The organism is Janthinobacterium sp. 1L-D-8-B-C4 (genome assembly GCF_057291295.1).
On the sequence record NZ_JBXAVX010000018.1, the window covers coordinates 1 to 115,343 of the forward strand.

General features: G+C 58.5%; 104 protein-coding genes, 1 tRNA gene and 2 pseudogenes (1 of these 107 running past the window's edge). 39 read left to right on the forward strand and 68 right to left on the reverse strand.

Features of this window, described 5'->3' with window-relative positions; all coding sequences use genetic code 11:
* Positions 1-126: 126 nt before the first annotated feature.
* Positions 127-1,170 carry a phosphoribosylformylglycinamidine cyclo-ligase gene (purM, locus tag AC0Z42_RS25125; protein WP_485470805.1) on the reverse strand — a complete coding sequence of 348 codons (1,044 nt, stop codon included), beginning with the start codon at positions 1,168-1,170 and terminating at the stop codon, positions 127-129.
* Positions 1,171-1,516: 346 nt separating this feature from the next.
* Here purM and hda point away from each other — a divergent pair, with 346 nt between their 5' ends.
* The 5 genes from hda (at position 1,517) to panB (ending at position 5,691) form a co-directional block, all read left to right on the forward strand.
* On the forward strand, positions 1,517-2,185 hold the full coding sequence (gene hda, locus AC0Z42_RS25130) for a DnaA regulatory inactivator Hda (protein WP_485470806.1): 669 nt from the start codon (positions 1,517-1,519) through the stop codon (positions 2,183-2,185).
* Positions 2,185-2,856 carry a histidinol-phosphatase gene (locus AC0Z42_RS25135; RefSeq protein WP_485470937.1) on the forward strand — a complete coding sequence of 224 codons (672 nt, stop codon included), beginning with the start codon at positions 2,185-2,187 and terminating at the stop codon, positions 2,854-2,856. Before hda ends, AC0Z42_RS25135 begins: the two co-directional genes overlap by 1 nt.
* Positions 2,849-4,225 (forward strand): polynucleotide adenylyltransferase PcnB, encoded by a 1,377-nt coding sequence (pcnB, locus tag AC0Z42_RS25140; RefSeq protein WP_485470938.1) that lies wholly within the window; start codon positions 2,849-2,851, stop codon positions 4,223-4,225. Before AC0Z42_RS25135 ends, pcnB begins: the two co-directional genes overlap by 8 nt.
* Positions 4,226-4,231: 6 nt before the next feature.
* On the forward strand, positions 4,232-4,711 hold the full coding sequence (gene folK, locus AC0Z42_RS25145; RefSeq protein WP_485470807.1) for a 2-amino-4-hydroxy-6-hydroxymethyldihydropteridine diphosphokinase: 480 nt from the start codon (positions 4,232-4,234) through the stop codon (positions 4,709-4,711).
* A 98-nt stretch (positions 4,712-4,809) separates the two neighbouring features.
* Positions 4,810-5,691: a 3-methyl-2-oxobutanoate hydroxymethyltransferase gene (gene panB / locus AC0Z42_RS25150; protein WP_485470808.1), complete on the forward strand. Its 882-nt coding sequence runs from the start codon at positions 4,810-4,812 to the stop codon at positions 5,689-5,691.
* A 103-nt stretch (positions 5,692-5,794) separates the two neighbouring features.
* Here panB and AC0Z42_RS25155 read toward each other — a convergent pair whose 3' ends face one another.
* The 10 genes from AC0Z42_RS25155 to AC0Z42_RS25200 form a co-directional block, all read right to left on the reverse strand.
* Entirely contained in the window at positions 5,795-7,273 is a 1,479-nt protein-coding gene (locus AC0Z42_RS25155) for an aldehyde dehydrogenase (protein ID WP_485470809.1), read from the reverse strand.
* A gap of 30 nt (positions 7,274-7,303) precedes the next feature.
* Complete coding sequence (locus AC0Z42_RS25160) at positions 7,304-8,155, reverse strand: ABC transporter permease (RefSeq protein ID WP_485470810.1); 852 nt, start codon at positions 8,153-8,155, stop codon at positions 7,304-7,306.
* Complete coding sequence (locus tag AC0Z42_RS25165; protein WP_485470811.1) at positions 8,152-9,081, reverse strand: ABC transporter permease subunit; 930 nt, start codon at positions 9,079-9,081, stop codon at positions 8,152-8,154. Before AC0Z42_RS25165 ends, AC0Z42_RS25160 begins: the two co-directional genes overlap by 4 nt.
* A gap of 7 nt (positions 9,082-9,088) precedes the next feature.
* A complete protein-coding gene (locus AC0Z42_RS25170; RefSeq protein WP_485470812.1) occupies positions 9,089-10,237 on the reverse strand; it encodes an ABC transporter ATP-binding protein in 1,149 nt (382 codons plus the stop codon).
* A 128-nt stretch (positions 10,238-10,365) separates the two neighbouring features.
* Positions 10,366-11,826: an aspartate aminotransferase family protein gene (locus AC0Z42_RS25175; protein WP_485470813.1), complete on the reverse strand. Its 1,461-nt coding sequence runs from the start codon at positions 11,824-11,826 to the stop codon at positions 10,366-10,368.
* Positions 11,827-11,838: 12 nt separating this feature from the next.
* Positions 11,839-13,209 carry a glutamine synthetase family protein gene (locus AC0Z42_RS25180; RefSeq protein WP_308924180.1) on the reverse strand — a complete coding sequence of 457 codons (1,371 nt, stop codon included), beginning with the start codon at positions 13,207-13,209 and terminating at the stop codon, positions 11,839-11,841.
* Between the two features lie 52 nt (positions 13,210-13,261).
* Entirely contained in the window at positions 13,262-14,017 is a 756-nt protein-coding gene (locus AC0Z42_RS25185; protein WP_485470814.1) for a gamma-glutamyl-gamma-aminobutyrate hydrolase family protein, read from the reverse strand.
* Between the two features lie 106 nt (positions 14,018-14,123).
* The gene (locus tag AC0Z42_RS25190; RefSeq protein ID WP_485470815.1) at positions 14,124-14,753 is read right to left on the reverse strand and encodes a hypothetical protein; all 630 of its coding nucleotides are present in this window, start codon (positions 14,751-14,753) and stop codon (positions 14,124-14,126) included.
* Positions 14,750-15,322, reverse strand: coding sequence for a sigma-70 family RNA polymerase sigma factor (locus tag AC0Z42_RS25195; RefSeq protein WP_485470816.1), 573 nt, complete (start codon positions 15,320-15,322; stop codon positions 14,750-14,752). Before AC0Z42_RS25195 ends, AC0Z42_RS25190 begins: the two co-directional genes overlap by 4 nt.
* Positions 15,323-15,372: 50 nt before the next feature.
* Entirely contained in the window at positions 15,373-17,274 is a 1,902-nt protein-coding gene (locus AC0Z42_RS25200) for a beta-propeller domain-containing protein (RefSeq protein WP_485470817.1), read from the reverse strand.
* A gap of 139 nt (positions 17,275-17,413) precedes the next feature.
* Here AC0Z42_RS25200 and gabD point away from each other — a divergent pair, with 139 nt between their 5' ends.
* Positions 17,414-18,880, forward strand: coding sequence for an NADP-dependent succinate-semialdehyde dehydrogenase (gene gabD, locus AC0Z42_RS25205; RefSeq protein ID WP_485470818.1), 1,467 nt, complete (start codon positions 17,414-17,416; stop codon positions 18,878-18,880).
* A gap of 4 nt (positions 18,881-18,884) precedes the next feature.
* On the opposite strand, the gene AC0Z42_RS25210 is transcribed toward gabD, so the two are convergent.
* Positions 18,885-19,508: a trimeric intracellular cation channel family protein gene (locus tag AC0Z42_RS25210; RefSeq protein WP_485470819.1), complete on the reverse strand. Its 624-nt coding sequence runs from the start codon at positions 19,506-19,508 to the stop codon at positions 18,885-18,887.
* Positions 19,509-19,635: 127 nt separating this feature from the next.
* On the opposite strand from AC0Z42_RS25210, the gene AC0Z42_RS25215 reads away from it, so the two are divergent.
* On the forward strand, positions 19,636-20,523 hold the full coding sequence (locus AC0Z42_RS25215; RefSeq protein WP_485470820.1) for an HTH-type transcriptional regulator ArgP: 888 nt from the start codon (positions 19,636-19,638) through the stop codon (positions 20,521-20,523).
* On the opposite strand, the gene AC0Z42_RS25220 is transcribed toward AC0Z42_RS25215, so the two are convergent.
* From AC0Z42_RS25220 to AC0Z42_RS25255, 8 genes are all read right to left on the reverse strand, one after another.
* Positions 20,516-21,634 (reverse strand): acyltransferase family protein, encoded by a 1,119-nt coding sequence (locus tag AC0Z42_RS25220; RefSeq protein WP_485470821.1) that lies wholly within the window; start codon positions 21,632-21,634, stop codon positions 20,516-20,518. The genes AC0Z42_RS25215 and AC0Z42_RS25220 overlap by 8 nt on opposite strands.
* A 248-nt stretch (positions 21,635-21,882) precedes the next feature.
* The gene (gene can / locus AC0Z42_RS25225) at positions 21,883-22,554 is read right to left on the reverse strand and encodes a carbonate dehydratase (protein WP_485470822.1); all 672 of its coding nucleotides are present in this window, start codon (positions 22,552-22,554) and stop codon (positions 21,883-21,885) included.
* A 60-nt stretch (positions 22,555-22,614) separates the two neighbouring features.
* Positions 22,615-23,748 (reverse strand): molecular chaperone DnaJ, encoded by a 1,134-nt coding sequence (dnaJ, locus tag AC0Z42_RS25230; protein ID WP_485470823.1) that lies wholly within the window; start codon positions 23,746-23,748, stop codon positions 22,615-22,617.
* 160 nt (positions 23,749-23,908) lie between these two features.
* Positions 23,909-25,855, reverse strand: a complete 1,947-nt coding sequence (dnaK, locus tag AC0Z42_RS25235; protein WP_485470824.1) for a molecular chaperone DnaK — start codon at positions 25,853-25,855, stop codon at positions 23,909-23,911.
* Between the two features lie 91 nt (positions 25,856-25,946).
* Positions 25,947-26,483 (reverse strand): nucleotide exchange factor GrpE, encoded by a 537-nt coding sequence (gene grpE, locus AC0Z42_RS25240; protein ID WP_308924166.1) that lies wholly within the window; start codon positions 26,481-26,483, stop codon positions 25,947-25,949.
* 212 nt (positions 26,484-26,695) lie between these two features.
* On the reverse strand, positions 26,696-27,805 hold the full coding sequence (gene hemH / locus AC0Z42_RS25245; RefSeq protein WP_485470825.1) for a ferrochelatase: 1,110 nt from the start codon (positions 27,803-27,805) through the stop codon (positions 26,696-26,698).
* Between the two features lie 269 nt (positions 27,806-28,074).
* Complete coding sequence (gene recN / locus AC0Z42_RS25250; RefSeq protein WP_485470826.1) at positions 28,075-29,742, reverse strand: DNA repair protein RecN; 1,668 nt, start codon at positions 29,740-29,742, stop codon at positions 28,075-28,077.
* A 72-nt stretch (positions 29,743-29,814) separates the two neighbouring features.
* Entirely contained in the window at positions 29,815-30,702 is an 888-nt protein-coding gene (locus AC0Z42_RS25255; RefSeq protein ID WP_485470939.1) for an NAD kinase, read from the reverse strand.
* 356 nt (positions 30,703-31,058) lie between these two features.
* Between AC0Z42_RS25255 and AC0Z42_RS25260 the strand changes: the two genes are divergently transcribed.
* The 4 genes from AC0Z42_RS25260 to gloA all read left to right on the forward strand — a co-directional run bounded on the left by AC0Z42_RS25260 (position 31,059) and on the right by gloA (position 33,728).
* Entirely contained in the window at positions 31,059-31,340 is a 282-nt protein-coding gene (locus tag AC0Z42_RS25260; protein ID WP_485470827.1) for a hypothetical protein, read from the forward strand.
* Positions 31,341-31,353: 13 nt separating this feature from the next.
* Entirely contained in the window at positions 31,354-32,682 is a 1,329-nt protein-coding gene (locus AC0Z42_RS25265; RefSeq protein ID WP_485470828.1) for a PQQ-dependent sugar dehydrogenase, read from the forward strand.
* Between the two features lie 104 nt (positions 32,683-32,786).
* Entirely contained in the window at positions 32,787-33,209 is a 423-nt protein-coding gene (locus AC0Z42_RS25270) for an OsmC family protein (RefSeq protein ID WP_485470829.1), read from the forward strand.
* A 111-nt stretch (positions 33,210-33,320) separates the two neighbouring features.
* A complete protein-coding gene (gloA, locus tag AC0Z42_RS25275; RefSeq protein ID WP_308924160.1) occupies positions 33,321-33,728 on the forward strand; it encodes a lactoylglutathione lyase in 408 nt (135 codons plus the stop codon).
* A gap of 11 nt (positions 33,729-33,739) precedes the next feature.
* Here gloA and AC0Z42_RS25280 read toward each other — a convergent pair whose 3' ends face one another.
* Entirely contained in the window at positions 33,740-34,648 is a 909-nt protein-coding gene (locus tag AC0Z42_RS25280; protein ID WP_485470830.1) for a LysR substrate-binding domain-containing protein, read from the reverse strand.
* Between the two features lie 82 nt (positions 34,649-34,730).
* Between AC0Z42_RS25280 and AC0Z42_RS25285 the strand changes: the two genes are divergently transcribed.
* Complete coding sequence (locus AC0Z42_RS25285) at positions 34,731-35,198, forward strand: DMT family transporter (protein ID WP_485470831.1); 468 nt, start codon at positions 34,731-34,733, stop codon at positions 35,196-35,198.
* A gap of 49 nt (positions 35,199-35,247) precedes the next feature.
* On the opposite strand, the gene AC0Z42_RS25290 is transcribed toward AC0Z42_RS25285, so the two are convergent.
* The 4 genes from AC0Z42_RS25290 to AC0Z42_RS25305 form a co-directional block, all read right to left on the reverse strand.
* Positions 35,248-36,588: a TolC family outer membrane protein gene (locus AC0Z42_RS25290; protein WP_485470832.1), complete on the reverse strand. Its 1,341-nt coding sequence runs from the start codon at positions 36,586-36,588 to the stop codon at positions 35,248-35,250.
* Between the two features lie 143 nt (positions 36,589-36,731).
* On the reverse strand, positions 36,732-37,055 hold the full coding sequence (locus AC0Z42_RS25295) for a rhodanese-like domain-containing protein (RefSeq protein WP_485470833.1): 324 nt from the start codon (positions 37,053-37,055) through the stop codon (positions 36,732-36,734).
* Between the two features lie 14 nt (positions 37,056-37,069).
* Positions 37,070-37,720, reverse strand: a complete 651-nt coding sequence (locus tag AC0Z42_RS25300; protein ID WP_485470834.1) for a protein-L-isoaspartate O-methyltransferase family protein — start codon at positions 37,718-37,720, stop codon at positions 37,070-37,072.
* Between the two features lie 167 nt (positions 37,721-37,887).
* Positions 37,888-38,538: a TetR/AcrR family transcriptional regulator gene (locus AC0Z42_RS25305; RefSeq protein WP_485470835.1), complete on the reverse strand. Its 651-nt coding sequence runs from the start codon at positions 38,536-38,538 to the stop codon at positions 37,888-37,890.
* Between the two features lie 301 nt (positions 38,539-38,839).
* On the opposite strand from AC0Z42_RS25305, the gene AC0Z42_RS25310 reads away from it, so the two are divergent.
* The 3 genes from AC0Z42_RS25310 (at position 38,840) to AC0Z42_RS25320 (ending at position 41,694) form a co-directional block, all read left to right on the forward strand.
* Positions 38,840-40,345, forward strand: coding sequence for a DASS family sodium-coupled anion symporter (locus AC0Z42_RS25310; RefSeq protein WP_485470836.1), 1,506 nt, complete (start codon positions 38,840-38,842; stop codon positions 40,343-40,345).
* A 146-nt stretch (positions 40,346-40,491) separates the two neighbouring features.
* On the forward strand, positions 40,492-41,364 hold the full coding sequence (locus AC0Z42_RS25315; RefSeq protein WP_485470837.1) for a head GIN domain-containing protein: 873 nt from the start codon (positions 40,492-40,494) through the stop codon (positions 41,362-41,364).
* Between the two features lie 57 nt (positions 41,365-41,421).
* Positions 41,422-41,694 (forward strand): YkgJ family cysteine cluster protein, encoded by a 273-nt coding sequence (locus AC0Z42_RS25320; RefSeq protein ID WP_485470838.1) that lies wholly within the window; start codon positions 41,422-41,424, stop codon positions 41,692-41,694.
* 22 nt (positions 41,695-41,716) lie between these two features.
* Here the strand turns inward: AC0Z42_RS25320 and AC0Z42_RS25325 are convergent, their stop codons facing one another.
* Entirely contained in the window at positions 41,717-41,953 is a 237-nt protein-coding gene (locus tag AC0Z42_RS25325) for a hypothetical protein (protein ID WP_485470839.1), read from the reverse strand.
* A 152-nt stretch (positions 41,954-42,105) separates the two neighbouring features.
* Between AC0Z42_RS25325 and AC0Z42_RS25330 the strand changes: the two genes are divergently transcribed.
* The 5 genes from AC0Z42_RS25330 (at position 42,106) to AC0Z42_RS25350 (ending at position 47,380) form a co-directional block, all read left to right on the forward strand.
* Positions 42,106-42,879: a DeoR/GlpR family DNA-binding transcription regulator gene (locus AC0Z42_RS25330; protein WP_485470840.1), complete on the forward strand. Its 774-nt coding sequence runs from the start codon at positions 42,106-42,108 to the stop codon at positions 42,877-42,879.
* 34 nt (positions 42,880-42,913) lie between these two features.
* A complete protein-coding gene (locus AC0Z42_RS25335) occupies positions 42,914-44,074 on the forward strand; it encodes an MFS transporter (protein WP_485470841.1) in 1,161 nt (386 codons plus the stop codon).
* Positions 44,075-44,237: 163 nt separating this feature from the next.
* Positions 44,238-45,083 carry an undecaprenyl-diphosphate phosphatase gene (locus AC0Z42_RS25340; RefSeq protein ID WP_485470842.1) on the forward strand — a complete coding sequence of 282 codons (846 nt, stop codon included), beginning with the start codon at positions 44,238-44,240 and terminating at the stop codon, positions 45,081-45,083.
* 6 nt (positions 45,084-45,089) lie between these two features.
* Positions 45,090-46,913, forward strand: a complete 1,824-nt coding sequence (recQ, locus tag AC0Z42_RS25345; protein WP_485470843.1) for a DNA helicase RecQ — start codon at positions 45,090-45,092, stop codon at positions 46,911-46,913.
* The gene (locus AC0Z42_RS25350) at positions 46,913-47,380 is read left to right on the forward strand and encodes a hypothetical protein (RefSeq protein ID WP_485470844.1); all 468 of its coding nucleotides are present in this window, start codon (positions 46,913-46,915) and stop codon (positions 47,378-47,380) included. Before recQ ends, AC0Z42_RS25350 begins: the two co-directional genes overlap by 1 nt.
* Positions 47,381-47,411: 31 nt before the next feature.
* On the opposite strand, the gene AC0Z42_RS25355 is transcribed toward AC0Z42_RS25350, so the two are convergent.
* A complete protein-coding gene (locus AC0Z42_RS25355) occupies positions 47,412-50,171 on the reverse strand; it encodes a M16 family metallopeptidase (protein WP_485470845.1) in 2,760 nt (919 codons plus the stop codon).
* A gap of 171 nt (positions 50,172-50,342) precedes the next feature.
* On the opposite strand from AC0Z42_RS25355, the gene AC0Z42_RS25360 reads away from it, so the two are divergent.
* From AC0Z42_RS25360 to rfbD, 3 genes are all read left to right on the forward strand, one after another.
* Positions 50,343-51,323: a LysR family transcriptional regulator gene (locus AC0Z42_RS25360; protein WP_485470846.1), complete on the forward strand. Its 981-nt coding sequence runs from the start codon at positions 50,343-50,345 to the stop codon at positions 51,321-51,323.
* A gap of 149 nt (positions 51,324-51,472) precedes the next feature.
* Positions 51,473-52,759 (forward strand): Glu/Leu/Phe/Val family dehydrogenase, encoded by a 1,287-nt coding sequence (locus AC0Z42_RS25365; protein ID WP_485470847.1) that lies wholly within the window; start codon positions 51,473-51,475, stop codon positions 52,757-52,759.
* Positions 52,760-52,887: 128 nt separating this feature from the next.
* Positions 52,888-53,760: a dTDP-4-dehydrorhamnose reductase gene (gene rfbD, locus AC0Z42_RS25370; RefSeq protein WP_485470848.1), complete on the forward strand. Its 873-nt coding sequence runs from the start codon at positions 52,888-52,890 to the stop codon at positions 53,758-53,760.
* Here the strand turns inward: rfbD and galE are convergent.
* From galE to AC0Z42_RS25385, 3 genes are all read right to left on the reverse strand, one after another.
* Positions 53,757-54,776: a UDP-glucose 4-epimerase GalE gene (gene galE / locus AC0Z42_RS25375; RefSeq protein ID WP_485470940.1), complete on the reverse strand. Its 1,020-nt coding sequence runs from the start codon at positions 54,774-54,776 to the stop codon at positions 53,757-53,759. The two genes, rfbD and galE, sit on opposite strands and share 4 nt — an antisense overlap.
* A gap of 78 nt (positions 54,777-54,854) precedes the next feature.
* On the reverse strand, positions 54,855-55,535 hold the full coding sequence (gene trmB, locus AC0Z42_RS25380) for a tRNA (guanosine(46)-N7)-methyltransferase TrmB (RefSeq protein ID WP_485470849.1): 681 nt from the start codon (positions 55,533-55,535) through the stop codon (positions 54,855-54,857).
* Between the two features lie 92 nt (positions 55,536-55,627).
* A tRNA-Gly gene (locus tag AC0Z42_RS25385) sits at positions 55,628-55,701 on the reverse strand.
* A gap of 307 nt (positions 55,702-56,008) precedes the next feature.
* Between AC0Z42_RS25385 and AC0Z42_RS25390 the strand changes: the two genes are divergently transcribed.
* The 8 genes from AC0Z42_RS25390 (at position 56,009) to AC0Z42_RS25425 (ending at position 65,109) form a co-directional block, all read left to right on the forward strand.
* Positions 56,009-56,272 (forward strand): hypothetical protein, encoded by a 264-nt coding sequence (locus AC0Z42_RS25390; protein ID WP_485470850.1) that lies wholly within the window; start codon positions 56,009-56,011, stop codon positions 56,270-56,272.
* A gap of 296 nt (positions 56,273-56,568) precedes the next feature.
* A complete protein-coding gene (locus AC0Z42_RS25395) occupies positions 56,569-56,919 on the forward strand; it encodes a diacylglycerol kinase (protein ID WP_485470851.1) in 351 nt (116 codons plus the stop codon).
* A gap of 237 nt (positions 56,920-57,156) precedes the next feature.
* Positions 57,157-58,575, forward strand: coding sequence for a mannose-1-phosphate guanylyltransferase/mannose-6-phosphate isomerase (locus AC0Z42_RS25400; RefSeq protein ID WP_485470852.1), 1,419 nt, complete (start codon positions 57,157-57,159; stop codon positions 58,573-58,575).
* Between the two features lie 78 nt (positions 58,576-58,653).
* Positions 58,654-60,117, forward strand: a complete 1,464-nt coding sequence (gene wbaP / locus AC0Z42_RS25405) for an undecaprenyl-phosphate galactose phosphotransferase WbaP (RefSeq protein ID WP_485470853.1) — start codon at positions 58,654-58,656, stop codon at positions 60,115-60,117.
* A 54-nt stretch (positions 60,118-60,171) separates the two neighbouring features.
* On the forward strand, positions 60,172-61,251 hold the full coding sequence (gene rfbB, locus AC0Z42_RS25410; RefSeq protein WP_485470854.1) for a dTDP-glucose 4,6-dehydratase: 1,080 nt from the start codon (positions 60,172-60,174) through the stop codon (positions 61,249-61,251).
* A complete protein-coding gene (gene rfbA, locus AC0Z42_RS25415; RefSeq protein ID WP_485470855.1) occupies positions 61,251-62,144 on the forward strand; it encodes a glucose-1-phosphate thymidylyltransferase RfbA in 894 nt (297 codons plus the stop codon). Before rfbB ends, rfbA begins: the two co-directional genes overlap by 1 nt.
* Positions 62,145-62,185: 41 nt before the next feature.
* The gene (gene rfbC / locus AC0Z42_RS25420; RefSeq protein ID WP_485470856.1) at positions 62,186-62,731 is read left to right on the forward strand and encodes a dTDP-4-dehydrorhamnose 3,5-epimerase; all 546 of its coding nucleotides are present in this window, start codon (positions 62,186-62,188) and stop codon (positions 62,729-62,731) included.
* 374 nt (positions 62,732-63,105) lie between these two features.
* Entirely contained in the window at positions 63,106-65,109 is a 2,004-nt protein-coding gene (locus AC0Z42_RS25425) for an acyltransferase family protein (RefSeq protein WP_485470857.1), read from the forward strand.
* Between the two features lie 14 nt (positions 65,110-65,123).
* Here the strand turns inward: AC0Z42_RS25425 and AC0Z42_RS25430 are convergent, their stop codons facing one another.
* The 5 genes and pseudogenes from AC0Z42_RS25430 to AC0Z42_RS25450 all read right to left on the reverse strand — a co-directional run.
* Complete coding sequence (locus AC0Z42_RS25430; RefSeq protein ID WP_485470858.1) at positions 65,124-65,759, reverse strand: IS66 family transposase; 636 nt, start codon at positions 65,757-65,759, stop codon at positions 65,124-65,126.
* Positions 65,760-65,873: 114 nt separating this feature from the next.
* Positions 65,874-67,388 (reverse strand): IS66 family transposase, encoded by a 1,515-nt coding sequence (gene tnpC, locus AC0Z42_RS25435; RefSeq protein ID WP_485470859.1) that lies wholly within the window; start codon positions 67,386-67,388, stop codon positions 65,874-65,876.
* Positions 67,300-67,767, reverse strand: a complete 468-nt coding sequence (gene tnpB, locus AC0Z42_RS25440; protein ID WP_485470860.1) for an IS66 family insertion sequence element accessory protein TnpB — start codon at positions 67,765-67,767, stop codon at positions 67,300-67,302. The genes tnpC and tnpB overlap by 89 nt, the downstream gene beginning before the upstream one ends.
* The gene (gene tnpA / locus AC0Z42_RS25445) at positions 67,764-68,129 is read right to left on the reverse strand and encodes an IS66-like element accessory protein TnpA (RefSeq protein ID WP_485470861.1); all 366 of its coding nucleotides are present in this window, start codon (positions 68,127-68,129) and stop codon (positions 67,764-67,766) included. The genes tnpB and tnpA overlap by 4 nt, the downstream gene beginning before the upstream one ends.
* 129 nt (positions 68,130-68,258) lie before the next feature.
* A pseudogene (locus AC0Z42_RS25450) lies at positions 68,259-69,222 on the reverse strand (IS3 family transposase); the annotation flags it as partial.
* Positions 69,223-69,279: 57 nt separating this feature from the next.
* Here AC0Z42_RS25450 and AC0Z42_RS25455 point away from each other — a divergent pair.
* Positions 69,280-69,435, forward strand: a pseudogene (locus tag AC0Z42_RS25455) (IS481 family transposase); the annotation flags it as partial.
* A 93-nt stretch (positions 69,436-69,528) separates the two neighbouring features.
* Here the strand turns inward: AC0Z42_RS25455 and AC0Z42_RS25460 are convergent.
* The 22 genes from AC0Z42_RS25460 to leuS form a co-directional block, all read right to left on the reverse strand.
* Positions 69,529-70,869, reverse strand: coding sequence for a sulfatase-like hydrolase/transferase (locus tag AC0Z42_RS25460; protein ID WP_485470862.1), 1,341 nt, complete (start codon positions 70,867-70,869; stop codon positions 69,529-69,531).
* 1,208 nt (positions 70,870-72,077) lie between these two features.
* Positions 72,078-72,728, reverse strand: coding sequence for a GNAT family N-acetyltransferase (locus tag AC0Z42_RS25465; RefSeq protein ID WP_485470863.1), 651 nt, complete (start codon positions 72,726-72,728; stop codon positions 72,078-72,080).
* 110 nt (positions 72,729-72,838) lie between these two features.
* On the reverse strand, positions 72,839-74,113 hold the full coding sequence (locus tag AC0Z42_RS25470) for a glycosyltransferase (protein ID WP_485470864.1): 1,275 nt from the start codon (positions 74,111-74,113) through the stop codon (positions 72,839-72,841).
* A gap of 1 nt (position 74,114) precedes the next feature.
* The gene (locus AC0Z42_RS25475; RefSeq protein WP_485470865.1) at positions 74,115-75,218 is read right to left on the reverse strand and encodes a glycosyltransferase family 4 protein; all 1,104 of its coding nucleotides are present in this window, start codon (positions 75,216-75,218) and stop codon (positions 74,115-74,117) included.
* A gap of 53 nt (positions 75,219-75,271) precedes the next feature.
* Positions 75,272-76,303: a glycosyltransferase family 2 protein gene (locus AC0Z42_RS25480; protein WP_485470866.1), complete on the reverse strand. Its 1,032-nt coding sequence runs from the start codon at positions 76,301-76,303 to the stop codon at positions 75,272-75,274.
* A gap of 89 nt (positions 76,304-76,392) precedes the next feature.
* On the reverse strand, positions 76,393-77,637 hold the full coding sequence (locus tag AC0Z42_RS25485) for a hypothetical protein (protein WP_485470867.1): 1,245 nt from the start codon (positions 77,635-77,637) through the stop codon (positions 76,393-76,395).
* Between the two features lie 73 nt (positions 77,638-77,710).
* Positions 77,711-78,364, reverse strand: coding sequence for an LbetaH domain-containing protein (locus AC0Z42_RS25490; protein ID WP_485470868.1), 654 nt, complete (start codon positions 78,362-78,364; stop codon positions 77,711-77,713).
* A gap of 655 nt (positions 78,365-79,019) precedes the next feature.
* Positions 79,020-79,973 carry a glycosyltransferase gene (locus AC0Z42_RS25495; RefSeq protein WP_485470869.1) on the reverse strand — a complete coding sequence of 318 codons (954 nt, stop codon included), beginning with the start codon at positions 79,971-79,973 and terminating at the stop codon, positions 79,020-79,022.
* The gene (locus AC0Z42_RS25500; RefSeq protein WP_485470870.1) at positions 79,966-81,231 is read right to left on the reverse strand and encodes an O-antigen translocase; all 1,266 of its coding nucleotides are present in this window, start codon (positions 81,229-81,231) and stop codon (positions 79,966-79,968) included. The genes AC0Z42_RS25495 and AC0Z42_RS25500 overlap by 8 nt, the downstream gene beginning before the upstream one ends.
* Positions 81,228-82,316, reverse strand: a complete 1,089-nt coding sequence (locus AC0Z42_RS25505) for a DegT/DnrJ/EryC1/StrS family aminotransferase (RefSeq protein WP_485470871.1) — start codon at positions 82,314-82,316, stop codon at positions 81,228-81,230. The genes AC0Z42_RS25500 and AC0Z42_RS25505 overlap by 4 nt, the downstream gene beginning before the upstream one ends.
* Positions 82,313-82,750: a sugar 3,4-ketoisomerase gene (locus AC0Z42_RS25510; RefSeq protein WP_485470872.1), complete on the reverse strand. Its 438-nt coding sequence runs from the start codon at positions 82,748-82,750 to the stop codon at positions 82,313-82,315. Before AC0Z42_RS25510 ends, AC0Z42_RS25505 begins: the two co-directional genes overlap by 4 nt.
* 236 nt (positions 82,751-82,986) lie before the next feature.
* Positions 82,987-84,198 (reverse strand): GumC family protein, encoded by a 1,212-nt coding sequence (locus AC0Z42_RS25515; RefSeq protein ID WP_485470873.1) that lies wholly within the window; start codon positions 84,196-84,198, stop codon positions 82,987-82,989.
* Between the two features lie 73 nt (positions 84,199-84,271).
* Positions 84,272-86,581 carry a polysaccharide biosynthesis/export family protein gene (locus AC0Z42_RS25520; protein ID WP_485470874.1) on the reverse strand — a complete coding sequence of 770 codons (2,310 nt, stop codon included), beginning with the start codon at positions 86,579-86,581 and terminating at the stop codon, positions 84,272-84,274.
* A 222-nt stretch (positions 86,582-86,803) separates the two neighbouring features.
* Positions 86,804-89,806 carry a YjbH domain-containing protein gene (locus AC0Z42_RS25525; RefSeq protein WP_485470875.1) on the reverse strand — a complete coding sequence of 1,001 codons (3,003 nt, stop codon included), beginning with the start codon at positions 89,804-89,806 and terminating at the stop codon, positions 86,804-86,806.
* Positions 89,807-90,138: 332 nt separating this feature from the next.
* Positions 90,139-91,404, reverse strand: a complete 1,266-nt coding sequence (locus AC0Z42_RS25530) for a multidrug effflux MFS transporter (protein ID WP_485470876.1) — start codon at positions 91,402-91,404, stop codon at positions 90,139-90,141.
* Between the two features lie 54 nt (positions 91,405-91,458).
* A complete protein-coding gene (locus tag AC0Z42_RS25535; RefSeq protein ID WP_485470877.1) occupies positions 91,459-92,661 on the reverse strand; it encodes a THUMP domain-containing class I SAM-dependent RNA methyltransferase in 1,203 nt (400 codons plus the stop codon).
* A gap of 120 nt (positions 92,662-92,781) precedes the next feature.
* Entirely contained in the window at positions 92,782-93,396 is a 615-nt protein-coding gene (locus AC0Z42_RS25540) for a DsbA family protein (protein ID WP_485470941.1), read from the reverse strand.
* An 11-nt stretch (positions 93,397-93,407) separates the two neighbouring features.
* Positions 93,408-93,845, reverse strand: coding sequence for a CopD family protein (locus tag AC0Z42_RS25545; RefSeq protein WP_485470878.1), 438 nt, complete (start codon positions 93,843-93,845; stop codon positions 93,408-93,410).
* Between the two features lie 65 nt (positions 93,846-93,910).
* Positions 93,911-95,176, reverse strand: coding sequence for a glutamate-5-semialdehyde dehydrogenase (locus AC0Z42_RS25550; protein WP_485470879.1), 1,266 nt, complete (start codon positions 95,174-95,176; stop codon positions 93,911-93,913).
* Between the two features lie 28 nt (positions 95,177-95,204).
* A complete protein-coding gene (gene holA / locus AC0Z42_RS25555; RefSeq protein ID WP_485470880.1) occupies positions 95,205-96,221 on the reverse strand; it encodes a DNA polymerase III subunit delta in 1,017 nt (338 codons plus the stop codon).
* 10 nt (positions 96,222-96,231) lie between these two features.
* Positions 96,232-96,843, reverse strand: a complete 612-nt coding sequence (locus AC0Z42_RS25560) for an LPS-assembly lipoprotein LptE (protein WP_485470881.1) — start codon at positions 96,841-96,843, stop codon at positions 96,232-96,234.
* A gap of 4 nt (positions 96,844-96,847) precedes the next feature.
* On the reverse strand, positions 96,848-99,487 hold the full coding sequence (gene leuS / locus AC0Z42_RS25565; protein WP_485470882.1) for a leucine--tRNA ligase: 2,640 nt from the start codon (positions 99,485-99,487) through the stop codon (positions 96,848-96,850).
* Positions 99,488-99,640: 153 nt separating this feature from the next.
* Between leuS and AC0Z42_RS25570 the strand changes: the two genes are divergently transcribed.
* Both AC0Z42_RS25570 and AC0Z42_RS25575 read left to right on the forward strand, forming a co-directional pair.
* Entirely contained in the window at positions 99,641-100,402 is a 762-nt protein-coding gene (locus AC0Z42_RS25570; RefSeq protein ID WP_485470883.1) for a DUF6597 domain-containing transcriptional factor, read from the forward strand.
* A 97-nt stretch (positions 100,403-100,499) separates the two neighbouring features.
* Positions 100,500-100,865 (forward strand): VOC family protein, encoded by a 366-nt coding sequence (locus AC0Z42_RS25575; protein WP_485470884.1) that lies wholly within the window; start codon positions 100,500-100,502, stop codon positions 100,863-100,865.
* Here the strand turns inward: AC0Z42_RS25575 and AC0Z42_RS25580 are convergent.
* The gene (locus AC0Z42_RS25580; protein ID WP_485470885.1) at positions 100,862-101,752 is read right to left on the reverse strand and encodes a LysR substrate-binding domain-containing protein; all 891 of its coding nucleotides are present in this window, start codon (positions 101,750-101,752) and stop codon (positions 100,862-100,864) included. The two genes, AC0Z42_RS25575 and AC0Z42_RS25580, sit on opposite strands and share 4 nt — an antisense overlap.
* A 166-nt stretch (positions 101,753-101,918) precedes the next feature.
* Here AC0Z42_RS25580 and AC0Z42_RS25585 point away from each other — a divergent pair, with 166 nt between their 5' ends.
* Entirely contained in the window at positions 101,919-103,100 is a 1,182-nt protein-coding gene (locus AC0Z42_RS25585; RefSeq protein ID WP_312438166.1) for an acyl-CoA dehydrogenase, read from the forward strand.
* A complete protein-coding gene (locus AC0Z42_RS25590) occupies positions 103,100-104,359 on the forward strand; it encodes a CaiB/BaiF CoA transferase family protein (protein ID WP_485470886.1) in 1,260 nt (419 codons plus the stop codon). The genes AC0Z42_RS25585 and AC0Z42_RS25590 overlap by 1 nt, the downstream gene beginning before the upstream one ends.
* A 32-nt stretch (positions 104,360-104,391) precedes the next feature.
* Here AC0Z42_RS25590 and AC0Z42_RS25595 read toward each other — a convergent pair whose 3' ends face one another.
* The 3 genes from AC0Z42_RS25595 to AC0Z42_RS25605 are packed head-to-tail and all read right to left on the reverse strand — an operon-like array spanning position 104,392 to position 106,247.
* Positions 104,392-104,718, reverse strand: a complete 327-nt coding sequence (locus AC0Z42_RS25595) for a barstar family protein (RefSeq protein WP_485470887.1) — start codon at positions 104,716-104,718, stop codon at positions 104,392-104,394.
* A gap of 8 nt (positions 104,719-104,726) precedes the next feature.
* Entirely contained in the window at positions 104,727-105,536 is an 810-nt protein-coding gene (gene dapB, locus AC0Z42_RS25600; RefSeq protein WP_485470888.1) for a 4-hydroxy-tetrahydrodipicolinate reductase, read from the reverse strand.
* Between the two features lie 15 nt (positions 105,537-105,551).
* Entirely contained in the window at positions 105,552-106,247 is a 696-nt protein-coding gene (locus tag AC0Z42_RS25605) for an outer membrane protein assembly factor BamE (protein ID WP_485470889.1), read from the reverse strand.
* Positions 106,248-106,370: 123 nt separating this feature from the next.
* Between AC0Z42_RS25605 and fur the strand changes: the two genes are divergently transcribed.
* Positions 106,371-106,802 carry a ferric iron uptake transcriptional regulator gene (gene fur, locus AC0Z42_RS25610; RefSeq protein WP_485470890.1) on the forward strand — a complete coding sequence of 144 codons (432 nt, stop codon included), beginning with the start codon at positions 106,371-106,373 and terminating at the stop codon, positions 106,800-106,802.
* 4 nt (positions 106,803-106,806) lie between these two features.
* Here fur and hrcA read toward each other — a convergent pair whose 3' ends face one another.
* A complete protein-coding gene (gene hrcA / locus AC0Z42_RS25615; RefSeq protein WP_485470891.1) occupies positions 106,807-107,823 on the reverse strand; it encodes a heat-inducible transcriptional repressor HrcA in 1,017 nt (338 codons plus the stop codon).
* Between the two features lie 80 nt (positions 107,824-107,903).
* A complete protein-coding gene (locus AC0Z42_RS25620) occupies positions 107,904-108,629 on the reverse strand; it encodes an HAD family hydrolase (protein ID WP_485470892.1) in 726 nt (241 codons plus the stop codon).
* A gap of 234 nt (positions 108,630-108,863) precedes the next feature.
* Here AC0Z42_RS25620 and AC0Z42_RS25625 point away from each other — a divergent pair, with 234 nt between their 5' ends.
* Positions 108,864-109,466 carry a hypothetical protein gene (locus AC0Z42_RS25625; protein ID WP_485470893.1) on the forward strand — a complete coding sequence of 201 codons (603 nt, stop codon included), beginning with the start codon at positions 108,864-108,866 and terminating at the stop codon, positions 109,464-109,466.
* A 36-nt stretch (positions 109,467-109,502) separates the two neighbouring features.
* Entirely contained in the window at positions 109,503-110,108 is a 606-nt protein-coding gene (locus AC0Z42_RS25630; protein WP_485470894.1) for a hypothetical protein, read from the forward strand.
* Between the two features lie 161 nt (positions 110,109-110,269).
* On the opposite strand, the gene mmsB is transcribed toward AC0Z42_RS25630, so the two are convergent.
* The 5 genes in view from mmsB to AC0Z42_RS25655 are tightly spaced (at most 21 nt apart) and all read right to left on the reverse strand, a layout consistent with a single transcriptional unit that may run on beyond the window.
* Positions 110,270-111,172 (reverse strand): 3-hydroxyisobutyrate dehydrogenase, encoded by a 903-nt coding sequence (mmsB, locus tag AC0Z42_RS25635; RefSeq protein WP_485470895.1) that lies wholly within the window; start codon positions 111,170-111,172, stop codon positions 110,270-110,272.
* A gap of 21 nt (positions 111,173-111,193) precedes the next feature.
* Positions 111,194-112,309, reverse strand: coding sequence for an enoyl-CoA hydratase/isomerase family protein (locus AC0Z42_RS25640; RefSeq protein ID WP_485470896.1), 1,116 nt, complete (start codon positions 112,307-112,309; stop codon positions 111,194-111,196).
* Entirely contained in the window at positions 112,302-113,087 is a 786-nt protein-coding gene (locus tag AC0Z42_RS25645; protein ID WP_485470897.1) for an enoyl-CoA hydratase, read from the reverse strand. Before AC0Z42_RS25645 ends, AC0Z42_RS25640 begins: the two co-directional genes overlap by 8 nt.
* Positions 113,084-114,244, reverse strand: a complete 1,161-nt coding sequence (locus AC0Z42_RS25650; protein WP_485470898.1) for an acyl-CoA dehydrogenase family protein — start codon at positions 114,242-114,244, stop codon at positions 113,084-113,086. The genes AC0Z42_RS25645 and AC0Z42_RS25650 overlap by 4 nt, the downstream gene beginning before the upstream one ends.
* A gap of 9 nt (positions 114,245-114,253) precedes the next feature.
* Positions 114,254-115,343, reverse strand: partial view of a CoA-acylating methylmalonate-semialdehyde dehydrogenase gene (locus AC0Z42_RS25655; RefSeq protein WP_485470899.1) — the 3' portion only. 419 nt of this gene lie beyond the right edge of the window; only the last 1,090 of its 1,509 coding nucleotides appear in the window; the start codon falls outside the window, past its right edge; it ends in the stop codon at positions 114,254-114,256.

The following is a 115,343-nucleotide window of genomic DNA, read 5'->3' on the forward strand; positions in this document are numbered from 1 at the left end:
AAGCTCAAGCTAAAAGGGCTGAGTCCTGTGCAGTACAGAACTCAGTTCTTGAGCAGCTAGCAAATTAAACCGTCCAACTATTTGGGGTCAGTTCAAAGCGGCCTGCTTTTTTTGATGCGGTAACGCTCAGATCACAATGGTCTGGTGCTCATCGCCGTTACGGGCGCGGATTTTACCGATGGTGTAGACGATTTCGCCGGCTTCTTCCAGTTGTTCGATGGCGGCGGCGGCGTTCTCGGCCGAGACGATGACCGTCATGCCGATGCCGCAGTTGAACACGCGGTGCATTTCGGCGTCGGCCACGCCGCCGTGCTGTTGCAGCCAGGTGAACAGCGGTGGCATGGTCCACGATGTGGAGTCCAGCTCGGCGACCAGGCCAGGCTGCAGCACGCGCGGAATGTTTTCCACCAGGCCGCCACCAGTGATGTGCACCATGCCCTTCACTTCCATCGAGGCCATCAGCGCCAGCAGCGGCTTGACGTAGATGCGCGTTGGCTGCATCAGCACGTCGGCCAGTTTACGGCCATGGAAGTCGCCTTCCAGGTCCGGTTTGGCCACTTCGATGATCTTGCGCACCAGCGAGTAACCGTTCGAGTGCACGCCCGACGAGGCCAGGCCCAGCACCACGTCGCCCGCGGCGATCTTGGTGCCGTCGATGATATTGGCTTTTTCCACCGCGCCGACGGCAAAGCCGGCCAGGTCGTATTCGCCGGCCGGGTACATGCTCGGCATTTCCGCCGTTTCGCCGCCGATCAGCGCGCAGCCGGCCTGTTCGCAACCCTGGGCGATGCCCTTGATGACATCGGTGGCAATCGCCACGTCAAGCTTGCCGCAAGCGAAGTAGTCGAGGAAGAACAGCGGTTCGGCGCCTTGCACCAGGATGTCGTTGACGCTCATGGCGACCAGGTCGATGCCGACCGTGTCGTGGCGGTTCAGTTCGAACGCCAGGCGCAATTTCGTGCCCACGCCGTCGGTGCCCGAGACCAGCACCGGCTCCTTGTACTTCTTGCTGATTTCAAACATGGCGCCAAAACCGCCCAGGCCGCCCATCACGCCTTCGCGCATGGTGCGCTTGGCGTAAGGCTTGATTGCTTCGACTAGAGCGTCGCCTGCGTCGATATCGACGCCAGCGTCACGGTAGGAAAGGGAAACATTAGAAGTCTGGTTCATGGTGTGGTGGCAGCGGAGGCGGTAAAATAGAAGGCGGATACTGGATGGTGCACCACGCGCATCAAGGGCGGTAACCCTGTGCGAACGGCGCGCCAGCCAGTCAATTCGGTCGTTCAAGCCGCTATTTTATCAAACTGACCCCTGAGTTTGTAATTAACTGCCTTTTTTTAACGCAAAATCGGAAACTTCACTGCCGTGACTGGTACGGATGGCCGCTTTCACGCATGTAAGACGCCACTACCTGTCCGGCAGCTTCTATAATGCTTGAATATAATTCTCTATAATGCAAATCTAATAACAGCGACGACGCATACGCAGTAATGAAAAACAGGACAAGGCGTACGCCATGAAACAACTGGTGCTCGATCTAGGCACAGACCAGGCGCACAGCCTCGATACCTTCGAGGTGGGACAGAATGCCGAAGTGGCGCAATTGCTGCGCCAGTTCGCCGCGCGCACCTCGCGCGAACATTTTGCCTATCTGTGGGGCGAACTGGCCGCCGGCAAGAGCCATCTGCTCAAGGCCCTGGCCAGCACCGAGCGCGCGCGCTATATTTCGCCATTCTCGATCGAGTCCGAATTCGTGTATTCGCCCGAGGTGGACCTGTATCTGCTCGACGACTGCGAAAAACTGTCGCCGCTGGCGCAAATCGACGCATTTGCCCTGTTCAATGAAATCCGCGCCAACAAAGCCTATATGGTCTGCAGCGGCGCCGTGCCGCCGGCCGTGCTGCCAGTGCGCGAAGACTTGCGCACGCGCATGGGCTGGGGCCTGATCTACCAGATCCACGGCCTGACCGACGATGAAAAAATTGCCGCGCTCACGCAGGCGGCCACTACCCGCGGCTTGACCTTGTCGCCGGGCGTGTTACCCTATCTGCTGTCCCATTTCCGGCGCGACATGCGTTCGCTGTCGACGATGCTGGACTCACTCGACCTCTACTCCCTTGAAACCCAACGCCCGATCACCTTGCCCTTGTTGCGCGAGTTGTTGCAGGCGGAAGCGAAAGAATGATGAATCTGGCCCTGTTTGACCTCGACCATACCTTGCTGCCCATCGACTCCGATCACGAGTGGGGCGAATTTCTGGTACGCATCGGCGTGGTGGACGCCACCGAATTCACACGCCGCAACGACGGCTTTTTTGCCCAGTACCAGGCCGGCACCCTGGACGCGGTGGAATACCTGGAGTTTGCGCTGGGTAACCTGTCGCAGTTTCCCCGTGCCCGCCTGGACGAACTGCATGCGCAATTCATGGCGGAAGTAGTGCTGCCGGCGATCCGCCCCGAAGTCGTGGCGCTGCTGAAACAGCACCAGGATGCAGGCGACCTGGTGGCCATCGTCACCGCCACCAACCAGTTCGTCACCAAGCCGATCGCTGCCGCCTTGGGCGTCGAGCACCTGATCGCCGCCATGCCGGAATACGATGCCGACGGCAACGTCACGGGCAAGCTCATCGGCACGCCGACCCTGGGCGCCGGCAAGCTGACCCACACCCATGCATGGCTGGAAAAGCTGGGCAAGCAACTGGGCCAGTTCGAGCGCAGCTATTTCTACAGCGATTCGCATAACGACATCCCCCTGTTGTCGGTGGTGACCCACCCGGTCGCCACCAACCCCAACGCCGCTTTGAGCGCACATGCATCCCTCCACGGCTGGCCATCACTCCACTTATTCAATGATTAAAAAATTCATCCGCAAGATCCTCGGCGTTAAAAAAGAGGCAGCGCGCGACACCACGGTAGCCACCGTGCTCGGTCCCGCGCAACACGGAATCGATCCGAAACTGGTGACCTCGAACGCCATCCGCGTTACCAGCAGCCTGCAGGAAGCGGGCTTTGAAGCGTTCGTGGTGGGCGGCGCCGTGCGCGACTTGCTGCTGGGCGTGAAGCCGAAAGACTTCGACATCGCCACCAACGCCACGCCGGAACAGGTCAAGCGCTTGTTCCGCCGCGCCTTCATCATCGGCAAGCGCTTCCAGATCGTGCATGTGATGTTCGGCCAGGACCTGCTGGAAGTGACGACCTTCCGCGGCGCCGGCGCCGACTCCGCACCGAAGGATGAACATGGCCGCGTACTGCGCGACAATACCTTCGGCCTGCAGCACGAAGACGCACTGCGGCGCGACTTCACCATCAACGCCATGTACTACAACCCGGCCACGCAGGAAGTGCTGGACTACCACGGCGGCGTGGAAGATATCCGCGCGCAGACCCTGCGCATGATCGGCAAGCCCGAAGAGCGCTACCGCGAAGACCCGGTGCGCATGCTGCGCGTGGTGCGTTTCGCCGCCAAGCTGAAATTCACCATCGAGCCGCATACGGCCGCGCCGATACCCGTGATGGCGCCGCTGATCAACAATGTGCCGGCGCCGCGCGTGTTCGATGAAATGTTGAAGCTCCTGATGAGCGGCCATGCGCTGGCCTGTTTGCAGCAGCTGCGCAAGGAAGGCCTGCATCACGGCCTGCTGCCGCTGCTCGACGTGGTGCTGGAGCAGCCGCTGGGCGCAAAATTCGTCACCCTGGCGCTGGACGCCACCGATCAGCGCATCGCCGCCGGCAAGACGGTGTCGCCAGGCTTCCTGTTCGCTTCGCTGCTGTGGCACCAGGTACTGGAAAAATGGACCGCCTACCGCGCTGCCGGAGAGTCCACCATCCCCGCGCTGCACCTGGCGGCCGACGACGTGCTCGATTCGCAAACCGAAAAACTGGCGCTGCAGCGCAAGATCGGCTCGGACATGCGCGACATCTGGTCGATGCAGCCGAGGTTCGAGCGCCGCGTCGGCAAGGCGCCGCACAAGCTGCTCGAACATTTGCGCTTTCGCGCCGGCTACGACTTCCTGCTGCTGCGCTGCGCCTCGGGCGAGATCGACACCGAGATCGGCGAGTGGTGGACCGCGTTCTACGAGGGCGATGAGGAAACGCGCGAAGCGCTGCTGGCCAGCGCCAACGCCGCACCGGGCGCCGTCAAGAAAAAACGCCCGCCACGCCGCAGCACCCGCAGCAAGAGCGGTGGCACGGCGACGGGCGATACCGGCAGCAGCGGCGAGCAATAACACGCCATGACGCAGGTCACCGCCTACATCGGCATCGGCGCCAACCTGGGCGACGCGCGCGCCAACGTCCAGGACGCCATCGCGCGCCTGGCGCGCCTGCCCGGCGCGCAGCTGGTCGACGCCTCGCCCAGCTACCGCACCGCCCCTATCGATTCAAGCGGCGACGACTATATCAACGCGGTGGCGCGCATCACCACCAGCCTGCCGGCAGAAGAACTGCTGCTGGCGCTGCACGCGATCGAAGCGCAGCACGGCCGCGAGCGGCCCTACCGCAACGCGCCGCGCACCCTGGACCTGGACCTGCTGCTGTACGGCCAGGAACAGATCGCCAGCGCCACCTTGAGCGTACCGCATCCGCGCCTGACCGAACGCGCTTTCGTGCTGGTGCCGCTGCTGGCGCTGGCACCTGCGATCAGCGTGCCGGGCATGGGCGCGGCCAGCGATTACCTGGCCGGCGTTGCGAACCAGGCCATCAGCCAGCTCTGACATTATCGTCAACCTTCCACTACAATGCCGCTCCTGCGCACTGCCGCATAAAGGTCTACACTAGCGGCGCTGCATCCCTTTTACTCTAGAGAATACCTATGTCCGCTTATTTGCAAGGAACCGATCTGGCTGCCAAAGAGAAGGCCGGTGCACCTGCGCCCGCCCCTGCGCCATCCAAGCCCGTCGCCAACAAGGCCGTGACCATCCACACGCTGGCGACCCTGCGCGCCGCCGGCGAAAAAATCTCCATGCTGACCTGCTACGACGCCAGCTTCGCCTCGCTGATGGACCGCTGCGGCGTGGAAATTTTGCTGATCGGCGACTCGCTCGGCATGGTCTGCAATGGCCACAACTCCACCCTGCCGGTGACGGTGGCCGAACTGGCCTATCACACGGCGTCGGTGGCGCGCGGCAGCAAGAGCGCCATGATCGTGGCCGACCTGCCGTTCGGCGCCTACGGCACCGTGGAAACCGCCTACGCCAACGCCGTGATCCTGATGCAGGCCGGCGCGCACATGATCAAGATCGAAGGCGGCGCCTGGCTGGCCGACACCGTCAGGTTTTTGACCGAACGCGGCATTCCCGTCTGCGCCCATATCGGCCTGACGCCGCAATCGGTGCACCAGCTGGGTGGCTACAAAGTGCAGGGCAAGAGCACCGAAAGCGCCGAGCAGCTGAAAAACGACGCGCTGGCGCTGCAAAACGCGGGCGCAGCCATCGTGCTGATGGAAGCGATGCCGGCGCAGCTGGGCAAGGAAGTGACCGAGATGCTGCACGTGCCGACCATCGGCATCGGCGCCGGCCCCGACTGCTCGGGCCAGGTCCTCGTCATGCACGACATGCTGGGCGTATTCCCGGGCCGCAAGGCGCGCTTCGTGCGCAACTTCATGGAAGGCGCGAGCAGCATCGATGAGGCCGTGATCGGCTATGTGAAAGCCGTCAAGGATGGCAGTTTTCCGGCGATGGAACACTGCTTCTGATGGTTTGATCGGGTTTTGCAGTTTGCTCGCTAAACCCCACTGCAATTACCGGGGTCAGACCCTCAGGGTCTGACCCCAGCCCTCGTTTTGGGGTTTATCTTGCCTACCCCACCTGTATCCACGTCGTCTTCAACTCGGTGTACTTGTCCAGCGCATGCAAGGATTTGTCGCGGCCATTGCCCGACTGCTTGTAGCCGCCAAACGGCACGGTAATATCGTCGCCGTCATATTGATTCACATGCACGGTGCCGGCGCGCAGCGCGCGCGCCGTCTGGATCGCCTTGGTAATGTCGGAAGTCCACACGGCCGCCTGCAAGCCATACGGCGTAGCGTTGGCCTGTTTGATGGCGTCCTGGATATCGGTAAAACCCAGCACCGACAGCACCGGCCCGAAGATTTCTTCGCGCGCAATGGTCATGCCTGCATCCACGCCATCGAACAGGGTTGGCTGCACATAATAGCCGCCCGTCTCCGCGCGCGCCGCCTCGCCGCCGCCCAGCAGTTGCGCGCCTTCGCTCCGGCCCTTGGCGATATAGCCCATCACCGTCTGCATCTGCGTGGCGTCGACGATGGCGCCCATCACGGTGGCTTCGTCGAGCGGGTCGCCGGGCTGGAACTGCGGCAGCATGGCCTTCGCTTTCGCCAGGAATTCCTGCTTGATCGACTCTTCGACGAACAGGCGCGACGGCGCATTGCAGCTTTCGCCCTGGTTGAAAAAGATCGAGCCGATGGCGGCGGCCACCGCCTTGTCGAGGTCGGGGCAGTCGGCGCAGACGATATTGGCGGACTTGCCGCCCAACTCGGTCCAGGCGCGTTTCAGATTCGACTGACCGGCCATCTGCACGATCAACTTGCCGGTGCGCGTCGAGCCGGTAAAGCCGATGCAATCGATATCCATATGCAGCGCCAGCGCGGCGCCGGCCTCAACCCCATAGCCGGGCAGCACATTGAATACGCCGGCCGGCAGGCCCGCTTCCAGGCCCAGTTCGGCCAGGCGCAGCGCCGTCAGCGGCGACTTTTCGGATGGTTTCAAAATCACGCTGTTGCCGGCCGCCAGCGCCGGCGCGATCTTCCAGGCAGCCATGATCATCGGGTAGTTCCACGGCACGATGGCGGCCACCACGCCCACCGGTTCACGCGTGATCAACGCCAGGCTGCTGGCCGGGGTGGGCGCGATTTCATCGTAGACCTTGTCGATCGCCTCGCCATACCAGCGCAGGCAGTTGGCGGTGGCGCCCACGTCCACGCTCTGGCTGTATTTGATCGGTTTGCCCATGTCCAGGGTTTCAAGCAGGGCCAGCTCGGGGCCGTTCTGTTGCACCAGGTCGGCGAATTTGATCAGCACGCGCTTGCGCTGCGCCGGGGACTTTCCGGCCCAGCGGCGGTCTTCAAAAGCGGCGCGCGCGGCTAGCACAGCCGCATCGACGTCCGCGCTATCGCAGCGCGCCACCTGCCCCAACAGCCGGCCGTCGATCGGCGACAGATTGTCGAACTGCTGGCCGGAGATGGCCCAGACCCGCTCGCCGTTGATAAAAGCCCGTCCATCGATCGTCAGTTCCGCCGCGCGCGTGTGCCAGTTCATGCTCATCTCCTGTTTGACTATGGGAGCAGCTTACTCCTGGTCTGGCGCGTACGCAGCAGACATCTGGCGACGCCGCCGCCGGTCGCTGCGCGCCAGCATCACGGCGTACACAATCACGGCAATGGTCACCACCAGGATCGTCAGCGCGGCGATCGCATTCACCCGCGGGTCGAGCCCCAGCCGCGCGCGCGAAAAAATCACCAGCGGCATGGTGGTGGAACCCGGGCCGGACAAAAAGGCCGACAGCACCACGTCGTCCAGCGATAGAGTAAATGTCAGCAGCCAGGCTGAGGCCAAGGCTTGCGTGATATTCGGCAGCGTGACCAGGAAAAACACCTGGTGCGCGCGGCAGCCCAGGTCCATCGCCGCCTCGGCCAGCGACTTGCTCATCTCCTGCAGGCGCGACTGCACCACCACGGCTGCATAGGCCATGCCCAGCAGGGTGTGGCCCAGCCAGATGGTCGCCACGCCGCGCTCGGGAAAACCGAACACCTTTTGCATCGACACCAGCATCAGCAGCAGCGACAGGCCGATGATCACTTCGGGCATCACCAGCGGCGCGCTGACCATCGCCGAAAACAGGGTGCGGCCTTTGAAACGCTGGTAGTTGACCAGCGCAAAGGCGGCAAAGGTGCCGAGCACCACGGACGACGTGGCCGACATGAAAGCGATTTTGAGCGACAGGCCGAAACCGGAGATGATCTCGGTGTCGCTGATCAGCTCACGGTACCAGCGCAGCGAAAAACCGGTCCACACCATGTCCTGGCGCGAGCTGTTGAACGAGAACACGATCAGCACGATGATGGGCAGGTAGAGGAACAGATAGCCGAGCGAGAGCCAGCCACGGCCGAACCAGCGCTGCAGGAAAGTACGCGCCTTCATGGTTTTTCTCCTGCGTTTTGATCCGTCTTGTACTTGTTGAAAATCGCCATCGGCACCAGGATCAGCAGGATCACCAGCACCGTCACCGACGAGGCCATGGCCCAGTCGTTATTGGTAAAGTATTCGTCCCACAGCACGCGGCCTATCATCAGGGTTTCCGGGCCACCGAGCAATTCGGGAATCACGTATTCGCCCACCGAGGGAATAAAGACCAGCATGGCGCCGGCGATAATGCCCGACTTCGACAGCGGCACGGTGATGCGCCAGAATGCCTGCAAAGGAGTCGCGCCCAGGTCGGCCGCCGCTTCCAGGAAGCGCATGTCCATCTTCACCAGGTTGGCATACAGCGGCAGTATCATGAACGGCAAATACGCGTAGACCATGCCGACCACCAGCGAAAACGAGGTGTTCATCATCTGCACCGGTTCGGTCACCAAGCCGAGCGCGAGCAACAGGTCGTTGAGCAGGCCATGGTTGGCCAGGATGCCCTTCCAGGCATACACGCGCAGCAGGAACGAGGTCCAGAACGGCAGCATCACCAGCATCATCAGGATCGGTCGCGTTGACGGCCTGGCGCGCGCCATGAAGTAGGCGAACGGATAGCCGATAAAGAGGCAGATGGCGGTGGTGATCGCCGCGTACTTGATGGAACTGAGGTACGTCAGCAGATACAGTTCATCGGCGGCGATGAACAGGTAGTTGGCGACCTTGACCTTCAGCACCACGATGCCGTCGACATACGACAGCAGGCCGCCAAACGGGCTGCCGGCCGTATCCATGTCGGACAGGCTGATGCGCAGCACGATCAAAAAAGGTACTAAAAATGCGATGGTCAGGAACAGCGCCGGCACGGCGATCACCGCGTTGCGGCCAGTGAGCCAGCGCAAGGTGACAAGGCCGCGCAGCGAATGGAGGATGGCGTTCATGCTGGCCTCAGCTGGTCAGCACGACGATGTCGGCGCCATCCCACCAGACCCACACTCTTTGCTCGCGCTCGAGGCGCGCGGCGTCATGGCGGGCCGCGTTGGTGCGCGACACTTTCACCACCATCCCGCTGTCCAGGCGCACATGGTAGCTGGTTTCATTGCCAAAGTAGGCCATCGCCACGATCACCCCCCGGGCGCAGTTGTAGCCGTGTTCCGCCGCCGAGGCACGCTCTTCCAGGCCAGGCGCTTCAAGCTGGATGCCGATTTTTTCGGGCCGCACGGCCACCGACACATCCATGCCCAGGTTGCCGGTGATGCCGTGGGCGACATAGTGGCGGCCCTCGGGCGTATCGACCACCACGTGATCGGGTTCATCTTCGGTGATGCGGCCATCGAACAGGTTCACGCTGCCGATAAAGTCGGCCACAAAGCGGCAGTTCGGCGTTTCATAGATTTCACCGGGCGCGCCCACCTGCAGGATGCGTCCTTCGCTCATCACGGCGATACGCGTGGCCATGCTCATCGCCTCGTCCTGGTCGTGGGTGACCATCACGCAGGTCACGCCCACCTGTTCGATGATATTGACCAGTTCCATCTGCGTGCGTTCGCGCAGTTTTTTATCGAGCGCGCCCAGCGGCTCGTCGAGCAGCAGCAACTGCGGCCGCTTGGCCAGGCTGCGCGCCAGCGCCACGCGCTGCTGCTGGCCGCCGGACAATTGATGCGGCTTGCGCTTCGCATACTGCGCCAGCTGCACCAGCGCCAGCATCTGCTCGACCCTTGCGCTGATTTCCGCCTTCGGCAGGCCGTCGCGGCGCAGGCCAAAGGCGATATTGTCCCACACCGACAGGTGCGGAAACAGCGCGTACGACTGGAACATCATGTTGATCGGCCGCTGGTGCGGCGGCACCTCGACGATGTTGCTGCCGGCCAGTGCGATACGACCCGAAGTGGGCGTCTCGAAGCCAGCCAGCATGCGCAGCAGGGTCGACTTGCCGCAGCCCGAACTGCCCAGCAAAGCGAAGATCTCGCCCTGGTTGATGGTCAGGGAAATATCATTGACAGCGCGCACGCCGTCGAATTCCTTGACCAGCTGGTCTATCAGCAGGAAAGGCGCTTGGGCGTCGCTGGCCGACGCGGCAGGAGTTGCTATCGTCATGTGTGGGTAGCTTGAATGGGGTGGGCAATGAAAAACTGGCCGCAGGAGCGGCCAGAGTGGGAGTTTAGCGGAACTGCTGACAAAGCGGTCCAAAAAATGCAGGAGCCGCCTTGATTTTGGTGTAAATCCTACACCCAGCCCTTGGCCTTCACATCGGCATGGGTCTTGTCCAGGCAGACGCGGATCAGGTCCGTCATCTCGTCGATCTGCGCGCGCGTCATCACCAGCGGCGGGGCGACGATCATGCGTTCGCCGACGGCGCGCATGATCACGCCGTTATCGAACATATGGCCACGGCAGATCATGCCCACACCCTGCTCTTCGTCGAACAGCTCGTTCTCGTGCACGGTGGTGCCCTTCTTGCGCACCAGGTTCAGGCCCGCCACCAGGCCGCAGCTGTCGGCGTAGCCCACCAGCGGATGCTCGCCCAGGGCCGCGAAGCGTTCCTTCAGATACGGCCCGGTGTCTTCCGCCACCTTGTTCACCAAGCCCTCGTCTTCGATGATGCGGATATTTTCCAGCGCCGCCGCGCACGCTACCGGGTGGCCCGAATAGGTATAGCCGTGGGTGAATTCGCCGCCCTTCTCGATCATTACCTTGGCCACGCGCTCGCCCACCATCACGCCGCCCAGCGGCACGTAGCCGGAAGTGACGCCTTTGGCAAAGGTAATCAGGTCGGGCTTGATGCCGAACAGTTCGGAGCCGAACCAGCGGCCCAGGCGGCCGAAGCCGCAGATCACTTCATCGGCGATCAGGAGGATGCCGTACTTGTCGCAGATGCGCTGTATTTCGGGCCAGTAGGTCGACGGCGGAATGATCACGCCGCCGGCGCCCTGCACCGGTTCGCCAATAAACGCGGCCACCTTGTCAGCGCCCACTTCGAGGATTTTTTCTTCCAGCCAGCCGGCCGCCTTCAAACCGAATTCTTCGGGCGTCAGCCCTTGGCCCGCCTCCAGGTAATTGGGCTGGCCGATATGCACGATGCCGGGGATCGGCAGGCCGCCCTGCGAATGCATGCCATCCATGCCGCCCAGGGACGCGCCGGCCACCGTGCTGCCGTGATAGGCGTTGTGGCGGCTGATGATGGTGTGGCGCTCTTTGTAGCCCAGCAGATCCCAGTAGCGGCGCACCATGCGCAGGTTGGTGTCATTCGCTTCCGAGCCGGAGCTGGTAAAGAACACGTGCTGGAACTGCGGCGGCGAGATCTGCGCCAGCTTGGCTGCCAGCTGCACTGCCGGCAAGTTGGTGGTGCCAAAGAAGCTGTTATAAAACGGCAGCGTTTCCATCTGCCGGTACACGGCTTGCGAGATCGAGGTGCGGCCATAGCCGACGTTGACGCACCACAGGCCCGACATGCCGTCGACGATTTTCTTGCCCTGGCTGTCCCACAGATAGACGCCTTCGCCGCGCACCATAACGCGCGCACCCTTGGCGGCCAGGTCCTGGAAATCGGTAAACGGATGCAGGTAGTGGGCCGAGTCCATTTTCTGGATGGCCGCCGTGTCATATACCTGCGGCGTGGCGTTCTTTTGCGCCACCGAAGCGACCAGGGCGGCGCTCGGCGCCAGCGGATTGTTGCTTGTACTCATATTGATCCTTTCTTAAACGTGGAGCAGCAGATGCTCGCGCTCCCACGGACTGATGACGGTCATGAACTCCTGGTGTTCCAGGTCCTTGATGGCCGCATACACGTCGATGAAACGGTCGCCCAGCACCGTGCGCAGCTTGTCTTCGCCGCGCAGCAGTTGCAGCGCTTCCGGCAGGCCTTGCGGCAGTTCGAACTTCATGTCGTAGGCGCTGCCGACCATCATCGGCGTCGCTTCGAGCTGCTCCGTCATGCCCAGGTAGCCGCAGGCCAGGGTGACCGCCAGCGCCAGGTAGGGGTTGGCGTCGGCGCCGATAATGCGGTTTTCAACGCGGCGGTCCTGCACCCCTGATTCGGGCACGCGGAAACCGACGGTGCGGTTGTCCAGGCCCCATTGAATGTTGATCGGCGCGGCCGTATGGCGCACGATGCGGCGGTAGGAATTCACATACGGCGCGACAATCGCCATCGCCGACGGCATATAGCGCTGCAGGCCGGCGATGTAATGCTTGAAGATCGGCGCGGCCGAACCGTCTTCGTTGCTGAAGATGTTCAGACCGGTTTTCGCGTCGACCACGCTCTGGTGCACATGCATGGCCGAACCGGGTTCGCCGGCCATCGGCTTGGCCATGAAGGTGGCGTACATGTCGTGCTTCAGCGCCGCTTCGCGCAGGGTGCGCTTGAAGAAGAACACCTTGTCGGCCAGGCCCAACGGATCGCCATGCAGGAAGTTGATTTCCATCTGGCCGGCGCCGATCTCGTGGATCAGGGTATCGACATCAAGGTTCATCAGTTCGCAATAATCGTAGATATCCTCGAACAGCGGATCGAACTCGTTCACGGCGTCGATGCTGTACACCTGGCGGCTGGTCTCGGCGCGGCCACTGCGCCCGATCGGCGGTTTCAATGGCAGGTCCGGGTCGGTATTTTTCGCCGTCAGGTAGAACTCCAGTTCAGGTGCCACCACCGGCTTCCAGCCCTTGTCGGCATACAGTTTCAGCACGCGCCGCAGCACCGATCTTGGGGCGAAATCGACCAGCGCGCCGTCGGCAAAATAGCAGTCGTGGATCACCTGCGCGGTGGGGTCGGTGGCCCATGGCACCATGGTGATGGTGGTCGGATCGGCCTTTAGAATCATGTCGCGGTCGGTGCTGGAAATGGCGCGGTCATAGCCGCCATCGTCGACCGGGTAATTGCCCGTCACCGTCATGCCCAGCACCGCTTCCGGGATGCGCATGCCGCGCTCCTGGGTAAATTTTCCGCGCGGCAGAATCTTGCCGCGCGCAACGCCGGTCAGGTCGGGCACCAGGCATTCGATTTCCGTGACCCGCTTTTCATTAAGCCACAGGTCCATGTCGGTATAGGTAAAATTTTCGCGTATCGCCATTTTTTCCTCTCGCTGGTCTTGATCAAGCGCCGCCCATCACTGCGGCGGCGCGCTATTTATTGTCTTGCTGATGCGCGCGGCAGGCCTGGCCAAAGGCCTCGAAAATCCGCATCGCCTGCGGGTTCTCTTCCACCTGCCATTCCGGGTGCCACTGCACGCCCAGCGCAAAACCGGGAACGCCGGCCACGGCATAGGCTTCCACCAGGCCGTCGTCGGCCAGCGCTTCGACCAGCAGGCCGTCGGCCAGGCGGTCCAGCCCCTGGCCATGCAGCGAATTGACCATCATCTCGCTTTCGCCGCCGAGGATGCGCGACAGCAGCGCGCCGGGCGTGAGCCGCACACGGTGTGCGGGCGCATACTGGCGCGCCAGGGTATCGTTGATGTTTTCGCGATGGTCGAGCATGCCGGGCACCGCATGCACGGCCTGGTGCAAGCTGCCGCCGAGCGCCACATTGACTTCCTGGAAGCCGCGGCAGATCGCCAGCAGCGGCAGCTGGCGCGCCAGCGCGGCGTTGATCAGCGGCATGGTGGTGGCGTCGCGCGCCGGGTCCTGCGGCAGCTCGGGGAACGCGATGTCCTGGCCATACAGGCGCGCGTCGACATTCGAGGCAGAACCGGTCAGCAGCACGCCATCGGCAATCTGCAGCGCCGCGTCCAGATCGGCGTCCTTGCCCAAGGCCGGCAGCACCAGCGGCATGCAGCCGGCCGCCACCACCACGGCGTGCAGGTATTTATCCTGCACCGTATGGTAAGCGTGGCTGCCCAGTTGGCGGTGGCAGGCCGGAACAAGGACGATGGGACGGCGCATATGGCTGGCTCTCGATAGCGTGACAGCCCTACTCTACAGGATGGAGTTGCCAAACTGCCACACTAATGGTGATGACCATGGGGAGTCTCAACAGCGAGTTGCCACCCTATTTTTTTTCCAGCCGCTGTTGCAGCTGTTTTTCGACAGGATAAGCGGGATACGCCTGTCTGAAGGCCTCCCACTCCTGCTGCGCGGCCTGCGCCTGCCCTGCCTTGAGCAAGCCGTCGATCTTCACCAGCCAGACGCCTGCATCGAGTTTCGGCGGCGCCGGCATCGGTGCAGGTGCTGACGGTGCGGGCGGTGGTGGCGCCATGGCGCGCCGCACCGGCGGCGCCGGACGCACCGTGCCCATGGGTTCAGCCTGTGGCTCCATCTGGTCGGCCGATGGCGCGACCGAGGCCGCAACGGGCGGATCGAGCGGTTCGCCGACGACCGGAAACTGCGCCGTCTTGTGCCCAAAGAAGTCGCCGCCGACCAGGTTTAAGGTCAGCAGCACGGCGGCGGCCAGGCCCAGCGGAATACGCCAGCGCGTCAAATAGTCGATCGATTTTTTTGCCGGCAAGGTGCGCACCACGCCGTCAACGCTGTCGTTCGCGGCGACCGGCTTTGCCAATGGCGTCGCCAGCGCCTGCTGCGCGTCGGCCAGGATGGCGGCATCGAGTTCGGCGGGCGGCGACGGCTGCGGCAACTCTGCCAGCAACGCGGTCAATTCTTCATCGTGATGCTCAATATTCATGCTCGTGCTCCTTTGCCGCTGGCCGCGTCGAGCTGCGCGCGCAGTTTCTGCATCGCGTAGCGCAGCCGGCTTTTCACGGTTTCCGCTTCGGTCCCCGTCACCACGGCAATCTCGGCAATGCTCATGGCGCTGAACTGCTGCAGCACCAGTGCTTCCTTCTGCTCGGCCGGCAGCAGCGCGATTGCCGCGTGCAGCAAAGCGTGCTGCTGCTTCTGTTCGAACGACTGCTGCGGCGAGGCGGCCTCGCTGGGCACCTCGGGAGCCACTTCGGCACCCAGCCACAGCGCTTCTTTCTGGCGCAGGATGTCGATCAGGCGGTTGCGCGCCATCTGGTACAGCCAGGTGCGAAACGCCGCCTGCGGCTGGTAGCCGGCACGCGCCGCATGCAGGCCGGCCCAGGCATCCTGCACGATCTCGTCGACCCAGGCGCGGCGCGGCGAGCGCCAGGCCACGAAGCGGTACAGCCCCAGGCTGTGGCGCCGGTACAGTTCGCGAAACGACGGCAGGTCGCCGCCGCCGTAGCGCAGCATCAGCTCTTCATCGGTGGTGCTCTGTAGGGTATCTGGCATGCAAACCAGTGTAGCCGAAGCAGGCGGCGGCCACAATCGCCGCGCGTGCATCATCTGGTTTTCTGCGGCGCATAGCTGATGCGGCGCGTCTCGCGCATTTTCCCGTCCACCAGCGCCCCCTCCACCAGCTCATAGCCGAGCAGCGCAAACACCCGTCCCTGCACGAACAGCGGACGCGCATTGCCATACCAGTCGACGCACGAAGCGCGGCAGCCGTCGTCGGGCGGCGCACCGGGTTTGGCCGCCAGCGCACCGAGCGCCGTCAGGACCAGATTGTTATTGCGCAGATAGAGCACCGAGGCCGATTCCGTGTGCGGACCGGCGCGCTCTTGCGCCCCCAGTATCGGCAGGCCGATCACACCGTCACTGCCGGTGTTGGGCTTGTAGAAAAAGCCGTGGCTGCGCGTTTCGCCCTGGGCTGCATCGGCACGCACATAGCTGCCGGCAGCCACCGCCTGCGCATCAAGGCCGATACTGGTGAAATGCAGGTCCTGGCCCTTGGCGCCAACCACCACCGCATCATTGCCCAGCGCCTCGATGCGCTCGACGCCATGCGGCAAGGCCAATGCCTGCGGCGCGTCCTGGCCGGCCCAGCGCAGCGCATGCAAAGGCTGCAAAGGCCAGTTCGGATCGACCTGGCGCCGCACGGAATTGCCGGGGTAGCCATACAGCAGATACGGCCCCACATAGCGGTTCTGCAAGCCGTAGTCGCCATTGCCCGGCAAGGCCCGGTAGCGGGCGGCCGGCGCGCTGTCGCGGCCATCGGAAAAACTGTTCAGGGGCACACGCAGCAGCGCCAGTTCGCCACGGCCCTTGTCGCTATCCCACATGGCGTCGCCGCGTCCTTGCGAGCGCAGCAGGACGTTCAGGTAGCCGTCGGCGCTTTCCAGGAACGAGAACTGGTCGACCGGCGCGCCGGCCGTCTTCAGGGCGCTGGGCGCCGTGCCGTCGAGCGGCAAACGAAACACGCTTGAGCCGCCCCGGCGCGTGGTCCACACATACACCGACTCGCCGGAGACATAAAACACGCGCCCGGGGGGGCCCATCACGGCGCTCGCTTCGCAGCGCAGCTCGCGGCTGGCCAGGTCGCAGCTGGTGACCGTATGCAGGGTGATGCCGGCGCCAGGTTCAAACTCTTCATCGGTGCGGAAAATGCGCGTGGCCGGCGCGATGCGCTGGAAATCCTGTGGCACGGCGCCACTGCGCCAGCGGCGCAGCGCGGGAAAGCCGCCGAACGGGTCGCCGCGGCGCACATTGAGCGACAGCGGCGAGTAGAACACCAGCTTCGTGCCGACCAGGCGGCTGGCGTAATTGCGCGCCGAATAATAGTCGTTCGAGCGCAGATGGTAGGTGGCGCGGTAGGCCAGGCGGCCAGCAGCGTCGATATCGAACAGGCCCACCTCGGTGCCGCCGCGGCTGTAGCTGTAGCCGATCACCACCACCGTGTCGCCGGAAACCAGCAGTTCGTCGTACCAGCTGTCCGATGGATCGCTGCCGGGCGCAAAGGCGTCAAGCGAGGCTACCGGCCGCAAGGCCTGCTGCCCCACGTTGACGGTAAACAGTTTGCCGCGCCTTAGCATCACCAGGTGCTTGCCGTGCACCTTGACGATGCCGCCTTCGTCGACGCCCACCGTCTGGGTATTGGTGACAGAGTCCGCCACCGCGCCCGACACTTCGGCCGATTTGGATGCAGACGAGGCCATCGGCGCAGGCATGGGCATGGACTTCATCTGCAGGTCGGCGCGCCGTTGTAGCGCCAGCTGCTGCGCGGCCAGCTTGTCAAGATAGGCGGTCAACGCCTGCTCGCTGGCAAACGCCGTCAAGGTCTTGCGCGGCGCCGTATCGACGGCGGCGGCATGGGCGGTGGACGACAGCAGCAGCGACAGCAGCAAGGTCGTTTTCAGGACGGTGGTCATTGCGGTTTCTCCGGTGGTCACGAGGGTGTTGATCATGAAACGCGGCAGCGGGCAAAACGGGGTTAAAGCCACGCAAAAATAATTCAGGGTGAGCCAGCTCACATGCGGCGCAATCGTGCGCCCGTCAAAAAGGGCTACCATCGAAGACCTAGTCACCACTTGCCGAAAGAACGCCATGCCGACCACCACGCTGACCCTGAACGATCCCGCGCTGCTGCGCCAGCAATGCTATATCAACGGCCAATGGCGCGATGCCGAGGGCGGCAAGACGACCGACGTCAGCAACCCCGCTACCGGCGCGGTGATCGGCAATGTACCGACCATGGGTGCGCAGGAAACCGCGCAGGCGATCAGCGCAGCGAACGACGCCTGGCCCGCCTGGCGCAAGAAAAGCGCCGCCGAACGCGCTGGCTATCTGCGCCGCTGGAATGACCTGATGCTGGAACACGCCGACGACCTGGCGCTGTTGATGACGGCGGAACAGGGCAAGCCGCTGGCCGAATCGAAGGGCGAAGTGAAATACGCCGCCTCGTTCATCGAATGGTTTGCCGAAGAAGGCAAGCGCGTCTCGGGCGATACCATCGCTTCGCCGTGGCCGGACCGCCGTATCGTGGTGACAAAAGAGCCGATCGGCGTGTGCGCCGCCATCACGCCGTGGAATTTTCCGGCGGCGATGATCACGCGCAAGGTGGGCCCGGCGCTGGCGGCCGGCTGCCCCATCATCGTCAAGCCGGCCGGCCTGACGCCGTTCTCGGCGCTGGCGCTGGCCGTGCTGGCCGAACGGGCCGGCATACCGCCGGGCGTGTTCAATGTAATCACCGGCTCGTCGCAGGAGATCGGTGACGAACTGACGGCCAACCCGCTGGTGAGGAAACTCAGTTTTACCGGCTCGACCGAAGTCGGTCGCAAGCTGATGGCGCAGTGCGCGCCGACGATCAAGAAGCTCTCCCTGGAACTGGGTGGCAATGCGCCGTTCATCGTTTTTGACGATGCCGATCTCGATGCGGCGGTGGAAGGCGCGATCGCCTCGAAATACCGCAATGCGGGCCAGACCTGCGTGTGCGCCAACCGCCTGTATGTGCAGGACGGCGTGTATGACGCCTTTGCAGCAAAGCTGGTGGCAGCGGTGGAAAAACTCAAGGTCGGCAATGGCGTCGACGACGGCGTCACGCAAGGGCCGCTGATCGAAGAAAAAGCCGTGAAAAAAGTCGAGCAGCATGTGGCCGACGCGCTGGCCAAGGGCGGTCGTCTGCTCACCGGCGGCGAACGCCATGCGCTGGGCAACAGCTTCTTCCAGCCCACCGTGATCGCCGACGTCACGAGCGACATGCTGGTGGCGAAAGAAGAAACCTTCGGCCCGCTGGCGCCGCTGTTCCGCTTCCAGACCGACGACGAAGTCGTGGCGATGGCCAACGACACCGAATTCGGCCTGGCCGCCTACTTCTATTCGCGCGATATCGGCCGTATCTGGAAGGTGGCGGAAGCGCTGGAGTCGGGCATGGTGGGTGTTAACACTGGCCTGATCTCGACCGAAGTGGCGCCGTTCGGCGGCGTCAAGCAGTCCGGCCTGGGCCGCGAAGGCTCGTCGTACGGCATCGATGATTACCTGGTGATCAAATATATCTGCATGGGTGGCATCTGACGGCTTACTCGAACCCGCGTATGCGGTCGCCATTGAAGTTCGGCAGCCGCCACGAAAAGCGCAGCGCCAGGAAGCGGAACAGCAGGCCGGCGGCGATCGACGCCAGCTGCGCCACCGCGCTGTCGACCTTGAAATGCAGCAGGGCGACGTAGAGTGCGCCGGTAAACACCGCCACGGTGGCATACACTTCGCGCTGCAGCACCAGCGGAATCTGGTTGCACAAAATATCGCGCAGCAGGCCGCCAAACACCCCGGTGATCATGCCGGCCAGCACCACGATGGCCGGATGCATGCCGGCCGACATGGCGATATCGCAGCCGATCACGCAAAACGCTACCAGTCCCAGTCCGTCGACGATCAGAAATACCGAGCGCAGATGGTGCAGATAGCGCGCCACGAACGCCGTGACGATCGCCGCGCCGCCCGTAAACAGCAGGTATTCCGGGTGCGCGATCCAGCCCAGGGGATAGTGTCCCAGCAGCACGTCGCGGATGGTGCCGCCGCCCAGTGCGGTAACGGTGCCGATCATTACGATGCCGAACAGATCCATGCCGCGGCGCATGCCCATGATGGCGCCGGACATCGCTTCGGCGGAAATCGCCACGAGGTAAATGATATATAACAGCATGGTTCTCTTCCAGGATACGGCAGGCGCAAGTGCGCGATAGCGTCATTGTGCACCGCAACACGCCCTTCCTAATCAAAAGTAAGTATTATTTGGGAATGATAAATTTTTCTAATCCAGGGCGGCGCTGATGGAACTCAATCCCAAGCATACGGAAGCGTTTCGCGCCGTCATCGAGACCGGCAGTTTCGAACAGGCCGCACTGCAGCTGCACCTGACCTCGCCCGCCATTTCGCAACGCGTGCGCGCGCTGGAAAGCCAACTGGGCAATGCCCTGATCGTGCGCAGCCGCCCTGCCCGCGCCACGCGCACCGGCCAGCGCCTGATGCAGTACCTGAAACGCGCCAGGCTGCTCGAAGCGGATCTGGAGGCAGAGCTGGCGGTGCAGCAGGACGCGCCGCTGACCCTGGTGCTGGCACTGAACGCCGACTCGATGGGCACCTGGTTTTTCCCGGCCCTTGCCGATATTTTGAACCGCGAAAGAGTGCTGCTGGACCTGGCCGTGGAAGACCAGGACCATACTTATACCTTGCTGGAAACAGGCATGGCGATCGGCTGCATCAGCACCGAGCCGAAACCGATGCGCGGTTGCACGGCCGAACCGCTGGGCGTGATGCGCTACTGGCTGGTGGCCACGCCGGCGTTCCGCCAGCAGTGGTTCGTCCAGGGTCTCACGCGCGCGGCCGCGCGCCTGGCGCCGGTGGTGGCCTACACGCGCAAGGACACCTTGCAGTCGAACTACCTGCAGCAGGCGCTGGGCCTGCCCGAAGGCGCCTACCCTTGCCACTACGTGCCGGGCGCCACCTCGCACTTCAACGCCATCCGCTACGGGCTCGGCTACGGCATGGTGCCGGAACTGCTGTTGCAGGCCAATCCCGACGGCAAGCTGGTCGAGATGCTGACGCCAAAGCAGCCGGCCGACGTGGCGCTGTACTGGCATACCTGGAAGGTGCAGTCGCCGCGCATGGAGCAGCTGTCGCGGCAGATCATCGCTGCCGCACGCAAGATGCTCAAATGATGCCGGGCAGGCCTGCTGAACCGGCTTTTATCGTAGCGAGGGTGGATGGCGAGGAAGCTGGCGAGATCCGCCAGTTGAGCCGTTTTCCAAGCAATGCACCAAGGGAAATGGCACGCTTTTCAATCAGATGCCATGAGAGATAACCAGCGAGCAGGCAAACCAGAATGGAAGAAACCTGGTTGAAGACCACGCCATACGCGAGAAATTTTTCGGCCATGATCTGCTGCACCGGGAAGCCCCACAGATAAATGCCATACGAAGTATCGGTCTTGAGCTTAATTTCCAGCATGAACGGTAACGCCGATACATACAGGATCGTCAGGAAAAACGCTGCGTAGAAAAAATAATAGTTGTAACTGCCGTCGCGGAACATGTAAAACAGGATCCAAAATCCGGCCAGCATCGCCATGTCGATTCTGATATGTTGCTTGTAATAGGCCAGCACCGCGCCGAAAGAAAAGCAAGGGAACAGCAAGTTGATCTCATGATTTTGCGGAAACCAGCTGATCAACAATTTGTTTCCCAGCAGGGGATCGAGCACGATCACCAGGAAGGCCAGCGCCGGCAGGTATCGGAACTTGAATATCCCTACCAGAAACAGCCCCAATAACACCGCATACGCGCCTACTTCGTATGGAATGGTCCAGATTGAGCCGTTGACTGCGGATTGGTGAGGATTATCGACAAACACACCAGGCAAGGAATACGTGGAAAACATGGCAGTATTTCTATAGATATACTTGTAGACCTCTCCATTCCTGAAATAGTCGGTCACCGGCAGCGTACTCATCAAGGGGCCGATGATCAATGCCGATACCAGCAACGTGAACACCAGCGCCGGCCAGATGCGAAAAATCCTGGCAATGACGAATTTGATCGGGTCACGCTTGTCCAGCAAGCTGTTTGTCACGACCAGACCACTCAGGAAAAAGAACATCTTGACGGCCAGCGAACCGGAATAATCGAACGTCAGAATCGGCCATAAGGGGTCGTTCTTGCCAGGGGTGGGCACCAGGCTGAATGCATGCGCATAAATGACCACGCAAGCGGCAAGCATTCTAAAAATATCCAGATTATTGGCATCCCGGCTTAATATTTTTGAGAGTTGCATTGGACATGAATGCTTATGGCGTGGTTGATCGGGAAGGAAGATGGTGCAGCATGCAGAGTGCGCGGATTATAGCAATATCATCTTAACCTCAGGAAATTATCAAGTTAAGAATGTTGTTATTCCCATGAAAAACGAACGGTTCATGTCCAGCCCGCCCGCTGCTGCAGAGCGCAAAAAAACCCGCTCGCACCAGACGGCGCAAGCGGGTTGATTGAATCCGGCCGCCTGAGGCGGCGGCTGAAGCTGGCTTACTGGACTTCTTCGTAGCGCGCCAACCGTGCCGCCATGCGTGGCGCCAGTTCATGACCGGCGGTAATCGTCACGTTCAGGTCGTTCAATACGCCGTCTTTCAGGCCATACACCCAGCCGTGCACGCTGACCTCCTGGCCGCGCTCCCAGGCATCCTGGACGATGGTTGTCTGGCAGACGTTCAGCACCTGCTCGGCCACGTTCAGCTCGCACAGGCGGTCGCTGCGCTGGCGACTGGTCAGCACGTCGCCCAGGTAGCGCTCGTGCTTCTGGCTGACATCCTGCACATGGCGCAGCCAGTTGTCGACCAGGCCGATACGCGTGCCGGTCATGGCCGCATGCACGCCCTTGCAGCCATAGTGGCCGACGATGATCACATGCTTGACCTTCAGCACGTCGACGGCAAACTGCAGCACCGACAGGCAATTGAGGTCGGAATGCACCACCACGTTGGCGATATTACGGTGCACGAACACATCGCCTGGTGGCATGCCCAGCAGTTCATTGGCCGGCACGCGGCTGTCGGAACAACCGATCCACAGGTATTCAGGCGAAGTCTGCGCTTCCAGGTTCTTGAAGTATTCGGGATTCTTTTCCACCATCGAATCGGCCCAGCGCTTGTTGCGCTGTAGCAGTTCTGACAGGGCCGGGCCGTTTTTTACTTCGGTCATGATTTTTTCCTTAAAAAAACGCCGGGATGTGGTTGGCATCCCGGCGCTATTGATTAATGCTTATTCAAAGAAATCCTTGACCTTGTCTTTCCAGGTCTTGCTTTGCGGGCTGTGCTTGGCACCGCCCTCGGTGGTGGATTTTTCAAAGTCGCGTAGCAGTTCTTTTTGTTTTTCGGTCAGCTTGACCGGCGTTTCGATCGCCACGTGGCAGAACAGATCGCCCGCATAGCCGGAGCGCACGCCCTTGATGCCCTTGCCCTTGAGGCGGAAGGTTTTGCCCGACTGGGTGCCTTCAGGAATTGTGAACGACACTTTGCCGTTCAGGGTGGGCACTTCGATATCGCCGCCCAAGGCTGCCTTGGTGAACGAAATCGGCATTTCGCAATGCAGGTCATCGCCTTCGCGCTGGAACACGGCGTGCGGCTTGATATGGATTTCCACATACAGGTCGCCGGCCGGCCCGCCATTCGTGCCCGGTTCGCCGTTGCCGGACGAACGGATACGCATGCCGTTGTCGATGCCCACTGGAATCTTGACTTCCAGCGTCTTGTTGCGCTTGATGCGGCCTGCACCGGCGCAAGTAGTGCACGGTTCGGGGATCACCTTGCCGCTGCCATGGCATTTCGGGCAGGTTTGCTGGATGCTGAAAAAACCTTGCTGCATGCGTACCTGGCCGTGGCCGGCGCAGGTACCGCAAGTGACGGGCTGGGTGCCCGGCTTGGCGCCGCTGCCATGGCAGGTTTCGCACTTGTCCCAGCTCGGCACGCGGATAGTCGTGTCGAAGCCGTGCGCAGCTTGCTCAAGTGTAATTTCCAGGTTGTAGCGCAAATCGGCGCCACGGTACACTTGCGGGCCAGCATTGCGGCTGCGTCCGCCGCCACCGCCAAAGATGTCGCCGAAGATATCGCCGAAGCTGTCGGCAAAGCCGCCAGCACCGCCGCCGAAGCCGCCACCGCCGCCCATGTTCGGGTCCACGCCGGCGTGACCATAGCGGTCGTACGCTTCGCGCTTTTCCGGATTGGTCAGCATTTCGTAGGCTTCTTTGACTTCCTTAAACTTTTCTTCCGACTCTTTGCTATCCGGATTGCGGTCCGGATGGTATTTCATCGCCAGTTTACGGTAAGACTTTTTGATCTCTTCTTCCGAAGCATTTTTTGCGACACCGAGTGTCTCGTAAAAATCACGCTTTGCCATGTTGTCGGCACCTTGCAGTCTATCTACTGATGTAAAAATTACACGAAAAAGCCGAGTCGAGTGCCGCGCTGGGCGGCGACTCGGCTCGGCCGGTCTTCGTGGCTAATGCCGCGATGTAGCGTTCAGCCCGGCTGCCCCCAAGTTGCAGGAGCGCAAGAGATTACTTGCTGTCTTTGACTTCTTTGAAGTCAGCGTCAACCACGTCATCTTGCTTGGCGCCAGCATCCGAGGCGCCGCCAGGAGCTTGCTGTGCACCTTCTGCACCGCCGGCCGCTTGTTGCGCTTGCATGTCGGCGTACATTTTTTCGCCCAGTTTCTGCGATGCCGTCGACAGTGCTTCCACCTTGGCGTCGATCTCTGCCTTGTCGCCGGCCTTGATGCTTGCTTCCAGGTCGGTAATGGCCGCTTCGATCTTTTCTTTCTCGCCGGCTTCCAGCTTGTCGCCGTATTCCGTCAGCGATTTGCGGGTCGAGTGTACCAGAGCATCGGCCTGGTTGCGCGACTCGGCCAACTCTTTCACCTTCTTGTCTTCTTCTGCGTTCAACTCGGCGTCTTTGACCATCTTCTGGATTTCAGCCTCGGTCAAACCGGAGTTCGCCTTGATGGTGATCTTGTTTTCCTTGCCGGTGGCCTTGTCTTTCGCGCCGACATGCAAAATGCCGTTGGCGTCGATGTCGAAGGTCACTTCGATCTGTGGCGTGCCGCGCGATGCTGGTGGGATGCCTTCCAGATTGAATTCGCCCAGGCCTTTGTTGCCGGCCGCGATTTCGCGCTCACCCTGGTAGACCTTGATGGTCACCGCAGGCTGGTTGTCGTCGGCGGTCGAGAACACTTGCGAGAACTTGGTCGGAATCGTGGTGTTTTTGTGAATCATCTTGGTCATCACGCCACCCAGGGTTTCGATACCCAGGGACAATGGCGTCACGTCCAGCAACAGCAAGTCCTTGCGTTCGCCCGACAGGACCGAACCTTGAATCGCTGCGCCAACTGCCACGGCTTCGTCCGGGTTCACGTCCTTGCGTGGATCCTTGCCGAAGAATTCCTTCACTTTTTCCTGCACCTTCGGCATGCGGGTCATGCCGCCGACCAGGATGATGTCGTCGATGTCCGAAACTTTAACGCCGGCATCCTTGATGGCCATGCGGCATGGCTCCATGGTGGCAGCGATCAGCTCTTCGACCAGGGATTCCAGCTTGGCGCGGGTCATCTTCAGGTTCAGGTGGACCGGTGCGCCATTGGCCATGGCGATGTACGGCTCGTTGATTTCGGTCTGCTGCGACGACGACAGTTCGATCTTTGCGCGCTCGGCCGAAGCCTTGATGCGCTGCAGGGCGATGGGATCTTTTTTCAGATCGATGCCGTTGATCTTCTTGAACTCGTCGATGATGTAATCGATGACGCGCTGGTCGAAGTCTTCGCCACCCAGGAAGGTGTCGCCGTTGGTGGCCAGCACTTCAAATTGTTTTTCGCCGTCAACGTCAGCGATTTCGATGATCGAGACGTCGAACGTGCCGCCGCCCAGGTCATACACGGCGATCTTGCGGTCGCCCTTTTCGTTCTTGTCCAGGCCAAAGGCCAGCGCTGCCGCGGTCGGCTCATTGATGATGCGCTTGACGTCCAGGCCAGCGATACGGCCGGCGTCCTTGGTTGCCTGGCGCTGCGAGTCGTTGAAGTAGGCCGGTACCGTGATGACGGCTTCGGTCACTTCTTCGCCGAGGTAGTCTTCGGCGGTTTTCTTCATCTTGCGCAGCACTTCAGCCGAAATTTGCTGTGGCGCCAGTTTTTTGTCGCGCACGCCGATCCACGCATCGCCGTTGTCGGCTTTGGTGATCTGGTAAGGCATCAGCGCGATGTCTTTCTGTACTTCTTTCTCGTCGAACTTGCGACCGATCAGACGCTTGACTGCGTACAGCGTGTTTTTCGGATTGGTCACGGCCTGGCGTTTTGCCGGCGCGCCGACGAGAATCTCGCCATCTTCCTGGTAAGCGATAATCGACGGCGTCGTGCGTGCGCCTTCGGCGTTTTCGATTACCTTTGGTTGACCGTTTTCCATGATGGAAACGCAGGAATTCGTGGTTCCCAGATCGATACCGATAATTCTACCCATGATTTATTTCCTTTTATTCGCTAGATTTCAGATGGTTCTTATATGTGGCAAAGCGGCATGGTTTCAAGGCTTGCTTGATGCCGCACTCTGATTATTTTGCTTGCGCGGTGGTCACGATGGCCGGACGCAACAGGCGGTCGGCAATCATATAACCTTTTTGCAATACCGACACCACCGTATTGGCTTCCTGCTCGGCCGGCACCACGGCCACGGCCTGGTGCTTCATCGGATCGAGCTTCTCGCCTTGTACCGGCAGGATCTCGACCAGACGGTTGCGCTCGAACGCCGAGCTCAGCTGCTTCAAGGTCATTTCCACGCCTTCCTTCAGCGATTCGATGGTTGGCGCTTCTACTGTCAATGCCATTTCCAGGCTGTCTTTCACGGGCACCAGGGCTTCGGCAAAGCTTTCAACTGCAAATTTATGGGCCTTGGCAACATCTTCCTGGGCACGGCGGCGGATGTTTTCACCGTCGGCCTTGGCGCGCATGAAGGCATCGTGCATCTCTGCAAGACGCGCCTCGGTACTGGCCAGCTGCTCTTCCAAAGTAGGCTCTGCGGGAGTCGATGGTGCAGCCGCCGCAGCGTCCGCTGGCTGATTAGGTACAGCTTGGTTTTCCTGATCTTGCATCTGAAAAGCTCCTACAATCAATGACTTAATATTAGTTAGGCTACATCGCGCTACAACACTGAGCGGCAGATGGGGCTATATCCCTCTCTTTCAAGGGGTATTGGCAACATCGCCAGAAAAGTCGCTCCAAGTTGTCGGGATTACATGCGCGAAGCCCGGCATTCTACCAGTGCGGCACGCTAGCCCGCCATTTCGGTGTTGCCATTTAGAAATCAGTTGGCCGCCCCCAGCGCCAGCGCCGCCGCGCGCGCCTGTTGCCCTTCCTGCTGCTCGGCCGCGCGCTGTGCGGGCGTGCCCATGGTCGGCCAACCAACCATATTCTGTTCGGCAATTTCCGCCATGCCCGTGATCCAGGCTGGTGTTTCGTTCAGGCAAGGAATGTAGTGAAATACCTGGCCACCCGCCGTTTCAAAATCATGCTTCGCTTCCATGGCGATCTCTTCCAGGGTTTCCAGGCAATCGCTGGTAAAACCCGGGCACAGCAAATCCACCCGTTTGACACCCTGCTGCGCCAGCGCGATCAGGGTCGGCGCCGTGTAGGGCTGCAGCCACTCGGCCTTGCCGAAGCGCGACTGGAAGGTGACGATATATTCGTCTTTACTCAGTTTTAACTGCTCCGCCAGCAAACGTGCGGTTTTCAGGCACTGGCAGTGATACGGGTCGCCCAGCAGCAAGGTACGCTTGGGCACGCCGTGAAAGCTCATCACCAGCTTGTCGGGACGGTCATTGATTTCCCAATGTGCCAGCACCGAGTCGCGCAAGGCGGCGATATAGGTGGCATGTTCGTGATACTGCTTGATAAAGCGCAGTTCCGGCACATTGCGCACCGTGGCGTAATGGCTGAACACGGCGTCATGGATGGAACCGGTGGTGGTGCCCGAATACTGCGGATAGGCGGGCAGGATGGCAATGCGTTCGCAACCGTCGCGTTTCAGCTGCGCCAGCACTTCGGGCAAGGACGGCGAACCGTAGCGCATGGCCATGGCCACCGTCAGGCCGTCATGGCCGCGTTCGGCCAGCGCACCGGCCAGCAGTTGCGCCTGCTTTTGCGTATGGACTTTCAGGGGCGAACCCTCCTTGGTCCAGATCGACGCATATTTCTTGGCCGACTGGCCGGAGCGAAACGGCAGAATGATCAGGTTCAGGATAAACCACCACACCAGCCGGGGAATTTCCACCACGCGCGGATCGGACAAAAATTGCTTCAGATAGCGCCGCACGGCCGGCGCGGTCGGTGCATCGGGCGTGCCCAGGTTGACCAGCACCACGGCGCTGCGGGCGACGGTGCCATGGGTGTACGGCGGTTCGGCTTGAAAGGGCATGAGGTTCTTTGATAACGTTGGACGGGTAGCTGAACATTATAGTGGCATTGAACGCACGCTCAGCAATGACGCATCCGGAGTCGGGGTCAGACCCCCGGATGTGTTGGCGCCGAGCTTGACGTTGCCAGTGTTGAGGGTCTGACCCCAGCATTTTCCGGGTTTGCTGGTGGGTTTTGTAACCCTTACAGCAAAGAGCTGGGGTCAGACCCGCGGATGCTTTGTCTCCGAACTTGGCATGAGCGGCGCCAAGGGTCTGACCCCGGCTTTAACTACGTGGCGAGCAATTCCCGCGCATGCTTGCGCGTGGTGGCCGTGATTTCCAGGCCGCCCAGCATGCGCGCCACTTCCTCCACCCGGCCCTTGGCGTCCAACATGTCGATGCGCGAGACGGTCTTGCCGTTGTCCACGGTACCCTTGGCAACCTGGAAATGCTGATTGGCCTGGCTGGCGACCTGCGGCAAGTGGGTTACGCACAGCACTTGTCGGCCCTGGCCCAGGCGTTTCAACAGCCGGCCCACCACTTCGGCCACGGCGCCGCCGATGCCGCTGTCGACCTCGTCGAAAATCAAGGTTGGCGTGGTGGTGGCGTGCGAGGTGATCACGGAAATGGCCAGTGCGATGCGCGCCAGCTCGCCACCGGAGGCCACCTTCGCCAGCGGCTTGGGTGCGGTGCCCGCATGGCCGGCGACCAGAAATTCCACTTGCTCCAGGCCATGCGCAGCCGGCTCGCAGGGATGCAGGGCGATTTCAAAGCTGCCGCCCGTCATGCTCAGCTCCTGCATCGCGTGCGTCACGGCGTGCCCCAGTTCCAGCGCGGCGGCGTGGCGCGTGACCGACAGGCGCCCGGCGACCGCCCGGTATTCGGCTTCGATTTTTTCTTCCTGGCGCCGCAAGCCTTCGATATCGCTGGCGTCGGCCAGGTGTTGCAGCTTTTCCGACAGTGTCGCGTGTTCTTGCGGCAATTCTTCCGGCGTGACGCGAAACTTGCGCGCCGTGCTGTGCATCGCTTCCATGCGCGCGTCCAGCTGGTGCAAGCGGTCCGGGTCGAGTTCCACCCGGTCCAGGTAATTGTTCAGCGCATACACCGATTCCTGCAACTGGATGCGCGACGATTCGATCAGGTCGACAATCGGCTGCAGTTCCGCATCGACCGAGACCAGCTTGCCCAGCTTCTGGTTCAGGGTGGCCAGTTGGGAAATCACCGGGTGTTCTTCCGCTTCGGAAATGATCGTCAGCGCCTCCTGCGCGCCTTCGAGCAGGCTGGCCGCATGCGACAGGCGGCTGTGTTCGTTGGTGATCTCGGTCCATTCGCCAGGCTTGGCGGCCAGTTTTTCCAGTTCGCCGACCTGCCATTCGAGCCGTTCGCGCTCGTACAGCACGTTGGCGGCATTGGTTTCGAATTCTTCGCGCTGGCGCACCAGCGCGCGCCAGCGCTTGTGCAGCTGCGCCACCTGGCGCGCATCCTGTTCCGCGCCCGCCTCGCGCGCCGTCGCCTGGCCGTCGAGCAGGGCGCGCTGTGCGTCGCTTTTCAGCAGCGACTGATGGGCATGCTGGCCGTGGATATCGACCAGCATGTCGCCCAGTTCGCGCAGTTGCGCGGCGGTGGCGGCGATGCCGTTGATATACGCTTTCGAGCGGCCCGCATTGTCGATCACGCGGCGCAGCAGGGCGCCGCCGTCATCGTTGGCAAATTGATTGGCCACCAGCCAGGCCTGCGCCACCTCGCTGACGGAAAAGTCGGCCGTGATGTCGGCCTTGGGCGCGCCTTCGCGCACCACGCTGGCGTCGCCGCGCCCACCCAGCGCCAGGGTCAGCGCATCGATCAGGATGGACTTGCCGGCGCCCGTTTCGCCCGTGAGCACGCTGAAGCCGGCGGAAAACTCCAGCTCGATGGTATCGACAATGACAAAATCGCGGATGGACAGTGTATGGAGCATGGCTTCAATGGTTGGGCGGCAAACGGACAGAGAACCGCGGGTTGGCGTGGGTTGGCGTAAAAAGCAACGCGCTTAAACGAGTTTGCCCTCGCCGGACGGATACTCGTTCCAGTGCAGTTTTTCGCGCAGGGTGTTGTAATAGCTCCAGCCTTCCGGATGGAGGAAAGTGATCGTGTGCGGCGAACGGCGTATCAGGATACGGTCTTGCTGCAGCAGGCTGGCAAAGGTCTGCATGTCGAAGTTGACGCTGATATCGCGCCCGCGCACGATTTCCACCACGATCTGGCTCGAGTCGGGCAATACGATGGGCCGGTTCGACAGCGCGTGCGGCGCAATCGGCACCAGCACGATGCCGCCCAGGGTCGGGTGCAGCAGCGGCCCGCCGGCCGACAGCGCGTACGCGGTCGAGCCGGTCGGCGTGGAGATGATCAGCCCGTCCGAACGCTGGTTGTACATGAAATGGCCATCGACTTCGACCCGCAGTTCGGCCATGCCGGCGCCGGCGCCGCGCGCAACGACCACGTCGTTGACGGCCATGCCGACATGAATTGCCTTGCCATCGCGCAATACGCTGCCTTCGAGCAGAGTGCGGCGCTCGGCTTCGAAATTGCCGCCCAAAATGTCGGCCAGTACCGGCAGCATGCGCTCGATCGGAATATCGGTCATGAAGCCCAGCCGGCCCTGATTGATGCCGATCAAGGGCACATCATATGGCGCCAGCTGGCGCGCAATGCCCAGCATGGTGCCGTCGCCGCCCATGACGATGGCGCAGTCGGCGCAAGCGCCAATCTCGGCGGCCGACATGGCGGCTACGCCAGCCACGTCCAGGTGGGCGGCGGTTTCCGCTTCGAACACTACCGTGTGGCCCAAGCCGCGCAGGAACTCGATGATGCTTTTGACGGGCTCGGCGATGCCATCGGTATTCTGCCGCACGACCAGCGCAATGGTCTTGGGCCCCATGTTGAACGTGGAACCCGGGGCTGGCGGCGGTGCTGGCGGAAGATGGTCGTGGTGATCGACGGGCATAAAAATCTCGGCAAATGAATTCGGTGGCAAGTCGCCCCAAGGCTGTCGCGATCAGCACGCCACTACCGCGTAATACTGTATATATGCACAGTATAGAGCGGCAGCACGCTCGCTGCAAGGGGCGTTCGGTAAGTCCTGCAGGCAGTGTAATCGGGATGGACGGCGCGAGCGAGAAGAAAAGATAAGCTCCTGCGTGCGCCAGCGCCCCCACGGCCGGGAAATCCGCTTGCGTGCTCTGGCACCTGCAGGGACACTGGGGACATGTCATTTCTTTGACTTCAGGAGGCCACATGGTTACCGAACATAGCGAGCGCAGCGAGCGCAAGATCAATACCGATGAAAAAGTAAAAAACGATGGCATGGACCGCCTGCCGCACGAGCGCGACGAGTCGCCGGACGCGCAGAATGTCAAGCCGCGCGACATCATGAAGCAGGCCGCCAGCGATATCGAGCAAGGCCTGGTCGATACCGACCTGCGCAACCAGCCCGGCGTGGAAAAAGTCAATCCTGCGCCGCCGGGCCAGGCCAAACCCGATCCCGAGCTGTCGTCCGACACCATCCGCAAAACCTGATCCGGAGCCTGCCATGCCCTTTCCCGCCCCGCGCCTGCGCGTTTCCCTGCTGGCCCTTGCCGCCGTGACTGCCTTCGCCGGCGCCGGCAGCGCCCTGGCGCAAGCCATGCCGCCCGGCTTCGGCCCCAATCCGACCTTGCCCAAGCCATCGAAGCAATTGATCCCCACGGTGCAGGTGGCGCCGGTGGAACGCTGGGAAGGCGACGCCAAGCCGACGGTGGCGGCCGGTTTTGCCATCCATGCGCTGGCGCGCGACCTCGACCATCCACGCTGGGTCTACGTGCTGCCCAATGGCGACGTGCTGGTGGCCGAAACGAATGCCCCGCCCAAGCCTGAGGACAGCAAGGGCATCAAGGGCAAGATCATGAAGATGACCATGAAAAAGGCCGGTGCCGGCACGCCGACGGCCAATCGCATCACGCTGCTGCGCGGCGTCGATGCAAACGGCGTGGCGCAGACGCGCACGGTCTTCATGCAGGGTTTGAATTCGCCGTTCGGCATGGCGCTGGTCGGCAATCAGCTGTATATCGCCAATGCCGACGCGCTGGTGCGCGTGCCGTATGAGGAAGGCCAGACCGAGATCACGGCCAAGCCCGTCAAGGCGATGGATTTGCCTGGCGGCCCGATCAACCATCACTGGACCAAGAACGTGGTGGCCAGCCCCGATGGCAAGTTTTTATATGTCTCGGTCGGCTCGAACAGCAATGTGGCCGAGAATGGCATGGGCGCCGAAGAAGGCCGCGCGGCGATCTGGCAATATGAAATTGCCAGCGGCAAGCCGCGCATCTTTGCCAGCGGCTTGCGCAATCCGAACGGCATGGCCTGGCAGCCCACCAGCAAGGCGCTGTGGACGGCCGTCAATGAGCGCGACGAGATCGGCGACGAGCTGGTGCCCGACTACATGACCTCGGTCCAGGATGGTGCATTCTACGGCTGGCCTTACAGCTACTATGGCCAGAATGTCGACCAGCGCGTGAAACCGCCGCGCCCGGAACTGGTGGCCAAGGCCATCGCGCCCGACTATGCGCTGGGCGCCCACACGGCCTCGCTGGGCCTGGCGTTCTATGACGGCAAGCAGTTTCCTGAAAGCTACCAGGGCGGAGCCTTTATCGGCCAGCACGGTTCATGGAACCGCAAGCCTTTCAGCGGCTATAAAGTGATCTTCGTGCCGTTCGCCGAGGGCAAGCCGTCGGGGCCGCCGCAGGATTTCGTCGCCGGCTTTCTTGATCGCAAGGGCAACGCGCAGGGACGCCCGGTCGGCGTGGCCGTCGACAAGGATGGCGCGCTGCTGGTGGCTGACGATGTGGGCAATGTGATCTGGCGCGTGACGGCCTCGAAATAAATCGTCGCCGCGCAGGGGCATCCGTCCCTGTGTGGCGCACCGAACGGACCCATGCGGTGGCCTCGCGCATGATGGTTGTTCAAACCTACGCAAAGGAGCACATCATGAAAAAATCAGGATCAGCCGTCTGGAGTGGCGGCCTCAAGGATGGCAAAGGTTTCATTTCCAGCGAAAGCGGTGCGCTCGACAATATTGCCTATGGCTTTAACACGCGCTTTGAAGATGGTCCGGGCAGCAATCCGGAAGAACTGATCGGCGCCGCCCACGCGGCCTGCTTTACCATGGCGCTGTCGGGCAAGCTGGGCGAAGCGGGCCTGAAGGCCACCGCCCTGAAAACCACCGCGCAGGTCAGCCTGGACAAGGTCGATGGCGAATACGCGATCACCGCCATCCACCTGACTCTGGTGGCCACCATTCCGGGCGCTACCGATGAGGTATTCCAGGATGCGGCGCTGCGCGCCAAGCTGGGTTGCCCGGTATCGAAACTGCTGGTGGCGAACATCACGCTCGACGCCACCCTGGAATAAGCCTGCCGCCGCTCCATGCTGCCTTTAACGGATAGCGGGAGCGGTTTTCTGCAAGAAGCGCATAAAACGCCTAGAATCCTGCCACTCCCTCATTCATACCAAGGATACAAGATGCGTATTTTGCACACCATGTTGCGGGTCGGCGACCTGCAGCGCTCCATCGATTTCTACACCAAAGTGCTGGGCATGAAGTTGCTGCGTACCAGCGACAACCCGGAATACCAGTACACGCTGGCGTTTGTCGGCTACGGCTCGAACCCGGACCATGCGGAACTGGAACTGACCTACAACTACGGCAGCACCAGCTATGACCTGGGCACGGCGTATGGCCATATCGCCATCTCGGCCGACGATATCGTTGCCGCCTGCGATGCGGCGCGCAGCAACGGCGGCAACGTCACGCGTGAGCCGGGCCCGGTCAAGGGCGGCACCACCGTGATCGCCTTTATTACCGATCCCGATGGCTACAAGATCGAACTGATCGAACGCAAGTTCGACGGCCAGGGCGGCGGACTGTAATTTATTGCCCCCTATTGGACTGCCGCGGCAATCGTCGCGCGCAGCCAGGCGATGCCGGCATCGCCATCGGTACGGTGATGCCGCACCAGTTCAAACGCAAACGGCGCAATCGCAAATGGCGGCGCCTGCAGCATCAAATCCTTCTGCGCATGCCCCTGCACGGCACGCTGCGCCACCGTCAGGATCAAATCTGTTCCCTTCAGTAACTGCGGCGCCACCGTCCAGTGTGGCAAACGCACGGCGATGCGTCGCGTCTTGCCCAGCTTGGCCAGCGCCGCGTCGACTTCGCCCGCCATGCCGCCATCGGTGGACGCCACCAGCACATGTGGCCGCGCCAGATAGCTTGCCAGGTTCAAAACCTGGCGCGGCGCCAGACCGGCCGGGTCCATCGCGCAAGTAAAAGTTTCCTCGAACAGCAGATCGCTGTGCAGCTGCTGCGGCAGTTGCGCGAACACGCCCAGCGCCAGGTCGATCTCGCCATCCTGCAAGGCCGCCAGCATGGCCGGCCGGCTGGCGTAGCTGATGGAGAGATCAATACCGGGCGCATCCGTGCGCAAGCGGCGCAGCAAGGCCGGCAAGACCTGCGCCGCGCCGTAGTCCGACATGGCCAGGCGAAACACGCGCTGCGTGCTGGCGGCGTCGAACACCGCGCCGCCCAGCACCGAACGCACGTTTTGCAGGGCCTCGGCCAACGGCCGCGCCAGCGCCAGCGCGCGCGCCGTCGGCTGGAAGCCACCCTTGCCGCGCAGCAGCAGCGGATCGCCGAGCAGATGGCGCAGCCGCGCCAGCGCATGACTGACGGCCGGCTGGCTCATGTGCAAGCGCTGGGCCGCGCGCGACAGATGGCGCTCGCTCAGCAAGGCTTCCAGGATCACCAGCAGATTCAGGTCGATCGCGCGCAGACTATTCGTATGGTGCATGTTCTGATGACAAAGTGTGAATTGGATTTTATGCCAACAGCATAATACGATGGCGCCATCAACTCAACAGATGGAGTCTCACATGCAGGGATGGATCACCTTGTTTGCGCCCTTGGCCATGCTGGCCGGCGCCGTCGTGCCGTTCCAGGCCGGCGCCAATGCGGCGCTGGGCCGCAACCTGGGCCACCCGCTGTGGGCCACCGTGGCCTCATTGGGCGTCAGCGCCGTGCTCGCATCACTGGTTATGCTGGTGATGCGCGTGCCGGCACCCGAGGTGGCGCTGTCGCTGCGCGCACCGGGCTGGACCTGGCTCGGCGGCGCGGCCGGCGTGTTTTATATTACGGCCGCGCTGATGCTGGCGCCGCGTATGGGCTCCGGCCCCTTCATGGCGGCCGTGATCGGCGGCCAGGTGCTGGCCGCGCTGGCCATCGACCGCTACGGCTTGCTGGGCTTTGCCGTAAAGCACATCACGCCGCTGCACTGGCTGGGGGCGGCGCTGGTGGTGGCTGGCGTGATCGTCACGCAAGTGGCCAACGGGCGCGCCGGCTGACGAAAAAAAACCAGCGCAGGCGCTGGTTTTTCGTATTCAAAACAATTGTTTAACGGTCGAGCAGCGCGTTGACCGGCACCAGGTCGGTTTCCTTCAGGGTGCCGGCCGCCGACTTCAGGCGCAGGCCGTTCATGATGGTGTCGTAGCGCGCTTTCGACAGGTCTTTCTGGGTCGAAAACAGTTGTTTCTGCGCATTCAAGACGTCGATATTGATGCGCACGCCGACCTGGTAACCCAGCTGGTTCGATTCCAGCGCCGACTTGCTCGACACTTCCGCCGCTTCCAGCGCCTTGACTTGCGCCATGCCGCTGTTGACGCCCAGGAAAGCCTGGCGCGCATTTTGCGAGGCCGAACGGCGCGCCGTTTCCAGGTCGTTGCGGGCCTTGTTTTCCAGCGCGATCGATTGGCGCACGGCGCTGGTGACGGCAAAACCGCTGAAAATCGGGATGCTCCACTGTACGCCAATGGCGTTGTTGTTGCTGCCGCTGCCGGTGCCGCCGCCCGAGGTATAGTTATGGCCCGCATTGGCGATCAGATCGAGAGTCGGGTAGTGGCCGGCGCGATTGCGGCCGATGTCGCGCTTGGCGGACTCGACGTTGAACTGGGCCGTGACAACGCCGAAGTTCTGCTCTTCGGCCGAGCTGACCCAGGGCTCGATGGTGGCTGGCTGCGGCGCGCTGAGCACCACGCCGGTACGCATGGTCGCCAGGCTGGTCGGCGCTTCGCCGATTATCGTTTGCAAGGCGCTGCGCTTGTTGGCCAGGTCATTGATGGCGGCAAACTCCTGTGCCACCACCAGGTCATACGCTGCCTGCGCTTCGTGCGTGTCGGTAATGGTCTGCGTGCCGACCTCGAAGTTGCGCTTGGCCGAGGCCAGCTGCTCGGTGGTCGCTGCTTTTTGCGATTGCGTCGCGCCCAGGTTGTCCTGCGCGCTCAGCACATCGAAATACGCTTGCGCCACGCGCGTGATCAGGTCTTGCTGCACCTGCGCAAACTGGGCTTCGGCAATCGATTGCGCCAGCTTGCTTTGCTGGTAGGTTTCCCAGCGGTCCCAGCGAAACAGCGGCTGCGCCAGGGTCACGTTGTAGCTGTTGGTGCGCACATTGACCGACGGCGAGGTGATCTTGTTGCCGCCCTGGTTCTGGATGATCTGTTCGAGATCGCCACGCGTACTGCTGCCCGATGCGGACACCTGCGGCAACAAGCCTGCCAGGCCCTGCGGCACCGCCTCCATCCCGGCCGACAGGGCCGCGCGCGCGCTGGCATACTGCGCGTCATTGGCCAGCGCCTGCTGGTAGACCTGGATGAGATCGGCCGCCTGTGCCTGCAGCGAGCATGTCATCGAGACAAAGGCGCTGGTCATCAGTACGGCGATAAGGGGTTTCCGCATTGCATTTCTCCGTGGGAGTCGTCAAAAGTTGATGGATACAAGAATCGGGTGCTGCTGCCTGCGGCCCCTCCGGATAAGACGGGTACAGGCCTCCTCGGGCCTGCGCACTGCACAGGCCCGGGATGGCATCTACAAGGAATTACTTAATATTTTGCCATGCTGGCGTCGACCTGCAACGCCCAGGCGTGCATGCCGCCCGTCAGATTACTGACCTTGCCAAACCCATTGCGCTCCAAAAAGGCCGCCACCTGCATGCTGCGCGCGCCGTGATGGCAGATGCAGACGATCTCGGCTTCTTCATCGAGGTCGTCGATGCGCGCCGGGATCGAGTTCATTGGCATCAGGGTAGCGTCGTCCAGCCGGCACAGGTCAAATTCCCACGGTTCGCGCACGTCGAGCAGGAAGGGGCGCGGACGGGAAGAGTCAGCCAGCCAGGCGGCCAGCTGCGGTGCGCTCAAAATCTCCATTGCATCCTCGCCGCTTAGAACTGGAAGTGCGATGGCGGCACGGCTTGCAGCGGCGCCACGCTGGTTTCAAATACCTTGCGCGTATCGTAGGCGACGTCCGAAGTACGCGTGACCAGGTGCGCCGACATGATCGGTGCTTCGCCGATGATGGCCAGGATACGGCCGCCCACCTTGACCTGTTGCAAAATCGCCTCAGGCAGCACCGACAGCGCGCCGGAAATGACGATCACATCGTACGGCGCGCCCGTGCTCCAGCCCTGTGCGCCATCGCCCAGGGTCACGGTGACATTGGTCACGCCATTGGCTGCCAGGGCTTTCTCGGCCTGCGCCTTGATCTGCGGCTGGATTTCCACGCTCAATACATGACGCGCCTTGTGCGCCAGCAAGGCGGCCATATAGCCGCTGCCGGTACCGATTTCCAGGACGTTTTCGTGCTTTTTGACGGCAACTTCCTGCAAGATGCGCGCTTCGAGCTTGGGCGTGAACATGCTTTCGCCGCCGCCCAGCGGGATTTCGGTATCGATAAAGGCCAGGTTCTTGTAGGCAGCCGGAACGAAATCTTCACGCTTGACCACGTTCAACAGCTCCAGCACGTCGATATCCAACACGTCCCAGGGACGGATTTGCTGTTCGATCATATTGAAGCGGGCTTGTTCGATATTCATCTTTGGACTCGGTAAGTGAAGTAATAATCCGCCATTTTATCGTTGAACTGGCTGAAAGCACATGTTAACCATAAAGAGGGGCGTTGGAGGAAATTTGCGACGATCTGCAGATTTGAGGGGGTGAACCTTGCAAAGGGGTAACTGAACGGTAACATTGCGACCGGCGCTCAGCTGTTTATGGCGGACTCCACCTGCAAGCCGCGCAAGCTCATGTCGATAAAGGTATTCAGATAGGCAATCGGATCGATATTGTTGACGTCGCAGGGCAGGAAGGAATGCGTCCACATCATCAGCATGGTCATCGGTGCGCACAGGATGGCGCTGACCAGCACCGGGTCGACGGCACGGAACTCGCCGCGCCGCATGCCGCGCTCGATCAGGCTGGCAATCAGGGCATTGCCGCGCTGCACCACTTCTTCGTTGTAAAACTGCGCCAATTCGGGGAAATTGTTGGTTTCCGCCATCATCAGCTTGGTCAGGCCGGCCAGCTTGGTCGCCCCCAACTCTTGCCACCACTGCATCATCAGGCTGCGCAGCAATTCGCCGCTGCTGGCGTCCGAGGCGGCCATGCTGTCTTCCGCCTCGCCGATGGAATGCACGATATTGTCGCGCACCACCGCCTTGAACAGCTCCTGCTTGTTTTCAAAGTACAGGTACAACGTGCCTTTCGACACGCCAGCGCGCTTGGCCACATCTTCCAGCCGCGTCGAGGCAAAACCGCGTTCGACAAACAGGTCGAGCGCGGCGGCCAGCAATTCCTGCGGCCGCGCATCCTTGCGCCGCTCCCAGCGCGGCTTGCTATCCATCGGGACTTCCATAGGTGATTCCGGTAACTTACTTTTGAGTCATTAATCTTAGACTTGTATACAGGCAAGGTCAAGACTCAATATGGCAAGCATCAGGCGATCCCGGAAAGACCGCCAGCGGCAATCCCATGTTCTGAACGCTGGCTTTGCCAGCGATGTGCACAAGGCGCCCGCCACTATATTCAAGAAAAATTGACTTCAAGGCCATCCAGGGCAGATACCTTTCTTTTCCCTGCCGTCATTGCCTTATGATGTCTGCAATATTGCCTTAACGCATGCCCTCAACGGCAGGCGGGGATCAGAAAGGATCAGGATGTTCAAGACCGTGGGCGAACTGCTGCGCCATTTCAAGGAGGCCGTGCCCTTTCGCCTGGGTCCGGCCGTCATTTCCAGCATCGTGCTGGTGACCCTGCTGCTGTTGCCGACTCCTGATGGCTTGACAGCCAAGGCCTGGGCGCTGGTGGCGATTTTTCTCACCACCATCGTCGCCATCATTTTGAAGGTAATGCCTATCGGCGTGATGGCCATGATGGCGATCGTCATCGTTTCGCTGTCGCAAGTCACATCGACCTCGTCCAAGGGCGCCATCACGGATGCGCTCAGCAGTTTTGCCAATCCGCTGATCTGGCTGATCGTGGTCGCCATCCTGATTTCGCGCGGGCTGAAAAAGACTGGCCTGGGCAGCCGCATCGGCCTGCTGTTCATTTCCTTGCTGGGCAAGCGCACCATCGGCATCGGCTACGGCCTGGCGATCTGCGAACTGGTGCTGGCGCCTTTTACGCCCAGCAACACGGCGCGCGGCGGCGGCATCGTGCATCCGATCATGAAATCGATCGCCAATGCGTTTGACTCCGACCCGGCCAAGGGTACCGAGCGCAAGGTAGGCACTTACTTGGCGCTGGTCAACTACCACGCCAACCCGATCACCTCGGCCATGTTTTTGACGGCCACCGCACCCAATCCGCTGGTGGTCGATTATGTGGCCAGGGTCAGCAACCAGAACTTTCACCTGAGCTGGACCACCTGGGCGCTGTGCATGCTGCTGCCGGGCCTGGTGTGCCTCTTGGTAATGCCGCTGGTAATCTATCTGCTGTCACCGCCGGAACTCAAAGCCACGCCGGACGCGGTCGACTATGCCAAGGCGGAGCTGAAAACCATGGGGCCACTGTCGGCCGCCGAAAAAGTCATGCTGGGCACGTTTGGCCTGCTGCTGTTGCTGTGGGCCAATGTACCGGCCATGCTGTTCGGCCCGGCTTTTTCGCTGGACCCGACGGTGGTCGCCTTTGTCGGCCTCTTCGTGCTGATCATTACGGGTACCATCGACTGGGACGACGTACTGTCGGAAAAAAGCGCTTGGGACACGCTGGTGTGGTTCGGCGCGCTGGTGATGATGGCCGAGCAACTGAACAAGACCGGCGTGATCGCCTGGTTCTCAAGCGGCATGAAAGCCGCCATCGTTGCCAGCGGCATGGACTGGCTGCCGGTGGCCAGCGTACTGGTGCTGGTATTCGTGTTCTCGCACTATTTCTTTGCCAGCACCACGGCCCATATCAGCGCCATGCTGCTGGCCTTCCTGACGGTCGGCGCGCAGCTGATCCCGCCCGCGTACCTGGTGCCGTTCATGCTGATGATGACGGCGGGTTCCGCCATCATGATGACGCTGACCCACTACGCCACCGGCACCTCGCCGATCATCTTTGGCAGCGGCTATGTGACGATGGGCAACTGGTGGCGCACTGGCTTGATCATGTGCCTGGTCGAGCTGGCGATTTTTGCCGTGGTGGGCACCACCTGGTGGAAGCTGCTGGGCTACTGGTAAATCACGTTTCATGCCGCGTTTTGTGCAGTTCATCGCATTTACGTACAGGCAACAGCAGCGCTTTGTTATCTTGACATCGACAGCACGGCAGCCGCAGCGCGGCAGCCGGCTTTTTTCATTCAACGATACCAATCAAAGGAAATATCATGCGTGCTTTGCTGGCCCTGTGCTGCGCCGTCGCCCTTGGCGGCTGCGCCATCGTCATCAACCCCAACGATGGCGACGTGCGCTACAGCACGGATTCCGGCGGCAAGGCTGTCGACGGCAACCAGCAGCTCAGCCGTGATGCGCGCACGATCAGCAGCGCGACGGTGCTCGATATCGGCAGCCTGAACGGCGCCGACGCCAGGATAGCCGTGCGCATCGGCCCCGTGGCCTCGCTGGTGATCGAGGCCGACAGCAATATTCTGCCGCTGATCCAGAGCGAAGTGAGCGGCAACACCCTGCGCATCTGGAGCGATGCCAACCTGCACCGCAGCAACGACATCCATATCACCTACACCACGCCGCACCTGAACAAGATCAGCACGCTCAGCGGCGGGCGCCTGGTCGCCAGCGGGTTTAACGGCGATGACCTGACCCTGGTGCAGCACGGCTCGATGAAAAGTGAATTGTCGGGCAAAGTAGGACGCCTCGACCTCGCCAACTACGGTTCGGGCAGCATCAACGCGGCCGGGCTGGTCAGCGGCAACAGCGATGCGGTACAGAATGGCTCGGGCCGCATTCACCTGGGCCAGCTACGCGCCGAGCGGGTCAACCTGGCCGTCAATGGTTCGGGCAGCATCAGTGCCAGCGGCACCGTACAACGCCTGGACGCCAATGTGAATGGCTCGGGCAACCTTAACCTGGCGCCCCTGAGCAGCGAAGTTGCGTATTTGTCGAGCAATGGTTCGGGCGATATCGATGCTACCGCCAGCGGCGAAGTCAACGCCCGCTCCAGCGGCTCGGGCCGCATCACCGTGCATGGCGAGCCGGCCAAACGCACCTTGTCGGGCTCGCGCGTGCGCGTGGTGCAATAAGACGCTGGGCGGGGGCTTGCTATACTGTCGGCCCCTGTTCCTTTTCGCGTCATCGCCATGCCGACTTCCGCCTCCCTGGCATGCCGCCCCTCGTGCGGCGCCTGCTGCACCGCTCCCTCGATCACCAGCCCGATACCCGGCATGCCCAATGGCAAACCGGCCGGCGTACGCTGCGTGCAGCTGGCCGACGACAACCTGTGCCGCATCTTTGGCCAGCCCGAGCGGCCGGCGTTTTGCGGCGGCTTGCAGCCGTCAGTGGAAATGTGCGGCGACAGCCGTGAATATGCGGTGCGGTGGCTGGGCGAGCTGGAGCGCTTGACAGCGCCCTGAGATACCGTTCCAGCCGGCTGGCTCAGCCTTTCGGCGCGTCCTGTGTACCGTTGACCATGCGGTTGTATTCAATCAGCAGCGAGACCAGTCCAAAGACACACAGCGCGATCACGCCGTCGCGCACATCAGTCAGGCCCAGCCCGCCATGGCGGAAATAATGCATCACTTCAACTACCGCCACCATCGCCAGGCAAGCCAGGCCATGGCGGCGTACGGTATTGCGCAGCAGGGTTGCCATTGAAAACTTCTCTGTCGTCATGAGGTCGCCTCCCATTGAATTACTATAACTGTAACAGTTATTTATATCTCAATGGCAATGCCGTGGCTTTTTACCAGCGCTCTTGAGCAACGCTTGACGAAAAATGCACGTTTGCGTATATTCATGCGCATTCCTGCACGATTAAATGAGCCATGACCGCCAACCTGCTTCTAAAACAGCGCCACGCGCTGATCCAGCAACAATTGCAAGCCGATGGCCGGGTGCTGGCGCTGGACCTGGCGCGCCAGCTTGATGTGTCGGAAGACACGATACGGCGCGACCTGCGCGAGATGGCCGCTGCCGGGCTGTGCCAGCGCGTATATGGCGGCGCCCTGCCGCTGGCGCCCGATGGTGGCACGTTGACCCAGCGCCAGCATGAAGCGCCCGAAAGCAAGGCGCGCCTGGCGCAGGCGGCCGTGTCGCTGGTGCGCGCGGGGCAGGTGCTGTTTCTCGACGCCGGCTCGACCAACCTGGCGATTGCCACCGCGTTGCCGCCATTGGCATTGACGGTGATCACCAATGCGCCGGCGATCGCCATGGCGCTGATGGAGCGGTCCGAGATCGAGCTGATCATGGCCGGCGGGCGCGTTGACCGGCGCGCCGGCGCCAGCCTGGGGCCGCAGGCGCTGCGCACGGTCGAGCGCATGCATCCCGACCTGTGTTTCCTCGGTGCCTGCGGCGCCGATGCCGACGCGGGCGTGACCGCCTATAACTATGACGAAGCCGAATTCAAGCGCAGCATCGCCGGCGCCAGTCGCGCGGTGGTGGTGGCAGTGACCAGCGACAAGCTGGGCACGGCCGCGCCATTCGGCGTGCTGGCCACCGGCCTGCTGCAGCACCTGGTGCTGGAAGCCACCGCCGATGCCGTCCATGTTGCCGCGTTCGAACGGCAGGGCGTGCAGGTGCTGCGCGCCCGCGCCCGTTGAACTTCTTCCATCCCTTACCTTGAAAAATCACGCCATGCACCTTACCGGTACCCTGCAACAACGCGCCACGCGCCTGGTCTTTTTCGCCGCCGGCCTCGGCATGGCGGCCTGGGCGCCGCTGGTGCCCTACGCCAAGACCCGCCTGGGCCTCGATGAAGCCACCCTCGGCTTTTTATTGCTGTGCCTGGGCGCGGGTTCCCTGTGCGCCATGCCGTTTACGGGCGTGCTGGCTGGCCGCTTCGGCTGCCGCAGCGTGATCCTGTGGGCCGGCGCGCTGCTGATCGCCATCTTGCCGGGACTGGCACTGGCCGTCACGCCGCTGCAGCTGGGCCTGGTGCTGCTGGCTTTCGGCGCCGCCATGGGCACCATGGACGTGGCCATGAATATCCAGGCCGTGATCATCGAAAAAGCCAATGGCGGCGCGATGATGTCCGGCTTTCACGCCATGTTCAGCGTGGGCGGCTTTGCCGGCGCCGGCTGCATGGCTCTGCTGCTGTGGCTGGGCCTCACGCCCGCCTGGTCATGCGTGGTGCTGATGATATTGCTGGGCGCGGTGATCGGCGCCTCGCAAGGTCATTTGCTGCGCACGGTATCGTCCAGTGGCGAAAAGACGCCGCTGTTCGTGATGCCGCACGGCGCCGTCATCCTGATCGGCTTGCTGTGTTTTATCGTGTTCCTGGCCGAAGGCGCCATCCTCGACTGGAGCGCCCTGTTCCTGACCACCACGCGCGGCGTGGACGCCAGCCAGGGCGGCCTGGGCTACGCGGCGTTTGCCATCGCCATGACGGTCGGCCGCTTTACGGGCGACAAGGTGGTGAGCCGCTTTGGCGGCAAGCGGGTACTCGCTTTCGGCGGCCTGTGCGCGGCCGGCGGCTTCTTCCTGGCGGTACTGGCGCCGGGCGCGCTGCTGGCGCTGCTGGGCTTCGTGCTGGTCGGCCTGGGCGCGGCCAATATCGTGCCGATCCTGTTTACGGCGGCCGGCAACCAGACCGCCATGCCGGCCAGCCTGGCGGTGGCGGCGATTACCACCATCGGCTATGCGGGCATCCTGGCCGGGCCGGCCGTGATCGGCTTCGTGGCCCACGCCACCAGCCTCAATATCGCGTTTGCCATCCTCGGCGGCGCGCTGCTGCTGGTGGCGGCCAGCGCGCGCCTGGCCACAGCGCCAGCAGCAGCGGCCAAAGCGGCAGCCTGAACCTCCCCTTGCCTGCCTGGCGGCGCTAAAAAAGCATTGCCAGGCAGCGCCCCAATCGCGTCCACAAGGCGCTCTCGTGGTAAGCTTCGACCCCGCGCGGATGGCAAACGCCGCGCGGTCTCCCCCTCCTCTTGTTGCTTACCCACTAACTACATCGCGATTCATGGATCTGATTCTTGCATTTAAAGCCATCATCATGGGGCTGGTCGAAGGTTTTACCGAATTCCTGCCAATTTCCTCCACCGGCCATCTGATCCTCGCAGGCAGCCTGCTCGACTTCACCAACGATGTGTCGAAAGACGTGATGGATGTGTTCGAGATCGCGATCCAGGCCGGCGCCATCCTCGCCGTGTGCTGGGAATACCGCGCGCGCATCGCTTCCGTGCTGTCCACTTTCAGTACCGAACTGAAATCGCGCAAGTTCGTGCTCAACGTGGCGATCGCCTTTCTACCGCTGGCCATTATCGGGCTGGCGATCGGCAAAATGATCAAGCATGCGCTGTTCAAGCCGGTGCCGGTGGCGCTGGCCTTCATTATCGGCGGCGTGATCATTTTGCTGGTCGAGCGCCGCGCGCGATTGAACCCGGTCACCGTGCGCGTCAATTCGGTCGATGAAATGACGCCGCTGGACGCGCTGAAAGTGGGCTGCGCGCAGGCGTTTGCGCTGATTCCCGGCACCAGCCGCTCGGGCTCGACGATTATCGGCGGCATGCTGCTGGGCCTGTCGCGCAAGACGGCCACCGAGTTCTCGTTCTTCCTGGCCATTCCCACCTTGCTGGCCGCCACCTTTTACTCGCTGTACAAGGCGCGCGACATTTTGTCGGCCACCGACCTGCCGCTGTTTACCCTCGGCACGCTGGCTGCGTTTGTTTCCGCCTTTTTGTGCGTGCGCTGGCTGCTGCGCTACATCAGTTCGCACGACTTCACATTCTTTGCCTGGTACCGTATCGTGTTTGGCGTGCTGGTCATCGCCAGCGCCCATTACGGCTGGGTTGTCTGGGCAGAATAAGGCACCATGAATCAAGACCTCAACGCGCAAGCCCTGCAGACGCTGCAAACCGTCTTCGGCTATCCGGCCTTCCGCGGCCAGCAAGCCGATATCGTCGACCATGTCAGCCACGGCGGCGATGCGCTGGTGCTGATGCCCACCGGCGGCGGCAAGTCGCTGTGCTACCAGATCCCGGCGCTGCTGCGCGACGGCGTCGGCGTGGTCATCTCGCCGCTGATCGCGCTGATGCAGGATCAAGTGGACGCGCTGGCCGAAGTAGGCGTGCGCGCTGCCTTTCTGAATTCGACCCAGACCTACGAAGAAGCGAGCCGCATCGAGCGCCTGGTGCGTACCGGCCAGATCGACCTGGTGTATGTTGCGCCTGAACGATTGATGACGCAGCGCTGCCTGGACCTGTTCCAGGCCTCGAAAATCGCCCTGTTCGCAATCGACGAGGCGCACTGCGTGGCCCAGTGGGGCCATGACTTCCGCCCCGAATACATCAAGCTGTCGGTGCTGCACGAGCAGTTCCCGGATGTGCCGCGCATTGCATTGACGGCCACGGCCGACCCGCAGACGCGCGCCGAAATCGCGCTGCGCCTGCAGCTCAATGACGCGCGCCAGTTCGTGTCGTCGTTCGACCGTCCGAACATCCGCTACCAGATCGTTGAAAAGGCCAATGGCCGCAAGCAGCTGCTCGACTTCATCAGCACCGAACACGCGGGCGACTGCGGCATCGTTTACTGCCTGTCGCGTAAAAAAGTCGAAGAGACGGCGGAATTTTTGAACGAAAACGGCATCCGCGCGCTGCCCTATCACGCCGGCATGGAGTACGCCAAACGCAGCGCCAACCAGGCGCGCTTCCTGCGCGAAGAAAACCTGGTAATGGTCGCCACCATCGCCTTCGGCATGGGCATCGACAAGCCCGACGTGCGCTTCGTGGCCCACCTCGATCTGCCGAAAAGCATCGAGGGCTATTACCAGGAAACCGGGCGCGCGGGCCGCGACGGCATGGCGGCGAACGCGTGGATGGCGTATGGCCTGCAGGACGTGGTGCTGCAGCGGCGCATGATCGACGAATCGGAAGCCGACGAAACCTTCAAGCGCGTGCTGGGCGTGAAACTCGACGCCATGCTGGGCCTGTGCGAAACGCTCAGCTGCCGGCGCATGCGACTGCTCGAATACTTCGGCGAACCGGCTTCGCCTTGCGGCAATTGCGACACCTGTCTGGTGCCGCCGGTGTCGTTCGACGGCACGGTGCCGGTGCAAAAACTGCTGTCGGCGATCTACCGGGTCGACCAGCGCTTTGCCGGCGGCCACGTGATCGACGTCTTGCGCGGCATGGAGTCCGAGCGCATCAAGACCTGGCACCACGATAGCTTGTCGGTGTTCGGCATCGGCGCGGACCTGGGCGAAGCGGAATGGAAATCGATCCTGCGCCAGGCCATCGCGCTGGGCCTGGTCTCGGTCGACCATGAACAATACAGCTCCTTGAAACTGACCGACGCCTCGCGCCCGGTGCTCAAGGGCGGCCAGAAAGTGCAGCTGCGCCAGTACCAGAAGCCGGTCAAGACCAGCAAGCGCAGCACCAGCGTCGCCAAGGGTTACGTCGAGATGGATCTGTCGACCAGCGAACAGGCGATTTTCGACAAGCTGCGCTGGTGGCGCGTGGAAACGGCACGCACCCACAATGTGCCGGCCTACGTCATTTTCGTCGACGCGACATTGCGCGAGATCGCCAAGGCCAAGCCCACCTCGCTGGAACAGCTGCGCAGCGTCAGCGGCGTCGGCGAGAAAAAGCTGGCCTCGTATGGCGATGAAATCGTCGCCATGATTCTGGAGATGATCTGATGGAAGCGCTGTCGCCCGACCTGATCTACCAGGCCGTGAAACTGCTTGGCGCCGGACCCGACGCCGACGACGACGTGGAAGCGCAAGTGCGCGCCATGGTGCAGGACGACCTCACCGTGCGCCGCCTGGCCGACGTGGTGCCCGAAGCGTTCGGGCTGGTGCTGGCGTCGCACCTTCCCGGCGCAAAAAACGTCATCTTGCCCGATACCTTCTGCGCGCAGGATGAGGATGGCGAATGGGTGGCATTCCCCATGCGACACGAACCGATCTTTGCCGTTGCCGCCGATATCGCCCGCCATACCTTCCACAACGGCCCGCGCGCGCTGATGCAGAACCTGGCCGACCGCAGCTCCTTGCTGTCGGCCATCAGCCAGGCCCTGAACACGGGCGAATCGCTCGACGGCACGACACTCGGTCCGCCTTCCTTCTTCGGCCTGCCCGCCGCGCTGTACCAGCAGCCCGCATGAACAACGGCGCCTGCGGGCGCCGTTTCAATATCTATCGTGCGACAGGCTTGCCGTCCGCATCAAGCACCGTCACCTCGCCCCAGCCCAGCTCCCGCACGCCCGCTTCGATCTTGCGCAGGTCGCCGATCACCACCCATACCAGCTCATCCGGCTGCACGAACTTGCTGGCGGCGCCGGCCAGTTGCGCCGGGTCCAGCTGGCGCAGCTTTGCCGAATAGCCGGACCAGTAATCGTCAGGCAGGCCCAGATTGAGGCTGGTCAGCGCGGCCGAATCGAGCGCTGCCAGGGTTTCAAAACGGCCCGCCAGGCGCGCGCCCATGTTGCGCATGATGCTGTTGAATTCCTCGCCTTGCAGCGGGTGCTCGCCAGCCACGCCACGGATTTCTTTGGCCACTTCGAGCATCGCTTCGCGGGTTTTGTCGGTCTGCACCGGCGCCACCACCAGCAGCGCGCGCTGGCCGCGCGGATTGGTCAGTTGGCCGCTGGTGCCGTAGCTCCAGTGCTTGTCCAGGCGCAGGTTGCGGTTCAGGCGCGAGGTGGCCATGCCGCCAAAGTTCTGCATCACCGGTTCCATCGCCAGGTCTTCCGGCTGACCCTGCAATTGGCTCAATTGCGCGGCAACGATGGTCGATTGCGGCGCATCGGGTTTGTCGATCAAAAACACGCGCTTGCCGGCCGTGCGCGCTGGCGCGGCGGCTGGTTTGGCCGGCGCGCTGCCGCCCTGCCAGGCGCCGAACGACGCTTCCAGCGCCGGCATCAGCTGCGCCAGCGTGGTGTCGCCGCTGACGACGATGGTGGCGCTGCCCGGCTTGAACCAGCTGGCGTGCCACTGCGCCACATCGCCACGCGTGAGGTGGCTCACGCTGTCGGCGTCACCGGAGGCGGGACGGCCATAGGCCTGATCGGCGCCATACAGGATGCCGGGCACGATGCGCATCGCCAGGCTGGTCGGCTGGGCCTTTTCCTGCGCGATCTGCGCCAGGCGGCGCTGCTGTTGCTGCGCGAACAGCGCGTCCGCAAACGCCGGGCGCAAAGCCGCGTCGGCCATCAGCGCCAGCGACGGCGCCAGGTTGCCGGCCGTCGACTGCAGGCGCAATAGCGACAGGTCGGCCAGGGTCGCGGCCGACATGTTCGCGCCCAGCGATTCGAGCGCGTCCGACATCTGGAAGGCGTTGCGCGTGCGCGTGCCCTTGTCGAGCAGGTCCATCGCCAGCGAGGCGGCGCCGGCCTTGTCGCCGGTGTCGGACGCGCTGCCGGCGTCGAGCGCCAGGGTCACGTTGACGATCGGCGCCGTGTGCCGCTGCAGCAGCACTACTTTCACGCCATTTTTCAGCTGCGCGCGTTCGATGGCGGGAAACGCCACGTCGGGCGGCGTGCCCAGCGCCGGCAGCAGCTTGCGGTCCAGCGTGGATTTTTCCACCGCCAGCTGGGCAAACGGCTTGACCGTCATGGTATGGCTGTGGGCATTGAGCCAGGCCGCGCCGCTGCGTTTGACCTGCTCCGGCGTAGCCTTTGCCGCCGCTTCCAGCTGGTCCAGGTAGGCTTCCGGCGTGGCGCCGAAGGTGGCGTTTTCGGCCAGCAGGTCGGCGCGCCGGCCCAGGCGCTCGTTGGCGCGCGCAAAGGCGGCCAGGCTGCTGGTCTTGACACGCGCCAGTTCGGCCGGCGTCGGTCCTTGCGCCAGCAGTTCGCGCAGCACCTGGTCCATCTCGCGCTCGGCGTCGGCCGGCGCCACGCCCGGCTTGACGGTGACGATGATGTTGAAGGTGCTGCCCAGTTGCGCATCATTGACGCCGGCGTTGACGGCGGTGGCCAGGCCTTTTTCATACACCAGGCGGCGCTCCAGGCGCGCGCTTTTCGAGCCTGCCAGCACTTCGGCCAGCAGCGACAGGCGCGCCAGTTCCGGGTCGCCGACGGCCGGCGCATGGTAGCTGCGGTAGATGCGCGCCTGCGGCACGCGGTCTTCCATCTCGCTGCGGATATCGCTGTCCAGCCGAGGAATCCAGCGTTGCGTGCGCGGCAGCGGCGGGCCCGGCGGAATCGCGCCGAAGTACTGCGTCACCAGCGCCAGCGCGCGCTCGGGCGTGATGTCGCCGGCCAGCGAAATGACGGCGTTGTTCGGCCCGTAGTAGCTGCGGTACCACTGCTTGATGTCGTCCAGCGAGGCGGCGTTCAGGTCGTCCATGCTGCCGATGGTCGACCACGAATACGGGTGCGAATACGGATACATCTGCGCGCTGATTTCCTGCCACACGCGCCCGTAAGGCTGGTTCTCGCCCTGGCGCTTTTCATTTTGCACCACGCCGCGTTCGCGCTCGAGCATCTCCTTCGAAATGTAGTTGCCCAGGTAGCCCATGCGGTCCGATTCCAGGTACAGCGTGCGCTCCAGCGCCGACACCGGCACGTCTTCATAGAAATTGGTGCGGTCGCCATTGGTGGTGCCGTTGCGGTTGTTCGCGCCCAGGTCATCCATCGCTTCACGAAAGCCGTGCGGATAGTTTTCCGAGCCGTTGAAGAAAAAGTGTTCGAACAGATGCGCAAAACCGGTCTTGCCGCGCTGCTCGTTGCGCGAACCGACGTGGTACCACAGGTTCACCGCCACCACGGGCACGCTGTGATCTTCATGCACGACCAGGGTCAGGCCGTTCCTGAGCACGAATTTCTGCTGCTTCAAGGCGTAGGTACTGCGCTGGAACGGCGCCTGGGCCACCGGCGTGGCGGCGTGCAGCGGCAGCGCCATGTTTGTGGCCAATACCAACGGCAGCGCCACGGACAACCACAGTTTCTGTTTCATGCGTCACCTCAAAAAACACATCACGTCAAACCGCCGCAAGCCGGCGGCGGGGAGTGCGGATATTTTGCCAGATGTTTTAGATGGCAAAGAATTATTTATTTCGTTTCAGCAATTCGCAGCAAGCGCGCTGCCGGCCTATGCATGTGCGGCCAAAAACGGTACGATCCTGCGATGGAAACCAAATGGCTGGAAGACTTCATTTCGCTCGCTGAAACGCATAATTTCAGCCGTTCGGCGGCCCTGCGCCACGTCACCCAGCCGGCTTTTTCGCGTCGCATCCAGTCGCTGGAAAACTGGCTCGGAACCGACCTGGTTGACCGCACTTCCTACCCCACGCGACTGACGCCGGCCGGCGCCGTGTTCTACGAGCAGGCGCTGGAAATGCTGGGCCAGATCAATGGCGTGCGCGCCCTGCTGCGCGGCAAGCGCGCCGCCACCCAGACCAGCGTCGACTTCGCCGTGCCGCACACGCTGTCGCTGACCTTCATGCCGAAGTGGCTGACGGCCCTGGAACAAGGCTTCGCGCCGATCAACAGCCGCCTGATGGCCCTGAACGTGCACGACGCGGTGCTGCAGCTGGTCGACGGCGGCTGCGACCTGCTGCTGTGCTATCACCATCCGCGCCAGCCGGTGCAGCTCGATCCGGGCCGCTACGACATGCTGGTGATGGGCCGCGAAACCGTGCGCGCCTACGCCCGCTGCGGCGCCGACAAGGTGCCCGATTTCGTCCTGCCCGGCAGCGCCGACGACCCGGTGCCGTTTCTTTCCTATACCAGCAACGCCTACCTGGGACGCATGGTGGAACTGTTGATGGCCGACGCAAAAACGCCTTTGTACCTCGACACCTGCTACGAAACCGACATGGCCGAGGGCCTGAAAATGATGGCGCTGGAAGGGCGCGGCATCGCTTTTCTGCCTGAATCGGCAGTGCTGCGCGACGTCAAGTACAAGCACCTGGCGCTGGCCGACGGCGGCGCGCCGGGCTGGGAAATCGAGCTGGAAATCCGCTTGTACCGCGAACGCCCGAACGGCCAGCGGCCTGGCAAGGCCATCGTCGAAAGCCTGTGGCAGTACCTGGTGCAATCGCAGGAAAATGCCGCACAAGACGCGAAAAAGCACCGCCGGCGCAAACGCCCCGCCACCGAATCCTGACGCGACAACTATGCAATAAATGCATAACCGGATGCGCACAAAGCATTGGCCGGGGCATGCGGCCATCGCCTACGATGCGGTTCCGCTGCGCGTAGCTGCTTTCCGGTTACGCCTCTCACGTATTCGTATTGTCCAGGAGCTTATCAAGCATGACCAGCAAGCACGCACTGCCTTCCTACCTCAACCCTGAAGATCTCGGCCCATGGGGCGTCTACCTTGAACAGATCGACCGCGTCACGCCCTACCTGGGCAGCCTGTCGCGCTGGGTCGAAACCCTGAAGCGCCCGAAGCGCATCCTGACGGTCGACGTGCCCATCGAGCGCGATGACGGCAGCATCGCCCACTACGAAGGCTACCGCGTGCAGCACAATATGTCGCGCGGCCCGGGCAAGGGCGGCGTGCGCTTCCACGAAGACGTGACGTTGTCGGAAGTGATGGCCCTTTCGGCATGGATGACGGTCAAGAACGCGGCCGTCAACGTGCCATACGGTGGCGCCAAGGGCGGTATCCGCGTCGATCCGAAGACCCTGTCACGCAACGAGCTGCAGCGCCTGACGCGCCGCTACACCAGCGAAATCAGCATGATCATCGGCCCGAACAAGGATATTCCGGCGCCGGACGTCAACACCAATGAACAGGTGATGGCCTGGATGATGGACAGCTACTCCATGCTGAACGGCAATATGTCGACCGGCGTGGTGACCGGCAAGCCGATCTCGCTCGGCGGCAGCCTGGGCCGCCGTGATGCGACCGGCCGCGGCGTGTACGTGATCGGCTGCGACGCCGCCGCCCGCATCGGCGTGCCGATCGAAGGCGCGAAGGTCATCGTGCAAGGTTTCGGCAACGTCGGCGGCGTGGCCGCGCGCATGTTTGCCGAAGCCGGTTCGAAGATCGTCGCGGTGCAGGACCACAAGACCACCGTCGTGCATAGCGGCGGCCTGGACATTCCGCAACTGCTGGCGCACGTGGCCGAAGCGGGCAGCGTCGAAGGCTTTCCGGGCGCCGAAGCGTTCGTGCCGCGCGACGATTTCTGGGGCATCGATTGCGACATCCTGATCCCGGCCGCGCTGGAACAGCAGATCACCGCCGAGCGCGCCCACATCATCCGCGCCAGGATCATCCTGGAAGGCGCCAACGGCCCGACCATGCCGGCCGCCGACGACATCCTCAACGACAGGGGCGTGCTGATCGTGCCGGACGTGCTGGCCAACGCCGGCGGCGTGACCGTCAGCTACTTCGAATGGTCGCAGAACTTCTCGAGCTTCTTCTGGACCGAAGAAGAAATCAACAGCCGACTGACGCGCATCATGCGCGAAGCCTTCGACGCGGTGTGGCAAGTGTCGCAGGAGAAAAAAGTGTCGATGCGTACCGCGACCTTTATCCTGGCCTGCACGCGCGTGCTGCAGGCGCGTGAAGTGCGTGGTTTGTATCCGTAAATACCGCGTTCGCAAGAGCACGTAAAAAATCCCGCCGCACAGCAATGTGCGGCGGGATTTTTCATGGCAGGTACTTAACCCAGCCGCCTTCAGGCATACTATCGGCACCCATATCAACAGGAATACCCATGAGCCGTATTTTAATTACCGGAAAAACTGGCCAGGTCGGCTACGAACTGGAACGCAGCCTGCAAGGCTTGGGCGAGATCATCGCGGTCGATCGCAGTCAGATGGATTTAAGCAATCTGCAGCAGGTGCGCGATGTGATTCGTAGCGTGAAACCCACCTTGATCGTCAATCCTGCCGCCTATACGGCAGTCGACCAGGCGGAACGCGAGCCGGAACTGGCGCAGTGTATCAATGGCGAAGCCCCAGGCGTAATGGCGGAGGAAGCTAAAAAGCTGGGCGCGACACTGATCCATTACAGCACCGATTACGTATTCGATGGCACGAAGGATGGCGCTTACCTGGAAACGGACCCTACCTGCCCGGTGAATGTGTACGGCAGCAGCAAGCTGGCGGGCGAACAGGCGATTCTTGCCTCGGGTGTGAAACACCTGATCCTGCGTACCAGCTGGGTCTACAGCACGCACGGTAAAAATTTCCTGCTGACCATGCGCCGCCTGGCGCAGGAGCGCGACGCGTTGAACATCGTCTCGGATCAGTTCGGCGCGCCGACCTGGAGCCGCACGATTGCCGATACCACCGCACACATCGTGGCGCAAAGCCTGGCTGCCGCCGACCAGCAAGCGTGGTGGGACCAGCACTCCGGTCTCTACCATCTGACGGCACAAGGTAAAACCACCTGGTTTGGTTTTGCGGAAGCGATCATGGCGCACGCATCGGTAACGAAAAAGCCGCAGCTGACACCGATACCGGCCTCGGCCTATCCGGTACCGGCGCAACGCCCTGCCAATTCGGTGCTGTCGTCGCAAAAGCTGATGGACGCTTTCTGCGGTTTGCCGAACTGGCAGGATGCCTTGGAGCTGTGCCAGAACTAGGCGGCGTAGCCTTGCGGATTCTGGTGCTGCCAGCGCCAATGGTCGGCGCACATGTCATCGATGTTCTTTTGCGCCGTCCAGCCCAGCAGTTCGCGTGCCTGGTCGGCCGAAGCGTAGCAGCTGGCGATGTCGCCCGGGCGGCGTGGCACGATCTGGTACGGCACCGGACGGCCGCTGGCCGCTTCAAAGGCGCGCACGGTGTCGAGCACGCTGTAGCCGTGACCGGTACCGAGGTTGACGGTAAAGCCGCCTTCGAGCGAAAACAAACGGTTCAGGGCCGCCACATGGCCCAGCGCCAGGTCGACCACATGGATGTAGTCGCGCACGCCTGTGCCGTCCGGCGTCGGATAATCATCGCCGAATACCGACAGCTTGTCGCGGCGGCCGACGGCCACTTGCGCAATGAAGGGCATCAGGTTGTTCGGAATGCCGGCCGGATCTTCACCGATCAAGCCGCTCGCATGCGCGCCCACCGGATTGAAGTAGCGCAGCACGCCGACCTGCCACTCGCCATCGGCACGCACCAGGTCGCCGAGAATTTGCTCGACCATCAATTTGGAGCGGCCATACGGATTGGTCACCGACAGGCGCGACGTTTCCAGGATGGGCAAGGCTTCCGGATCACCATATACGGTGGCCGATGAACTGAACACGAAGCGCTTCACATTGGCGGCGGCCAGCACTTCCAGCAACGCCACGGTGCCGCTGACATTGTTATCCATGTACATCAGGGGCTTGGCCACCGATTCGCCCACCGCTTTGAGGCCGGCGAAATGGATCACCGCATCAATCGCATGCTCTTGCAGCACGGCAGCCATGGCGGCGCGGTCGCGCACGTCGGCTTCGTAGAACGGCACGCTCTTGCCGGCAATGCGCTCGACGCGCAACATCGCTTCGCGCGCGCTGTTGCACAGGTTATCCACTGCAACCACGTCAAAACCGGCCGCCAGCAATTCGACGCAGGTATGTGAACCGATGAAACCGGAGGCGCCGGTCACGAGAATTTTCTTGGCCATCATTTCAATCCATGCTAAAAAGTCAAGCTTAGCGCAATTGTGCAAGCTTGACCAGCAAGCCAGCTCCCGTGTGCCGGTTTATTTCTTGATGAAGACCAGATCCCACACACCATGGCCCAGCTTCAGGCCGCGGTTTTCAAACTTGGTCAGCGGGCGGTAGGCCGGCTGCGGCGCATAGCCCTCGGCACTGTTTTGCAGCTGTGGCTCGGCGCCGAGCACTTCCAGCATCTGCACCGCATAATCTTCCCAGTCGGTAGCGCAATGCAGGTAGCCGCCCGGCGCCAGGCGCTCGGTCAGTTGCCGCACGAACGGCGACTGGATCAGGCGGCGCTTGTTATGGCGCGCCTTATGCCAGGGATCGGGGAAAAACACATGGATGCCGGCCAGCGAATTGGCCGGTATCATGTGCGTCAGCACCTCCACCGCATCGTGCTGCAGCAGGCGCAAGTTCGTCAGCGATTCTTCACCGATCAGTTTCAACAAGCTGCCCACGCCCGGCGTATGCACTTCAACGCCGATAAAGTCTTTGTCCGGCATCGCCTTGGCGATATGCGCGGTGGTGGCGCCCATGCCGAAACCGATCTCCAGGATCACCGGCGCCTGGCGTTTGAATACCTGTTCGAAGTCGAGCGCCTGCTTGGCGAACGGCAGCAAAAATTGCGGCCCCAGCGTCTCGAGCGCGCGCGCCTGCGCCACCGACAGGCGCCCCGCGCGGGTGACGAAACTGCGGATGCGGTGTTCGGTCGGATCGTACATCATCGGCCGCGCCGGGCCGTTTGCTGGAGTATCAGAAGACATGGGAATGAGAAAAAAGTAGCCGCGCCACGCGCATACCGGATGCCGGCAAAAAATGGAGCGGGTGAAGGGAATCGAACCCTCGTCGTAAGCTTGGGAAGCTTCTGCTCTACCATTGAGCTACACCCGCGAAGCCTGCATTTTACGCGGGATGGGAAGTAGTTGGCAAACCGCGAGACGAAGTGATCTCTTACCACACGGCAAGCAAAGCGTGAAAGTGGAGTAGATGTTGCAGACAAGATGTCCATATTTTGTTAACTTGATACAACACTCTACAGAAAATCCCAAAAAATGCTTTAGTATTGGAACGGATTGCCTCTGAAACTGCCATCACCAAGCGTGCATGCAGACTAACACGCAGAATGTTGCTACAATCGCGTACTTAGTTTCATAATTTATAGCGTTTTTCCCCTGTTAAACCAAAAAAGGATACTTCCATGAAAAAAATTCTGATCGCTTCGGCAATCCTGGCTTTCGCTTCGGCACAAGCTATGGCACAAACCACCGCTCCAGTTGGCGGCGCGCCAGTGCCACCAGCAGCAGCTCCTGCAGCTGGCGCTACCGGCGCAGCTGCCGGCGGCACCGTTGCCGGCCTGAGCACCAGCGCTCTGATCGCCATCGGCGCAGCTGTTGCTGTTGTCGCCGGCGCAGCAAGCTCGGATTCGACCACCACCCACCACGCTGCTACTACCCACCGTTAATCATTTGCTGCCAAGGCAGCAAATGGCAGGCTCAACCAACTGGTTGATCTTTAACCACAAGGTGACTGCCTGATGGAGCATGAGGTTGGCATCAGTTAATGATGTCAATCTCAGCAAAAAGAGCCCCTTTCAATTGAAAAGGGCTTTTTATTTTTCAGCAAGCAATATCGAAAAAAGCATATTCAGATATGTTTATCCCGCCGATAACGCGCTCATCAACCATGTCTTGTAATTTACCCCAATAAGAATTCTGCTTTCATGTTTGATTATTGCCCTGCCGTTGCAACCACTTCCAGATGAAAAACCAGCCTTTCCATAAACGCGTGGTTTTTGCTTTGCAGGGTATAGAGGCGGCTCTTCGCATGGAATCGAGCTTTCGCCTGCAATGTCTCGCCGCACTATGCGTGGCCGTTGTACTGGCATACTTCCAGCCATCCATGATCTGGTGGGCAGTCATACTGCTCAATTGCGGCATGGTTCTGGCCGCAGAACTTTTCAACACAGCACTTGAGCATTTGATTGACCATGTGCATCCCGATCTGCATCCAAGCATTAAAATTGCCAAGGATTGTGCCGCAGGTTCAGTGTTATTGCTTAGCTTGAGCGCCGTAGCAGTATTTATTGCTTTCCTGATGGAACAGTACTGATGTTTTCAAGAGTATTATTCGCTCAAACTAATTTTCGAAACCGTCAAACAACATTTCAAGACGATATAATTAAAAACAAGACCAAAAAAATCCTTTGAGATGATGTGCTGCTAAAAATCGGGTCGAAAAAAATACTTTTTTGCATATGGGAAACATTCCATATCTGCCAATCTTTGTAAAAAAATGTTCAACCAGCCTGTCCAATAAATTTATTTTTAATTTTGAATTGATGCATAGATGAATACTCCTCTCGTACCTGTCATTCTTTGTGGTGGTTCCGGCACACGTTTGTGGCCACTATCTCGTGAAGGTTTCCCCAAGCAGTTTTTGCGTCTTTCCGGAGAAAACAGCATGCTGCAGCAAACGCTGCAACGCTTGGTCGGCCTGGAGTCAATGACGCCAGCTTTGTTGGTTTGCAATGAGTCCTCACGCTTTATCGTCGCCGAGCAACTGCGTGAAATCGGACTGACCGATGCGCGCATGGTGCTCGAACCCATGCGCCGCAATACGGCACCGGCTATCGCGACGGCGGCGTTGCAGGCAATGGAAAACGGCGCGGATCCGATCCTGCTGGTACTGCCATCGGACCATGTGATCCTCGATACGCCAGCGTTCCACCATGCCATCGGCGTGGCGCGCATTGCTGCTGAACACGGTAGCTTGCTCACTTTCGGCATCACGCCTGCCGGCCCCGAAACCGGTTATGGCTACATCCGTGCCGAAAACACCGGTGCGGGCGAAGTGCAACGCATCGTGGAATTCGTTGAAAAGCCGGCCCTGGCGCTGGCGGAACAATATATTGCCAGTGGCGATTATTTCTGGAACAGCGGCATGTTCGTGTTCCGCGCCAGCCGTTATCTGGAAGAACTCGAACGTTTCCAACCTGCCGTCGTGGCGGCCTGCCGCGAAGCGCTGGCAAAAGCAAAGAGCGATCTCGACTTCATCCGCCTGGATCACGATGCCTATGCGGCCAGCCCCGATATCGCGGTCGACTACGCCGTCATGGAACGCACCAGTCATGCGGCCACCATCGCACTTGATGCTGGCTGGAACGATATCGGCTCGTGGGCAGCTGTTCTCGAGGTTGCCAAGAAAGACGCTGGCAACAATAGCGCTCAAGGCGATGTGGTCATGCAAGATTGCAACGATTGCCTCGTCCATGGCAATAGCCGTCTGGTCACCGCCATCGGCATGCGCAACACGATCATCGTGGAAACCGCCGATGCCGTGCTGGTAATGGATGCGGACCAGGCACAACATACCAAAACGCTGGTGGCGCAACTGGTCAAGCAAGACCGCAGTGAAGCCACCATGCACCGTGAGGTGTTCCGTCCTTGGGGTTCGTACGACTCGATCGGCAATGGCGATCGCTTCCAAGTCAAGCGCATCACCGTCAAGCCAGGCGCCAAGCTGTCGCTGCAGATGCACCACCACCGCGCCGAACATTGGATCGTGGTCTCGGGCACGGCCCAGATCACCAATGGCGACAAGGAATATCTGCTGACAGAAAACCAGTCAACCTATATCCCGCTGGGCGTGGTGCACTCGCTGGCCAACCCTGGCAAAGTGCCGCTTGAACTGATTGAAATCCAGTCGGGCAGTTATCTGGGCGAAGACGATATCGTGCGGTTTGAAGATCGTTACGGCCGCGTGTAAGCAAGCCCCGGCAAAGGGATCTGGCCTTGCCATATCCCTTGCATTTCCACTGAAGTTTATAAGGTTTAGCAAGTCATCATGAAACCCATCGAAGGCATTTTTGTAAAAGAGGTCAAATGGTATTGCAGCAGCACAGCGGAAAAATATTTTCTGACCATTGCTGATGCCATTGCCTTGTTCGCCGCATTCTGGTTTGCCAGCACCAGAACGCTGCAGGCAAGCGAGTTAAACGCCTGGGGCCTGGATGGCACTCGCTTGCTCAGCTTTTCCCTCCTATCTCTTGTCACGCTGGCGCTCTTCAAACTGAAGGGCCATCATGCGAAGCGTCGCCCCTACTCCAACGAAATCCGCGAAGTACTGAAAATCGTCGTGGTCATGGGTCTGATTGACGCATCGCTGCTGTTTCTTGGCAAGCGGGACTCCTCGCGTGAAGCGTTGCTGGCGATCTGGCTGCTGGTGCCTTGTTTTGTGCTTCTGCTGCGTGGCCTGGTCAAATTTTTGCTGATGAAGGTGGGAGGCTGGATACGTCCGATGGTCATCATCGGCTGGGGCGACAATGCCTTGCAGACCGCGCGCGCCTTCGATGAAGAATCCTTGATGGGTTATCGCCTGATTGCTTTCCTGATTCCCGAAGGGCGCGAGCGGTTCGAACACAATTATATGAACCGCTCCAAACAGCCCGTTCCTTGCATTGCTCTCGGACCGGATCCTGAACTCACCTTGAAAACGCTGGGCGATCCGCATGCGGTAGTGGCATTGGAACAGGGTGGCATCGATGCCTACCAGGGCATGATCCAGCAAGTGAGCCGTCGTGTCGCCAACATGCAAGTTGTGCCGGCAGTGCGTGGCCTACCGCTGTATGGCATGGAAGTCAACCACTTCTTCACGCATGAAGTGCTGCTGCTTACCATGCGCAACAACTTGGCGCGGCCGGGTTTGCAACTGATGAAGCGCTGCTTCGATCTGACGGCATCGATCATGGTACTGATCGTCGGTTCCCCCGTCTTGCTGTGGATCGCCGCGAAAGTGCTGGCCTCGGGCCGGCCCATTTTCTACGGCCATCGCCGCGTGGGCCAGAATGGCAAGCATTTCTTGTGCTACAAATTCCGTACCATGGCCGTCAATGCCGACGTACTGCTGAAGGAATTGCTGGAGCGCGATCCGCAGGCACGTGCCGAATGGGACCGTGATTTCAAATTGAAAAACGATCCGCGTATCACGTCGATCGGCCACTTCCTGCGCAAGACCAGTCTCGATGAATTGCCGCAGCTATGGAATGTGCTCAAGGGAGAAATGAGCCTGGTCGGCCCACGTCCTGTGGTCGATGCGGAACTGGAGCGCTATGGCAATCAAATCGATTACTACCTGGAAGCCAAGCCCGGTGTCACGGGCCTGTGGCAAGTCAGTGGCAGGAATGACGTCAGCTATGACACCCGCGTCTACCTCGATGCCTGGTATGTCAAGAACTGGTCACTCTTCAACGATATTGTTATTTTACTAAAGACGGTCAAGGTCATTTTCAAAAAAGATGGCGCTTACTGATAAATAACATTATTTAAAATTTAAATAATTTGCAAAGCAAGAAAAGGATAGAACATGATTTTAGTTACTGGCGGTGCCGGCTTTATCGGCTCTAATTTTGTCCGCGACTGGCTGGCGCTCAATGATGAGCCCGTTATCACGCTTGACAAACTGACCTATGCAGGCAATCTCAACAATCTGGCAAGCCTGGAACAGGACCCGCGCCATATCTTTGTGCGCGGTGATATTGGCGACACCAAACTGATATCGCGCCTGCTGGCAGAACACCAGCCGCGCGCGGTGGTGCACTTTGCAGCGGAAAGCCACGTCGACCGCTCGATCCACAGCCCTGGCGAATTCATTTCCACCAACGTTAATGGTACCTTCAGCCTGCTTGAAGCATCGCGTGCCTACTGGTCCGGCTTGACCGGCGAAGCCAAGAACGCTTTCCGTTTCCTGCACGTATCGACCGATGAAGTGTATGGCACCTTGGGACCACAGGATCCACCGTTCACCGAAACCACGCCGTATGCGCCCAACAGCCCTTACTCGGCATCGAAGGCAGCATCGGACCACTTGGTACGCGCCTACTTCCATACCTATGGAATGCCGGTACTCACTACCAACTGCTCGAACAACTATGGTTCTTTCCATTTCCCGGAAAAACTGATTCCTTTGATCATCAGCAATGCCCGCGCCGGCAAACCGCTGCCGATCTACGGCGACGGCATGCAGGTGCGTGACTGGCTGTATGTCGGTGACCACTGCTCGGCGATCCGCCGCGTGCTGGAAGCCGGCCGCTTGGGCGAAGTCTATAACGTCGGTGGCTGGAACGAGATGGCCAACCTGGAAGTCGTTCACACGCTGTGCGACATCCTTGACACGCTCGATCCGAAAGCTGCAGGCAGCTACCGCGAACAGATCACTTATGTACAGGATCGCCCTGGCCATGACCGCCGCTACGCCATCGATGCACGCAAGATCGAACGCGAACTGGGCTGGAAGCCGGCCGAAACCTTCCAGACCGGCATCCGCAAGACGGTGCAGTGGTACTTGGACAACCAGACATGGGTGCGCGACGTGCAGTCGGGTGACTACTTGAAGTGGGTAGAAACGAATTACGCGGCACGCGACGCGGCAAAGGAAGCGATCTGATGAGCACGAATATCGAACGCAAGGGCATTATCCTGGCCGGCGGCTCCGGCACGCGTCTGTACCCTGTGACGATGGCAGTCTCGAAGCAATTGCTGCCGGTGTACGACAAGCCGATGATTTACTATCCGCTGACGACACTGATGCTGGCTGGCATGCGCGACATCCTAATCATTTCAACGCCACAAGATACGCCACGCTTCCAGGAACTGCTGGGCGATGGCAGCCAATGGGGCATCAACCTGACCTATGCCGTGCAGCCAACCCCGGATGGCCTGGCTCAAGCGTTCATTATCGGCAAGGAATTTGTTGGCGACGCGCCATCGGCATTGATCCTCGGCGACAACATTTATTACGGCCATGACTTCGAAACGCAATTGCGCGAAGCGTCTGCGCGCACCAGCGGCTCCACCGTGTTCGCGTATCACGTACATGACCCGGAACGCTATGGTGTGGTCGACTTCGACGAGCAGCGCCGTGCTGTCAGCATCGAGGAAAAGCCGCTCAAGCCAAAATCGAACTATGCCGTGACCGGTTTGTACTTTTACGACAACCAGGTGTGCGACATCGCCGCTGGTATCGCGCCGTCGCCACGCGGCGAGCTGGAAATCACCGATGTCAACCGAGTCTACCTGGAGCGCGGCGAGCTGAACGTTGAACTGATGGGCCGCGGCATGGCTTGGCTAGACACCGGCACGCACGAGTCCCTGCTGGAAGCGGGACAATTCATCGCCACCATCGAAAATCGCCAAGGCCTTAAAGTAGCTTGCCCTGAAGAAATTGCCTATCGCAAGGGTTATATCGATGCCACCAAACTGGAACAACTGGCCCAGCCGCTGAAAAAGAACGCCTATGGTCAGTACCTGTTACGTTTGCTCGACGAAAAGATATTCTGAGGCGCGCGCCTTTCACTCAGTTCATACATTATTACTAGACCATGCAAATTCAGACCACATCCATTCCTGACGTGTTGATACTTGAACCAACCGTATTTGGCGATGACCGCGGCTTTTTCTATGAGAGCTTCAACAAAAACCGCTTTGCAGAACTGACCGGCGTAACCACTGAGTTTGTGCAGGACAATCACTCCAAATCCGCAAAAGGCGTATTACGAGGCCTGCACTATCAGATCCAGCATCCGCAGGGCAAGCTGGTGCGCGTTACTTCCGGAGAAGTCTTCGATGTCGTCGTCGACCTGCGCAAAAGCTCGCAAACTTTCGGTAAATGGGTCGGCGTTGTTTTGTCGGCAGCTAATAAACGTCAGCTGTGGGTACCCGAAGGTTTTGCCCATGGTTTCGTGGTAACCAGCGACAGTGCCGAGTTCCTATACAAGACCACGGACTACTGGGCACCGGAATTTGAACGCACTATTCTGTGGAATGATCCGGCGATCGGAATCGACTGGCCGCTGCACACGGAACCAGTGCTGTCCGGCAAGGACAAAACTGGCACGCTATTGATCAATGCGGAAGTGTTTGTCTGATCGTGTTCCCCGCTCCATACAGCGCCGCAACGCGGCGCCGTTATCAGTTGACACTTATCCTACTTGATGGCATACCTACATAATATGATGTTCGGGTATGCTGGCATTAACGGCAGACCAGTTGATGCGCCTGTTCACATAAGCGGTATTGGCTGGTAAAACAGGTCGATAAGGGTGTGGTTGCAAGGTGCGACTGGCGGAACCGTGAACGCAACCGTTTGAAAGCAGGATGAAATGACGACGTAGACCAGTTCAGTACAGAAATTTGGCAACATCAATCACAAAAAAGACCCAAAGCGGTGATCGGTAGCATTCACAATCCGATGCTCTGTGAGTTTTGCAAGAGGCTCAAATATTAACAGGATAGTTAAAAAATGAAATACAGAAAAGAAATAGATGGACTAAGGGCGCTTGCTGTACTACCTGTCATCTTGTTCCACGCAGGCTTTACTACTTTTAGTGGTGGCTTCGTAGGTGTGGACATTTTCTTCGTAATTAGCGGCTATCTAATCACAACCATCATCGTTGATGAGATGGAAAAAGGCTCCTTCTCGTTGCTTAATTTTTATGAACGTAGAGCTCGAAGAATTCTTCCCGCACTTTTATTTGTGATGCTATGTACGCTTCCATTCGCATGGTTTTGGATGCTACCGCAAGACTTGAAAATGTTTTCAGAAAGCATAGTAGCCGTTCTACTATTTGTTTCCAATGTCCTCTTTTACTTAACTAGCGGTTACTTTGATACAGCATCCGAGCTTAAGCCTTTGCTTCATACGTGGAGCTTAGCAGTAGAAGAGCAATATTATGTATTATTTCCAATATTCTTAATGCTAACTTGGAAGTTAGGCAAGAAATGGATTATTTCATTGCTATTATTAGTTGCTATTGTTAGCGTATTTGCCGCTCAATGGGGCTCAAAAAATCATCCAGATTTTACCTTTTTTTTATTACCAACAAGAGGATTTGAACTACTTATTGGCGCACTAACATCCTTGTATATTAATTATAAATTTGGTGTAATTTCAGTCAATCAGTCAGTCAGTCAGTCAGTCAGTCAGTCATTCAGTCTGGCTGGTTTAGCACTTGTACTTTACGCGATATTTGCGTTTGACAGCAACACACCATCCCCAAGTTTATACACACTTATACCCACAATTGGTGCTGGCTTGATCCTTGTATTTGCGAATACTAAAAATTTAGTTGGAAAACTACTTGGAAGCAAATTATTCGTAGGCATTGGATTAATTAGCTATAGCACATACCTATGGCATCAGCCTTTATTCTCTTTTGCTAGACTTAGAACTTATGGTATCCCATCAACAATAATACTTATTATTCTTTGCTTTGCTTCAGTAGCATTAGGTTATATAAGCTGGAAATATATAGAAAATCCATATCGAAATAAGAAATTAATTTCATCAAAAAAACTTTTAATCCTATTAGTTACTCCAGTGTTATTTTTAATGGCAGTTGGTCTTATTACATATTCAGAAGAGGGATTTCCAAAACGAGTAACAGGAATCCCTGAAAAATCTTCTGAATCAATAATTGGGACAAAAATTCGAGAAAAATGCGATGTTAATTTCGACGGAAAAACAGGAATGAATATTGACTTTTGTAGCCTTGGAGATACTAATAAAACTAACGTAACATTAGCTATATTTGGTGATAGCCATTCAGAAGCGATTCTTCCAGTTCTAGATAAGATAGGAAAAGAAAGACATGAGAAATATTCCCATATTGCACTCGGCGGATGTGTACCTTTTCTTAATGTCGATGTTGCCAGGGGAAGTTGGAAATCTAAAACTTGTGAAAATTTAGCAACCAAGGAATACAATTTCGTAAAAGATAACAAAATTAAAAACATATTTCTTGTCGGTAGATGGTCTTTATATACAGATGGAAATTACGACAAATCAAGAATTTATTATTTAGTAACAAATGATAACTCAAAATTAGACCAGAGTACGACACGACTTAATTTTGAAAAATCTCTTAAAAATACAATAAAAAAATATCAAGATATTGGTGTCAATGTATTCCTACTTGCTCAAATTCCACAACAGAAAATAGATGGAGATTCGCTTTATAAAAAACTATATTGGTTTAATGAAGAACATAAGTCGGAAATTATTAAACGAGCTTCTATTTCTAAAAGTGAACACTTAGCTTTACAAGCGTATAACAGAAGTGTATTGAGTAAATTACAAAATGAATTAAAATTTACTTACATAAATGTTGATAATCAATTTTGCGATAATGAAAAATGCTATTTTGGAGATGAAACAACTTCAAAGTACCGTGATGCCGATCACCTATCTGTATCAGGATCATTGTCTTTATACAATGTACTTAACAGCAGTATTGATACACATTGAATTTTTGTAACTGTTCAGCCGGGGGTTGGCTGAATCGGGTTTCCGGCGAAGGCGCGTTGCAGGACGGTGAACATGCCATGGCCTTGTTTGCGCAGCGTGTCGAGGCAGGTGCGAATAACGCGGAAGTTTTGTGCACCCAGCAATGTGCGAAACGAGCCGGAGATTTTCTGTTTCACCTTGGGCATGCGGATTGCGCGTTCACCGAGGTTGTTGGTGAACGGCAGGGCGGGATCGGCCACGAACAGCAGCACCGCGTCGGCATATCGGCGCAAGCGTAGCAGCAGATTGAAGGCGACCGACTGCTTGACCCGGCCAGCCTTGGCAGTGGGCTTGAGTCGGGCGGGATGGCGCCGTTCCCCCTCCGACAGAATGGCGTCACAGAAGGTACGCAAGGCCGCCTTGTCGGCGTCGCCGAGGACGATGTCCTTGCGCCGCGCCGCTTCGCACAATTCATTGGTGCGCAGCAGCAGTTCGCTCATCCTGGCGGGCCAGCGCTCGCCGGTGAGTTCTTGAACATAGAGTAGTTCGCGCAGTAAATGGGCGTTGCATAGGGCATGCATGCCGGGCAATTGCCAGTACGGCGACCAGCAATCATGGACCAGTACGCCAATGCGCTGTGGCAGAATAGCTTGCGCGGCGATCGCCTCCATGGTAAGCGTCAAGCCAGCGCCGTCTTGAACACGGCAATGAATGAGAAGATGATGGCATCACACCGCTGGGAAGCGGCGTGTTGTTTAAGCCGAAGGGAGCTGCGTGGCGCAGTTCTAGGGCAGGAAGTCGTCGACCCGGTTGACTGGATGATCGGCGATGTGGGCCAGCACATGGCGTAGCCAGGCCTCGGGGTCAACACCGTTGAGTTTGGCCGTGCCGATCAGCGAGTACATGGCCGCTGCACGTTCACCACCGCTGTCGGCACCGGCGAACAGATAGTTGCGCCGGCCGATGGCGACGCCACGCAACGCTCGCTCAGCGGCCGAGTTGTCGATCTCGATGATGCCGTTGTCGCAGTAGCGCAGCAACGCCGGCCACAGGTTGAGCGCGTACTGGATCGCCGCCGCCGTGTCCGACTTGCGCGACAGCTTTTCAAGCGTGGCGCGTAGCCAGTTGCCGAAGTCGTCGAGCAATGGCCGTGATCGTTGCTGGCGCACCTGCTGTCGTTCATGCGGCGGTTTGCCGCGTATCTCGGCCTCGATCACATACAGCTCGGCGATCCGGCGCAGGGCCTCGGTCGGGATGGCCGATGGTCTGGCTGCATGCAGATCGTGGAACTTGCGGCGCGCATGCGCCCAGCATGCCGCTTCCTGTATCGTGCCATCGACGTAGAGTGCGTTGAAACCGGCATACGCATCGGCCTGCAACACGCCCTTGAAGTTGGCCAAGTGAATTTGCGGATGGATGCCTTCGCGGTCCGGCGTGTAGGCAAACCAGACCGCCGCCGGCGTGGTGTCGCCGCAAGCGCTATCGTCACGCACGTAGGTCCACAGCCGCGCTGTTTTGGTCTTGCCATTGCCCGGCGCCAGCACCGGAATTGGCGTGTCGTCGGCGTGCAGCTTGGCGCCAGCGAGCACATGGCGCCGGATCGCGTCCACCAGCGGGCGCAACAAGGCGCTGGCGGCACCAACCCAGTTCGCCAGCAGCGCTCGCTCCAGTTCAACCCCTTCGCGGGTATAGATCACCGACTGCCGGTACAGCGGAAGATGGTCGGCAAACTTGGCCACCAGCACATGTGCCAGCAAGCCTGGCCCGGCGATGCCGCGTGCAATCGGCCGGCTTGGCGCCGGTGCCTGCACGATGGTGTCACAGCATTTGCAGGCCAGTTTTGGACGCGTATGGCGGATCACGCGGAAACTGCCTCGTATCCATTCGAGTTGTTCGGCAACGTCCTCGCCCAAGGGACGCAAGCCCCCGCCGCAGGCAGGGCAAGCTTCGCCTGGCGGCGGGTACATTTTCTCGTCTCGCGGCAAGTGATCTGGCAAGGGACGGCGTACCGATCTCTTGCGCGGCGCCTGATCGGCCGCTGGCATCTCGCGCGCCGCTTCGCCCTCGTCAGCCTGCAGGTCTTCCAGCTGCAATTCCAGTTGCTCGATCTGGTGGTCGAGCTTCTCCGACTTGCGGCCGAACTGCATGCGCCGCAATTTGGCAATCTGCAGCTCGAGATGCTCGATCTCGACGGCACGCGTGTTGAGCTGCTCAGTCAAGCCGACGACGACCTGCTGCTGCGCGAGCAGCAATGCCTTCAAGGCATCGATATCGTTGGGCAGGTCGGCAAGGTTGAGCATGGGCCGAGTTTACGCGAGGGCGCCGACGTTTACAAGGTCGATGATGGTTGCCAGGTGCGCTCGGGGCGCCGCCAGTCGATGCCTTCGAGCAGCAGCGAAAGCTCTGTGCCTGCGATAGCAATACCGTGCCGCTGGTAGCCTGCGGCCAGACGAAGCGGCCGCGTTCAAGCCGCTTGGCCAGCAAACACAGCCCATCACCACTCCACCACAGCACTTTGATCATGTCGCCACGTCGGCCACGGAACACGAACACGTGACCGCTGAACGGCTCTTCGTCCAGGGCCGTTTGCACCCTGACCGCCAGGCCGTTGAAACCAGAGCGCATGTCGGTCACACCGGCTGCGATCCAGATGCGTGTGCCCGCCGGCAAGCCAATCACGGCCGCAGGCTTTGCAAGACGAGCTGGATCAGCGCGGCGTCGATGCCGGCATGCAGACGCACGATGGCATCACCAATGATGATATCGATCATGCTGCTTGGCTCAGCTGGGGGCAGGGATTGCGACCGTGTCATAGCCGGCTTGACCAGCACGGGCAGCAGCGCCGGCGCGACCGGCTCGAACAAACCGGCACGCAGCTCGCGGCGCCACTTGAACAGCATATTGGCGTTGATGCCGTTCTGCTGCGCCAGCTTGGACACCGAGATACCAGGTGCACAAGCCTCGACGGCGAGACGCCGTTTGAAGTCAGCCGGATAGTTGGGGCGGCCTTTGCGGTTGCCTGCCGTTTTATCTGTATCCAAAGTGATTCCCATCAAAAAAGTGACGGGAACTACTTTCGGGTATGTAGACTTTTAAAGATAGACGGCGGTGGGGAGACGCTTACTGCTGAAATCGGGATCACGCCACAAGGCTGTGGTTTATGGAGCGCTTACGTTGTCCAGCGCTCGTCCGCGCCCGTCCATGCTGATGGCGACGCCTTTGCGCTTGAGCACGTCGGTGAAGGCAGCGCTGGTGAACTGAGAACCCTGGTCGCTGTTGAACACTTCCGGCTTGCCATGGTGGCGCAAGGCGTCCTCCAGGCAGTCCACGCAGAACGACGCGTCCATGCTGTTGCTGATGCGCCAGGACAGCACCTTGCGGCTGTACCAGTCGATGATCGCCACCAGATACGCGAAGCCCCGCATCAACCGGATGTAGGTGATATCTGTCGACCACACCTGGTTAGGGCGCGTCACCGGCACGCCGCGCAACAGGTACGGATAGACTTTGTGCCGGGAATGCGCACGGCTCGTGTTCGGTCCCGGCGCCATGCCCGCCAGACCCATGACGCGCATCAGGCGCTGCACGCGCTTGCGGTTGACCACGTGACCCGCCGCGCGCAGGAACACGACCATGCGCCTGCTGCCATAAAAAGGCCGGCTGGTGTATTCCTCATCGATCAGCACGCGCAGCTTCAGGTCGCTCTCGTCCTCGCATGCCTGCCGGGATGCCGCGTCGATCCGGCGGTACACCGTCGCGCGAGGTACGCTTGCCAGTTCGCATTGGCGCGTCAGCGGCAGCTTCTCGTACCCGGCTTCGATCCAGCCCAAGCGCGCCTCTTGGCTCACGGCCCCAGCTTTTTTTAAGCCAGTCCACTTCCATCTTCAGCCGACCGATCTCGCCGTACAGCTTGTCCTCGGGGCTGCTTTCATCGATCGGTTTGGGGTCGCGCTTGGTGTCGAACATCGCGCCGGCGGTCTCCAAGATTTCCTTCTTCCACTGGCCCACCAGCACCGGATGCACACCGAACTCTTACGCGATCTCCGTCACCGTCTTGACGCCGCGAACAGCCTCCAGACCGACTTTGGCCTTGAACTCGGCCGTATGCACCCGGCGTTTTTTACCTTCACTCATTTGCTGTCATCCTTTCACGGACCACTGCTTTAACCATCGTCTCAGATTCGGGATCCACTATACTATCTGAAGCTATACAACCACCACATTCCGCAGCGTGCCATTGGCTCCAAAACGCCGGTTCAAGCACTCAAGGAATGGCAGCAAAAGAAGCCTGAATTATTCGTTAACGCGTTTATGACTAGACGAGACTTGACATCTAGCCCACACTGAATCCGCTGAAAAGGTGGGCCGGCTGGCCGCTTACGGAATTATTCGTTAAGCGTTTTTATAACCAAGCCGGTCTTGACATAAAACGGCATGCTTTTAACCATCGCAATGAAAAGACATCCGCAAATAAGGAACCTGATTTTCCGGAAATCTTCCATTGTTGACCTCTGATGGAGCTTGGTGATCGCCTACCACGTAGACTTCAGTGCAACCCAAGTCTGTATGCTTTCGCAAGACCTCAACCAAGCTTCCAACAGCATTACGCGCAATAATTTGAGAGTTCCCGATCGATGCGATTGCCTCAAAATATCGTGTTTGCTTGCCCACCATGGAGAAAGCAACGGGTTCATGACTTGAAATGGATAACATGTATAAAAATATTTTATCTTTCTTGCGCATCAGGTTAATGCCATATGCGATCATTTCAGCATCGCAAATTCCCAAAAATGGACCTGGACACAATTTTAATGCACTCATATCTGATTGAAAATATGAATGATCGATACCTAATCGCTTCCAAACAGTATCACGAGCATAAAACATTCCATCATAACCGTGTACAGCAATAACTTCATAACCGTTTTTTTTCATGTAAACTGGTGCGCAATTATTAACCATTGCAGCTAAATTTGTAGTGCTATCCAGTCTTATATATTGAGAGCATAATTCTCGAATTTCACCTTGCAGGGTAGAACCATGGTAATGAGAAAATCCTGCGCCGGTCACTTTAACACCATCAAGCAGTAACTTTTTCTTGATTGAAGTCAGTGAAGCTTCACTCTCTCCCCATGATTCAACAATCAGCAAAACCATTTTTTTCGGTAACTTTTCCGCATTCTTAACGTAATTCAAAAATGTCGGCCCTTCAGTAATTCCCAAAAAATTCTTTTCCTGAAATGAATTATAAACAAGCAGAGTTTTGATAGCGAACGGTGACGGCGTAATAATTGCCCCTCTGATGAATGACGGTGCGTAGTCACCAATGGAAAATACAAATTTCAAAAAAATCAAAAAAATTCCAAAAAGAAAAAAATATTTTTTAAATTTAAACGAAGTACTGATATAAAAATTAGAAAATAAAAAACCTGACATGACTACACAAAACACTAGGCAAGTAAGCAATACTGATAAAGGTGCGCCAGCAAGCACAACGAACAAATAAAAATAGTAAGAATCAGGCCGAATATTCCATTTTGACAAAATAGAAATTAAAAATGCAAAAACCCATACTAGTTTTATCAAAAAAGAGAACTTGGACGTAATTCGACGTTGCAAATAAGGAAAAAATAATGGCTCTATACATACATATATATTACCGAAAGCAATGCTCCAGATCATACTAGGCAACATCATCCACAGCAAAGATTTAAAATATATAAATTTTTTATCTTTGATTGATAAACTTTCATCTTCTTGCACTGCCAATAAATGATTCATAATTATAAATACCGGATAATTATTTTGTGTGCATCAATAGTGAAATTATATGAATTTTTCAAATAATTAAGAAAAAAATAAAAATACAAATACATTTTTATGATGTCGCCTCAAGATGAAAATATGATCCTCTATCTCACCTTCTATTGCAGCAATAAAAAACCCTATAAAACGAATAAGCGCGGCAGGGGAAAAAGTCACAGTCTTTCCCATACATAGCTCCCTGCAAGAGACATTGCCACACAAAGCTCATGCCTCGAGTATGTGGCATGATACCGTTCACTTACATATGGATAAGGCCTACAATAAGGGGGGATGTAGCGTTTCACCAACCTATTGAAACGCTCAGACAGGCAATGTGGTTACCTACAAAGTATTAATGTTTGACGCCGCCTTCGACAGATTTCCGTGCAAAAAAGCTGCGCAAGCGATGTAATTGTCCAGGTACTGTAAAGTAGTTGAAACAGGATCGCAAAACCTGACCACCTAACCTTCCAGCGACTGCTACATAATCGTGTATTCTTTTCCGTAACGCCATCCGAACTGCTTTTAGCGTAGCTGGCATTGGCTTCACACTCGCACGAAGAATCGGAAGCCAGCCTTGGCGGGCCTTCCCGCAATAATCAGTGAACCTCAGAAAGTCGAAATTTTCTGGTTTTCCTTCACTTTGCAGTTTCTGCGGTTCCTGAGCTTGCCGACCGAATTCAATGAATCGCGTATTGTCTGGACTGAGCGTCCGTCCGGATTTCGCCATACGCTACCGTAGTGCGGTCAGAAATGCTCGGCATCGTCACTTCGCGCCAACCTGGCCACTCTGTCATCGGCATACCGGACGATGATTATCTTTCCCGGCGCGTATCATTTTCACAACTGATCATTGCTCTGTATATTGGCCATCGCTGAACACTGCACGGCCTTGCCCACGGCCATGTTTGAGGCATGGCCATCCCGTGTCTTGATCGCCGGCTTGCGCAACGAAGTATTCCGGCACAAGCTATCGGAGATAGCTGCTGGCTTGAGCTATTGCTATCCTCGCCAGCTTTGATCTCAGCGCCACCAACCGCCCCCCAGCGTTGACACGCCCCCCTCAAGCTGGGTAGACGTGAGACCAGAGAGCTCGGAAGGGGCACATTTCTTGCCATGTCCGTATAAAGAACTTATCCGCGCCTATTTAAAACTTTTTTATTGATACGACAGCAGCTGAAAAGTCACATTTCTACTTCCATGCTATCACTTACATGTTTCCTGTATTTCTGTAACGATTCCATGATGGAATCATGAGAAATGTTATAAATATAATCCTCACCCTGCTCTTCAGTACGTATTGCACCAAAACGTTCATGGAAGTTCCAGACTGATACATTTTCCTTACGGACATCAAAATGAGATCTTCTAAATCCCAATGTCAATGCGAACTGATAAACCAGAAGAGCAGATTCCATGGCAAAACCACTAGGCCGGCCATCTCTTAAAATCCATGATCCCCAGCAAAATGAAGTGCCGATGATATCGTAAAGTCTAACTGTGCCGAATCGCTCACCATCCCTGTCCTCGATGATGAAATATATCTGACTATTATCCTTTTCGTATTTCTCCAGCCATGCCACTTGCAGATCAACATCGGCAGCAGTTGCCGATAAAAACCTTCCCTTGACTGGGTCGGTACGCAACTGTAAAATAAATTCGGCATCGGCCTTATCCGCATTACGAAATACTACATTTTTTCCAATAACTCTCTTTGGTTTTATAAAAGCAACATCGCTTTCAATTTTCTTTTCAGTAGCGTCATCGTCCGTAACGACACCATTACGCACGGAAATAAAAGAACCATTCTGGCTATTTACACTATTATTTTTCATAATCAATTTAAATTTTCAAAAATTTAAAAACAAATTTTTCCGCTATTATATTTGATAAAAGCAAAAAATTAAATAAAAAAATTAATTCCTAGGAAATTATAAAAATTAGGTCAATCCGAAAAACCAAATATTTTAGAATATTTTTTACCAACACTATCAGCGGAATAATTTTCAACGTAAAATTGATACGACGATAACGAAATTTGTGTATTAACCTTTACATCAAGAAGATTTTTCATCCGCATCGCATACTTTGAAAAGTCATTCTCAACAATGCAATGTTCGTTGCTGTCAGAAACGCCTACTCCTTCTACACCGAAATCAGTTGCAATAATGGGCAACCCATAAGACAAAGCATCGATCGTTTTTAATTTCACCCCGCTACCGAACAATAATGGCACCAGCATTGCACAAGCACCATGCAAAACACCGTCCAGACTCTTTACATATCCTTCAATTCTAAGATTGTCTGGAAATTTTCGGGCCAACTCCAGCAATGAATGGGTAGGATTTTTTCCGATAACGCGGATGATAACGCCAGGAATGGCCTTTATTATTTCATCAAGTTGCTCATCTATAAAACATTCCAAACTGACAGCGTTGTGAGGGACGTCGAGCCCTCCCAAAAATACAAAAACTGGGGAACCTGCCCATGACCGAGCATATGGGCGTATTGCCGACGAAACATAAGGTGGACAGACATTTACATTATTTCCACCACGCGATCTCAATAATTCGACTTCGGTTTTATTGATAAGCAGATTACTGGGGAAATATTTTGCCTGTTTTATTTCCGAAGACTCAACCAGTTTTGACTCATAGGAAAGTAAAAATTTTTGCAAAAATGAAAATTTCTTGATCAATGGTCGAAAAATCGCTGGTACATGACGTTCAAAATTTCCGAGAGGATTAAATGCTAGTGTTTGCGGCAAATTCAATGCTCGAATCATGCTCTTATAACGCACAGAAAACAAGTCATCCAAATACAGCACTGACTGGGCCCGGCCAGTATTGAGCTTCGGAAAATACTGTCCCATTCTGATGGTATCAAAAACAATCAAATCCGGTTTGACAGTATCAATTGCTTGCTGAACTGAACTTAATATAGCATCAGAAGAAAACAGGGATTCTTGTATGCTCTTACGACGCAGAAAAAGAGTCTGTAAGAAGATATTTTTTAACCGTACCGTAGCAGATGGAAAAGGATAATTGATACGATTGAAGTCGTGATGCAATTCCTGCTCCGCGTCTTTATCAGGATAAACAAGATAAAATTTTTCCGCAGAAACTTTTTCACAAAAATAACGAATCAATCCAGTTATCACAACTTTTTTTCCAACATCAGCCGGATAAGGATACAACGTCGAAACCAACATTACTTTCATATCATTTTCCCGTGCCATAAATAGCCAGCAGTTTATAGGCCATTTTTTCGGAAGTGATGCCCGCCATACGCAGACGCCCACGTTCGACCAACAAATTCCTTGTAGATTCATCATTTACTAATGTGAATATGCCTTTGGTCATTTCATCAAGCGAGTCGGGGTTTACCAAAATCGCCGCATTGTCGGCTAGCTCATTCATAGGCGGACAGTCTGATGTCAACAACGGTATTCCCGAAGCAAAAGCTTCAACGATAGGCAGACCATAACCTTCGATCCGACTAGGGAAGAGTACTCCACCAGCATGCCCAAGCAAAGCACGCATTTCGTGGTCAGAAACCCAGCCTGGAAATGTTACAGCTTCGTTGCCAGCATGGAGCTGTGCCAGGTGGCAATCGGCAGGCATACCCAATACCATCAATTTCCAATCAGGTAGTTTTGCATTGATAAAGGCCTTGATACAAAGATCAGAATTTTTATGCGGGCTAACACCGCCTATGTGTAATAGATATTGTTGCTTACCCACCCATTTTTCGATCACCGACCGTTTACCAAATTCATCAGGACAAGTTCGTTCCACCGGTGTATAAATGACCTGCGCAACCATGGCTATCTTTGATTTTATTTCTTCAGCTGAAAAGTGGCTTACGGTAACCAGTTTGGTCTTATAGTCAGTTAATCTCCGAACATTGAATTTTCTGTAACGGTTACCCCAGCCCTGATAAAAATTACTACCTGACAAATTTTCAAAGAAAATCATGTCATGCACTGTTACAACACGTAGGGCACGGAATGCACAACGCAATAACGGTAAATTCATTACGACCGGCATTGTATTGTAAGGAAAATGTACAACATCATAGTTCCCCGCTGCCACCGAAAATGGAAGAGAAAACTGTTCCCATACGGGAAAAGGAAATCGCTTCTTGCGTATGTAATTTATTTTCTCTGGCAATATAAGCAAATCCTCCGAAATATCCGAAGGAATCAACACACTGATTGAATAAATCTTCGGCGCAAACGTAGCAACTGCAAACAGCAGTTCCTGCAAATAACGCCCCATGCCACGCGGCTTGTCAAGATAATAGCCGTCGATCAATAAATTCATAAATTAAAAATTCCGCAATAAATTCGATAGCGCAAGATACAGGTACCCTGAGTTTACTTTTTCCCGCCCAGTTTTGGTGTATATCCTAACGTATTACGTGCATAATTAATAAGCTTACCAACGTTATTCGCACCAAAAATTAATATCAAACAATAATATACATGAAACATGGGATAAGCTTTCAAGCCCAAATTTCCTAAACCTTGATAATATTTTTTGAATATTTTATATTTTTTATCAGCATGGTATGCAAGCCACGGGAAAGAATAATTCGCCATGTCTCGCAATACTCCCTCCAGCGCGCCTTTGTTTTTCTTGTCAATCGCTGCTGCGATAGTGACAATACCCGTCATCATATGGATGCGGGCATCGATCGTATATTCTCCAGGTGTATATTTTCCTTTTTCCGCACTTGAATGACCGAAGTCTGGAGTTTCATCATCACGACACAAAGCAATAATTTCAGGCGTAAAAACGCCGTTATACTTCAAAATAATATTACCAACCAAATGCAGTTGATAAAACAACGATCCATCGAATTCCGACGTCTCAAGCTCAATCGCAGGTTGTCGTGCAACTGTCAGGCCAGCCAAGGTGCATGAACGGCGGAAGAAAAACGAAAGGCTGTCGATACCAGCGGGCATCAGACGCTCATCGGGAAAATACTTTACCGTTTGAACTATATTATCCGGCGTACCCTTGAACCACCCATATCCACGCAAGATTACGCCCACATTTTCATTACGCGCGACAAGTTCAGTCATTGTCTTCAATGCACCAGGACATAACACGTCATCATTACCCAAAAAAATACAATAATCACCACTGGCTGTTTGCAATAATTGTCGCAAGTTACGATCGAATCCAAGATTCGTTACGTTCTCGTGGTAAACGATCAAATCTCCATGGATTTCCTGATATTCTCTTGCAATTACTCCAATTTCTTCACGCTGCGGAGACTTATCCTCACAAATGACAATTTCATGCAGATATTCTTTTTGCGAAATAACCGAATCAAGGACCTGTCGCAGATATTTTGCTCGATTGTAGGACGGAATACAGACTGAAAACTTAGCAAGCGCCATTTTTATTCCAATATCAAATTCAATATAAAATTATGTGTAAAAAAGAAAAATCAACTAAATAGTTTCAATATTAAAACTATATATTGATTTCATCCACCAAGCCCGGAACCCGCAACCTTCGGCTCCAATGATCTTGGCCTTCCCTGTAAGCCAACTACTGTGCTGATTATGATCCAAATAAGCGGAGCAACAAATGCACTCTGCCATAGCAACCCAATCAGGACATAGATCAGTACTAAAAATCTTGTGCTTCCAGACTTAAAATTCCGCATCCCGGAGGTAAAAAAGTAGACCATGAAAGTAATTGGAATAATTGACAACCATCCCGAATGTCCAATCAAATTAAATAATGGGGTCTGGCCATTAATCCCGGGTTGAATAATTAGACTGGTATTGAACATGTCCTCCAGCCATCTTGGGTAGTCAGAAAAATTCGGCCCGCTGATACTGAAAGTTCCGTTCCCTGTTAAAGAGCCCCAACCTTCGACTAATGCCGACATATTCGAAATAAAGCGCGCGGAAGAAGCTGGTTCCGCGATCGTCCAAAGTAACAGCAGCGATCCATCATCCATTATGAATATAAAATTGATGAATGACTTTAAACGGGCAAAACTCTCGGCCTCGCCATCGACAGAATTTCCGTCCCCGCGCACCACCAGCAGAATGAGAAGCGCAAATCCGGAAAGAAATAGTTGCTTTTTATGCCGAAATATCCAATCTCTGTTTTCAATAATGTTAAAGATTATCATTATTGCTGAAAAGCCGATTCCGGTAATTGACTTTGTAAAAAGCAATGGCAGTATAAAAAAGAGATCAAGCCAGTTATTATGCTTGTATGTGCCATCCAATGCTCCAGCAATCCGATAAATTACATATAAGCCAAAATAGTTAATTGAGGCATATGATGGTTCAGTAGCAAAAAAAGAGTTATAACCATCATAGTAAGCAGCACCGCGCGGGAAAAAAATAGACAAAAATTTTCCTGTTACTCCTGGCACAATTAGTCCAGAAATTAATACCACCATGTGTGCTGCGACGATGGCATAAACAACTCTTTTATTGATTTTTTTAATTATTAAATTTCCACAAAGCATAAAAACTGAAGCTATTGCCACGCGAAACACATCTGTAACATTTCCATCGGGAGATGATAAGGTGCTAACCAAGGCTACCATGAGCATGAGCGCAGAACAGATCAACTGATTGCGACCGATGCGCCCACGAAAGACAAGCAAAAGCACCCCTATTGTCAACAGCAACAATGGCTGATATTCTCCCAACGGGAGAACTTCAAAGTTAATAGTCAACAGCGAGATGACCAACAAAAAATTCATTAACATTTTTTTAAAGTCACCTAAATCCATTCGTGTGGAATATTATTCTGCTCATATTGTCGTCAATTTTTTATTACTTTTCCCAAGACTCAGTTTGAAAATTAAACTTCTTTATGATTCTTGCTGGAATTCCTGCCACGATAACATGTGGGGGTACATCCTGCCGCACTACGGTATTTGACGCAACAATTGAGCCAAAGCCAATCGTTAATGGGCCTACAATATTGACACTATCGCCAATCCATACATTATCTTCGATCACAACGCTTCCCGCAGAATAAAGTTCACGCTCGGCAGGTGGTTGTTTAGGTGAGCTATGAGCAAACTCTCTGTTATTATATATGCCGTGATTATGATCAGAAATATACACATTGCTGCCGATCAGGACGTCATTTCCTATTTTTATTTTATTGATGCAAGTAATGTGAACATTCTGCGAAATATTGACTCGATTTCCCAATACTATTTTCGGGAAAAACTGTACGCCTTTATATTCACAAACGGCTTCCAACCATAGGCTTTTGTGTGCTGAAAAAGATGCTCCGAAACTAATAAACCTCCTGCCAAATATCTGACAGCCGGCGCCGAGATTAATCCCCGGAGCATTCAATATGCTGGACAAAATCAGGGACCTTGCCTTGTGAAAAATACGGCCGGATAAAAAAATTGTGGCGCCCACAAGACCATCAGCTCTAATTTTTCTTGAAATAACAGAAATGATTTTCATTAACAACCTAATTTTTTTATTCTTCTAATTTGTAAATAAATATTTAAGGAAAAATATTATTTAATATATTTCTGACTTTTTATACTAAAAAAATCTCCGGTCTTGTTTATTAAAAAATACATTAATGCTTTTTAGAAATTAACACGAGAAAAGTTGGACTGCTGAATTGCTGACAGCACAGCGTAACGGCCCAAGAGTAACGGTTGGAGTGTAGGCAAAAATTCCGAGAAACGCTTGCCCATTTCAGTAATCATTTACCAGAATATTGAATGCTACGTGCCCCTCACTCATCATGCAACGGCAGAACACTATTCAGTGCGAAATTAATGCCATCAAAATGACATAATTGCCCACATTTTCTCGATCCTTCATGATGTCGCCACATGTATCAAGTAGTTCGGGCACAAAAAAGGTATTAAGAGGACATGTCATCGTGCCGGCGATATGCCTCTCCCCTCGGGAGGCATATCGCCGGTACCGGCTGCCAACAACTGACAAGCGGGCTTGGCGACATGGTGCATTCCTATTATACAAAAAGTACTTGCCTGTTATCAAACGGCATGGTAGGAAAACTGGTACACGCATGATCGAATGGTAGTTGCCGAACTATCCCACCTGGCAAAAAAGCAGCGCTGACTAACTGTGATTTCCGAAGTCAGATATCACGCAATTGGCCCAGTAATCGCGTACGATAAAAATCATAGGCAATGCGCGCTGTCAGTATTCCTCCATAAGCAATTGCGACGATCGGCAGTGACAGGCGTGCGCGCAGACTCTTACCCCATCGATGGTAAGTAAAAGCTTGCATCCCAACCACCAGACGACGCCAAGCTGGCATGCCAATCATGGCATGCTTGCGGGAATGATAGATATTTGTTCTTAGCTTTGCAACATTGCTCTGCGTGTGCGAAGTGTTCGTGCCATGTACGCGGTATTTTGCCACTACTTTATTCAGGTAACGCAGTGAGCCTAGCGAGGTGAACAAGTAATATAGTTGCATGTCTTCACTGAAAATATCCAAATTCAGGACAGAGCTTCCATCGGCCTTCAGCACTGCCTCACGACGATACATCAGGACCGAACCATAAACATTCCAACGGAAAATCATTTCCCAAGGCAAGGTACGCGGATCAGACAGTGCCGCGCGCGAGCTCGGCCTACCCAGCTCCCCTATTGCGCTGGCGCCGGTTACATTGCCTTGGCCATCGATCGGGATAGCATCGCCAAACACTGCCATGACGCCAGGCTGATTTAACACTTCCAAACGCTGCTCGATGGATCCCGGGAGCAATGCATCATCGCTGGCGACCACCAAAATGATGGTGCCTGTGCTTTTCTGCAAAAGGCGCTCATAGGTCCGCGTAATGCCTGCATTTATCTGCCGCTCAAATTCGATTCGTGCAAACTGGCTGCCATGCTTATCTTTCCAAAGCTGGGCGACCGCAAAACCGTCATCCGACGAACCATCATCGATCAGTATGAGTTCGATATTTGCGGCATCTTGCAACAGAATACTATCCAAACATTCGGCAATATAAGGTGCATGATTATACAAAGGGATTAACACCGACGTCAGTTGCTGCGCGGTGTGTAAATTCAGACTAGACATACCTTGCATCCATTTTCGTCATTTCATTTTTAACAAGTAGTGCCATCACAATCCAATACACCAGGTAATTACTGGCGTAGGCCATCGCCACACCCTGCAAGCCGTACACGGAGACGAACGCTACAGTCAGTCCATAAAACGATAAGGAAAAAATCACTTCAGTCAGGACGAAAGTACGCACCATTGCTCTTCCCAGCATGATATAACTCAATATCCAGGAACCGATCTTCAGCACATCCCCTGTCAATTGCCAAAGAAACAGCTCGCGCATGGGCGCGAAATCACGCGAGAACAAACGTTCGATAATAAAATCGCGCAGTACATACATCGTCACAGCACCCACTACTACCATCGGCAGTACCACGCTATAAACCTTGGTAATTTCTTTGCCGAGCTCTGCACGTGCCTTGATCTCCGCCAGACGCGGCAAGTAATACATCGACAGCGTCAGTGTCACCAGCATCAGGTAAATTTCACTGATTTTCCATGATGCCTGCCAGTAACCGGCAGCATTCAATCCGAGTGTCGCCGATAAATGATTACGAATGAACATGTAGGCAAATGGTGCCATGATGGCCGACGTCAGCCCCATCAATCCAAAACCGGACAATTCGCGCACTGTTGTTCGGTCAACCTTGCCCCACAAAAACGCCAACTTGAACCAGTCGCGTCGTGCCACTAAGGCACCGGTGGCCAACAGCGACGCTGCAGGACTTATCGCAATGGCCAGTAACGCGCCATACAGCCCCCACACATAGGTAAGAGCACCAACGACTATCAGACTGAGCAAACTACCAATGATATTGGCACTGACGTAGGTCGCGACATCTTTCTTGCCGTTGATGATTGCCAGCAACAGGTTATTCATGGCGATCGCTGGCAATGCCAGACCGAGACCTATGAACACCGTGCCCATATCGGCTCGCTCCAGCAGCTTTCCTGATAGCCACTGGTGCGCGATGATAAATGTCAGGCTTGCCAGCAGCGTTGCAGCCAGTGTTAACTTAATGGCGGTTTGCCATACAGCATGCTGTTGTGCGCGATTATCAAAGTGCTGAGCAGTGCCTTTGGTTACACCAGGGCCCATCACGCCACCGCCCAAGCTGAGCGCGACAGCGAGAGCATTCTGAAACTGACCGATTACGGCGTAACCGGAGGGTCCTACATAGACTGCCAGCACCTTGTTGAGGATCATTGCTGCGCCAACTTTTACTGCAACAGCAATCCCGTTAAGCAGGCTCGATCTGACCAGACTCATTGCAGCGCATGCACGACTGAAGCAAGCTCCTCGGTTCCTAACTGCGGACCGATTGGTAAGCTCAGGACCTGCTCGGCCATCTGTTCAGCGATCGGGAAAGCACCAGCTTTCCATCCGAGCTCCGCGTAGCATTGTTGTAAATGCGGTGGAATCGGGTAATGAATCAGTGTCGTCACTCCAGCGGCCGTGAGTTGCTGCTGCAGCGCTTCGCGCGCAGGCACCGTTACAACAAACAAATGCCAGGCTGGCGCCGCCCAATCGGGGACATACGGCAAAACGAGGTCACAGCCACGCAATTGCTCCAGATAGTGCGCAGCAATTGCGCTGCGCCGACTATTCCACTCGTCCAGATGTACCAGTTTTACCCGCAAGATCGCCGCCTGGATCGGATCAAGACGGCTGTTATAACCCTGGACCTCGTTGACATACTTGACGCGCGAACCATAATTGCGCAGAACGCGAATGCGGTCAGCCAGCACTGGATCGTTGGTTGTGACAGCACCACCATCGCCAATCGCCCCAAGGTTCTTGCCTGGGTAAAAACTCCATGCCACGATGTCGCCATGGCTGCCAATGCGTTTGCCCTTGTAGCGTGAACCATGCGCTTGCGCGCCGTCTTCCAGCACGCGCAAACCATGTTTGCGCGCTATGGCGAGAATCGGATCGAGATCGGCAGGCTGTCCATACAAATGGACCGGCAAGATGACCTTGGTGCGTGGGGTAATAGCTGCCTCAATCAAAGTCGGATCGATATTGAAGGTACGCGAATCGGGCTCGACAGGTACCACCGTGGCGCCACATTGACTGACAGCCAGCCAAGTAGCGATGTAGGTATTGCTTGGCACGATGACTTCATCGCCTGGACCTACGTCCATGGCACGCAGAGCCAGATGCAAGGCATCCAGACCATTGGCCAAGCCCACACACTCCTTGGCGTCGCAGAATGCGGCAAATTCTGCTTCAAATGCATCGACTTCCGGACCACCGATGTAATAGCCACTGTGCAACACACGCTGGATCGCAGCATCAATGTCGGACTGACACTCGATATAAGCTGCCTTTAAATCAAGAAAAGGAACATTCATTTTGATACCCCTGCTGCTTTCAAAAAGTCGTTATAGTTACGGAAATAATCTTCTTCGTCATAGCGGTTTGATGCCAACACCATGCAGACCGAACCAGAGGAGAAATTGTCGAGTTCGCGCCAGATCATCGGGCATACATACAAGCCATTGTAGGAACGGCTCAGATGAACGCGCTTCTTGTTAAAGCCGTCGTCGAGCACGACATCGAAACTGCCTGACATGGCGATAATTAACTGGTGCAACCCTTTATGCGCATGGCCGCCGCGCTCGGCGCCACCGGGAACGTCATACAGGTAATACACGCGCTGGATGTCGAACGGAACGTGATGACCGCCCTCGATGGACGTGAGGTTACCGCGCGGATCCGAGATCTTGGGCAGCGATATGATCGAACAGGCATCGATATTAAATTCTTGGTTTTTGATAATTGTCATAATATGAGTTCAGTCGGTGAATACCTACAGGATTGTTCCTTGCCGTGGCTTCAGTCAAAGTACTTTTCGTTAGCCGCAGAAACCGTGCCGGTCACCGCATTGGCGTCTGCCAGAACTGCCTGCAAATGTGCGCAACCTCAGGCTAAGATCACTGAATAACCCGATCTCGCAGAACGCGCGCCGCATGCGTAAAGAGCAAGATTGCAATATATTCATATTGCAATCTTGTTAGTAGATTATTTTCCTCTTGCGAGCGCCTTGAATTGTTCCCATTGAGCCCTGCCATTTGCGTTGCCCAGCATTTTTTTCCGCGCTTCCAAGAGGCAGGCCAGTGCAATCGCTGCGACGAACGCCAGCACCGTAGAGAGCAAGACGACAACTGAACGTCTCGGCTTGAATTTACGCTCCGGTTCGGTTGCCTGATCGAGTACTTGAATGATCGCAGTGTCCTTTGCTTCATCAAGACGAGCTACTTCGTACTGTTTGGAAAGCAGTTCATATAGCATCTGATAATATTTAACGTCACGCAATATCTTGATGTTCTCCAGACCGACTTGCTTCCCAGCAACATCCTGCGCATCCGCTGCAATGCCCGGACGACCATTCTCAAGGCGCGAAAGCTCTGCGCGCAGGCTATTGATGTCTTCCTGAGCGCGTTTGTATTCAGGATTATTGGTCGTGATGAAAGCCTTCATCGCATTGATCTGAATTTCCTTGGCCGAAATCTGGGCGCGCAAGCGGCCAACTGTTTCCACTATGGCCCGACTATCGGCATCGACACTGATTACGCCATGCGTATCAAGGGCGGTCTTGAGCGCCATTTCGGCTTTCGCCAGATTATTCTTGGACTGCTCAAGCTGTTGTTCAAAGAACAAACGACGCTGAGACGCCTCGGTCACTGCCAGAACCTTGGTCAATGACGTCAGTTCGCTGACATATCCATTGGCCAGCTGCGTAACCAATTTCTTGTCCTTGCCCTCAACATCTATCGTTATCAAACCATCTCTTCCGGAAGCGATGACACTGCTGTTCCCAAGGGCTATACGGGCGTCGTCCATTAACTCGACCTTATACACTTTTTGTAGATCAAACTTTGCAATCATCTTGTCCGCGATGGTACGACTCTTTAGCATGGCAATGTACATGTCGCTGGGATTTTTCAGCCCTGACGCACCGCCGACTGCACCCGCAGCCCCGAGTTGCGACAGCAAGGCTGCGGCACCACCGGACTGCGCTTGTTGCGGCGGCAACAATTTTGTGCTTGCTTTATAGATATTTGGCATCAGAAGGCTAATGCCGGCGGAAGCGATGGCGGCGATCAATGGAAACAATATGATTATTTTCTTGTATTTCGCCAAAAATATAAGGATGTCGAAAATGCCGAATTCGTGCTCGTTCGTATCTTGATTAGGTGGTAACGCTGTGGGTTGCATCTGATTCATACTCATGAGCCACTTATTCTATTAATGCCAGATAATAAAGATTGATCAATGAAATCAGGCCCAATGGGCCTGTCCACCATCAATCGCGCAGCGTCTTGAAGGCTGCTGCACCCAATCCAAAGTTGGCCAAAATCTGCGTCCACTCGCGTGTGCCAGCCATAAACTTGGACCATCGGGTTTCTTTGTCGAACTTCTCCGGCACCACGATGCTATCTCCAGGCATGACTTCAGTACCACCAAAACCACCCGAGAGCCAACTGGATGAGTCACGCGATACCACACTGCCATCCACGCGAAGAAGGAAGATATTTTCCTCATCCGCCTCGGAGGTGATGCCAGATTGTTTCAGATAATCATTGACGCGGTAACCCGGACGCCACAGGGGAGCAGACTCGACATTCACGGCGCCAAAAACATTGACAAATTCTGGCTGTGCAGGAATGACCAAGCGATCACCGTTTTCCAGCTTCAGCTGCGGCAGAAGCGAGAAACGTTTGTCATGAGGATCGAGGCCGAAGGCAATACGGCCGGTGGGCTTGAGTTGACGTAACCGCGCAATGGCCTGCGTTGCCGCTGCGGTTTGGGCCTGGAGTCGCGCTTCTATCAATTGTCCATCGGTAGTGGCGCGAGCATTTGCGGCTGCTCGTGACTGGTCAACGCGCGCTTGGCTTTCCATCCGATTAGCAAGCTTCTCGAGGTTGGCTTCTTGCTGCTTGCGTACTTGCTCACGATAAAAAGCAGTACCGAACAGGTAAGCATTGGCGGTAGGGCCGCCAGCCTTGGCCAACATCGATTGCAACGTTTCACCGGCTGTCATCTGGTACACGCCAGGAACGTTGACTTCACCTTCAACGCGTACGAATATACGACGCTTTTCCATCGGAACCGCCACGTCCTGTTGCGAGAAAATCGTAACCGTGTCACCTGCTTGCAACTGAACGTTGTCGGGACCAGAGGGATTGGTGAATACATTACCGAGATTAAACGGCAGCAGGCTGACACTGAGGTCATTGCGATTGATGCGCTCGACCACTGCATAATCCCAGTTGATCTCGTCGATCAGGCCGCCGATACGTGCAGCGATATTGTCTGCCGCCTCATTGGTGCGACGTTCGTCGCCAGCATTGACGACGCCATTTTGCAGTTTGATCGAATTGCGTGTGATCAAGTACTGGCGATTGGGAATCAGGTCGCTGATGCGCATGCCCGGCTTGAACGCGGTCCGCACCGACTGATCAACATTGCCACGCAAGACAACTGCATTCGAAAAATCAGGCGTGATCGAGGTAACGTTGAGTACGTCGCCATTCTTGAGCGTGCGTTTCAACCCTTCGACGTTCAAGGCAAATTGCTCGACGGTTCGCGGTTGGTTTTTGCTCGCATCAATGCGCTCCAGGAAAGCGCGGCGCGCATCGGCCACGACCGGCATGCCGCCAGCATAATCAAGCAACGATTCGATGCTGTCGCCAGTGGTTTTCAATTCATAAATGGCAGGCGTATTGACCTTGCCAACTAGTGCGACGTGACCGACTGCGGTAGGAATGAAGATCGTGTCTCCGTCCTGCAATTTGATGTCGGTCGACTTGTCGCCTTTTCCAATGAATGAATACAAGTCCAACTCGGCAGCAACCTTGCCGCCGCGCTTGATCTGCACATGGCGCATGCTGCCGTTGGCATTCGGACCGCCACTGGCGAACAATGCAGTCACGAGCGTGGACAGGCTAGAAACATTGTAAGTACCTGGCCGACTAGCCTGACCCACTACATACACGGTAATCGAGCGCAAGCGGCCAAAGTTGACATTGACCGTCACACCTTTGTATAACCGACCGATGGCGTTGCGGATGACACCTTCCGCATCACCCGCGCGCACGCCAGCCAAAGCGACCGAGCCGATGGTCGGAATCGAAATCAAACCATTCCGATCAATCGTGGCACGATAATCGATATCGATGCTGCCCCATCCACGAATCATCAACTCGTCGCCAGGACCAAGTGCATAATCAGCCACAACCGGCGCATTGGCGACCGGAGAAAAAGTGGAAGGCGCGTTGGCAAAGAACTCTGCACCAAAAATAGGAATGTTGGCACCAGTGCTATCAGCAACAAATTTCTGAAATTCGCTGGGCGTCGAAGCGCGGGCAGTCCGTGCAGCATCATTGACAGTGCGCTGTCGCGCTGCACTGACCACTTCGCTTTCGACAGCCTTATCAACAGTTGCCGGCTGGTTGGAAATACTCACGCGTTTCGTTGCAACGGCAGGTGCGTCGCTCTCCGCAACTGGATCTTGGCCCAACAGATCGCTCTGGGTCTGGCTGGTTTGTGCCGAGATCGCCATGGAAGTGGCAGTCAAAGCAAGTGCTATCAAACAATTTGTGAGTTTTGACATTAAACTGTGTGGGTAGTTAGTAAACTGCGGAGAATGTGTTTCTTCAATCAGCTATCTTACCGCAGATCGCAAAACGGCAGAAGAAATACTTAAATGAAAACAACGGTAATACATCAGCCTACCTAGAGGATACATGCCATGCTCTGACGAATCGAAAATGGGCGTATTTCGCTTGTCGAACATGCTGTACCTTCAATGTTGAATAAATTGATTCTTTTTTTATTAAAATTTTGTTTGCCAAGTCATGCTAACTTCCTTCGGACCCGGATTAATCGACAAACCTGATTTGTTCTGGTCGCGCTGGGCTTGCCACAACCAGCTGCCAACCGCATAGCCCAAGATGCCGCCGGCAACGGTGTCAGATACCCAGTGCTTGCGACCAGCGACGCGACCAGCCGATCCCAGTGCTGCGACGCTGTAAAGCCATGGCGCATCATACTCTCTTGCAAAAGGTGTCACGGCGGCAAAAGCTATTGCCGAATGACCAGATGGAAAGGATGCATCCGAACGCTTTCTACCACTGCCGACGCTGGTCCAAGGACCGCGATCCTCGTCTGGACGAGCGCGGCCAATCGCATATTTCCCAATCAGCGTCAGGCCTGTTGCAGCAGCCACTGACTGCATGGAAATCAAGCCAATATTTTGCAAGCGCTCGTCGCCGAACGCCAGTGCGGCACCCGCCGCCCCAACCAAGGCAAACGGCATGACTTTACCCAGCTTATCCCAGTTTCGGAATGAAGTAGAGTTTTGATGTTTCTTGACAAAGCGATCAACTGGCTTGTCACTAAGTGCCGACGTCACTACCACGCCTCCGATCAGCGCCGTTGCCTTGAGCCATTCGGCCGGCTCGGGCATCGTCGATGACGACTGCTCCAAACGTGCACGCATGGCCGGCCAGGGACTGACAAACGGACGGTCGGGAGGATTGACTGCCGCGAGGTTTTGCTCGTCGGGCCGCTCGGCAAAATTACCTAGTCCGTCATAGCTCTGCATGTCGGCACGCGGACGTTCGATCATGTCATACAAGTCACCTGGAGAAGACACCATCTGGCCCACGTCACGCGTCCACGGCGAGATCGCAAAGCCAGCAGTCGCCTGCGTATCCATCGGCAGCATGCTGTTCAATGGAATGGAAAGGAACACCCCGCGATCCTGATACGGTTTTGACGGACTGCCCGGAGTGGTAATATCGTTGCCGTTGGTGTGTGTATACCAAGCACCCACCTCAATGCCGGACTGGAAGCGACGCTTGAATTCTAGGCGCACACCCTCATCTTTGGCGAGGAAACGACCAGCACGTGCAGTGACGGTAATATCATGCGGCAAGCGGTAGTGCAGCGAACCGATGGCGGTGACGGTTTTATAATCGCGCGTCGACAGAATGCCATCAAAGCCGCGTTGCTGTAACGCGTCAACGGCCAGGTCAGCCGCCCAACGCTTATCTTTCGGCAAGTATAATACCTGCCCACCGACCCCGCGAAACATATCTTCGTACAATCCGCCCGACAAACGGGTATATATACGCTCGGCAGGATTATTGTATTTATTGAGCAGAATACGGCTCAAGGTAAAACGATTACCACGCAAATACTCCGCCACATCGCTGCGCACATGCGGCAAGTTGCTATTCGAAGCCTGCTTGACGCCAGAGACGGTTTCCAGCAACTGCAAGCTGGCTGAACCATTCAGATACAGGCCATCTCCAAGACGCTGATCATAATTGGCGACCGCCGAAATCGAGTAACGGAATGCACCGCTGGGGTCGTTAAAGAAAAAGCCGACCTTCGGTGCGATCTTGAAGCGGTTTGCCTCCCGGTCCATGGATTTAATCTGGATCATATCGCCATCCACGCCGACGCCTACCGCCAACTTGCCGTCAGCCTTGACAGCGTTGGCGGCCCTCACTACCGCAGGGATGGGAATGTCTGCAATCGGCGCTGCGGGTAATGGCGTTGCTGCAGACTCAGGAGCCGCTGGCGCCAATGAGGCAGCGACGGTGGCCAGCTTGGTTTGCGTGGGCTGGTCAAGAAATTCGTTCAGCCATACTTGCTCATCGTCGCGAATGACATCACTTGATAACGGATAGCGCATCAAGACGACATTAAGGAAAGCCTGCCGGTCGATTTTGCCGGCGAAATAATCATTCAGCTTCGGCAAATCAAAAAACTCATACGTAGCGATAGGTTGGTCAAGTTTAGTATACGTGATACGGAGATTTTTCACGCCAACAGGCGTGAATGCGACCGCGGTGCGCGCGGCACGGCCAACGGCACGCCCCAGATTGGATATACGGTTATTGGTAAGGGTTATCGCAAGAACGTTGCCTTCTTGCTGGACACGAATATTCTTGTAATCCTGCTTAACCAGCGCGTTGACCAGATCAGCGCCATATCCGGCATCATGATGCCACTCTTCCCGAGTAGGACGTGGCGGCGGATCCTTGTCATCGACAAAATAAGCGGGTTCAAATATCTTGGGAATGAACTCACGCTCACCAAAGGGGATACTGACAAAGGCATTGACACTGAATTGATCGCGGCTGCGCGCCGCTTGCAATGCAAGCCACCCCCAGCGATATTCGAGACCAACCGAGCTACCCTTGCGACGCCGGGCCGCTCCCGTTTCGGTCGCACGAAAATCACGTTCAAAATTGGTAGTGTCATATTCCGCGACAACCGACCAACGTGGCAGGCTCGCCGGCGTCCAGCGTGCGCCAGCAAACACACCGTCAGGCCGACGCCGTGCATAGCCCAAGCTAGCTTCGATATTCTTGGTCGCCCCAAATGTTTTGGTCGCAACAACATACTGTCCCTTGAACAACTCCGTGCCAAACAAGTCAGTCGCGCCAACCGCCACGGACGGCATCCATTCACCCTCCGACCACAGGCGTAACTTGCCATCAACCACTTTATCTTTGTAACGACCGTAGCCTTTTCCGTAGTCAGCGTCGGTATCACCAAAAGGGGGAATACCGGTAATCGAGACATACCGTCCCGTGACTTGCAGGAAGGGCAAAATGCTCGAGGTTACCCACGTTTGCCCATACGGGCTATCATAGCTGTAACCGACGCTGAAATTGCCATCAGGCTCAACGATAGCGCTGGGCATATTAATATAACCAGACTGTCCACCATGGTTGGGCGTGGATGCAATGGCGGAAGGAGCGCCAAGGATCAAGCATCCACACCAAGTGTACTTAACTGATTTTCTGAGTACGCTTAACAAATCGACTACCTAACATATCTTGTACTTGGAATTTCTGACAAGATACTCAGAGGGATATCTAAGCTGAGGGCCTTGGAAGAAACACAAAAATGCCAACTGCGGGGCGTGTTTGCCTCACATCAGTTTGCCACTGAAAATTCTTCGTGCCTTGTCTGTATCGGCCACCAAGAATCTATGCCGCAAGATTCTAACATTCTTTCTTGCCTAAATACCTAACCTGTCCCGCTTGCACCACAGTGCACAGCGCACAGCGGGCACGGACTATAGCGCAACAGCTGTTTCAGTGGCGCACGTTTGGATCGCTCGGTGCACGCCAGTCTTCAGCTTCAGGGTCACACCAGGCGATGACGGAAACGCCGTGAAATCAGCCACAAGGCCAGTGCCAGCGCCGTGAAAGCCAGCTGGCCCGCCGCCAGCCACAGCACGGAACCGGACAACATCGGCGAAATCACGCCGGCGACGATGGCGCCGAGCAAGGTGCTGGCGAATGACTGGCACGAAGCCACGGTGCCGCGAATATGCGGGAACAGGTCGAGTGCCAGCAGGGTGGCGCCGGGACCGACCAGCGACATGCCGAAGGTGTAGAAGAACAGCGGCAGCACGCTCCACGGCAGCGACGGCGGCAAAAACAGGTGGAATACCACGTTGACGCTGGCCGCACTCATCAGGAAGGCAAAGCCGATGCCGATCTGGCGCGCAAACGACATCTTCCCGGCGATGCGATTGGCGGCTGCTGCGCCGAGGAAAATCCCGCTCACGCAGGGTATGAACAGCCAGGCGAACTGTGACGGTCCCAGCCCCAGTTGTTTGGGCAGCATTTCGGGTGCCGCCGTGATGAACAGGAACAGGCCGGCAAAATTGAGGGCGACGATGCCTGCCTTGATATGGAATAGCGGCGAGCGCAGGATTTCGCCATAGCTTTTGGCCAGAAAACGTGGGTTGAACGGCTGGCGTTTGGCCAGCGGCAGCGTTTCGGGCAGGCGCCAGTAGCAAAATGCCAGCAAAATTACCGTGTAGAACGCCAGGAACAGGAAGATCGAGCGCCAGTCGAACCAGATCACGATCCAGCCGCCCAGAATGGGGGCGACGGCCGGCGCGATCGAAAAGATCATCGTTACCAGCGACAGCAGGCGCGCCGCAGCGGCATCGGCGTACAGGTCGCGGATGATGGCGCGGCTGATCACCACGCCGGCGCCGGCAGACACGCCCTGCAAAATTCTGAAGAACCACAGGTAATGCACGGTGTGCGCAGACGCGCAGCCAAGCGAGCCGATGGCGAACATCAATAGCGCCACCAGAATCACGTTACGGCGGCCAAACGCATCCGAGATTGCGCCATGCCACAGCACCATGCCGGCGAAGGCCAGCATGTAAAACGTCAGGGACTGCTGCACTTCCAGCGGCGACGCGCGCAGGGAATCCTGGATGGCGCCGAATGCCGGCAGATATGTGTCGATCGACAATGGCCCCAGCATCGACAGGCCGGCCAGCATCAGCGCGAGCGCGCCACGGCTGAGCGGCGCCATATGGCTGGGAACGGGCGGCGGCACGGGCGTGACGGGGTCGGGCGGCAAATCCGCCGGCGGGGTGGGAAACATGGTTGTCCAAAGTCAAAACGCGGACCGGTGCCGGTCCGCGCGGATCATGCAGGCTTACAGGTTCTTCGGTTTTGCTTCTTCGCGGCGGTTATAACCGGCGACCATATCGAAACGGAACAGACGGCATTCCAGCGCGCCGTTGAAGAACGGCGTCTTGCGCGCTTCTTTCAGGCGCAGCAGTTTTGGCAGGCCCAGGTCGGCCGTGAACAGGAATACGGTCCAGCCGGCAAAGCGCTGCTTCAGGGTCGTGCCCATGGCGGTGTAGAACGAGGTCGACAATTCGTCTTCCAGCAGGCTGCTGTCGCCACGCACGCCGATACGCTCGCCATACGGCGGGTTGGTCAGCATGATGCCAGCCACCTCGCTTGGCGGCTTGACTTCCTGCGCTTCGATCTGTTTCAGCGGTACCTCGAAACGCACGCCGGCGCAGCGCAGGTTGTGGCGCGTCATGGCGACCATGTCGCCAGAAATGTCACTGCCGAAAATGGTCGGCTCAAGGGGCAGCGGGTTGGCGCTGATGGCGTTGCGCAAGGCGTTCCATGGGGCCGGATCGAAGTCGTGGAAGTTTTCAAAGGCGAAGCTGCGCGAGGCGCCCGGCGGAATGCCCTGTACCATTTGCGCCGCTTCGGCCAGGATGGTGCCAGAACCGCACATCGGGTCGAACAGTACCATGCCGGGCTTCCAGCCCGACACGCGCAACAGGCCGGCGGCCAGGTTTTCGCGCAGCGGCGCGTCGCCCGTTTCTTCGCGCCAGCCGCGCTTGAACAGCGCTTCGCCCGAGGTGTCGAGGTAGACCGTAAAGGTATGCGCGTCAAGAAAACCGACGATGCGCATGTCCGGCGTCTTGGTGTTGACCGACGGGCGCTCGTTGAACTGGTCGCGGAAACGGTCGCAGATCGCGTCCTTGATTTTCAGGGTGGTGAATTCCAGGCTGCGCAGCGGCGATTTGACGGCCGTGACGTCGACGCGGATCGTGTGGTGCACGCCGAACCAGTCTTCCCATGGCTGCGCCAGGGTCAGGTCATAGATGTCGTTTTCGGTCTTGTAGCCTGAATGGGCCATGCGCATCAGCACGCGCGAGGCGATGCGCGAATGCAGGTTGATGCGGTAGGAATCGACCAGGTCGCCCGAGCAATGCACGCCGCCCGGTACCTGGTTGTGGACCTTCATGGTCGAACTATTTTGGGCGATCTCGCCCAGTTCCTCGGCCAGCGCCGCTTCCATGCCGCGCGGGCATGGGCAAAAATATGAAGCCATAATAAGGATACCTTTTATCCGTTGAAAAACACGTTCAATGAAAAACCCCCAAGCAATCTGGAGTCGGACCCTGAGGGTCCGACCCCGGCCCTGCTTGGGGCTACTACTTAAAATCGTTTTTTACTTCGCCAGTGCCCGCTCGACAAAATCGAGGCGGTCCTGGCCCCAGTACCCTTCGCCATCGACGATATACCAGGGAGAGCCAAACACGGAGGCGGCGGTGGCAGCTTCCGTGTTGGCATCGTATTCGGCCTGCACGCTGGCCGTTTCTGACGTTTTGAGCAACTGGCGGCCATCGAAGCCGGCGTCGAGCGCGATCTGCGCCAGGGTGTCTTCGTCGCCGATATTGCGCTCTTCAGCCCAGACGCCGCGCATGATGGCGTGCGCCAGCTTGAGCGAAGCGTCGACGCCATGCGCCAGGCGCGTGGCGATGATCAATTTGGCCGAGGCTTCCGGCGAGACAGGAAAGAACTTCGGCTGCAGGGTCAGGGGCACGTCCAGGAAAGCCGACCAGCGTGCCAGTTCGGCCAGCCGGTAAGCCTGGCGCTGCGGCGCGCGCTTGGCCAGCGGCAGGCCGCCGGAAACGCTGAAGACCTTGCCCAGGTCAAACGGGCGCACGTCGATCTGCGCGCCCTGCTTTCTGGCGATCTCCATCACGCGCGCGTGACCCAGGTAGGTCCACGGCGAATGGGGAGCAAAAAAATACTGAATGACCTTGTTCTGGCTTGCACTCATCATCGTCTCCGTTAGAAAGGCTTGACCACCACCAGCACCACCACCGCCAGCAGCATCACCACCGGCACTTCATTAAACCAGCGGAACCACTTGTGGCTGCGCTGGTTGATGCCTTTTTCGAACTTGCGCAGGATCGCGCCGCAAGCATGGTGATAACCGAGCAGCAGCACCACGAAGGTCAGCTTGGCGTGCATCCAGCCCGGCATCTTCATGCCGCCCGCATTGCCGCCATACATCATCCACAGCAGCGCCAGGCCCAGCACCATCGCCGGCAGCATCAGGATCGACATGAAGCGGTACAGCTTGCGCGCCATCAGCAGCAATCGCTCGGTGGCCACGGTTTCCGTTTCCATCGCCAGGTTGACGAAAATGCGCGGCAGGTAGAACAGGCCCGCAAACCAGGAGATGATGAAAATGATGTGGAATGCTTTGATCCAGAGAAATGCCATATGGGTGTCCGCTGTCAGGTGTTAAACGAAAGAAGCAGGCCGTCCCGGGAACGGCTTGCGGGCTGTTATTTGCGCACTTCGCCGTGGCCGAACACCACGTATTTGAGCGACGTCAGGCCTTCCAGGCCGACCGGGCCGCGCGCGTGCAGCTTGTCGTTCGAAATGCCGATCTCGGCGCCCAGGCCATACTCGAAACCATCGGCAAAGCGGGTCGAGGCGTTGACCATTACCGAAGCCGAATCGACTTCGCGCAGGAAGCGCAGCGCGTCGCTGTAGTCTTCGGTGATGATGGACTCGGTGTGCTTCGACGAATACTGGTTGATATGGTCCATCGCCTCGTCGATGCCGTCGACCACCTTGACCGACAGGATCGCCGCCAGGTATTCGGTGCGCCAGTCTTCTTCGGTGGCGGCCACCAGGTGCGGGTAACCTTGCAGGATCGCCAGCGCTTCCGGATCGGCACGCAGCTCCACCTGTTTCGTCAAATAGCGTTCAGCCAGCAGCGGCAGCACGGTCGGTGCAATGGCGCGCGCCACCAGCAACGTTTCCATGGTGTTGCAAGTGCCGTAGCGGTGGCATTTGGCGTTGAAGCCGATATCGACCGCCTTGGTGAGATCGGCCTTGGCGTCGATATACACGTGGCAGATGCCGTCGAGGTGCTTGATCATCGGCACGGTGGCCTCTTCCATCAGGCGCGCGATCAGGCCCTTGCCGCCGCGCGGCACGATCACGTCGACATATTCCGGCATGGTGATCAAGGCACCGACGGCAGCGCGGTCGGTGGTGTCGACTACCTGCACCGCGTCCTGCGGCAAGCCGGCGCCGGCCAGGCCTTCGGTCACCAGCTTGGCCAGCGCGCGGTTGCAATGGATCGCTTCCGAGCCGCCGCGCAGAATGGTTGCGTTGCCGCTCTTGATGCACAGGCCCGCAGCGTCGACCGTCACATTGGGACGCGCTTCGTAGATAATGCCGATCACGCCCAGCGGCACGCGCATCTGGCCCACCTGGATGCCGGTGGGGCGGTATTTCATGTTCGAGATTTCACCGATCGGATCGGCCAGCGCAACGATCTGCCTCAAACCTTCGACCATGGTGGCAATCGCCGCATCGGACAGGGTCAATCGGTCGAGCATGGCCGGCGCGAGACCGGCAGCAGCGGCGGCGTCGAGGTCGCGCTGGTTGGCCGCGCGCAGCAGGTCGGCGTCGCGCACGATGGCAGCGGCAATCAGGGTGAGCGCACGGTTGCGCGTGGCGCTGTCGGCACGGGCCATGGCGCGCGAGGCGGCACGGGCACGCGTGCCCACGTCTTGCATATACTGTTTGATGTCCATGCTCTTGTCCATATGGTGTTTGTATCCCTTAACCGCGGCAAATCATCAGCGCCAGCTGCAGCAGCGCATCCCAGGCGTCGCCCGCATGCCCCTTTGCGCGCAGGCCCTTGATCATCTTGTCGACCTGCGCCGCCTCCTGCAGCACCGTCTCCAGCACCGGCAGCGAGACGCGGCGCAAGGCCGGCTCCATCATGCGCTCGCGCGGACCCCAGATGCGGTACTCTTTCAACAGCGCGCCCAGCGGGCGGCCCTGCGCCATGCCAGCCTTCAGTTTCAGCAAGGTGCGAATTTCCTCGGACACCGCCCACAGCACCAGCGGCAGCGCCTCGCCCTCGCCTTTCAAGCCTTCAAGCATGCGCACCAGCCGTGCCGGGTCGCCGGCCAGCATGGCTTCGGACAGCTTGAACACATCGTAGCGGGCCACGTTCAGCACCGCATCCTGCACCTGCTCGTACGTCAGCTTGCCCGGCTCGTGCAGCAGGCCCAGTTTCTGGATTTCCTGGTGCGCCGCCAGCAAATTGCCCTCCACCCGTTCGGCAATGAAGTCGATGCTGGCGCGCTCGGCGCTTTGGCCTTGTGCGGCCAGGCGCTGGCTGATCCAGGCCGGCAGCTGCGCCCGTTCCACATTCGGGATATCGATGTAGACGGCCGCCTGCTGCAGGCTGGCGACCCAGGCCGCCTTTTGCGTGGCCCAGTCCAGCTTGGGCAGGGTGATCAGGGTGAGATTATCAGGGCTCAGGTTTTTCGCATAGCTTTGCAGCGCCGCGCCGCCATCCTTGCCTGGTTTGCCGGTGGGGATGCGCAGCTCGATCAGCTTTTTATCGCCGAACAGCGACAGCTCCTGGTTGGCCGCCAGCAGCTCGCCCCACTTGAAACTGCGTTCGACGCTGAGCACATCGCGCTCGGTGTAGCCCTGCTTGCGCGCGGCGCGGCGGATCTTGTCGGCCGCCTCCAGCGCCAGCAGGTGTTCGTCGCTGGTGATCACATACAGCTGCGCCAGCGGCTTGGCCACATGTGCGTCGAGCGCGTCTATCCGCAATTGCATGAGCGGATCCTTATTGCTGCACGGCCGGGACCGGGACCGGGACCGGGACCGGCGTCACCGGCGCAACCGGCGCAACCGACATGGCCGGCAGCACCGGCTTGATGGCGGCCAGGCGACGCATGATCTGCTGCACCAGGTCGTTGCGCATGTCGCGGTACAACTGCGCTTCTTCGGTTTCCTTGGCCAGCACCTGCGATTCATTGAAGGTGATCGGACGATTCAGTGCGATGGTGGTCAGGCCCAGCAACACGTTGCCGGCCTTGTCCACCACGCGGAACTGGATCGAATAACCAAGTTGATATTCGCGCACGCGGCCGTTACTGTTCAGCGACAGGATCGACTTGGTGCGCGTCTTCTCCGGGTCGGCCAGCACTTCCAGGGTGGCATCGGCCGCCTCCCGGGTGTCGACGATTTCGGTGCTGCCGATGGCGCGGATATAGCGCTTCAGGTCGATCGCCAGTGGCGACGAATCGGGCAAGGTGATGTTCATCGTCGCAAACGGCAGCATGAAACTGCCGTTCGAGCCGCGCAAGTGAAAGCCGCAGGCCGACAGGGCCAGCACCATGCACACGGCGAACAGGAGGCGCCCGCGCGCCAGCAAACCGGAAGAAGAAGTCGTCATAGAGTTACACCACGATGCTGATTAACTTGCCCGGCACGACGATGACTTTCTTCGGCGTGGTTTCGATGTATTTCTGTACGCTCTCGCAGGCCAGCGCTTGCGCTTCGATGCTGGCCTTGTCGGCATCCTTGGCCACCGTGATCGAGCCGCGCAGCTTGCCGTTCACCTGGATCATCATCTCGATCTCGGACTGCTCCAGCGCTTTCGGATCGACTTGCGGCCATTCCGCGTTCAACAGGTCGCCATAAACGCCGGCATAGCCCAGTTCCTGCCACAGCACGTGGGTGATATGCGGCGCGACCGGGTTCAACAGGCGCAGGAAGATCGAATAGCCTTCGGCGATCAGGGCTTTCGACTGGGCGCTGTCGTCCAGCTTGGCCGATTCCAGGGTATTGAGCATCTTCATGCAAGCCGACACCACGGTGTTGTACTGGATGCGCTTGAGGTCATAATCGGCCTGCTGCAAAATCTTGTGCAATTCGCGGCGCAGGTTTTTCTGCGCGTCGCCGGTGGCCGGGGCGGCGCCGCCAGCCAGCGCGGATTGAATCGTGGCCGACTGCGCGTAGCCGAAATTCCATACGCGGCGCAGGAAGCGGTTGGCGCCTTCGACGCCGCTGCCCGACCATTCCAGCGTCTGTTCCGGTGGCGAGGCGAACATGGTAAACAGGCGGGCGGTATCGGCGCCATACTGCTCGATCTGCGCTTGCGGATCGATGCCGTTGTTCTTCGACTTCGACATTTTTTCCGTGCCGCCGATTTCCACCGGCGCGCCATCGGCCACCAGGGTGGCGGACTGCGGACGGCCCTTGTCGTCCATCGTCAGATTGATGTCGGCCGGGTTGAACCAGGTTTTCTTGCCGGCGGCGTCTTCGCGATAATAGGTTTCGTTCAGCACCATGCCTTGGGTGAGCAGGTTGACAAACGGCTCGTCGAACTTGACCAGGCCGAAGTCGCGCATGATCTTGGTCCAGAAGCGCGCGTACAGCAAGTGCATCACGGCGTGTTCGATGCCGCCGATATACTGGTCCATCGGCATCCAGTAGTCATTGCGTTCGTCGACCATGGAGTCATTGCTGCCTGGCGAGGTATAGCGCATGTAGTACCACGACGAATCGACAAAGGTATCCATGGTGTCGGTTTCGCGGCGTGCCGGTTTGCCGCACTGCGGGCAGTCGCACTGCAGGAACGCTTCGTATTTGTTCAGCGGGTTGCCGGTGCCATCCGGCACGCAGTCTTCCGGCAGCACCACCGGCAGGTCTTTTTCCGGCACCGGCACCACGCCGCAGTCGGCGCAATGGATCATCGGGATCGGCGTGCCCCAGTAGCGCTGGCGCGAAATGCCCCAGTCGCGCAGGCGGAAGGTGGTTTTCTTTTCGCCCAGGCCCAGTTCCGCCAGGTCGGCCGCGACCGCATCGACGGCGGACGCGAAATGCAGGCCGTCGTACTTGCCCGAGGCGATGCACACGCCTTCCTTGCTGCCGTACGATTCCTGCCAGGCGTCCGTCGAAAATTCCTGGCCTTTGACTTCCACCACTTGTTTGATCGGCAGATCGTATTTCTTGGCAAAGCCGAAATCGCGCTCGTCGTGCGCCGGCACGCCCATCACGGCGCCGTCGCCGTAGGTGATCAGGACGTAATTGCCGACCCACACTTCGACTTGTTCGCCGGTCAATGGATGGGTCACGAACAGGCCGGTCGGCATGCCCTTCTTCTCCATGGTGGCCATGTCCGCTTCGATCACGGAACCGAGCTTGCATTCGGCGTTGAAGGCCGCCAGGTCAGGATTGGCTTGTGCGGCGTGCAGCGCCAGCGGATGCTCGGCCGCGACGGCGCAGAAGGTCACGCCCATGATGGTGTCCGGGCGGGTGGTAAACACATACAGCTTGCCATCGCCGATCAGGGCGCCGTCAGCGTCCTTGATCTGGTGCGGGAAGGCGAAGCGCACGCCGGTCGACTTGCCGATCCAGTTGGTCTGCATGGTGCGCACGCGCTCGGGCCAGCCCGGCAGCTTGTCGTCGGCATAGGCCAGCAATTCATCGGCGTAGTCGGTAATGCGCGCGTAGTACATCGGGATTTCGCGCTTTTCGATCAGCGCGCCCGAGCGCCAGCCGCGGCCGTCGACCACCTGCTCGTTGGCGAGCACGGTCTGGTCGATCGGGTCCCAGTTCACGGTGCCGGTCTTTTTGTAGATGATGCCTTTTTCCAGCATCTTGAGGAACATCCACTGGTTCCACTTGTAGTATTCCGGCTTGCAGGCGGTCATTTCGCGCGACCAGTCGATCGCCAGGCCCATCGATTCCATCTGCTGCTTCATGTGGGCGATGTTCGAATACGTCCATTGCGCGGGCGGCACGTTGTTGGCCATGGCCGCGTTTTCCGCCGGCATGCCGAACGCATCCCAGCCCATCGGCATCAGCACGTTGTAGCCGTTCATGCGCAGGTAGCGGTACATCACGTCATTGATCGTATAGTTGCGCACGTGACCCATGTGCAGCTTGCCCGAAGGGTAAGGCAGCATCGAGCAAGCGTAGTACTTGCCTTTCGGGAAACGCGGGTCGTGTTCGACGGCTTTATAGGCGTCGATGGCCTTCCAGTGCGATTGGGCGGCTTGTTCGACGTCGGCGGGACTATATTTATCTTGCATGATGTGCGGCCAATTAGTGGATATGAACCGAGCATTATACTGGTTGTCGCCGCCCGGTAGCATGGCCGGGCGCCGCCCCGGGCGCGCATATTTTTGCCGGTGTACAAATAGGCTGTGTAAGATGCAGCAATCTTGTGCTCCTTGCCACCGGCCATGTTCATCTATCAGGAAACCGCCCCCATCCCCGCCCTGCAGCCCTGGCTGGATTGCGTCTGGACCTGCCGCGTGCACGCGCGCGCCGCGCCCATGGCGCACCAGGTGCTGCCCGACAACTGCATCGACATCCTGTGCCAGGACCGGCAAGACGCCAGCTTTGCTGTCGGCATGATGACCGTGCCGATCCAGGTTGTCAGCCATGGCCTGGTGCAGACGGTGGCGGCGCGCTTCAAGCCCGGTGCGGCGGCGCGCTTTTTCCAGCTGCCGCTTTGCGAGCTGAACGATGGACGTACAGATCTGCAGCAGCTGTGGGGCCGCGAGCTGGCGGCGCGCCTCGGTGATGCGCTGTGGAGCTATCCCTTGCCGGATGTGCAGCGCATGCAGATATTGCAAGATTTTTTGCTGCTGCGCCTGCGGAAAACCCCGCTGCCGGCCGCTTCCGGCCTGGCCCTGCAAGCGGTGGCGCTGATTGAACGCGCCCAAGGTAGCCTGCGCGTCAACCAGTTAGCGGCGCAGTTGAAGGTGTCGCGCCAGCATCTGGCAGCGCAGTTTCGCCAGCAGGTGGGCATCAGCCCCAAGCTGTTTGCCCGCATCAGCCGCTTTCGCGCTGTCAACAGCGCGCTCAAGACCATGCCGCCGCAAGCGGACTGGGCGCAGGTCGCCCTGCAATATGGTTATTTCGACCAGTCGCACCTGATTCACGACTTCCAGGATTTTGCGCGCGCCTCGCCAGAGGCCTGGCTGGCGCAAAGGCGCTGAATCTTCCATTTTTACAATCGCCGTGTCGGCAGCCATGGCATGCTGGCGTCATGCACTCACTCACTTACTCACTCACTCACTACACAGGAGATAAAACATGATCAAGGGCTTGCGCACCGTTACCTATCCCGTCCCCGACCTGGAGAAGGCCAAGGCCTGGTACAGCCAGGCGTTCAACACCACGCCGTATTTCGACCAGCCGTTTTATGTCGGCTTCAATATCGGCGGCTTCGAACTGGGCCTGCTGCCGGACGGCCAGCCGGGCGCCCAGGGCAGCGTCACTTACTGGGGCGTGGACGGCATAGCCCAGGAAGTCGAACGCCTGGTCGGCTTGGGCGCCACCTTGCACCACCCCTTGACGGACGTCGGCGAAGGTATCCGCACGGTGGAATTGCTGGACCCGTTCGGCAACCAGATCGGGCTGATCGACAACCCGCATTTCGACACCGCCAAGGTCGTTTAGGCCGCCTCGGCCTGCAGCCAGGCACGGAATTGCTGCATTGCAGTTTTTTCATGCGCCGCTTCGGGCGTGATCAGATAATACGCGCGCTGACCGCGCAGTGGGCGCTCGCAAACGATCTGCAATTCGCCGCGCGCCAGCTCCGCTTCGACCAGCATGCGCGGCAACAGCACCACGCCCTGGCCCTGCACCGCCGCCATCGCCAGCATGGAAAACAGTTCATAGCGCGCGCCATAGCGGGCTTCTCCCTCGACCTGCATGGCGTCGCACCACTGGCGCCAGGCGCCGGGCCGCGTGCTTTGCTGCAACAACGTCAGTTCCAGCAGATGCTGCGGCTGCCATTGGCTGCGCGCGCTCAAGAGGCGTGGGCTGGCCACCGGCACGATCTCCTCGTGCATCAGCAAGGTGGCGTGCGTGCCGGGCCAGCGCGCCAGCTGCTCGGGCGTGCCTGCATACAGGGCGCCATCGTATTCCGTATCGGCAAACATGAACGGTTTTGTATACGCATCGATATGCACCACGATCTCGGGCTGCTGCGCGGCAAGGCCGGCCAGGCGCGGCATCAGCCATCGCGTGGCAAAGGTTGGCACCGAGGCCAGCTGCAAGGCGCCGCCCCCCTGGCGCGCCATGGTGTCCAGGGTATCGCGTTCGAGGCCATCGAGGCGGGCGGCGATCTGGCGCGCGTACGAGGCGCCGGCGCTTGTGAGCACCACGCCATGGCGGGTGCGCTGGAACAGTTGCACGCCTAAAAAACTTTCCAGTGATGCAATCTGGCGCGACACCGCGCTTTGCGTCAGCGACAGTTCGCGCGCCGCATGGGTATAGCTCTGATGGCGGGCAGCCGCCTCAAAACAATTGAGCGCTTGCAGCATGGGAATCTTGCGGGACATGAGCGATCTCGGCAATAAAAACAGCAGTATGCCGCAAGATATGCGTTATGCGCATATCTGGGTGCATAAAAATCGTTTGCCTGAGGCGCGGTGACAACCTACCATGAGTCCCATTCAATCTTGCGCCGGCTGTTACTCGCCTGGCGCTCACCTTGCGAGGCCCGTGATGAGCAAAACTGTATTCGACTGGAATTCTCCCCTGCTGCTGGACGAACAACTGACAAGCGACGAGCGCGCCGTGCTGGAAGCGGCGCGCGACTATTGCCAGGGCAGCCTGGCGCCGCGCGTGCTTGAATCGTTCCGCCATGGCCGCACCGACGCCGCCATCTTCCGCGAAATGGGCGAACTGGGCCTGCTGGGCTCGACCATTCCAGAGGAATACGGCGGCGCCGGCCTGAACTACGTGTGCTACGGCCTGGCCGCGCGCGAAGTCGAGCGCATCGATTCGGGCTATCGCTCGATGATGAGCGTGCAATCGTCCCTGGTGATGGTGCCGATCAACGCGTTTGGCAATGAAGAAACCAAGCAGAAATACCTGCCCAAGCTGGCCACCGGCGAATTCATCGGCTGCTTTGGCCTGACCGAACCGAACCACGGTTCCGATCCGGGCAGCATGGTCACGCGCGCGCGCAAGGTGCCGGGCGGCTACAGCCTGTCGGGTGCCAAGATGTGGATCACCAACAGCCCGATCGCCGACGTGTTCGTGGTATGGGCCAAGGACGACGAAGGCGCGATCCGCGGCTTCGTGCTGGAAAAAGGCTGGAAAGGCCTGTCGGCGCCCGAGATCCACGGCAAGGTCGGCTTGCGCACCAGCATCACCGGCGAAATCGTCATGGACGAAGTATTCTGCCCGGAAGAAAACGCGTTTCCCGATGTACGCGGCCTGAAAGGCCCGTTCACCTGCCTCAACAGCGCACGCTACGGCATCGCCTGGGGCGCGCTGGGCGCGGCCGAAGACTGCTACCTGAAAGCACGCCAGTACACCATGGACCGCCAGCAGTTCGGCCGTCCGCTGGCCGCCAACCAGCTGGTACAGAAGAAACTGGCCGACATGCTGACCGAAATCACCATGGGCCTGCAGGGCTGCTTGCGCCTGGGCCGCATGAAGGACGAAGGCTCGGCTGCGGTGGAAATCACCTCGATCATGAAACGCAACAGCTGCGGCAAGGCATTGGATATCGCCCGCATGGCGCGCGACATGATGGGCGGCAATGGCATTTCCGACGAGTTCGGCGTGATCCGCCACCTGGTCAACCTGGAAGTGGTCAATACCTACGAAGGCACGCACGATGTGCACGCCCTGATCATCGGCCGCGCGATCACCGGCATCGCCGCCTTCAGCAACTGATGGACGCCTTGGCCTCCACCTTCGCTGCCACTCTGCGGCCGGCGCCATTGACGGGACTGCGCGTGCTGGACCTGTCGCGCGTGCTGGCCGGGCCGTGGGCCGGGCAACTGCTGGCCGACCTGGGCGCCGACGTGGTCAAGGTCGAGCAGCCGGGGCGCGGCGACGATACGCGCTCATGGGGTCCGCCCTATCTGAAAGATGAAGATGGGCGCGACACTCTTGAAGCCGCCTATTTCCAGTGCGCCAACCGCAACAAGCGTTCGCTATGCATCGACCTGGCCGCGCCGGAAGGGCAAGCGCTGGTGCGCAAGCTGGCGCTGGAAGCCGATGTGCTGCTGGAAAACTTCAAGCTCGGTGGCCTGAAGCAATACGGTCTCGATGCGGCCAGCCTGCTGGCGCTGAACCCGCGCCTGGTCTACTGCTCGATTACCGGTTTTGGCCAGGATGGCCCGTATGCGGCGCGCGCCGGCTATGATTTTCTGATCCAGGGCATGGGCGGGCTGATGAGCATTACCGGCGTGCCCGATGGCGAACCGGGCGCCGGCCCGCAAAAAGTTGGCGTGGCGCAAACCGACATCATGACAGGGCTGTACGCGACCATCGCGGTGCAGGCGGCGCTTGCGGAACGGACTCGTTCCGGCCTGGGCCAGCATATCGACCTGGCCTTGCTCGATGTACAGGTGGCGGCGCTGGGCAACCAGGCGGCCAACTACCTGTGTGGCGGCAAGGTGCCGCAGCGCATGGGCAACGCGCATCCGAATATCGTGCCCTACCAGGATTTCCCCACCGCCGATGGCGACATGATTTTGGCAATCGGCAACGACGGCCAGTTCGCGCGCTTTTGCGCCATCGCTGGCCACCCGGAATGGGCGCAGGATGAGCGTTTCGCCACCAATCCGCAGCGCGTGGCGCACCGGGCGGTATTGATCCCGCTGCTGCGCCAGGCCACGGTGATGCGCACCACCGACGAGTGGATCACGGCGTTCGAACTGGCTGCCGTGCCTTGCGGCCCCGTCAACCGCATCGACCAGGTATTTGCCGACCCGCAAGTGGTAGCGCGTGGACTGAAAGTGGAGATGGCGCACCCGACGGCGGGCACGGTGGCGCTGGTGGCCAATCCGGTGCGATTATCAAGCTCACCGGTGCAATACCGCTTGCCGCCGCCGTTGCTGGGGCAGCATACGGATGAGGTGCTGGGGCAATGGCTTGGGTTGCAGAGTGGGGAGATTGCAGGTTTGCGCGAACGCAAGGTGGTGTAAAGCAAAACGCCGGACCCAAGGTCCGGCGTTTTTTACTTGAGCGTCAGCTTCAACGCCGGCTTCTCGCCATAATCCTCGTAGCGCTCGTTGATGCCGGCCACGCAAAACGTCACTTCTTCGAGCAGATCAGGCGCCTGCGCCTTCACGCTTTCCGCGTCCTGCAGCACGATTTCCAGCACTTCATTGGGCTTGAGCCGGAACTTGCTCATGCCGTCTTCGTCACGCAGATAGCTGAGGCAATCGACCCAGGCGTCCATGCTGTTGCCGTAAAACGCGGGGAAACCGAAGGCCTGCACGCATTGCGCGTGAAAGCTCGCTTCGTCGGTGATTGCTTTTCCATCCAGGATGGCAGTGGCCATATCGATCCTCAGTTCTTCAGCGACAACACGTCCTGCATGTCGTACAGGCCGGTCGGCTTGTCGGCCAGGAAACGCGCGGCGCGCAGGGCGCCATGGGCGTAGGTGACGCGGCTGCTCGATTTGTGGCTGATCTCGATGCGCTCGCCGATGCCGGCAAACAGCACCGTATGGTCGCCAACGATATCGCCGCCACGGATGGTGGCAAAGCCGATGGTCGACGGATCGCGTTCGCCGGTCACGCCTTCGCGGCCATACACGGCGCATTCCTTCAGGTCGCGGCCCAGAGCACCAGCCACCACTTCACCCATCTGCAGGGCGGTACCGGAAGGCGCGTCGACCTTGTGGCGGTGGTGGGCTTCGATGATCTCGATATCGTAGCCTTCGGACAAGCTTTTCGCGGCCAGTTCCAGCAGCTTCATGGTCACGTTCACGCCCACGCTCATGTTCGGCGCAAACATGATGGCGGTCTTTTCGGCGGCGGCGGCAATCGCCGCCTTGCCGGCCTCGTCGAAACCGGTGGTGCCGATAATCATCTTGATGCCGTGCTCGGCGCAATAGGCCAGGTGCTGCAAGGTGCCTTCGGGACGGGTGAAGTCGATCAGGTAGTCGGCATTGGCCAGGCCCTTGGCCAGATCGGACTCGGTCAGCACGCCGGCAGGTTTGCCCAGGAAGGCGGCCGCATCCTGGCCGATCGATGGCGAGCCCGCGCGGTCGAGCGCACCGGCCAGCACGGCGTCGGGCGCGTTGCCGACCGCTTCGATCAGGATATGGCCCATGCGGCCACTGGCGCCGGCGATTGCAATTTTCAGTTCAGTCATAATATTTACAGCAACTTATTTGGTGGGGGCAGGTGCCGGTTCAGCTGGCGTCGCGGATGGTGTCATCTCGGGCTTGGTCACCGGAATCATCGCCGGCGTATTGTCAGGGTTAGCCGGCACGGCCGACGGCGCCACTGGCGATGGCACCACGGCGGCCGGCGCACCGGCCTTGGCCAGCTTGGCGAATGGCGACGGGCCGGCGATGCGGTCGATATACTCTTTTTCGGTCGGCAGGTTGCCGCCTTCGAAGCGGGCAACCTTGCCTTCCTTGTCAAAGTACACGACCACGCGGCTGCTGGTGGTCTCGCCGCTACCGCGTGCCAGGCGGAATGGGTAGTCCCAGCGGTCGGCATGGAACAGGTCGGCCAGCAAGGGTGTGCCCAGAATGAAACGGACCTGGTCGCGCGTCATGCCTTCTTTCAGCTGGGCCACCATCTCTTCGGAGACAAAGTTGCCTTGCTGAATGTCAGGGCGATACGGCGAGAAAAACCACATGAATTTCTGCAGTGGCGTGATGGTGGTGGTCTGCGCGCCATTCTCGGGCACGAGTTCCTTGCCTTCTTTCTGGGCGGCCGCCGGTTTTTCACCAAGGATGCCACGGCTGGCACAGCCGGTCGCCATCAGCGCAACGCAAACCAGGCCTGCAACGACCGGTGCTCGGAATGAAATACGGTGACGCAAGGATGGCAATACAGCCGGTGTGACGTGCATAAATGACCTCAATTTGATGAACAAAACGCCAGGAGTGACTGGTCCACCCAAAAATGCTTATTTTGGCACTCGCCGACAAAACGCTATATGATAAAGCACCTGACCCACATACGAGCAACAAACATGAGTAACAATCCTAGTGATCTCAAGGCAAGCGGCCTGAAAGCCACCCTGCCACGGCTGAAGATACTCGATATCTTCCAGAGTAGCCCGGTGCGCCACCTGACGGCGGAAGACGTCTATAAAATTCTTCTGGCCGACAATATGGACGTCGGGCTGGCAACTGTCTACCGTGTATTGACCCAGTTCGAACAAGCTGGCTTGCTTAACCGCAACCACTTTGAAACGGGCAAGGCCATTTTCGAACTCAACGAAGGCTCGCACCACGATCACCTGGTGTGTCTCGATTGCGGCAGGGTCGAAGAATTCTTCGACGAAGCCATCGAAACACGCCAGCAAAGCGTGGCCGAAGAGCGCGGTTTCAAGATCGCCGAGCACGCGCTGGCCATCTACGGCAACTGCATCAAGCCAGCCTGCCCGCACCGGCCTGCCTGACTGGTCAATGATGGCTGAGGGCGTTTGACAGCAGCTTGGCCGTAATATCGACAATCGGAATGACCCGCTCGTAGGCCATGCGGGTCGGCCCGATTACGCCCAGGGTGCCCACGATCTTGCCGTTGACCTCATATGGCGCCGTCACCACGCTCATTTCATCCATCGGCACCAGATTCGATTCGCCGCCGATGAAGATCTGCACGCCGGTTGCCTTGCTCGACACGTCGAGCAACTGCATCAGTCCCGTCTTCTGCTCGAACATGTCGAAGAGCTGGCGCAGCGAACTCATGTTCGATGACAAATCGCTCACGCTGAGCAGGTTGCGCTCGCCTGAAATCACCATGTCGTCGCTGTGATCGCTCATCACTTCGCTGCCGGCCTCGACCGCCGCCTGCATCAGGCTGCCCATATCGTCGCGCAACTGGCGCAGTTCACCCTGCAGGCGCACGCGTACGGCGTCAAATGACAGGCCGCCATAATTCTGGTTGATGTAATTGGCCGACTGGATCAGCTGCGACGGCGTATAGTCCGCCTCGGTCAGCAGCAGCCGGTTCTGCACGTCGCCGCCCGGGCCGACGATGACCAGCAGGATGCGTTTTTCGGACAGGCGCAGAAATTCAATCTGCTGGAATACCGATTCGCGGCGCGGGCTCAGCACCACGCCGGCAAACTGCGACAGCGAGGACAGCATCTGCGCCGCATTGGCGATGGTTTTTTGCGGCTGCTGCGTCTGCAGGCGCAGGCGCGCGTCAACCATATGCTCGTCAAGATGTTTCACCGTCAGCAAGGTGTCGACAAAGATGCGGTAGCCGCGCGGCGTGGGGATGCGACCGGCCGAGGTATGCGGGCTCGACACATAGCCCTGCTCTTCCAGGTCGGCCATGATGTTGCGGATGGTGGCCGGCGACAGATCGAGGCCGGAAATTTTCGACAAGGCGCGCGAACCGACCGGCTGGCCGTCGGCGATATAACGCTCGACCAGGGCTTTCAGCAGGGTTTGGGCACGTAGTTCGAGTTGCATGGTGTCTTCAGTTATACAGTGTTGGCAGCCAGGAGTGCAGCAACAGCAGCCATTATGCACGTTCGCCTGCGCAACGGCGATCAATCTTCCAGTTGCGCCTGCAGCCAGAGCAGCAATTCATCAAAGTTGGCACAGATGGCGTCCGGTTGCACACCGGCCGCCAGATGCGCGTCGCTGCCGCCCCGGTTCATCCAGACGGCGCGCATGCCCGCATCCTGCGCCCCCGTTACATCGAAATACAGATCGTCGCCCACATACACGGCCTCGTGCGGCGCCACGCCCAGCGCTTCGCAGCCAGCCAGGAAAATCGAGGCGTCGGGCTTGGCCACGCCAAACTCGCTGGCGGCGATCGATATCCTGAAATGCTGGGCGAGACCGATAATTTCAAGGTCGGCGTTGCCGTTCGAGATAGAACCGACCAGCAGGCGCTGCTGCATCCAGGCCAGGCCAGGCAGCACATCGTCATAGGGGATGACGCGGTTGCGGGCGGCCAGGAATTGCCTGACGGCTTCATCGACCAGGGCCGTATCCTCGCCAGCGGCGGCGAAGGCCGTCAGCAGGCCGGCACGGCGCAGTTCGATCAGGTTGCCATGGAAATGTGGTTGTTCGTTCAACATGTCCAGCCGGTGCCGGCGCAAGGCTTCGATGGAAAACTGCTGCGCCACCCTCGGCGCATGCGCGGCCAGCCAGTCGTGCAGCAGCGTTTCGGCGGCGGCGATCACGGGCGCAATCGGCCACAGCGTATCATCGAGATCGAACAGGATGGCCTTGGGCGAAACCAGGGTTTTGACGGAAGTAGTGGTCATGGCGACAATCAGGATGGAGAAACGGGCAAGCCCTATTGTCGCACCGATCGCACGATGCAACGGGCCAGGGGAACCAGCATATGAGGGCGTATCAGGGCTGGCGCCGCAAAAATTGTTACAGGGTGATACAAGGCAAGGTCAATCGGCTTGCCAGATAGACTAAAATAGGCGCCATTCCAATACGGCGCCAGCGTCCGTGTTGCGCTACCCTACCTAATTCGTTTTGGAGAATGTATGAAAAATGTATACCTGCGCTCGATGCTGGCGGCGGCTTGCGCTGCCACGTTGGCAGCCTGCGGCGGCAGCGGCGGCAATATGTACCTGAGTGGCTCGGTCATCGGCCTGGCCAAGACCGGCCTGATCTTGCAAAATGGTGGCGAAGACCTGCCTGTGGCTGCCGGCGCCAGCAGCTTTGTGTTTGTCAACCTGATCAAATCCGAAGACCGCTACGATATCAAGATCAAGCAGCAGCCGAAGGGCGCCACTTGCACCATGACCAATGGCAGCGGCAAGGCCAACAGTTATTCCGTCTCGACTGCCTATGTTTCTTGCATTACCGACACGTATCCACTCGGTGGCTCGATCACTGGCCTCAGCGCCGGCGGCCTGACGCTGGTCAATGGCGTCAGCGGCAGCATCAGCCCGCTGCAAGGCGCGACCAGCTTTACCTTCCCGGCGGTTGCCGACGGTTCCACCTATAACCTTTCCATTTCAAGCAATCCGGCTGGCTTGACGTGCAGATTCCAGGGCTCGACCAGCCCCGACGGCCACGATATCGTGGGCATCATGGGCTCCGGCCCCGTCAGCTCGTTGGCACTTGCCTGCGCACCGAAGTAAGCCGTGCGATCCGTGAACACCCTTTTGGAGAACTACATGAAGTCATCCTGCCTGCGCCCTCTCGCCGCGCTGCTGCTCACCGTGGGCCTGGCGGCCTGCGGCGGCAAGGCCTCGTACGATGTGTCCGGTACCATTTCCGGCCTCAGCAATGCCGGCCTGGTGCTGGCCAACGGCGGCGACACCGTTTCGCCCGCCGTCGGCGCGACCACGTTTACCTTCCCCAAGCGCATCGACTACGGCACCAACTACACCATCACGGTGAAAACGCCGCCGGCGCACATGAATTGCACCGTCTCGGGCGGCACCGGTTCGGCGGGCCTGTATGTCAGCATTGAAGCCTTTGTCAGCTGCCAGCAAAACACCTATACGGTCGGCGGCACCATTACCGGCCAGACCGTCGATGGCCTGGTACTGGGCAATGGCAGCACGGCCACGCCGCTGACGGTAGCCAAGGCAACCGCCACCTTTGTCATGCCCGATGCGGTGGCCGATGGCAGTGCCTACGGTATCAGCGTGATTACCAACCCGGTCGGACAGACTTGCAACGTGGCGACCAATCCGTCGACCGGCCTGTCGACCGGCGTGGGCATCATGGGCGAAGCCAAGGTCGACACTGTCCGTATCGTCTGCACCACGCCTTGATCAACCGGCCTGCAATAAGATATAACCAATTCGTATAATAGGTATTTGAAAGATAAATTGGAGTTATATGTGGCGATGCAGCATACTGCATCTGTCTCCTCCAACTCTTCCAAGAATTGGATTTAGCCCGCTTTTACCAGCGGGCTTTTTTTTGCCCAAAATCAGGCAGGCTTGCCCAGGTCGCCATTGAACAGCTGCACGATACTGGAAAAGTCCTGGCCGCCGTGGCCGGCATCCGCATGCAGCTGGTACAACTGGCGCACCAGGCCACCCAACGGCGTGGCCGCGTTGGCCGACAGCGCCGATTGCTGCGCCAGGCCCAGGTCTTTCAGCATCAGCGTCGTGCCGAAACCGCCGCTGTAGTTGCGTGACGCGGGCGCACTGTCCATCACGCCCGGCCACGGGTTATACACTTCCAGGGTCCAGTTGCGGCCCGAGCTCTTGGCCATGATGTCGGACAGCACGGCCGGGTCGAGCCCGTGCGCCACGCCCAGATTCAGGGCTTCGGCTGTGCCTGCCATCAAGATCCCCAGCAGCATGTTGTTGCAGATCTTTGCCACCTGGCCTGCGCCCGCCTCGCCCGCATGGAAGATATTCTTGCCCATCTTTTCCAGCAGCGGCCGCGCGCGCAGCAAGGCGCTGGCCTCGCCGCCAACGATAAAGGTCAGGGTGCCGGCTGCCGCACCAGCCGTGCCGCCGGAGACCGGCGCGTCGAGCATGGCAAAGCCGCGCGCGGACGCCGCCTGCGCCACCTGGCGCGCCACCTCGGCGGCAATCGTGCTGCAGTCGATCAGCAGAGCGCCCGCCTTGGCCGAGTCGAGCACGCCGCCTTCGCCCAGGTACAGCTCCTGCACGTGCTTGTTGGCCGGCAGCATGGTGATCACGGCGTCGGCCGCCTGCACTGCCGCGCTGGCGGAGGCGGCGGCCGTGGCGCCGGCCTCGACCAGCGAGGCAACCGCTGCCGGCGCCAGATCGAATACCGATACATGAAAGCCGGCCGCGACCAGGTTGCGCGCCATCGGCGCGCCCATGTTGCCCAGGCCGATAAATGCGATATGTTGCATGGTGTCTCCTCTATGCTTGTTCTATGCCAGGTCGGCCAGCGGATGCTGTGTCCACGGCGCCTGGAAATACTGATTCAGATAGCTGTCGTCCAGTGCAGCCAGGCTGCCGGGGCGCCACTGCGGCGCATTGTCCTTGTCGATCAGCAAGGCGCGCACACCTTCGGCAAAGTCGGGATGGGCGCAGCACTGCACCGCCACGATCAGTTCCAGTTGAAACACTTGCGCCAGGCTCAGGTGGCGCGTGCGCTCGCGCATGGCCCACACCAGGGCGGCCGAGCTCGGCGCGCCCTTGGCCAGCGAGTGGGCCGCTTTTTGCAGCCAGCTCGATTCACCGTCATAGGCGGCAATCGCCGCCACCACCTCTTGCAAGGTGGGCGCCTGCGTCAGGGTGGCAATCGCGTCGAAATTGTCGCGCACTGGCGAGGCGGGCAACAGCGAGGCGGGCGAAGCCAGGGCGCGCAGCAAGCGGTCCAGTTGCTGGTGATTGGCTTGCGGACCAGGCTGCCATTGCGCCAGCGCCAGCGCGTCGAGCACCATGGCGCGTGTCTCCTGCTGCAGGAAATAGTCGCCCAGGCCGACAAACAGTGCATCGGCCGCATTCATCGGCGCCCCCGTCAAGCCGAGGAACAGGCCGCTGCGCCCTGGCATGCGGCCCAGGAACCAGCTGCCGCCCACGTCCGGGAACAGGCCGATGGTAATTTCCGGCATGGCGATGCGCGTGCTTTCCGTCACTACGCGGTGGCTGGCGCCCGCCATCAGGCCAAGGCCGCCGCCCATGACGATGCCGCCCCCCCATACCAGCAGCGGTTTGGCATAGGTATGGATGCGATGGTCGAGCCGGTACTCCTCGGCAAAAAAGGCCAGCGCCTGCGGGTTAGGCACCACGCCGGGCTGGTCCACCACGGCAGTACGCAGGCTGCGCACGTCGCCGCCGGCGCAAAACGCCTTGTCGGTCGACGACTGCAGCACCACGCAGGCAATCTGATCATCCGCCGCCCAGGCAACCAGGGCGCCATCGATGGCGCGTATCATCTCCAGGTCCAGGGCATGCAGCGATTTGGGCGCATCGAGCGTGATCACGCCCAGCTTCATGCCGCCGGGGCAGGCGCGCTCTTCAAGTTTGATCGTTTCAACCATTCTTCCACTCCGCCGTGCGTTTTTCCAAAAAGGCCTGCACGCCCTCTTTCTGGTCCCGGGTTTCGAACAGGCCCAGGAACAGGGTGCGTTCGTCCGGCAAGGATTGCGCCAAAGGTTTGCCGCGCGCGCCCTGGATCAGCGACTTGGATGCCGCCACGCTGCCCGGACTCTGGCGCGCCACCTTGGCCGCCAGCGCCAGCGCGGTGGCCAGCGCCTGGCCGGCCGGCACGACTTCCTCGACCAGGCCGATCGCCAGCGCACGGTTTGCGTCGACCCGCTCGCCGCATAAAATCATGCGCTTGGCCCAGCCCTCACCGACCAGCCATGGCAATATCTGCGTGCCGCCGGCGCACGGCAGCAAGCCCACCGATGCTTCCGGCAAGGCCATTTGCGCATGTTCTTCGGCAATGCGGATATCGCAGGCCAGCGCGCATTCGAGCCCGCCGCCCATGGCATAGCCATTGATGGCGGCAATGCTGACGCCGCGAAACGCCGACAAGGCTTCGAAAGCCTCGCCAAACGCGGCCGCCATTTTGAAGGCCATGTCCTTGTCGCCATCGGCAAACAGCTTCAAGTCGGCGCCGGCCGAAAAGAACTTGGCGCCGCCGCCGGTGATCACCAGCGCGTACACATTGCTGTCCGCGTTCAGGTCGGCCACCAGTTCCTTGAGCGCGCCCAGGCTGGCCAGGGTCCAGGTATGGGCCGGCGGATTGTCGAGGGTGACCTGCACCGTATGGTCGTGGCGTTCCACCAATAAATTGCTGTAGGTTTTGTTCATCGTAAAGTCTCCGTGGCGCCGTCTTTCAGGATCGCTCGCGCGATAATCAGGCGCATGATTTCATTGGTCCCTTCCAGGATCTGGTGTACCCGCGTGTCGCGCACATGGCGCTCGAGCGGATACTCGCGGATGTAGCCGTAGCCGCCGTGCAATTGCAGCGCTTCATTGCAGACATTGAAGCCGATATCGGTGGCAAAGCGCTTGGCCATGGCGCAATAGGCGGAAGCGTCAGGGCTTTGCTGGTCCAGCTTCCAGGCGGCCAGGCGTACCATCTGGCGCGCCGCCACCAGTTCGGTCAGCATGTCGGCCAGCTTGAATTGCAGCGCCTGGAACTGCGCCAGCTCGCGGCCGAACTGCTTGCGCTCCTGCATATACGTTTGCGCGCGGCTCAGGGCCGCCTGCGCCGTGCCGACCGAGCACACGGCAATATTGATGCGCCCGCCATCGATGCCCTTCATGGCAATCGCAAAGCCTTCGCCTTCGGCGCCGAGCAGATTGGCGGCCGGCACGCGTACGTTATCAAAACTGATGATGCGCGTGGGCTGGCTGTTCCAGCCCATTTTTTCTTCCTTCTTGCCATACACGATGCCGGGCAGGTCGGCTGGCACGGCAAACGCGGAAATGCCCCCTGCGCCGTCGCCGCCCGTTCTCGCCATCACGATCAGCATCTGCGTCTGGCCGGCACCGGAGATAAACGCTTTTGTGCCGTTCAGTACGTAATGGTCGCCATCCCTGACAGCTTTGGTGCGCAGGGACGCCGCGTCCGATCCCGACTGCGGCTCCGTCAAACAATAGCTGGCCAGTTTCTGGCCCGCTGCCAAGGCCGGCACCCACTCGTCGCACAGGGCTTCCTGGCCCCAGCGCGACAGCATCCAGGTGGCCATATTGTGGATGGTGATATACGCCGTGGTCGAGGTGCAGCCGCCGGCCAGCTCTTCGAAAACGATGGCCGCGTCCTGGCGCGACAGGCCCAGACCGCCCCAGCGCTGCGGCGTGTACAGGCCGCAAAAGCCCATCTCGCCGGCTTTCGCGATGGTCTCGACCGGGAAGATCGCTTCCGCATCCCAGTGCGCCGCATGCGGCGCCAGTTCGCCGGCGGCAAACGCGCGCGCGGCGTCCTGGAACTCGCGCTGCTCGTCGCTCAGTTCAAAGTCCATGAATACTCCTTACTTGAGGCTGATGGTGGTGTTGACCTTGCCCACCGAGGCCGAGTCGGTGAACCAGCGCTGGGTAATCGTCTGCGTCTGCGTGTAGAACAGCACCACCTGCTTGCCGAAGGGGCCCAGGTCGCCGAGTTTCGAGCCGCGCGAACCGGTAAAACTGAACAGCGGCACCGGCACCGGAATCGGCACGTTGATGCCCACTTGCCCGACTTCGATTTCTTCCTGGAAGTAGCGCGCCGCCGCACCGCTCTGGGTGAACAGCGCCGTGCCGTTGCCGTTGGGATTGGCGTTGACCAGTGCTATCGCTTCGTCGAGCGTATCGACCTCGACCACGATCAAGACCGGGCCAAAGATTTCCTGGTCATACACAATCATGCCCGGTTTCACGCCCGACAGAATCGTCGGGCCGACGAAGTTACCGTTCGGATAGCCATCGACCTTCACATCGCGTCCGTCCAGGGTCAGGGTAGCGCCCTCTTCGACGCCTTTGGCGATCAGGCCGAACACGCGCTCTTTTGCCGCGCACGAAATCACGGGCCCGAGGTCGGGATTGTCCTTGCCGGCGCCGACCGTCAGGGTCTGCGCCTTGGCAGACAATTCAGGCAGCCAGTCACGCGCTTCACCGACCAGCACCGCAACCGAGGCCGCCATGCAGCGCTGGCCGGCCGCGCCAAAGCCGGCGCCCAGCAGCTGGTTCAGGGTCTGTTCCTTGTTGGCGTCCGGCAGCACCACGGCGTGGTTCTTGGCGCCCATCATGCACTGCGCGCGCTTGCCGGCCAGGCTGGCGCGCTGGTACACATGCGTGCCGACCTTGCTCGAACCGACAAACGAGATCGCCTTGATATCGGGATGGTCGCACAGTGCATTGACCACGTCTTCGCCGCCATGGATCACGTTCAGCACGCCAGCCGGTATGCCCGCCTGCAAGGCCAGGCGCACCAGTTTTTCCGTCACCAGCGGGTCCTGCTCGGACGGTTTCAGCACAAAGGTATTGCCGCAGGCAATTGCCATCGGGAACATCCACAGCGGGATCATGGCCGGGAAGTTGAATGGCGTAATGCCGGCGCACACGCCCAGCGGCTGCATCACGCTG

Bases quoted from the DNA above. Each gene is read 5' to 3' on its own strand.
- AC0Z42_RS25530 (WP_485470876.1), bottom strand. From the start codon at position 91,404: ATGTTTCCCACCCCGCCGGCGGATTTGCCGCCCGACCCCGTCACGCCC.
- AC0Z42_RS25255 (WP_485470939.1), bottom strand. From the start codon at position 30,702: ATGGGGCCCAAGACCATTGCGCTGGTCGTGCGGCAGAATACCGATGGC.
- AC0Z42_RS25260 (WP_485470827.1), top strand. From the start codon at position 31,059: ATGGTTACCGAACATAGCGAGCGCAGCGAGCGCAAGATCAATACCGAT.
- AC0Z42_RS25480 (WP_485470866.1), bottom strand. From the start codon at position 76,303: ATGGCGCTTGCTAAGTTTTCAGTCTGTATTCCGTCCTACAATCGAGCA.
- AC0Z42_RS25580 (WP_485470885.1), bottom strand. From the start codon at position 101,752: ATGTCCCGCAAGATTCCCATGCTGCAAGCGCTCAATTGTTTTGAGGCG.
- AC0Z42_RS25165 (WP_485470811.1), bottom strand. From the start codon at position 9,081: ATGAACGCCATCCTCCATTCGCTGCGCGGCCTTGTCACCTTGCGCTGG.
- AC0Z42_RS25625 (WP_485470893.1), top strand. From the start codon at position 108,864: ATGAAAAATGTATACCTGCGCTCGATGCTGGCGGCGGCTTGCGCTGCC.
- AC0Z42_RS25650 (WP_485470898.1), bottom strand. From the start codon at position 114,244: ATGGACTTTGAACTGAGCGACGAGCAGCGCGAGTTCCAGGACGCCGCG.
- pcnB (WP_485470938.1), top strand. From the start codon at position 2,849: ATGATTAAAAAATTCATCCGCAAGATCCTCGGCGTTAAAAAAGAGGCA.
- rfbD (WP_485470848.1), top strand. From the start codon at position 52,888: ATGAGCCGTATTTTAATTACCGGAAAAACTGGCCAGGTCGGCTACGAA.
- AC0Z42_RS25180 (WP_308924180.1), bottom strand. From the start codon at position 13,209: ATGGCGATACGCGAAAATTTTACCTATACCGACATGGACCTGTGGCTT.
- AC0Z42_RS25170 (WP_485470812.1), bottom strand. From the start codon at position 10,237: ATGACGATAGCAACTCCTGCCGCGTCGGCCAGCGACGCCCAAGCGCCT.
- AC0Z42_RS25475 (WP_485470865.1), bottom strand. From the start codon at position 75,218: ATGAATTTATTGATCGACGGCTATTATCTTGACAAGCCGCGTGGCATG.
- AC0Z42_RS25360 (WP_485470846.1), top strand. From the start codon at position 50,343: ATGGAAACCAAATGGCTGGAAGACTTCATTTCGCTCGCTGAAACGCAT.
- AC0Z42_RS25430 (WP_485470858.1), bottom strand. From the start codon at position 65,759: ATGGAGGCGATCGCCGCGCAAGCTATTCTGCCACAGCGCATTGGCGTA.
- AC0Z42_RS25340 (WP_485470842.1), top strand. From the start codon at position 44,238: ATGGATCTGATTCTTGCATTTAAAGCCATCATCATGGGGCTGGTCGAA.
- AC0Z42_RS25535 (WP_485470877.1), bottom strand. From the start codon at position 92,661: ATGGCTTCATATTTTTGCCCATGCCCGCGCGGCATGGAAGCGGCGCTG.
- AC0Z42_RS25505 (WP_485470871.1), bottom strand. From the start codon at position 82,316: ATGAATGTTCCTTTTCTTGATTTAAAGGCAGCTTATATCGAGTGTCAG.
- AC0Z42_RS25495 (WP_485470869.1), bottom strand. From the start codon at position 79,973: ATGTCTAGTCTGAATTTACACACCGCGCAGCAACTGACGTCGGTGTTA.
- folK (WP_485470807.1), top strand. From the start codon at position 4,232: ATGACGCAGGTCACCGCCTACATCGGCATCGGCGCCAACCTGGGCGAC.
- dapB (WP_485470888.1), bottom strand. From the start codon at position 105,536: ATGACTGAACTGAAAATTGCAATCGCCGGCGCCAGTGGCCGCATGGGC.
- AC0Z42_RS25395 (WP_485470851.1), top strand. From the start codon at position 56,569: ATGAAAAACCAGCCTTTCCATAAACGCGTGGTTTTTGCTTTGCAGGGT.
- recN (WP_485470826.1), bottom strand. From the start codon at position 29,742: ATGCTCCATACACTGTCCATCCGCGATTTTGTCATTGTCGATACCATC.
- AC0Z42_RS25640 (WP_485470896.1), bottom strand. From the start codon at position 112,309: ATGGTTGAAACGATCAAACTTGAAGAGCGCGCCTGCCCCGGCGGCATG.
- AC0Z42_RS25550 (WP_485470879.1), bottom strand. From the start codon at position 95,176: ATGGACATCAAACAGTATATGCAAGACGTGGGCACGCGTGCCCGTGCC.
- AC0Z42_RS25305 (WP_485470835.1), bottom strand. From the start codon at position 38,538: ATGGAAGTCCCGATGGATAGCAAGCCGCGCTGGGAGCGGCGCAAGGAT.
- AC0Z42_RS25500 (WP_485470870.1), bottom strand. From the start codon at position 81,231: ATGAGTCTGGTCAGATCGAGCCTGCTTAACGGGATTGCTGTTGCAGTA.
- AC0Z42_RS25290 (WP_485470832.1), bottom strand. From the start codon at position 36,588: ATGCGGAAACCCCTTATCGCCGTACTGATGACCAGCGCCTTTGTCTCG.
- AC0Z42_RS25510 (WP_485470872.1), bottom strand. From the start codon at position 82,750: ATGACAATTATCAAAAACCAAGAATTTAATATCGATGCCTGTTCGATC.
- AC0Z42_RS25620 (WP_485470892.1), bottom strand. From the start codon at position 108,629: ATGACCACTACTTCCGTCAAAACCCTGGTTTCGCCCAAGGCCATCCTG.
- AC0Z42_RS25400 (WP_485470852.1), top strand. From the start codon at position 57,157: ATGAATACTCCTCTCGTACCTGTCATTCTTTGTGGTGGTTCCGGCACA.
- AC0Z42_RS25280 (WP_485470830.1), bottom strand. From the start codon at position 34,648: ATGCACCATACGAATAGTCTGCGCGCGATCGACCTGAATCTGCTGGTG.
- rfbA (WP_485470855.1), top strand. From the start codon at position 61,251: ATGAGCACGAATATCGAACGCAAGGGCATTATCCTGGCCGGCGGCTCC.
- AC0Z42_RS25350 (WP_485470844.1), top strand. From the start codon at position 46,913: ATGGAAGCGCTGTCGCCCGACCTGATCTACCAGGCCGTGAAACTGCTT.
- AC0Z42_RS25545 (WP_485470878.1), bottom strand. From the start codon at position 93,845: ATGGCATTTCTCTGGATCAAAGCATTCCACATCATTTTCATCATCTCC.
- recQ (WP_485470843.1), top strand. From the start codon at position 45,090: ATGAATCAAGACCTCAACGCGCAAGCCCTGCAGACGCTGCAAACCGTC.
- AC0Z42_RS25575 (WP_485470884.1), top strand. From the start codon at position 100,500: ATGATCAAGGGCTTGCGCACCGTTACCTATCCCGTCCCCGACCTGGAG.
- grpE (WP_308924166.1), bottom strand. From the start codon at position 26,483: ATGCAAGATCAGGAAAACCAAGCTGTACCTAATCAGCCAGCGGACGCT.
- AC0Z42_RS25310 (WP_485470836.1), top strand. From the start codon at position 38,840: ATGTTCAAGACCGTGGGCGAACTGCTGCGCCATTTCAAGGAGGCCGTG.
- AC0Z42_RS25215 (WP_485470820.1), top strand. From the start codon at position 19,636: ATGGAACTCAATCCCAAGCATACGGAAGCGTTTCGCGCCGTCATCGAG.
- AC0Z42_RS25175 (WP_485470813.1), bottom strand. From the start codon at position 11,826: ATGAGTACAAGCAACAATCCGCTGGCGCCGAGCGCCGCCCTGGTCGCT.
- AC0Z42_RS25540 (WP_485470941.1), bottom strand. From the start codon at position 93,396: ATGAGTGCAAGCCAGAACAAGGTCATTCAGTATTTTTTTGCTCCCCAT.
- AC0Z42_RS25630 (WP_485470894.1), top strand. From the start codon at position 109,503: ATGAAGTCATCCTGCCTGCGCCCTCTCGCCGCGCTGCTGCTCACCGTG.
- dnaJ (WP_485470823.1), bottom strand. From the start codon at position 23,748: ATGGCAAAGCGTGATTTTTACGAGACACTCGGTGTCGCAAAAAATGCT.
- AC0Z42_RS25520 (WP_485470874.1), bottom strand. From the start codon at position 86,581: ATGTCAAAACTCACAAATTGTTTGATAGCACTTGCTTTGACTGCCACT.
- tnpC (WP_485470859.1), bottom strand. From the start codon at position 67,388: ATGCTCAACCTTGCCGACCTGCCCAACGATATCGATGCCTTGAAGGCA.
- AC0Z42_RS25220 (WP_485470821.1), bottom strand. From the start codon at position 21,634: ATGCAACTCTCAAAAATATTAAGCCGGGATGCCAATAATCTGGATATT.
- AC0Z42_RS25270 (WP_485470829.1), top strand. From the start codon at position 32,787: ATGAAAAAATCAGGATCAGCCGTCTGGAGTGGCGGCCTCAAGGATGGC.
- AC0Z42_RS25335 (WP_485470841.1), top strand. From the start codon at position 42,914: ATGCACCTTACCGGTACCCTGCAACAACGCGCCACGCGCCTGGTCTTT.
- rfbB (WP_485470854.1), top strand. From the start codon at position 60,172: ATGATTTTAGTTACTGGCGGTGCCGGCTTTATCGGCTCTAATTTTGTC.
- AC0Z42_RS25300 (WP_485470834.1), bottom strand. From the start codon at position 37,720: ATGAATATCGAACAAGCCCGCTTCAATATGATCGAACAGCAAATCCGT.
- AC0Z42_RS25320 (WP_485470838.1), top strand. From the start codon at position 41,422: ATGCCGACTTCCGCCTCCCTGGCATGCCGCCCCTCGTGCGGCGCCTGC.
- purM (WP_485470805.1), bottom strand. From the start codon at position 1,170: ATGAACCAGACTTCTAATGTTTCCCTTTCCTACCGTGACGCTGGCGTC.
- rfbC (WP_485470856.1), top strand. From the start codon at position 62,186: ATGCAAATTCAGACCACATCCATTCCTGACGTGTTGATACTTGAACCA.
- AC0Z42_RS25155 (WP_485470809.1), bottom strand. From the start codon at position 7,273: ATGAACTGGCACACGCGCGCGGCGGAACTGACGATCGATGGACGGGCT.
- AC0Z42_RS25460 (WP_485470862.1), bottom strand. From the start codon at position 70,869: ATGAATCATTTATTGGCAGTGCAAGAAGATGAAAGTTTATCAATCAAA.
- AC0Z42_RS25265 (WP_485470828.1), top strand. From the start codon at position 31,354: ATGCCCTTTCCCGCCCCGCGCCTGCGCGTTTCCCTGCTGGCCCTTGCC.
- mmsB (WP_485470895.1), bottom strand. From the start codon at position 111,172: ATGCAACATATCGCATTTATCGGCCTGGGCAACATGGGCGCGCCGATG.
- AC0Z42_RS25490 (WP_485470868.1), bottom strand. From the start codon at position 78,364: ATGAAAATCATTTCTGTTATTTCAAGAAAAATTAGAGCTGATGGTCTT.
- AC0Z42_RS25285 (WP_485470831.1), top strand. From the start codon at position 34,731: ATGCAGGGATGGATCACCTTGTTTGCGCCCTTGGCCATGCTGGCCGGC.
- gloA (WP_308924160.1), top strand. From the start codon at position 33,321: ATGCGTATTTTGCACACCATGTTGCGGGTCGGCGACCTGCAGCGCTCC.
- leuS (WP_485470882.1), bottom strand. From the start codon at position 99,487: ATGCAAGATAAATATAGTCCCGCCGACGTCGAACAAGCCGCCCAATCG.
- fur (WP_485470890.1), top strand. From the start codon at position 106,371: ATGAGTAACAATCCTAGTGATCTCAAGGCAAGCGGCCTGAAAGCCACC.
- AC0Z42_RS25595 (WP_485470887.1), bottom strand. From the start codon at position 104,718: ATGGCCACTGCCATCCTGGATGGAAAAGCAATCACCGACGAAGCGAGC.
- wbaP (WP_485470853.1), top strand. From the start codon at position 58,654: ATGAAACCCATCGAAGGCATTTTTGTAAAAGAGGTCAAATGGTATTGC.
- AC0Z42_RS25485 (WP_485470867.1), bottom strand. From the start codon at position 77,637: ATGAATTTTTTGTTGGTCATCTCGCTGTTGACTATTAACTTTGAAGTT.
- AC0Z42_RS25590 (WP_485470886.1), top strand. From the start codon at position 103,100: ATGGACGCCTTGGCCTCCACCTTCGCTGCCACTCTGCGGCCGGCGCCA.
- AC0Z42_RS25645 (WP_485470897.1), bottom strand. From the start codon at position 113,087: ATGAACAAAACCTACAGCAATTTATTGGTGGAACGCCACGACCATACG.
- AC0Z42_RS25605 (WP_485470889.1), bottom strand. From the start codon at position 106,247: ATGCACGTCACACCGGCTGTATTGCCATCCTTGCGTCACCGTATTTCA.
- AC0Z42_RS25195 (WP_485470816.1), bottom strand. From the start codon at position 15,322: ATGCCAGATACCCTACAGAGCACCACCGATGAAGAGCTGATGCTGCGC.
- AC0Z42_RS25330 (WP_485470840.1), top strand. From the start codon at position 42,106: ATGACCGCCAACCTGCTTCTAAAACAGCGCCACGCGCTGATCCAGCAA.
- panB (WP_485470808.1), top strand. From the start codon at position 4,810: ATGTCCGCTTATTTGCAAGGAACCGATCTGGCTGCCAAAGAGAAGGCC.
- dnaK (WP_485470824.1), bottom strand. From the start codon at position 25,855: ATGGGTAGAATTATCGGTATCGATCTGGGAACCACGAATTCCTGCGTT.
- AC0Z42_RS25325 (WP_485470839.1), bottom strand. From the start codon at position 41,953: ATGACGACAGAGAAGTTTTCAATGGCAACCCTGCTGCGCAATACCGTA.
- AC0Z42_RS25390 (WP_485470850.1), top strand. From the start codon at position 56,009: ATGAAAAAAATTCTGATCGCTTCGGCAATCCTGGCTTTCGCTTCGGCA.
- AC0Z42_RS25315 (WP_485470837.1), top strand. From the start codon at position 40,492: ATGCGTGCTTTGCTGGCCCTGTGCTGCGCCGTCGCCCTTGGCGGCTGC.
- AC0Z42_RS25425 (WP_485470857.1), top strand. From the start codon at position 63,106: ATGAAATACAGAAAAGAAATAGATGGACTAAGGGCGCTTGCTGTACTA.
- AC0Z42_RS25135 (WP_485470937.1), top strand. From the start codon at position 2,185: ATGAATCTGGCCCTGTTTGACCTCGACCATACCTTGCTGCCCATCGAC.
- AC0Z42_RS25160 (WP_485470810.1), bottom strand. From the start codon at position 8,155: ATGAAGGCGCGTACTTTCCTGCAGCGCTGGTTCGGCCGTGGCTGGCTC.
- trmB (WP_485470849.1), bottom strand. From the start codon at position 55,535: ATGATGTACGATCCGACCGAACACCGCATCCGCAGTTTCGTCACCCGC.
- AC0Z42_RS25210 (WP_485470819.1), bottom strand. From the start codon at position 19,508: ATGCTGTTATATATCATTTACCTCGTGGCGATTTCCGCCGAAGCGATG.
- AC0Z42_RS25190 (WP_485470815.1), bottom strand. From the start codon at position 14,753: ATGAATATTGAGCATCACGATGAAGAATTGACCGCGTTGCTGGCAGAG.
- AC0Z42_RS25585 (WP_312438166.1), top strand. From the start codon at position 101,919: ATGAGCAAAACTGTATTCGACTGGAATTCTCCCCTGCTGCTGGACGAA.
- AC0Z42_RS25465 (WP_485470863.1), bottom strand. From the start codon at position 72,728: ATGAAAAATAATAGTGTAAATAGCCAGAATGGTTCTTTTATTTCCGTG.
- can (WP_485470822.1), bottom strand. From the start codon at position 22,554: ATGACCGAAGTAAAAAACGGCCCGGCCCTGTCAGAACTGCTACAGCGC.
- gabD (WP_485470818.1), top strand. From the start codon at position 17,414: ATGCCGACCACCACGCTGACCCTGAACGATCCCGCGCTGCTGCGCCAG.
- AC0Z42_RS25200 (WP_485470817.1), bottom strand. From the start codon at position 17,274: ATGATCAACACCCTCGTGACCACCGGAGAAACCGCAATGACCACCGTC.
- AC0Z42_RS25570 (WP_485470883.1), top strand. From the start codon at position 99,641: ATGTTCATCTATCAGGAAACCGCCCCCATCCCCGCCCTGCAGCCCTGG.
- AC0Z42_RS25365 (WP_485470847.1), top strand. From the start codon at position 51,473: ATGACCAGCAAGCACGCACTGCCTTCCTACCTCAACCCTGAAGATCTC.
- AC0Z42_RS25515 (WP_485470873.1), bottom strand. From the start codon at position 84,198: ATGAGTATGAATCAGATGCAACCCACAGCGTTACCACCTAATCAAGAT.
- hrcA (WP_485470891.1), bottom strand. From the start codon at position 107,823: ATGCAACTCGAACTACGTGCCCAAACCCTGCTGAAAGCCCTGGTCGAG.
- galE (WP_485470940.1), bottom strand. From the start codon at position 54,776: ATGGCCAAGAAAATTCTCGTGACCGGCGCCTCCGGTTTCATCGGTTCA.
- holA (WP_485470880.1), bottom strand. From the start codon at position 96,221: ATGCAATTGCGGATAGACGCGCTCGACGCACATGTGGCCAAGCCGCTG.
- AC0Z42_RS25185 (WP_485470814.1), bottom strand. From the start codon at position 14,017: ATGCGCCGTCCCATCGTCCTTGTTCCGGCCTGCCACCGCCAACTGGGC.
- hda (WP_485470806.1), top strand. From the start codon at position 1,517: ATGAAACAACTGGTGCTCGATCTAGGCACAGACCAGGCGCACAGCCTC.
- AC0Z42_RS25470 (WP_485470864.1), bottom strand. From the start codon at position 74,113: ATGAAAGTAATGTTGGTTTCGACGTTGTATCCTTATCCGGCTGATGTT.
- AC0Z42_RS25560 (WP_485470881.1), bottom strand. From the start codon at position 96,843: ATGACGACTTCTTCTTCCGGTTTGCTGGCGCGCGGGCGCCTCCTGTTC.
- hemH (WP_485470825.1), bottom strand. From the start codon at position 27,805: ATGCCCTTTCAAGCCGAACCGCCGTACACCCATGGCACCGTCGCCCGC.
- AC0Z42_RS25295 (WP_485470833.1), bottom strand. From the start codon at position 37,055: ATGGAGATTTTGAGCGCACCGCAGCTGGCCGCCTGGCTGGCTGACTCT.
- AC0Z42_RS25355 (WP_485470845.1), bottom strand. From the start codon at position 50,171: ATGAAACAGAAACTGTGGTTGTCCGTGGCGCTGCCGTTGGTATTGGCC.